This window comes from Bacillus sp. D7-8 (assembly GCF_052055895.1).
GTDB lineage: Bacteria > Bacillota > Bacilli > Bacillales > Bacillaceae > Bacillus > Bacillus velezensis.
The window spans coordinates 2,762,986-2,878,328 of the sequence record NZ_CP179922.1 but is presented as its reverse complement, the minus strand read 5'-3'; the positions used below and the strand labels follow the sequence as shown (position 1 = coordinate 2,878,328).

109 protein-coding genes, 3 pseudogenes and 2 other annotated features (2 of these 114 only partly in view) are annotated in these 115,343 nt (G+C 44.9%); of the genes and pseudogenes, 81 read left to right on the top strand and 31 right to left on the bottom strand.

The window, feature by feature from the left end; translation table 11 throughout:
* The 18 genes from ACKTRM_RS14015 to ACKTRM_RS13930 all read left to right on the top strand — a co-directional run.
* Nucleotides 1–7,673 carry the 3' portion of a non-ribosomal peptide synthetase gene (locus ACKTRM_RS14015; protein ID WP_173602743.1) on the top strand. Its footprint begins 2,563 nt before the window's first position, so 7,673 of the gene's 10,236 nt are visible here — the last part of the coding sequence; its start codon lies beyond the left edge, outside the window; it ends in the stop codon at nucleotides 7,671–7,673.
* Nucleotides 7,674–7,710: 37 nt separating this feature from the next.
* On the top strand, nucleotides 7,711–10,470 hold the full coding sequence (locus ACKTRM_RS14010; protein ID WP_012118249.1) for a beta-ketoacyl synthase N-terminal-like domain-containing protein: 2,760 nt from the start codon (nucleotides 7,711–7,713) through the stop codon (nucleotides 10,468–10,470).
* 9 nt (nucleotides 10,471–10,479) lie between these two features.
* Nucleotides 10,480–11,592 carry an ArsR/SmtB family transcription factor gene (locus tag ACKTRM_RS14005; protein WP_049753431.1) on the top strand — a complete coding sequence of 371 codons (1,113 nt, stop codon included), beginning with the start codon at nucleotides 10,480–10,482 and terminating at the stop codon, nucleotides 11,590–11,592.
* Nucleotides 11,593–11,598: 6 nt separating this feature from the next.
* Nucleotides 11,599–13,248, top strand: coding sequence for an AMP-binding protein (locus ACKTRM_RS14000; RefSeq protein WP_012118247.1), 1,650 nt, complete (start codon nucleotides 11,599–11,601; stop codon nucleotides 13,246–13,248).
* A 130-nt stretch (nucleotides 13,249–13,378) separates the two neighbouring features.
* Nucleotides 13,379–13,651: a YtzC family protein gene (locus ACKTRM_RS13995; RefSeq protein ID WP_003152272.1), complete on the top strand. Its 273-nt coding sequence runs from the start codon at nucleotides 13,379–13,381 to the stop codon at nucleotides 13,649–13,651.
* A 347-nt stretch (nucleotides 13,652–13,998) separates the two neighbouring features.
* Complete coding sequence (gene ytrA, locus ACKTRM_RS13990; protein WP_003152275.1) at nucleotides 13,999–14,391, top strand: GntR family transcriptional regulator YtrA; 393 nt, start codon at nucleotides 13,999–14,001, stop codon at nucleotides 14,389–14,391.
* Nucleotides 14,384–15,262 carry an ABC transporter ATP-binding protein gene (locus tag ACKTRM_RS13985; protein WP_007613240.1) on the top strand — a complete coding sequence of 293 codons (879 nt, stop codon included), beginning with the start codon at nucleotides 14,384–14,386 and terminating at the stop codon, nucleotides 15,260–15,262. The genes ytrA and ACKTRM_RS13985 overlap by 8 nt, the downstream gene beginning before the upstream one ends.
* Nucleotides 15,256–16,242 (top strand): ABC transporter permease subunit, encoded by a 987-nt coding sequence (locus ACKTRM_RS13980; protein WP_012118246.1) that lies wholly within the window; start codon nucleotides 15,256–15,258, stop codon nucleotides 16,240–16,242. The genes ACKTRM_RS13985 and ACKTRM_RS13980 overlap by 7 nt, the downstream gene beginning before the upstream one ends.
* Nucleotides 16,243–16,257: 15 nt before the next feature.
* A complete protein-coding gene (locus tag ACKTRM_RS13975) occupies nucleotides 16,258–17,244 on the top strand; it encodes an ABC transporter permease (protein WP_012118245.1) in 987 nt (328 codons plus the stop codon).
* Between the two features lie 36 nt (nucleotides 17,245–17,280).
* Complete coding sequence (locus ACKTRM_RS13970) at nucleotides 17,281–18,261, top strand: hypothetical protein (RefSeq protein WP_012118244.1); 981 nt, start codon at nucleotides 17,281–17,283, stop codon at nucleotides 18,259–18,261.
* 15 nt (nucleotides 18,262–18,276) lie between these two features.
* Nucleotides 18,277–18,972: an ABC transporter ATP-binding protein gene (locus ACKTRM_RS13965; protein ID WP_007408816.1), complete on the top strand. Its 696-nt coding sequence runs from the start codon at nucleotides 18,277–18,279 to the stop codon at nucleotides 18,970–18,972.
* A complete protein-coding gene (locus ACKTRM_RS13960) occupies nucleotides 18,962–20,272 on the top strand; it encodes an ABC transporter permease (protein ID WP_012118242.1) in 1,311 nt (436 codons plus the stop codon). The genes ACKTRM_RS13965 and ACKTRM_RS13960 overlap by 11 nt, the downstream gene beginning before the upstream one ends.
* A gap of 63 nt (nucleotides 20,273–20,335) precedes the next feature.
* Nucleotides 20,336–21,031 carry a response regulator transcription factor gene (locus ACKTRM_RS13955; RefSeq protein WP_012118241.1) on the top strand — a complete coding sequence of 232 codons (696 nt, stop codon included), beginning with the start codon at nucleotides 20,336–20,338 and terminating at the stop codon, nucleotides 21,029–21,031.
* Nucleotides 21,024–22,028 (top strand): sensor histidine kinase, encoded by a 1,005-nt coding sequence (locus tag ACKTRM_RS13950; protein ID WP_012118240.1) that lies wholly within the window; start codon nucleotides 21,024–21,026, stop codon nucleotides 22,026–22,028. Before ACKTRM_RS13955 ends, ACKTRM_RS13950 begins: the two co-directional genes overlap by 8 nt.
* Before the next feature lie 102 nt (nucleotides 22,029–22,130).
* On the top strand, nucleotides 22,131–22,886 hold the full coding sequence (locus tag ACKTRM_RS13945; RefSeq protein ID WP_015240420.1) for an ABC transporter ATP-binding protein: 756 nt from the start codon (nucleotides 22,131–22,133) through the stop codon (nucleotides 22,884–22,886).
* A complete protein-coding gene (locus ACKTRM_RS13940; protein ID WP_012118238.1) occupies nucleotides 22,883–24,823 on the top strand; it encodes an FtsX-like permease family protein in 1,941 nt (646 codons plus the stop codon). Before ACKTRM_RS13945 ends, ACKTRM_RS13940 begins: the two co-directional genes overlap by 4 nt.
* A gap of 106 nt (nucleotides 24,824–24,929) precedes the next feature.
* Nucleotides 24,930–25,649 carry a YwaF family protein gene (locus tag ACKTRM_RS13935; RefSeq protein ID WP_012118237.1) on the top strand — a complete coding sequence of 240 codons (720 nt, stop codon included), beginning with the start codon at nucleotides 24,930–24,932 and terminating at the stop codon, nucleotides 25,647–25,649.
* 195 nt (nucleotides 25,650–25,844) lie between these two features.
* The gene (locus ACKTRM_RS13930; protein ID WP_012118236.1) at nucleotides 25,845–27,029 is read left to right on the top strand and encodes an MDR family MFS transporter; all 1,185 of its coding nucleotides are present in this window, start codon (nucleotides 25,845–25,847) and stop codon (nucleotides 27,027–27,029) included.
* Between the two features lie 42 nt (nucleotides 27,030–27,071).
* Here the strand turns inward: ACKTRM_RS13930 and ACKTRM_RS13925 are convergent, their stop codons facing one another.
* Nucleotides 27,072–27,857, bottom strand: a complete 786-nt coding sequence (locus tag ACKTRM_RS13925; protein WP_007408808.1) for an STAS domain-containing protein — start codon at nucleotides 27,855–27,857, stop codon at nucleotides 27,072–27,074.
* A gap of 388 nt (nucleotides 27,858–28,245) precedes the next feature.
* Between ACKTRM_RS13925 and ACKTRM_RS13920 the strand changes: the two genes are divergently transcribed.
* The 4 genes from ACKTRM_RS13920 (at nucleotide 28,246) to ACKTRM_RS13905 (ending at nucleotide 32,409) form a co-directional block, all read left to right on the top strand.
* On the top strand, nucleotides 28,246–28,581 hold the full coding sequence (locus ACKTRM_RS13920; protein ID WP_015418038.1) for a DUF4257 domain-containing protein: 336 nt from the start codon (nucleotides 28,246–28,248) through the stop codon (nucleotides 28,579–28,581).
* A 102-nt stretch (nucleotides 28,582–28,683) separates the two neighbouring features.
* Nucleotides 28,684–28,897: a binding site (T-box leader), on the top strand.
* A gap of 108 nt (nucleotides 28,898–29,005) precedes the next feature.
* Complete coding sequence (gene leuS, locus ACKTRM_RS13915) at nucleotides 29,006–31,420, top strand: leucine--tRNA ligase (protein ID WP_012118235.1); 2,415 nt, start codon at nucleotides 29,006–29,008, stop codon at nucleotides 31,418–31,420.
* A 116-nt stretch (nucleotides 31,421–31,536) separates the two neighbouring features.
* On the top strand, nucleotides 31,537–31,848 hold the full coding sequence (locus ACKTRM_RS13910; protein WP_003152299.1) for a rhodanese-like domain-containing protein: 312 nt from the start codon (nucleotides 31,537–31,539) through the stop codon (nucleotides 31,846–31,848).
* A gap of 84 nt (nucleotides 31,849–31,932) precedes the next feature.
* On the top strand, nucleotides 31,933–32,409 hold the full coding sequence (locus tag ACKTRM_RS13905; protein ID WP_012118234.1) for a GNAT family N-acetyltransferase: 477 nt from the start codon (nucleotides 31,933–31,935) through the stop codon (nucleotides 32,407–32,409).
* 36 nt (nucleotides 32,410–32,445) lie between these two features.
* On the opposite strand, the gene melA is transcribed toward ACKTRM_RS13905, so the two are convergent.
* Genes melA through ACKTRM_RS13880 form a run of 5 tightly spaced genes read right to left on the bottom strand, consistent with a single transcriptional unit; the run spans nucleotide 32,446 to nucleotide 37,840 of the window.
* Nucleotides 32,446–33,744, bottom strand: coding sequence for an alpha-galactosidase MelA (gene melA / locus ACKTRM_RS13900; protein WP_012118233.1), 1,299 nt, complete (start codon nucleotides 33,742–33,744; stop codon nucleotides 32,446–32,448).
* Between the two features lie 22 nt (nucleotides 33,745–33,766).
* Nucleotides 33,767–34,588, bottom strand: a complete 822-nt coding sequence (locus ACKTRM_RS13895; RefSeq protein ID WP_012118232.1) for a carbohydrate ABC transporter permease — start codon at nucleotides 34,586–34,588, stop codon at nucleotides 33,767–33,769.
* Nucleotides 34,585–35,499, bottom strand: a complete 915-nt coding sequence (locus tag ACKTRM_RS13890; protein ID WP_012118231.1) for a carbohydrate ABC transporter permease — start codon at nucleotides 35,497–35,499, stop codon at nucleotides 34,585–34,587. The genes ACKTRM_RS13895 and ACKTRM_RS13890 overlap by 4 nt, the downstream gene beginning before the upstream one ends.
* Nucleotides 35,496–36,773 carry an ABC transporter substrate-binding protein gene (locus ACKTRM_RS13885; RefSeq protein WP_012118230.1) on the bottom strand — a complete coding sequence of 426 codons (1,278 nt, stop codon included), beginning with the start codon at nucleotides 36,771–36,773 and terminating at the stop codon, nucleotides 35,496–35,498. Before ACKTRM_RS13885 ends, ACKTRM_RS13890 begins: the two co-directional genes overlap by 4 nt.
* 41 nt (nucleotides 36,774–36,814) lie before the next feature.
* Nucleotides 36,815–37,840, bottom strand: coding sequence for a LacI family DNA-binding transcriptional regulator (locus ACKTRM_RS13880; RefSeq protein ID WP_012118229.1), 1,026 nt, complete (start codon nucleotides 37,838–37,840; stop codon nucleotides 36,815–36,817).
* Nucleotides 37,841–38,040: 200 nt separating this feature from the next.
* On the opposite strand from ACKTRM_RS13880, the gene ACKTRM_RS13875 reads away from it, so the two are divergent.
* Nucleotides 38,041–38,223, top strand: a complete 183-nt coding sequence (locus tag ACKTRM_RS13875; RefSeq protein ID WP_003152309.1) for a sporulation protein Cse60 — start codon at nucleotides 38,041–38,043, stop codon at nucleotides 38,221–38,223.
* A 35-nt stretch (nucleotides 38,224–38,258) separates the two neighbouring features.
* Here ACKTRM_RS13875 and opuD read toward each other — a convergent pair whose 3' ends face one another.
* Both opuD and ACKTRM_RS13865 read right to left on the bottom strand, forming a co-directional pair.
* The gene (opuD, locus tag ACKTRM_RS13870; protein ID WP_012118228.1) at nucleotides 38,259–39,794 is read right to left on the bottom strand and encodes a glycine betaine transporter OpuD; all 1,536 of its coding nucleotides are present in this window, start codon (nucleotides 39,792–39,794) and stop codon (nucleotides 38,259–38,261) included.
* A gap of 179 nt (nucleotides 39,795–39,973) precedes the next feature.
* Nucleotides 39,974–41,239: an NAD(P)/FAD-dependent oxidoreductase gene (locus ACKTRM_RS13865; protein ID WP_023357091.1), complete on the bottom strand. Its 1,266-nt coding sequence runs from the start codon at nucleotides 41,237–41,239 to the stop codon at nucleotides 39,974–39,976.
* 207 nt (nucleotides 41,240–41,446) lie between these two features.
* On the opposite strand from ACKTRM_RS13865, the gene ACKTRM_RS13860 reads away from it, so the two are divergent.
* Nucleotides 41,447–43,084 carry a putative polysaccharide biosynthesis protein gene (locus ACKTRM_RS13860; RefSeq protein WP_012118226.1) on the top strand — a complete coding sequence of 546 codons (1,638 nt, stop codon included), beginning with the start codon at nucleotides 41,447–41,449 and terminating at the stop codon, nucleotides 43,082–43,084.
* Nucleotides 43,085–43,140: 56 nt separating this feature from the next.
* On the top strand, nucleotides 43,141–43,860 hold the full coding sequence (locus ACKTRM_RS13855) for a pseudouridine synthase (protein WP_007408795.1): 720 nt from the start codon (nucleotides 43,141–43,143) through the stop codon (nucleotides 43,858–43,860).
* 127 nt (nucleotides 43,861–43,987) lie between these two features.
* Here the strand turns inward: ACKTRM_RS13855 and ACKTRM_RS13850 are convergent, their stop codons facing one another.
* Nucleotides 43,988–44,209: a DeoR family transcriptional regulator gene (locus tag ACKTRM_RS13850; RefSeq protein ID WP_003152337.1), complete on the bottom strand. Its 222-nt coding sequence runs from the start codon at nucleotides 44,207–44,209 to the stop codon at nucleotides 43,988–43,990.
* 280 nt (nucleotides 44,210–44,489) lie between these two features.
* Here ACKTRM_RS13850 and ACKTRM_RS13845 point away from each other — a divergent pair, with 280 nt between their 5' ends.
* Entirely contained in the window at nucleotides 44,490–45,194 is a 705-nt protein-coding gene (locus tag ACKTRM_RS13845) for an ABC transporter ATP-binding protein (protein WP_012118225.1), read from the top strand.
* The gene (locus tag ACKTRM_RS13840) at nucleotides 45,191–46,351 is read left to right on the top strand and encodes an ABC transporter permease (protein WP_012118224.1); all 1,161 of its coding nucleotides are present in this window, start codon (nucleotides 45,191–45,193) and stop codon (nucleotides 46,349–46,351) included. The genes ACKTRM_RS13845 and ACKTRM_RS13840 overlap by 4 nt, the downstream gene beginning before the upstream one ends.
* Nucleotides 46,352–46,385: 34 nt before the next feature.
* Here the strand turns inward: ACKTRM_RS13840 and ACKTRM_RS13835 are convergent, their stop codons facing one another.
* Nucleotides 46,386–47,690, bottom strand: coding sequence for an NCS2 family permease (locus ACKTRM_RS13835; protein ID WP_012118223.1), 1,305 nt, complete (start codon nucleotides 47,688–47,690; stop codon nucleotides 46,386–46,388).
* 95 nt (nucleotides 47,691–47,785) lie between these two features.
* On the opposite strand from ACKTRM_RS13835, the gene pepV reads away from it, so the two are divergent.
* The gene (gene pepV / locus ACKTRM_RS13830) at nucleotides 47,786–49,177 is read left to right on the top strand and encodes a dipeptidase PepV (protein WP_012118222.1); all 1,392 of its coding nucleotides are present in this window, start codon (nucleotides 47,786–47,788) and stop codon (nucleotides 49,175–49,177) included.
* Nucleotides 49,178–49,214: 37 nt separating this feature from the next.
* Here pepV and cysK read toward each other — a convergent pair whose 3' ends face one another.
* Complete coding sequence (cysK, locus tag ACKTRM_RS13825; protein ID WP_020954278.1) at nucleotides 49,215–50,186, bottom strand: cysteine synthase A; 972 nt, start codon at nucleotides 50,184–50,186, stop codon at nucleotides 49,215–49,217.
* Nucleotides 50,187–50,275: 89 nt separating this feature from the next.
* Here cysK and thpR point away from each other — a divergent pair, with 89 nt between their 5' ends.
* From thpR to ACKTRM_RS13805, 4 genes are all read left to right on the top strand, one after another.
* A complete protein-coding gene (thpR, locus tag ACKTRM_RS13820) occupies nucleotides 50,276–50,827 on the top strand; it encodes an RNA 2',3'-cyclic phosphodiesterase (RefSeq protein WP_012118221.1) in 552 nt (183 codons plus the stop codon).
* A 26-nt stretch (nucleotides 50,828–50,853) separates the two neighbouring features.
* Entirely contained in the window at nucleotides 50,854–51,786 is a 933-nt protein-coding gene (locus tag ACKTRM_RS13815) for a hypothetical protein (protein WP_012118220.1), read from the top strand.
* Between the two features lie 52 nt (nucleotides 51,787–51,838).
* Nucleotides 51,839–52,768: a YegS/Rv2252/BmrU family lipid kinase gene (locus ACKTRM_RS13810; protein WP_012118219.1), complete on the top strand. Its 930-nt coding sequence runs from the start codon at nucleotides 51,839–51,841 to the stop codon at nucleotides 52,766–52,768.
* Nucleotides 52,769–53,038: 270 nt separating this feature from the next.
* Nucleotides 53,039–53,836, top strand: coding sequence for a phosphotransferase family protein (locus ACKTRM_RS13805; RefSeq protein ID WP_003152355.1), 798 nt, complete (start codon nucleotides 53,039–53,041; stop codon nucleotides 53,834–53,836).
* Here ACKTRM_RS13805 and ACKTRM_RS13800 read toward each other — a convergent pair whose 3' ends face one another.
* The gene (locus ACKTRM_RS13800) at nucleotides 53,837–54,115 is read right to left on the bottom strand and encodes a YtzH-like family protein (protein ID WP_012118217.1); all 279 of its coding nucleotides are present in this window, start codon (nucleotides 54,113–54,115) and stop codon (nucleotides 53,837–53,839) included. It abuts the gene before it with no gap.
* A gap of 185 nt (nucleotides 54,116–54,300) precedes the next feature.
* On the opposite strand from ACKTRM_RS13800, the gene trmB reads away from it, so the two are divergent.
* The 3 genes from trmB (at nucleotide 54,301) to ACKTRM_RS13785 (ending at nucleotide 57,634) form a co-directional block, all read left to right on the top strand.
* Nucleotides 54,301–54,954, top strand: a complete 654-nt coding sequence (gene trmB / locus ACKTRM_RS13795) for a tRNA (guanosine(46)-N7)-methyltransferase TrmB (RefSeq protein WP_003152359.1) — start codon at nucleotides 54,301–54,303, stop codon at nucleotides 54,952–54,954.
* A 58-nt stretch (nucleotides 54,955–55,012) separates the two neighbouring features.
* The gene (locus ACKTRM_RS13790) at nucleotides 55,013–55,858 is read left to right on the top strand and encodes a YtnP family quorum-quenching lactonase (RefSeq protein WP_012118216.1); all 846 of its coding nucleotides are present in this window, start codon (nucleotides 55,013–55,015) and stop codon (nucleotides 55,856–55,858) included.
* 78 nt (nucleotides 55,859–55,936) lie between these two features.
* Nucleotides 55,937–57,634 carry an NAD-dependent malic enzyme gene (locus tag ACKTRM_RS13785; RefSeq protein WP_012118215.1) on the top strand — a complete coding sequence of 566 codons (1,698 nt, stop codon included), beginning with the start codon at nucleotides 55,937–55,939 and terminating at the stop codon, nucleotides 57,632–57,634.
* Between the two features lie 55 nt (nucleotides 57,635–57,689).
* Here ACKTRM_RS13785 and ACKTRM_RS13780 read toward each other — a convergent pair whose 3' ends face one another.
* Entirely contained in the window at nucleotides 57,690–58,007 is a 318-nt protein-coding gene (locus ACKTRM_RS13780; protein WP_003152366.1) for a PepSY domain-containing protein, read from the bottom strand.
* Nucleotides 58,008–58,165: 158 nt separating this feature from the next.
* Between ACKTRM_RS13780 and ACKTRM_RS13775 the strand changes: the two genes are divergently transcribed.
* Nucleotides 58,166–59,239, top strand: coding sequence for a M42 family metallopeptidase (locus tag ACKTRM_RS13775; protein ID WP_003152370.1), 1,074 nt, complete (start codon nucleotides 58,166–58,168; stop codon nucleotides 59,237–59,239).
* Nucleotides 59,240–59,272: 33 nt separating this feature from the next.
* Here ACKTRM_RS13775 and ACKTRM_RS13770 read toward each other — a convergent pair whose 3' ends face one another.
* Nucleotides 59,273–59,719, bottom strand: coding sequence for a YtoQ family protein (locus ACKTRM_RS13770; protein ID WP_012118214.1), 447 nt, complete (start codon nucleotides 59,717–59,719; stop codon nucleotides 59,273–59,275).
* A 197-nt stretch (nucleotides 59,720–59,916) separates the two neighbouring features.
* Between ACKTRM_RS13770 and ACKTRM_RS13765 the strand changes: the two genes are divergently transcribed.
* The 12 genes from ACKTRM_RS13765 (at nucleotide 59,917) to motS (ending at nucleotide 71,530) form a co-directional block, all read left to right on the top strand.
* On the top strand, nucleotides 59,917–60,240 hold the full coding sequence (locus ACKTRM_RS13765; RefSeq protein ID WP_003152373.1) for a thioredoxin family protein: 324 nt from the start codon (nucleotides 59,917–59,919) through the stop codon (nucleotides 60,238–60,240).
* Nucleotides 60,241–60,255: 15 nt separating this feature from the next.
* Complete coding sequence (locus tag ACKTRM_RS13760) at nucleotides 60,256–61,065, top strand: DUF1444 domain-containing protein (RefSeq protein WP_012118213.1); 810 nt, start codon at nucleotides 60,256–60,258, stop codon at nucleotides 61,063–61,065.
* 14 nt (nucleotides 61,066–61,079) lie between these two features.
* The gene (gene ytpR, locus ACKTRM_RS13755; protein WP_003152375.1) at nucleotides 61,080–61,685 is read left to right on the top strand and encodes a YtpR family tRNA-binding protein; all 606 of its coding nucleotides are present in this window, start codon (nucleotides 61,080–61,082) and stop codon (nucleotides 61,683–61,685) included.
* Between the two features lie 167 nt (nucleotides 61,686–61,852).
* Nucleotides 61,853–64,456 (top strand): DNA translocase FtsK, encoded by a 2,604-nt coding sequence (locus tag ACKTRM_RS13750; RefSeq protein WP_012118212.1) that lies wholly within the window; start codon nucleotides 61,853–61,855, stop codon nucleotides 64,454–64,456.
* 240 nt (nucleotides 64,457–64,696) lie between these two features.
* Nucleotides 64,697–65,995: a UDP-N-acetylmuramate--L-alanine ligase gene (gene murC, locus ACKTRM_RS13745; protein WP_012118211.1), complete on the top strand. Its 1,299-nt coding sequence runs from the start codon at nucleotides 64,697–64,699 to the stop codon at nucleotides 65,993–65,995.
* Nucleotides 65,996–66,150: 155 nt separating this feature from the next.
* Nucleotides 66,151–66,573: a DUF948 domain-containing protein gene (locus ACKTRM_RS13740; protein ID WP_007408777.1), complete on the top strand. Its 423-nt coding sequence runs from the start codon at nucleotides 66,151–66,153 to the stop codon at nucleotides 66,571–66,573.
* A 32-nt stretch (nucleotides 66,574–66,605) separates the two neighbouring features.
* A complete protein-coding gene (locus ACKTRM_RS13735; protein WP_003152380.1) occupies nucleotides 66,606–67,019 on the top strand; it encodes a YtxH domain-containing protein in 414 nt (137 codons plus the stop codon).
* A 25-nt stretch (nucleotides 67,020–67,044) separates the two neighbouring features.
* Entirely contained in the window at nucleotides 67,045–67,371 is a 327-nt protein-coding gene (gene ytxJ / locus ACKTRM_RS13730) for a bacillithiol system redox-active protein YtxJ (RefSeq protein WP_023357089.1), read from the top strand.
* A 236-nt stretch (nucleotides 67,372–67,607) separates the two neighbouring features.
* Entirely contained in the window at nucleotides 67,608–68,684 is a 1,077-nt protein-coding gene (locus ACKTRM_RS13725; RefSeq protein ID WP_003152383.1) for a bifunctional 3-deoxy-7-phosphoheptulonate synthase/chorismate mutase, read from the top strand.
* A 278-nt stretch (nucleotides 68,685–68,962) separates the two neighbouring features.
* Nucleotides 68,963–69,967 (top strand): catabolite control protein A, encoded by a 1,005-nt coding sequence (ccpA, locus tag ACKTRM_RS13720; protein WP_012118209.1) that lies wholly within the window; start codon nucleotides 68,963–68,965, stop codon nucleotides 69,965–69,967.
* 68 nt (nucleotides 69,968–70,035) lie between these two features.
* Nucleotides 70,036–70,851: a flagellar motor protein MotP gene (motP, locus tag ACKTRM_RS13715; RefSeq protein ID WP_012118208.1), complete on the top strand. Its 816-nt coding sequence runs from the start codon at nucleotides 70,036–70,038 to the stop codon at nucleotides 70,849–70,851.
* Nucleotides 70,841–71,530, top strand: coding sequence for a flagellar motor protein MotS (gene motS, locus ACKTRM_RS13710; RefSeq protein ID WP_012118207.1), 690 nt, complete (start codon nucleotides 70,841–70,843; stop codon nucleotides 71,528–71,530). Before motP ends, motS begins: the two co-directional genes overlap by 11 nt.
* Nucleotides 71,531–71,539: 9 nt before the next feature.
* Here the strand turns inward: motS and ACKTRM_RS13705 are convergent, their stop codons facing one another.
* The 3 genes from ACKTRM_RS13705 to ACKTRM_RS13695 are packed head-to-tail and all read right to left on the bottom strand — an operon-like array spanning nucleotide 71,540 to nucleotide 74,004.
* Nucleotides 71,540–72,706, bottom strand: a complete 1,167-nt coding sequence (locus ACKTRM_RS13705) for an acetoin utilization protein AcuC (RefSeq protein ID WP_007408773.1) — start codon at nucleotides 72,704–72,706, stop codon at nucleotides 71,540–71,542.
* Complete coding sequence (locus ACKTRM_RS13700) at nucleotides 72,703–73,347, bottom strand: acetoin utilization AcuB family protein (RefSeq protein WP_012118206.1); 645 nt, start codon at nucleotides 73,345–73,347, stop codon at nucleotides 72,703–72,705. The genes ACKTRM_RS13705 and ACKTRM_RS13700 overlap by 4 nt, the downstream gene beginning before the upstream one ends.
* Nucleotides 73,348–73,371: 24 nt before the next feature.
* The gene (locus tag ACKTRM_RS13695; RefSeq protein WP_012118205.1) at nucleotides 73,372–74,004 is read right to left on the bottom strand and encodes a GNAT family N-acetyltransferase; all 633 of its coding nucleotides are present in this window, start codon (nucleotides 74,002–74,004) and stop codon (nucleotides 73,372–73,374) included.
* Nucleotides 74,005–74,162: 158 nt separating this feature from the next.
* Between ACKTRM_RS13695 and acsA the strand changes: the two genes are divergently transcribed.
* The 3 genes from acsA to sr7p all read left to right on the top strand — a co-directional run bounded on the left by acsA (nucleotide 74,163) and on the right by sr7p (nucleotide 77,728).
* Nucleotides 74,163–75,881 carry an acetate--CoA ligase gene (gene acsA / locus ACKTRM_RS13690; RefSeq protein WP_012118204.1) on the top strand — a complete coding sequence of 573 codons (1,719 nt, stop codon included), beginning with the start codon at nucleotides 74,163–74,165 and terminating at the stop codon, nucleotides 75,879–75,881.
* 53 nt (nucleotides 75,882–75,934) lie between these two features.
* Nucleotides 75,935–76,167 (top strand) — a binding site (T-box leader).
* Between the two features lie 50 nt (nucleotides 76,168–76,217).
* Entirely contained in the window at nucleotides 76,218–77,483 is a 1,266-nt protein-coding gene (gene tyrS, locus ACKTRM_RS13685; RefSeq protein ID WP_007613147.1) for a tyrosine--tRNA ligase, read from the top strand.
* Nucleotides 77,484–77,602: 119 nt separating this feature from the next.
* Nucleotides 77,603–77,728 carry a small protein SR7P gene (gene sr7p / locus ACKTRM_RS13680; RefSeq protein ID WP_007408768.1) on the top strand — a complete coding sequence of 42 codons (126 nt, stop codon included), beginning with the start codon at nucleotides 77,603–77,605 and terminating at the stop codon, nucleotides 77,726–77,728.
* Between the two features lie 40 nt (nucleotides 77,729–77,768).
* Here sr7p and ACKTRM_RS13675 read toward each other — a convergent pair whose 3' ends face one another.
* The 3 genes from ACKTRM_RS13675 to ACKTRM_RS13665 form a co-directional block, all read right to left on the bottom strand.
* Complete coding sequence (locus ACKTRM_RS13675) at nucleotides 77,769–78,092, bottom strand: AzlD domain-containing protein (RefSeq protein ID WP_007408767.1); 324 nt, start codon at nucleotides 78,090–78,092, stop codon at nucleotides 77,769–77,771.
* On the bottom strand, nucleotides 78,089–78,820 hold the full coding sequence (locus ACKTRM_RS13670) for an AzlC family ABC transporter permease (RefSeq protein WP_003152395.1): 732 nt from the start codon (nucleotides 78,818–78,820) through the stop codon (nucleotides 78,089–78,091). The genes ACKTRM_RS13675 and ACKTRM_RS13670 overlap by 4 nt, the downstream gene beginning before the upstream one ends.
* 72 nt (nucleotides 78,821–78,892) lie before the next feature.
* Nucleotides 78,893–79,699 carry a TrmB family transcriptional regulator gene (locus ACKTRM_RS13665; RefSeq protein WP_007408765.1) on the bottom strand — a complete coding sequence of 269 codons (807 nt, stop codon included), beginning with the start codon at nucleotides 79,697–79,699 and terminating at the stop codon, nucleotides 78,893–78,895.
* Nucleotides 79,700–79,921: 222 nt separating this feature from the next.
* On the opposite strand from ACKTRM_RS13665, the gene ACKTRM_RS13660 reads away from it, so the two are divergent.
* From ACKTRM_RS13660 to ACKTRM_RS13645, 4 genes and pseudogenes are all read left to right on the top strand, one after another.
* A complete protein-coding gene (locus tag ACKTRM_RS13660; RefSeq protein WP_012118203.1) occupies nucleotides 79,922–80,791 on the top strand; it encodes a cation diffusion facilitator family transporter in 870 nt (289 codons plus the stop codon).
* A gap of 171 nt (nucleotides 80,792–80,962) precedes the next feature.
* Nucleotides 80,963–81,013: pseudogene (locus ACKTRM_RS13655) on the top strand (hypothetical protein); the annotation flags it as partial.
* Between the two features lie 47 nt (nucleotides 81,014–81,060).
* Entirely contained in the window at nucleotides 81,061–81,306 is a 246-nt protein-coding gene (locus tag ACKTRM_RS13650) for a hypothetical protein (RefSeq protein WP_033574213.1), read from the top strand.
* A 193-nt stretch (nucleotides 81,307–81,499) separates the two neighbouring features.
* Complete coding sequence (locus tag ACKTRM_RS13645) at nucleotides 81,500–82,252, top strand: SGNH/GDSL hydrolase family protein (protein WP_012118201.1); 753 nt, start codon at nucleotides 81,500–81,502, stop codon at nucleotides 82,250–82,252.
* A gap of 15 nt (nucleotides 82,253–82,267) precedes the next feature.
* Here ACKTRM_RS13645 and ACKTRM_RS13640 read toward each other — a convergent pair whose 3' ends face one another.
* The 4 genes from ACKTRM_RS13640 to ACKTRM_RS13625 form a co-directional block, all read right to left on the bottom strand.
* A complete protein-coding gene (locus ACKTRM_RS13640; RefSeq protein ID WP_007408761.1) occupies nucleotides 82,268–82,396 on the bottom strand; it encodes a hypothetical protein in 129 nt (42 codons plus the stop codon).
* A 148-nt stretch (nucleotides 82,397–82,544) separates the two neighbouring features.
* The gene (locus ACKTRM_RS13635) at nucleotides 82,545–83,054 is read right to left on the bottom strand and encodes a type 1 glutamine amidotransferase domain-containing protein (protein WP_007408760.1); all 510 of its coding nucleotides are present in this window, start codon (nucleotides 83,052–83,054) and stop codon (nucleotides 82,545–82,547) included.
* A 169-nt stretch (nucleotides 83,055–83,223) separates the two neighbouring features.
* A complete protein-coding gene (locus ACKTRM_RS13630) occupies nucleotides 83,224–83,451 on the bottom strand; it encodes a hypothetical protein (RefSeq protein ID WP_007408759.1) in 228 nt (75 codons plus the stop codon).
* A 5-nt stretch (nucleotides 83,452–83,456) separates the two neighbouring features.
* Nucleotides 83,457–83,528: an SWIM zinc finger family protein gene (locus ACKTRM_RS13625; protein WP_141137932.1), complete on the bottom strand. Its 72-nt coding sequence runs from the start codon at nucleotides 83,526–83,528 to the stop codon at nucleotides 83,457–83,459.
* A gap of 160 nt (nucleotides 83,529–83,688) precedes the next feature.
* Between ACKTRM_RS13625 and hmpA the strand changes: the two genes are divergently transcribed.
* The 5 genes and pseudogenes from hmpA (at nucleotide 83,689) to ACKTRM_RS13600 (ending at nucleotide 87,008) form a co-directional block, all read left to right on the top strand.
* Nucleotides 83,689–84,879: an NO-inducible flavohemoprotein gene (gene hmpA / locus ACKTRM_RS13620; RefSeq protein WP_012118200.1), complete on the top strand. Its 1,191-nt coding sequence runs from the start codon at nucleotides 83,689–83,691 to the stop codon at nucleotides 84,877–84,879.
* Nucleotides 84,880–84,973: 94 nt separating this feature from the next.
* Nucleotides 84,974–85,255 (top strand): annotated as a pseudogene (locus ACKTRM_RS13615) (DnaB-like helicase C-terminal domain-containing protein); the annotation flags it as partial.
* A gap of 296 nt (nucleotides 85,256–85,551) precedes the next feature.
* Nucleotides 85,552–85,752, top strand: a complete 201-nt coding sequence (locus ACKTRM_RS13610; protein WP_012118197.1) for an XtrA/YqaO family protein — start codon at nucleotides 85,552–85,554, stop codon at nucleotides 85,750–85,752.
* Between the two features lie 90 nt (nucleotides 85,753–85,842).
* The gene (locus tag ACKTRM_RS13605) at nucleotides 85,843–86,271 is read left to right on the top strand and encodes a hypothetical protein (protein ID WP_012118196.1); all 429 of its coding nucleotides are present in this window, start codon (nucleotides 85,843–85,845) and stop codon (nucleotides 86,269–86,271) included.
* Nucleotides 86,272–86,492: 221 nt separating this feature from the next.
* Entirely contained in the window at nucleotides 86,493–87,008 is a 516-nt protein-coding gene (locus ACKTRM_RS13600; RefSeq protein ID WP_012118195.1) for a sigma-70 family RNA polymerase sigma factor, read from the top strand.
* Here the strand turns inward: ACKTRM_RS13600 and ACKTRM_RS13595 are convergent.
* Nucleotides 87,000–87,152, bottom strand: a pseudogene (locus ACKTRM_RS13595) (type II toxin-antitoxin system HicB family antitoxin); the annotation flags it as partial. The gene ACKTRM_RS13600 and the pseudogene ACKTRM_RS13595 overlap by 9 nt on opposite strands.
* Nucleotides 87,153–87,276: 124 nt before the next feature.
* On the opposite strand from ACKTRM_RS13595, the gene ACKTRM_RS13590 reads away from it, so the two are divergent.
* From ACKTRM_RS13590 to ACKTRM_RS13575, 4 genes are all read left to right on the top strand, one after another.
* Nucleotides 87,277–87,465 (top strand): hypothetical protein, encoded by a 189-nt coding sequence (locus ACKTRM_RS13590; RefSeq protein WP_023357081.1) that lies wholly within the window; start codon nucleotides 87,277–87,279, stop codon nucleotides 87,463–87,465.
* Between the two features lie 125 nt (nucleotides 87,466–87,590).
* Complete coding sequence (locus ACKTRM_RS13585; RefSeq protein ID WP_012118193.1) at nucleotides 87,591–88,376, top strand: hypothetical protein; 786 nt, start codon at nucleotides 87,591–87,593, stop codon at nucleotides 88,374–88,376.
* A 107-nt stretch (nucleotides 88,377–88,483) separates the two neighbouring features.
* Nucleotides 88,484–89,248: a hypothetical protein gene (locus tag ACKTRM_RS13580; protein ID WP_012118192.1), complete on the top strand. Its 765-nt coding sequence runs from the start codon at nucleotides 88,484–88,486 to the stop codon at nucleotides 89,246–89,248.
* Nucleotides 89,249–90,294: 1,046 nt separating this feature from the next.
* The gene (locus tag ACKTRM_RS13575; protein ID WP_012118190.1) at nucleotides 90,295–90,852 is read left to right on the top strand and encodes an SMI1/KNR4 family protein; all 558 of its coding nucleotides are present in this window, start codon (nucleotides 90,295–90,297) and stop codon (nucleotides 90,850–90,852) included.
* Nucleotides 90,853–90,988: 136 nt separating this feature from the next.
* On the opposite strand, the gene ACKTRM_RS13570 is transcribed toward ACKTRM_RS13575, so the two are convergent.
* Nucleotides 90,989–92,359 (bottom strand): aldehyde dehydrogenase, encoded by a 1,371-nt coding sequence (locus ACKTRM_RS13570; protein WP_012118189.1) that lies wholly within the window; start codon nucleotides 92,357–92,359, stop codon nucleotides 90,989–90,991.
* A gap of 255 nt (nucleotides 92,360–92,614) precedes the next feature.
* The gene (gene rpsD / locus ACKTRM_RS13565) at nucleotides 92,615–93,217 is read right to left on the bottom strand and encodes a 30S ribosomal protein S4 (RefSeq protein ID WP_003152406.1); all 603 of its coding nucleotides are present in this window, start codon (nucleotides 93,215–93,217) and stop codon (nucleotides 92,615–92,617) included.
* Between the two features lie 290 nt (nucleotides 93,218–93,507).
* Here rpsD and ACKTRM_RS13560 point away from each other — a divergent pair, with 290 nt between their 5' ends.
* Nucleotides 93,508–95,256, top strand: coding sequence for a sensor domain-containing diguanylate cyclase (locus ACKTRM_RS13560; RefSeq protein WP_012118188.1), 1,749 nt, complete (start codon nucleotides 93,508–93,510; stop codon nucleotides 95,254–95,256).
* Between the two features lie 34 nt (nucleotides 95,257–95,290).
* Here the strand turns inward: ACKTRM_RS13560 and ACKTRM_RS13555 are convergent, their stop codons facing one another.
* Complete coding sequence (locus ACKTRM_RS13555; protein WP_007408037.1) at nucleotides 95,291–95,773, bottom strand: GAF domain-containing protein; 483 nt, start codon at nucleotides 95,771–95,773, stop codon at nucleotides 95,291–95,293.
* Between the two features lie 125 nt (nucleotides 95,774–95,898).
* On the opposite strand from ACKTRM_RS13555, the gene refZ reads away from it, so the two are divergent.
* Nucleotides 95,899–96,522, top strand: a complete 624-nt coding sequence (gene refZ / locus ACKTRM_RS13550) for a forespore capture DNA-binding protein RefZ (protein ID WP_012118187.1) — start codon at nucleotides 95,899–95,901, stop codon at nucleotides 96,520–96,522.
* On the opposite strand, the gene hisJ is transcribed toward refZ, so the two are convergent.
* Entirely contained in the window at nucleotides 96,512–97,324 is an 813-nt protein-coding gene (hisJ, locus tag ACKTRM_RS13545) for a histidinol-phosphatase HisJ (RefSeq protein WP_012118186.1), read from the bottom strand. The genes refZ and hisJ overlap by 11 nt on opposite strands.
* A 195-nt stretch (nucleotides 97,325–97,519) precedes the next feature.
* On the opposite strand from hisJ, the gene ezrA reads away from it, so the two are divergent.
* Complete coding sequence (gene ezrA, locus ACKTRM_RS13540) at nucleotides 97,520–99,211, top strand: septation ring formation regulator EzrA (RefSeq protein WP_012118185.1); 1,692 nt, start codon at nucleotides 97,520–97,522, stop codon at nucleotides 99,209–99,211.
* Between the two features lie 113 nt (nucleotides 99,212–99,324).
* On the opposite strand, the gene brnQ is transcribed toward ezrA, so the two are convergent.
* Complete coding sequence (gene brnQ, locus ACKTRM_RS13535; protein WP_012118184.1) at nucleotides 99,325–100,665, bottom strand: branched-chain amino acid transport system II carrier protein; 1,341 nt, start codon at nucleotides 100,663–100,665, stop codon at nucleotides 99,325–99,327.
* 193 nt (nucleotides 100,666–100,858) lie between these two features.
* On the opposite strand from brnQ, the gene ACKTRM_RS13530 reads away from it, so the two are divergent.
* The 5 genes from ACKTRM_RS13530 to ACKTRM_RS13510 all read left to right on the top strand — a co-directional run bounded on the left by ACKTRM_RS13530 (nucleotide 100,859) and on the right by ACKTRM_RS13510 (nucleotide 106,869).
* Nucleotides 100,859–102,004, top strand: coding sequence for a cysteine desulfurase family protein (locus ACKTRM_RS13530; protein WP_012118183.1), 1,146 nt, complete (start codon nucleotides 100,859–100,861; stop codon nucleotides 102,002–102,004).
* A 3-nt stretch (nucleotides 102,005–102,007) separates the two neighbouring features.
* The gene (gene thiI / locus ACKTRM_RS13525) at nucleotides 102,008–103,213 is read left to right on the top strand and encodes a tRNA uracil 4-sulfurtransferase ThiI (protein ID WP_007408042.1); all 1,206 of its coding nucleotides are present in this window, start codon (nucleotides 102,008–102,010) and stop codon (nucleotides 103,211–103,213) included.
* An 80-nt stretch (nucleotides 103,214–103,293) separates the two neighbouring features.
* Nucleotides 103,294–103,515, top strand: coding sequence for an alpha/beta-type small acid-soluble spore protein (locus ACKTRM_RS13520; RefSeq protein WP_007408043.1), 222 nt, complete (start codon nucleotides 103,294–103,296; stop codon nucleotides 103,513–103,515).
* A gap of 148 nt (nucleotides 103,516–103,663) precedes the next feature.
* The gene (gene mbcS / locus ACKTRM_RS13515; RefSeq protein WP_012118182.1) at nucleotides 103,664–105,250 is read left to right on the top strand and encodes an acyl-CoA synthetase MbcS; all 1,587 of its coding nucleotides are present in this window, start codon (nucleotides 103,664–103,666) and stop codon (nucleotides 105,248–105,250) included.
* 23 nt (nucleotides 105,251–105,273) lie between these two features.
* The gene (locus ACKTRM_RS13510) at nucleotides 105,274–106,869 is read left to right on the top strand and encodes an amidohydrolase (RefSeq protein WP_012118181.1); all 1,596 of its coding nucleotides are present in this window, start codon (nucleotides 105,274–105,276) and stop codon (nucleotides 106,867–106,869) included.
* 16 nt (nucleotides 106,870–106,885) lie between these two features.
* On the opposite strand, the gene ACKTRM_RS13505 is transcribed toward ACKTRM_RS13510, so the two are convergent.
* Complete coding sequence (locus ACKTRM_RS13505) at nucleotides 106,886–107,692, bottom strand: NAD kinase (protein WP_041482207.1); 807 nt, start codon at nucleotides 107,690–107,692, stop codon at nucleotides 106,886–106,888.
* Nucleotides 107,693–107,873: 181 nt separating this feature from the next.
* Between ACKTRM_RS13505 and sppA the strand changes: the two genes are divergently transcribed.
* The 9 genes from sppA to ACKTRM_RS13460 form a co-directional block, all read left to right on the top strand.
* On the top strand, nucleotides 107,874–108,881 hold the full coding sequence (gene sppA / locus ACKTRM_RS13500) for a signal peptide peptidase SppA (RefSeq protein WP_012118179.1): 1,008 nt from the start codon (nucleotides 107,874–107,876) through the stop codon (nucleotides 108,879–108,881).
* 13 nt (nucleotides 108,882–108,894) lie between these two features.
* Nucleotides 108,895–109,386: an RDD family protein gene (locus tag ACKTRM_RS13495; RefSeq protein ID WP_007408048.1), complete on the top strand. Its 492-nt coding sequence runs from the start codon at nucleotides 108,895–108,897 to the stop codon at nucleotides 109,384–109,386.
* A gap of 77 nt (nucleotides 109,387–109,463) precedes the next feature.
* Nucleotides 109,464–110,153 carry a DUF2953 domain-containing protein gene (locus ACKTRM_RS13490; RefSeq protein WP_012118178.1) on the top strand — a complete coding sequence of 230 codons (690 nt, stop codon included), beginning with the start codon at nucleotides 109,464–109,466 and terminating at the stop codon, nucleotides 110,151–110,153.
* A gap of 12 nt (nucleotides 110,154–110,165) precedes the next feature.
* Nucleotides 110,166–110,606, top strand: a complete 441-nt coding sequence (gene ytfJ, locus ACKTRM_RS13485; RefSeq protein ID WP_003152423.1) for a GerW family sporulation protein — start codon at nucleotides 110,166–110,168, stop codon at nucleotides 110,604–110,606.
* 115 nt (nucleotides 110,607–110,721) lie between these two features.
* Nucleotides 110,722–111,225, top strand: coding sequence for a thiol peroxidase (gene tpx, locus ACKTRM_RS13480; RefSeq protein WP_007613091.1), 504 nt, complete (start codon nucleotides 110,722–110,724; stop codon nucleotides 111,223–111,225).
* A gap of 61 nt (nucleotides 111,226–111,286) precedes the next feature.
* Entirely contained in the window at nucleotides 111,287–112,273 is a 987-nt protein-coding gene (locus tag ACKTRM_RS13475; protein ID WP_012118177.1) for a class I SAM-dependent methyltransferase, read from the top strand.
* 310 nt (nucleotides 112,274–112,583) lie between these two features.
* Entirely contained in the window at nucleotides 112,584–113,771 is a 1,188-nt protein-coding gene (locus tag ACKTRM_RS13470) for an acetate kinase (protein ID WP_007408053.1), read from the top strand.
* Between the two features lie 99 nt (nucleotides 113,772–113,870).
* Complete coding sequence (locus ACKTRM_RS13465) at nucleotides 113,871–114,383, top strand: MogA/MoaB family molybdenum cofactor biosynthesis protein (RefSeq protein ID WP_007408054.1); 513 nt, start codon at nucleotides 113,871–113,873, stop codon at nucleotides 114,381–114,383.
* A 152-nt stretch (nucleotides 114,384–114,535) separates the two neighbouring features.
* Nucleotides 114,536–115,343, top strand: partial view of an argininosuccinate synthase gene (locus ACKTRM_RS13460; protein ID WP_003152428.1) — the 5' portion only. It continues 404 nt past the right edge of the window; the window shows 808 of its 1,212 coding nt (coding positions 1–808); its start codon is at nucleotides 114,536–114,538; its stop codon lies beyond the right edge, outside the window.

Below are 115,343 nucleotides of genomic sequence, written 5' to 3'. Positions count from 1 at the left end.
CAGTCAAGGCTGAATGGACCAGCATTCCTTACGGTTATCCATTATCAAATCAAACTTACTATGTTTTAAACTATGAAAATGACCCTTGTCCAATCGGAGTGAAAGGTGAACTTTTCATAGGGGGAAAAGGTGTAGCGGAAGGCTATTTAAATGATAAAGAAAAAACTGAAGCGTCATTTATTGATCACCCAGATTTCGGAAGAATTTATCGTACGGGGGATATGGGGGTCTTGACGCAAGAGGGTTATATTGAGTTTTTGGGACGGAAAGATCATCAGATTAAAGTTCGTGGATATCGCGTGGAGTTAGGTGAAATAGAAAGTGTAATATTAGAGCACCGACAGGTGAGAAATGCGGTAGTCATTAATCAAAAGGATGCCAGAAATCAAGATGTGTTATATGCGTACGTAGCGGGGCACCAATCCTTACCGCCAACTGATCTGAAAGAGTTTTTAAGCCTGAAAGTGCCGGAATATATGATACCTAGCTATATCGTACAGATTGAAGAGGTTCCTTTAACAAGTAACGGAAAAGTTGATCGTAAAAAACTACTGGCTCTAGACGTTACAGATCAAGCATCGATTGGAAGGAAAATCAAAGAGCCTCGAACAGAAATTGAGAGAGATTTAGTTGGTATCTGGAAAAGCGTTCTGAAAACAGATGAAATCAGCATAGATGACAACTTTTTTGAATTAGGCGGCAATTCCATATTGATCATTAATTTAATTACTGCTATTGAGGATCGTTTATTTATTAAATTAGATTTTAAAAATTTTATATCCAACAGTACCATTGAGAAACTAGCAAAAGTAATCAGTGTCTCTGAAAGAAAAAGTAAAACAAATAGTAATGTGATGGAAATTCAAGCTGATATCAAGCATAAAAATACGGAATTCGATTTAACTAACGTTCAAATGGCTTATCTAATGGGAAGAGATAAACAATTTGAACTTGGTGGCACCTCAACGCATGCTTATTTAGAAATTGAGACTGTGCTGAATATTGAAAAACTCAACAAAAGTTTACAAAAAGTAATAGATCATCAAGACATGCTGCGCGCGGTCATTCTTCCGAATGGAAGGCAAAAGATTCTTCAACAAGTCCCTCAGTATGAAATATCTGTACAGGATATTAGTCAATTAAGTGATATAGAACAAGAGAAGAAAATTGCAGAAGAAAGAGACAGAACATCACATCATATCTTTAATCCAAATGAGTGGCCTTTATTTGAATTCAAAGCCTTGAAAATTCAAGGGGATAAACATAGATTATTTTTCGACATCGATATGTTAATAGCTGATGGAGCCAGCATCCAGCTTTTATTTAAACAGATATCTGAATTGTATAATGGAAAAGATGAAATGGTACCATTGGAAATAAGCTATAGAGATTATATGTTAGCATACCAAAAAGTCAAGACCACTCAAAAATATGAAAATGATAAAGCCTATTGGTTAAGTCAGCTCGAAGATTTTCCAAAAGCACCTGCGGTGCCATTAAAAGAAAGATTAGATGCAATAAGCAAGCCAACTTTCAAAAGAAAATCTAAAATAATTGACAAGCTTCTATGGGAAACACTTTGTAAAAAAGCTGCAAGCTATAATATTACACCTGCAATAATATTATTTACAGCCTACGCAAAAGTGTTGTCGAAGTGGAGTAACCAACAAAACTTAGCGGTAAATACAACAGTATTTAATAGACAGCCTCTCCATAAACAAGTTAATGATATAATAGGTGATTTTACATCGCTGATTATGTTAAAAGCGAGTTTTGAGAAAAAAATGAACTTTTGGGAGGAGGCAAAAAAGGTTCAGGTTACTTTCATGGAAGCGCTTGAACATAGAGACTATGATGGAGTTGAATTTATAAGAGAATATGCTAGATATAATAATCTAAAGCACAAAAGTGCGACAATGCCAGTAGTGTTCACCAGTATGTTATTTGGAAACATGTTTAATCTTAATAATAATGATCTATTGAATATTGGTGAGTTAAAAATGGCAGTCAGCCAGACATCACAAGTTTATCTGGATCATCAAGTGATAGAGCTCAATGATGGAGTCATGCTTAGTTGGGACTATGTTTCAGAGGCTTTTGAAAATGATGTAATTGAGTCAATGTTTGAGGAATATACCCACATTATTGACCAATTAACGTCCGGTGAGATGATGTCTTCTGAAGATACAGCACTGGAACAAGCAATTACTGATTATAATCAAACTGAGAAGGCCATCAAGCCGGATACTTTATATCACTTGTTTGCGAGACAAACAATAAAAACACCTGAGAATATTGCGATTGAGTGTCAAGGAAGAGCAGTTACCTATCAAGAGTTACAAGTTATGTCCAACCGCATATCTAGTTTTTTGGAAGAGAAGGGAATTCAGCCAAATGAGTATGTTGGGGTTATTGTTGATCGTGAAATCGAGACAATCGCCAGTATCCTCGCAGTGTTAAAAATTGGAGCTGCCTATATCCCAATTAATCCGGAATTTCCAAAAGAAAGACAATCATATATTGTGAAAGATGGTAATTGTAAAGTTGTATTAACAGCTGAACTGGTAAAAACTATTGTGTCAAGCTATAAAGAGTCTAAAAGAGAAAGTGTGGCAGTGCCGGAACAAATAGCTTATGCGATATACACTTCAGGAAGTACGGGAAAACCTAAAGGTGTAATTATAAAGAATGAGGCTGTAACTAATACTATATTAGACATCAATGAAAAATACAGTGTGAATGAAACAGACCGGTTTATCGGATTATCATCTATGTCCTTTGATTTATCAATATATGATATTTTTGGTGCTTTTTCTGCAGGAGCAACATTAGTAATGATCGAAGATCAGAGAGATATTAAAAAGATTCATGACATCGTAAAAGAGGAAAAAATTACAGTCTGGAACTCCGTTCCCATGATCATGGAAATGTTAGTAAACTATATGGATGAAACAGAAAACAAATCTAACGCTGGAGTTATTAACTATGACGAGCTTCCTGAATTAAGACTGGTATTATTAAGTGGGGATTGGATACCTGTTCATCTTCCTGAGAGGATTAAGGATCACTTCGTTGAAAGTGAAGTCATAAGCTTAGGCGGGGCTACTGAAGCGTCTATTTGGTCGATTTATTATCCAATTAAAACAGTCAAGGCTGAATGGACCAGCATTCCTTACGGTTATCCATTATCAAATCAAACTTACTATGTTTTAAACTATGAAAATGACCCTTGTCCAATCGGAGTGAAAGGTGAACTTTTCATAGGGGGAAAAGGTGTAGCAGAAGGCTATTTAAATGATAAAGAAAAAACTGAAGCGTCATTTATTGATCACCCAGATTTCGGAAGAATTTATCGTACGGGGGATATGGGGGTCTTGACGCAAGAGGGTTATATTGAGTTTTTGGGACGGAAAGATCATCAGATTAAAGTTCGTGGATATCGCGTGGAGTTAGGTGAAATAGAAAGTGTAATATTAGAGCACCGACAGGTGAGAAATGCGGTAGTCATTAATCAAAAGGATGCCAGAAATCAAGATGTGTTATATGCGTACGTAGCGGGGCACCAATCCTTACCGCCAACTGATCTGAAAGAGTTTTTAAGCCTGAAAGTGCCGGAATATATGATACCTAGCTATATCGTACAGATTGAAGAGGTTCCTTTAACAAGTAACGGAAAAGTTGATCGTAAAAAACTACTGGCTCTAGACGTTACAGATCAAGCATCGATTGGAAGGAAAATCAAAGAGCCTCGAACAGAAATTGAGAGAGATTTAGTTGGTATCTGGAAAAGCGTTCTGAAAACAGATGAAATCAGCATAGATGACAACTTTTTTGAATTAGGCGGCAATTCCATATTGATCATTAATTTAATTACTGCTATTGAGGATCGTTTATTTATTAAATTAGATTTTAAAAATTTTATATCCAACAGTACCATTGAGAAACTAGCAAAAGTAATCAGTGTTTCTGAAAGAAAAAGTAAAACAAATAGTAATGTGATGGAAATTCAAGCTGATATCAAGCATAAAAATACGGAATTCGATTTAACTAACGTTCAAATGGCTTATCTAATGGGAAGAGATAAACAATTTGAACTTGGTGGCACCTCAACGCATGCTTATTTAGAAATTGAGACTGTGCTGAATATTGAAAAACTCAACAAAAGTTTACAAAAAGTAATAGATCATCAAGACATGCTGCGCGCGGTCATTCTTCCGAATGGAAGGCAAAAGATTCTTCAACAAGTCCCTCAGTATGAAATATCTGTACAGGATATTAGTCAATTAAGTGATATAGAACAAGAGAAGAAAATTGCAGAAGAAAGAGACAGAACATCACATCATATCTTTAATCCAAATGAGTGGCCTTTATTTGAATTCAAAGCCTTGAAAATTCAAGGGGATAAACATAGATTATTTTTCGACATCGATATGTTAATAGCTGATGGAGCCAGCATCCAGCTTTTATTTAAACAGATATCTGAATTGTATAATGGAAAAGATGAAATGGTACCATTGGAAATAAGCTATAGAGATTATATGTTAGCATACCAAAAAGTCAAGACCACTCAAAAATATGAAAATGATAAAGCCTATTGGTTAAGTCAGCTCGAAGATTTTCCAAAAGCACCTGCGGTGCCATTAAAAGAAAGATTAGATGCAATAAGCAAGCCAACTTTCAAAAGAAAATCTAAAATAATTGACAAGCTTCTATGGGAAACACTTTGTAAAAAAGCTGCAAGCTATAATATTACACCTGCAATAATATTATTTACAGCCTACGCAAAAGTGTTGTCGAAGTGGAGTAACCAACAAAACTTAGCGGTAAATACAACAGTATTTAATAGACAGCCTCTCCATAAACAAGTTAATGATATAATAGGTGATTTTACATCGCTGATTATGTTAAAAGCGAGTTTTGAGAAAAAAATGAACTTTTGGGAGGAGGCAAAAAAGGTTCAGGTTACTTTCATGGAAGCGCTTGAACATAGAGACTATGATGGAGTTGAATTTATAAGAGAATATGCTAGATATAATAATCTAAAGCACAAAAGTGCGACAATGCCAGTAGTGTTCACCAGTATGTTATTTGGAAACATGTTTAATCTTAATAATAATGATCTATTGAATATTGGTGAGTTAAAAATGGCAGTCAGCCAGACATCACAAGTTTATCTGGATCATCAAGTGATAGAGCTCAATGATGGAGTCATGCTTAGTTGGGACTATGTTTCAGAGGCTTTTGAAAATGATGTAATTGAGTCAATGTTTGAGGAATATACCCACATTATTGACCAATTAACGTCCGGTGAGATGATGTCTTCTGAAGATACAGCACTGGAACAAGCAATTACTGATTATAATCAAACTGAGAAGGCCATCAAGCCGGATACTTTATATCACTTGTTTGCGAGACAAACAATAAAAACACCTGAGAATATTGCGATTGAGTGTCAAGGAAGAGCAGTTACCTATCAAGAGTTACAAGTTATGTCCAACCGCATATCTAGTTTTTTGGAAGAGAAGGGAATTCAGCCAAATGAGTATGTTGGGGTTATTGTTGATCGTGAAATCGAGACAATCGCCAGTATCCTCGCAGTGTTAAAAATTGGAGCTGCCTATATCCCAATTAATCCGGAATTTCCAAAAGAAAGACAATCATATATTGTGAAAGATGGTAATTGTAAAGTTGTATTAACAGCTGAACTGGTAAAAACTATTGTGTCAAGCTATAAAGAGTCTAAAAGAGAAAGTGTGGCAGTGCCGGAACAAATAGCTTATGCGATATACACTTCAGGAAGTACGGGAAAACCTAAAGGTGTAATTATAAAGAATGAGGCTGTAACTAATACTATATTAGACATCAATGAAAAATACAGTGTGAATGAAACAGACCGGTTTATCGGATTATCATCTATGTCCTTTGATTTATCAATATATGATATTTTTGGTGCTTTTTCTGCAGGAGCAACATTAGTAATGATCGAAGATCAGAGAGATATTAAAAAGATTCATGACATCGTAAAAGAGGAAAAAATTACAGTCTGGAACTCCGTTCCCATGATCATGGAAATGTTAGTAAACTATATGGATGAAACAGAAAACAAATCTAACGCTGGAGTTATTAACTATGACGAGCTTCCTGAATTAAGACTGGTATTATTAAGTGGGGATTGGATACCTGTTCATCTTCCTGAGAGGATTAAGGATCACTTCGTTGAAAGTGAAGTCATAAGCTTAGGCGGGGCTACTGAAGCGTCTATTTGGTCGATTTATTATCCAATTAAAACAGTCAAGGCTGAATGGACCAGCATTCCTTACGGTTATCCATTATCAAATCAAACTTACTATGTTTTAAACTATGAAAATGACCCTTGTCCAATCGGAGTGAAAGGTGAACTTTTCATAGGGGGAAAAGGTGTAGCAGAAGGCTATTTAAATGATAAAGAAAAAACTGAAGCGTCATTTATTGATCACCCAGATTTCGGAAGAATTTATCGTACGGGGGATATGGGGGTCTTGACGCAAGAGGGTTATATTGAGTTTTTGGGACGGAAAGATCATCAGATTAAAGTTCGTGGATATCGCGTGGAGTTAGGTGAAATAGAAAGTGTAATATTAGAGCACCGACAGGTGAGAAATGCGGTAGTCATTAATCAAAAGGATGCCAGAAATCAAGATGTGTTATATGCGTACGTAGCGGGGCACCAATCCTTACCGCCAACTGATCTGAAAGAGTTTTTAAGCCTGAAAGTGCCGGAATATATGATACCTAGCTATATCGTACAGATTGAAGAGGTTCCTTTAACAAGTAACGGAAAAGTTGATCGTAAAAAACTACTGGCTCTAGACGTTACAGATCAAGCATCGATTGGAAGGAAAATCAAAGAGCCTCGAACAGAAATTGAGAGAGATTTAGTTGGTATCTGGAAAAGCGTTCTGAAAACAGATGAAATCAGCATAGATGACAACTTTTTTGAATTAGGCGGTAATTCAATTTCACTTTCAAATATATACACTAAAATAGAAAAAAAATATTCAGATTTGAATATAGTTGATTTATTCAAGTATCAAAAAATTAGTGAATTATCACATTTTATTAGTGTTATGAAAGAGGAGAATAAGAATTTAAAATTAAAATCAGTAAAATTGCCTCCAAAAATTCTTGCTAATAGAAAAGATAATAAAAATGAAAAGACAATAATTTTAGAAAAACAGTTAAAAATTAAGTTTAATAACTTAGAAGTAAGTAATAAAGTAATAAATACATTTTTATATTTATTTAGCAACTTTATAGAAAACGATGAATATTATGTATCCCTTTTAAAATCAAGCTATATAGATTTGGAAAAAATAAATATAGAAGAGTATAGTGATTTAACCGAGTTTATAAAAAACATAGAGGAAAATAAGATAAAAAGAAAGACAGTATCCAAAATAAATTTGCGTAGCAACCTGGGTTTAGAGAGAGATAATGCTCATATTAATGTTTTAATAATAGATAAACAAAAAGTCGAAAATAATATTAGCGAATCTTATGAATTTATATTTAGTTATTTAGTTAATGATAACAATATAAATCTCGAATTAATATTTAAAAATAATAAGTTGCGGGAAATCTCAGTAGAAAAGTTTTTTAATACTTATATAAATATTATTTCTGATTTAATATAAAAGTAGAAAGAGCACCTTTTTCAGGTGCTCTAAAAAGGTGAGTGATGTTTTTATGTTTAATGTTTTTGAACAACTAGATAAAAACGAAATTAAGTTCACTAAAAAAGAAATAGAAACCAAAGTCGCTATAATTGGAATAAGCTCGAGATTACCTAAATCAAATAACTTTAGAGATTTTTGGGGTAATTTGGTTAATGGAGTTGATTGTATTGGAGAAATAGATAGCCAGAGAAAAAAGGATTGCGATTATTTTTTTGAGAATAAAGGTATAGATACGAAAAAAATAAACTATCAGCAAATGGCTTTTGTAAACGATGTGGATAAATTTGATTACAAATATTTTAATATTCCTTATCAAGAAGCATCTTTGATGGACCCTCGTCAAAGATTATTTTTAGAGTCAAGTATTCATGCATTATTGGATGCAGGATACCCAGAAAAAAAAGTTAACGGAAGTAATATTGGTGTATACGTTGGTAGCAGTAATAGTGATTCAATATATAATTATGATAAGGTTATATATGATTCATCTATTCGAAATCCTGTAAGTATTGTTAATAATCTTCCTTCAATGATTGCTAGTCGGGTTTCTTATTATTTAGATTTAAAAGGACCTAGTATGACTCTAGATACTTCTTGTTCCTCCTCTCTTGTAGCAGTTCACGAAGCATGTAAAGCTATAATTCATAATGAATGTGAGATGGCTATTGCAGGGGGATGTAACTTAAATCTTATTCCTCTTCAGCATGAAGTAAGGCTCGGCATTGAATCGAGTACTTTTAGAACGAGGGCTTATGACAATGACTCAGATGGAACAGGATTTGGAGAAGGTATTATTACATTTATTTTAAAACCTTTATTCAGTGCTTTAAGAGATAATGATAACATTTATTCTGTGATAGAAGGAAGTAGTGTTAGTAATCAAGGGTTTTCTTTTGGGGTTGCTACTCCAAGCATTGAAGGACAGGAAAACCTTATTTCGGAAAATATTAGCAAGTCCAATATAGATATCAATGACATTTCGTTTATAGAAGGGCATGGAACAGGAACTGCAATTGGAGATGTAATAGAGATAGAAGCAATCAATCGTGCTTTCTCCGAAATTAACAAAAAAAATTATTTGCCTATGGGGTCTGTAAAAAATAATATAGGTCATTTATTAAGTGCATCCGGAGCTGCTGGATTATTAAAAAGCGTGCTTGCATTAAAAAATCAAATGTTTCCCCCAACGATAAATTATAATACTCCTAATAAAAATATAGATTTTAGTAACTCACCTGTGTTTATTAATACTGAGAAAGTAGAGTTACATAAAAAAGAATTGCTGTTAGGATGTATAAGTTCTTTTGGTATGAGCGGAACTAATTGCCATATGATTATTTCTAATTACGACAAAAAAAGAACTATTCCAAATGAGGATTGTTTAGAGCCTCAAATATTCACATTTTCTGCAAACGATTTGGATACTTTAACTTTTCTATTAAGTGATTTATATAATTTTCTTCTTGAAGAGAATCTGATGCTACTAAGTGATATTGGATATACATTGAATTGCAGAAGAGATCATTTAGCAAATAGAGTGGCTATAATAGCATCATGTAAGGAAGATTTATTAGAAAAATTAAAAGAAGCATTAAATAAGATTCAACAAGGAAATAAAATTATTAAAGATAGTGAAATTTATTTTAACGTTAGTGATATAACCTCTAATGTAAAAGAATTGTCTTTAGGAGATGAGTCTCAAGACGATTTAAGGCAAATTTGCAGAAGGTATATTATGGGCGGTGAAATAAGTTGGGACATGTATTATAAAGAATATAATCAAGTTGTTTCTTTGCCTGTTTTCACCTTTAAGAAAACTCGGTGCTGGTATAGTGAAGAAAAAATAGACTTTGTCTTAAATGACGATGTTATTTTAAATGAAAAAGAAAAAATTGTAGTTGAAACATGGGCAAAACTATTTGGCCTAAATAAAATAGACTTTTCTCAAGATATTTACCAAGTAGGTGGAGATTCCTTGAGCTTGGTAAGTATGTATCATGAAATAGAGTCGAAAATACCCAATATTTCATTAGAAGTGTTTATAGAAAAAGAAACATTAAATGAAATTCTAGATTACGTTAATGAAGCATCACAAAAAAATAATGAAACAGATGAATTAATTTTTGAAAAGAATAATTGTAAAGTTTATAAATTCTCGAATGGAATAAATAATTCAAACACGTATTTAATTTGTAATCGTCATAAGAGTATCCTTATTGATTCTGGAGTTAGTTTAGAATATTTAACAGAGTTCTGTGAAAGATTGAAATTGAATCGAATAGATTATATTGTTCTTACACATGCTCACTTTGATCATACTTATTCTGCAAATGAAATAAAAGAAAAATTCAATTGTAATTTCATAATTCATGAAAGAGAAATAAATTTTGCGAGAGATATCATAAATAATGGACTTGCCCTTCTTGGGAAAAGTTTTACGTTTGAAAGCGATGATATCCTAATTAAAGATAAATATACAGTTTTAAACATTGGAGATATTAGCCTCAAGATAATTCTCAGTCCGGGTCATACAACAGGTAGCGTATGCGTGCTTTATGACAATTTTTTATTTACAGGTGATACTATTTTTAAAGATAAAAAAGCAAAACCCGATAAAAAAACAGGAAATGAAGATTATTTAAAGAAATCCATTTCTTATTTAATTAATAATACTGAAGATAATACTATAATATGCCCTGGTCATGAAGATATTACAACAATTTCATTTGTGAAAAAAAGAATTTATGATTTTTGATTTTATTTTATGAGGTGTTTAGATGTGAAGTTGGTGATTAGTGACAGTGTTTCGGATTTTTTTGATAAGATTTCTTCTCTGCTTTTCTTAAAACATGAAGGATTCTTCAAAGATTATAGCATTAAAATGGGTATAAAATTAGATAATGAATATTTTGTATTACTAGATGATCTTAAAAGAATAAAAGAGTTAGATAGTGAGTTTTTAAATTTTTATTTTGGCAGCTTTTGCGACTACAAAGATGTTAGGAATGCAAATATTTTTTGTTTAGCCACAACCTTTTTTAAAATACCACAAATTTATACGAAAGATTTTTTTGAAATTATTGATTATTTGTCTGCAGTTACAGAAGAAGAGATAAGAAAAAATATTTTAGAGTCTCTAATTTATTTACAAGGAGATCTTAAAACTGAAACATCTACCCAACAGTATTTAAATGATAGGGAAAGTTTATTTGATCTACTTAATAATCTAAATATCAAGCCCGAATACAAGTGGATCATATTTAAGGTAATGAAATCTCCTAAAACTTATGTAGACCAATTTTGCAATAAATTAATGTTGGTGAATGGTTATCTTAACGAGGCGATTTATAATTTAATTAAATTTAGAGATGAGTGGATAAATCAATTAAAAAACATAAATATGGATTTTCCAAAAAAGATAATCAGTACGTTAAAAGGTAAGGAATACTTATCTTGTAATTATATTAATATATATCCAACACTTTTACCTTACACTGCAACTATTACGAAAAGTGAAGATAACATTTATGTTGGACTGGGGTATAAAGTTGATGAAATTTTTGAAAATACATTGGAGAAAGCAGAGATTAATCACATCATTGATTTTTTGAAGCTTTTATCGGATAAAAGTAAGTTCAAGATATTAATCTTACTTAGTCATAAAAAAATGTATGCTAATGAGATTGCTGAACAGCTAAATTTAACCAACGCAACGATTTCACACCATATGAGAATTTTGACATTGCAAGGTTTAGTTGAGAGTACGAGAAATCAAAATAAAACATACTATTATCTTAATTCTTCTAAATTTCATTCTCTTCTAAATGGATTATTAGGGAAATTTAAGTCTGCTTTAATTTTAGAGAAAGAGGAGTAAAATTAAGTGTATAAAACAGTTTATGATTTTATAGTTGATGCTGAAAATCGAGATGATAAAGGAATTACATTTATAAATGGATCCGATAATGAAGTATATATTTCTTATGCTCAATTATTTGAAAAATCCAGAAAAGTATTAGGTGTTTTACAAAAAAAGGGTTTAAGAAAGAAAGATGAACTAATTATACAAATTGAGGATAATGAACAATTTATTAAAGTTTTTTGGGCGTGCATATTAGGTGGAATCATACCTATTCCTTTAAGTGTGGGGTATAATGAAGAGCATAAACAAAAAATACTTCGTATATGGAGTATTCTTAATAATCCTTATTGTATTTCTGATCAAAGAACATTACATTCACTTGAGAAAGTTGCAGATGCAGAAACTTATTCATCAATTGTAAAACAATCAATTTATTTAGATGAAATTAAGAATTCTAATGAAGTGGGTGAATTAATTTCCCCTAAACCAGAAGAAATTGCTTTTATTCAATTCTCTTCTGGTACAACTGGAGATCCTAAAGGTGTAATATTAACACATAAAAATCTTATTACCAATATATCAGCATTAAATGAGGCTTGGGAGACATCGAAATCCGATTCCTCACTAAGCTGGATGCCTTTAACTCATGATATGGGCCTCATTGCTATTCACTTAGCATCAACGTATAAAAAAATTCAACAATATATAATTCCAACCTCCGTTTTTATCCGAAGACCGACTTTGTGGTTATTGAAAACACATCAACACCGTGTTACACAATTATACTCCCCTAACTTTGGATATAAGTTTTTGTTGGATAACTATAAAAAAAATCAAATCTATAACTGGGATTTAACTTGTGTTAGATTATTAGCTAATGGAGCAGAACCAATTTCTACTTCTTTGTGCCAGAGATTTTTAGAAGAAATGAAACAATTCGGATTAAAATATGAAACCCTAAATACTGTATATGGTTTAGCTGAGGCTACAGTTGCTGTTAGTGTCCCAAAATTAGGAAACTCTTTTGTTCCTGTAACCCTTAATAGGGAAGCTTTAGAAGTAGGTCAAAAAATTCAAAAAACTGTTGAAGAAAAAAAGGGAATAACTTTTGTTGAAGTTGGCCCGGCTGTACGTCATTGTTCTTTCCGTATATGTGATTCTAATAATTACGTTCTGGATGATGATTTTATAGGTCATGTGCAAATAAAGGGGGAAAACGTAACGTCTGGGTATTACAATAATGAATCTGCTACCAAAGACGCTATAACTGCAGATGGATGGTTAAATACAGGAGACCTTGGGTTTATACATAATAATAGTTTGGTTATTACCGGAAGAACAAAGGATATCATTATAAAGAATGGCCAAAATTATTATTCACATGATATAGAGAGAGTAGCAGAGAATGTAAAGGATATTGAATTAGGTAATGTTGTGGCATGCGGGGTCCCGAATGAAACAAAGGCGGAAGAAGATCTTGTGATATTTGTAAAATGTAAGCAAAGTTACGATATTACAACAGCAGAGAAGGAATTGAAAAGAGAATTAACAAAACAATTGGGTTTGAATGTACATCAAGTTATACCTGTTAGGAAAATTTTCAAAACTACAAGCGGTAAAGTGCAACGTTCTAAAATGAAGGATTTTTATAAAGAGTTAATTCTGTCTTGATTAAGTTTTACATTTAATCGTATTTTATACCATCTCTGTCTTGTGTATGAATTACCTGATATTTCTTGTGAGAATTTATTTGGAATAAGAAATACTATTGATATGACATTATCAATAGGAGGACTGTTTAATGGCAACAAGACAATCAGTAGATGAACATCTCCAAAGAAGCGAACAGGCGTATGAATTTGCGAATGAGCAATTTATGACCGCTTCGAAACAAGAGCATTATAATGATAATGAGTACAGTGAAGCGCAAATGATGCTTGAAAACGCGGTGAATGAATTAAACAAGCTGTCATTATCTGCGAATGATCAGCAAAGAGAGCAGCTTTATCGAATGAGATTGCAGCTGCAGACCTTGCAAAACAATATGATTTTGCAGCGTAATTTTGATTACTGACCGCGCCGTTTCAAATGGTTCAGCCAACCTGCCGGAATCCCGGCGGGTTTTTTTGTATTTTTTTAAAAAAAGAATTGACAATAGGGCGGAGTGTGTTTATTGTATTACGTGTACTACTTGATGTAATACACATAAAACACTCAAAAAATGAAATCGACATATAAATGTTAAGCATAGGGAAGGGGAACTTTCATGAAAAACAAAAGATCCGTAAAACAAGATGTGCCTCTTATTATCGCCGCCTCGGTTTTGGCAAGCAGTCTGTTTGTCGTTCTTGTCGTCATCGGTTTTCAATGGCAGAACATTTAAAGAAAGAGAGCAGCTCGTAAAAGAAAGAAGGGAAGTAAATGATTCAAATCGATCCGAGAAGCTCAACTCCGATTTATGAGCAGATCATACAGCAACTGAAAGAGCTTTGTTTAAAAGGGATCATGAAGCCGGGGGATAAACTTCCTTCTGTCAGGGAATTGGCAACGATCATTATCGCCAATCCGAACACAGTCAGCAAAGCGTACAAGGAGCTCGAACGCGATGGTGTCATTGAAACGCTGAGGGGAAGAGGAACGTATATATCGGAGAATGCAAAAACGACATTGGTTGAAGGGAAGATGACGATGATAAAAGAGCAATTGAAACAGCTCATCATCGATGCCCATTACGCGGGAGTTGAGCTGGAGAAGCTGCAGGAATGGATAAAGGAAATCAGCGCTGATGTGAAAGGAGGCAAGGATCATGATTGAATTGCGGAATCTCTCAAAAACGATAGACGGTAAAGAAGTGCTCAAGGATATTTCGCTCACCATCGGAAAAGGGGAAATTTTCGGGCTGCTCGGGCGAAACGGATCAGGGAAAACAACACTGCTCCGGCTCATTCAGCAGATTCTGCTGCCGGATCAAGGGACGGTTTTATTTAATCAGGTGGAAATAAAGCGGCATCCGAAAGTAAAACAGAACATCATTTATATGCCTGTTGAAAATCCTTTTTATGACAAGTATACATATAAACAGCTTGTTGCGATTGTAAGCAGAATCTATCCGAATTTTGATGTGACTTACGCCAATGAGCTGATGAACAGGTACGGCATTCCGGAAACGAAGAAATACCGTGAATTATCGACAGGCCTGAAAAAACAGCTTGCGCTCGTCCTTGCCTTTGCTTCACGCCCGGCTCTTATCCTTTTGGATGAACCGACGGACGGAATTGACGCCGTAACGCGTCATGACGTGCTGCAGCTTATGGTGGATGAAGTGGCTGAACGGGAAACGAGCATTCTGATTACCTCACACCGTTTAGAAGATATTGAGCGAATGTGCAACCGGATCGGGTTTTTGGAAGGAAATCAGCTGACGAATGTGATGGACTTGGATGATATGAAGGAAGAGTACATGAAAATCCAAATGGCATTTGAAGAAAACGTCGCCTTGAAGATCAGAGAACAAAACATACCGATTCTCGACCATGCCGGTGTGTTTTATACGGTGCTGATTCAAAAGAACGATGAAAAGAAAAAGAACTTTCTGCAAGAGCTGCAGCCGAAAGTATGGAACGAGCTTCCTGTGAACTTAGAAGAAGTCTTCATCGCGAAGTTTGGAGGGAACCGGAGATGGTAGACAGGGGATTGCTGTACAGGGAATGGGTGCAGAATCGAACTGTTCTTGTGATGGTCGGCCTTTTTTTAGCCGCGGTCAATCCATTTGAAGTGTTAAATACCTATCTGGTTTATCAAGGCTGTCTGGACACCCCGGAAGCATATTGTAACTTTTATGTGAATTCTTTGGAGAGCGGAATGCTGAACTTGAACTGGGCGCCCGCTGTCATCTTAGCGGTTTGCTTATTCGGACTGGAGCGTACGAAAGGTACGATTGATACGCTGTTCAGTCTGCCTTATTCCCGCGCTCAGGTGTTTCACACTAAATTTTGGCTCGGGGCGGCGGTCATTACCGGCGCTCAGGTGATCGGCTACGGGCTGGCTGAGCTGCTCATTCTTCTGTTAAAGCCTGAGCGCGTATATTTCTTCCACCATTACAGCGTCGGAGAGATTATTGTAAGTGTTTTGGCTTTTACATTGGTTGCGAGCGCAGGCTGCTTAACGGGGAATACGTTCGCCCAGCTGTTAACGGCGTTTGCCGTGTCGATAGCGCCTTACCTGATTATTACGCTGCCCCTGTCCAATGTAGAAGTCATCTTCGGAGTCAGCATGTATGAGCTGATGCCGTCAGTCGAGGCTTATCTCAAAGTAAACAATCTTTTTCAATACTTGAATCCGATCATGTACATTGATACAGATTGGGTATCTGCCAGCAAGTATATATTACTCATCCCGGCAGTGATGAGCATTGTATTTTATGCCATTGGGTACTTTTGCTATGTCAGGCAGCCGGTGGAACGGAACGGCCGTTTTTTTCTCTGGAGACAGCTTGACCGGCCCATTCAGATTGTGGTGATTATAATCGCCGTTCTCGGTTTTGGCCTGGCGGGGTACTCGACGGGACATACGATGACAGGGTATGTGGCCGGGATGATTGTCGGGGGAGCGATCGGATTTTTAGTCAGTTATTTTGTGATTTATAAAAAAACGAAGCATGTGTAAGAGAGGAGGACCGGAATGATACCGCGGGGATTGTTGTACACAGAATGGAAGAAAAATCAGTGGTTGTTTTTATGCAGCGGCATTCTTTTAATGGCGGCAAACCCTTTTATGGTTTATAACAACTACTCAACATATCAAGAATGTTTGAATAACCAAGCTCTTCAAGATTGTGAATTCGTTGTCAATTATACGAATGGGTCGCCTCTTTCCTTCAGCTGGAGTGTAAGTGTCATCATTGCTGTCTTCTTATTAGGCTTGGAACGGACAAAGGGAACGATGGATGCTTTGTTAAGCATGCCTTACAGCAGAGGCCAAATCTTTCAGACGAAATTTTGGCTCGGCGGGGCAGTCATTGTTGTTCCTCAGGCGATAGGCTATGGAGCGGCGTCATTGCTGATATCTTTGCTGAAACCGAGCCATACGTACGATTTTGATCATTTTTCAATCGGAATGATTGTCATCAGTTTTATGGCTTACGCCTTGTTAATGGCATCCGGCGCATTAACGGGACAGATATTCGCCCAGCTGTTAACGGCGTTTACAGTAACGGTTCTGCCCTTTTTACTCATTGGTCTGCCGGCCGCGAATTTGGAGGTCGTTTTCGATATTAGTGTCGGAGATCAATTTTCTTTTATCAGCAGTTATATCGAATCCCGTCTTTTTATATTTGTAACCCCTATTGGATATGTGTTTAACGACTGGATCAGAGAAAGGGATTTGGTTTTAATCATTCCGATTGTGATGAGCCTTGTCTTTTATCTGATCGGTTATGTCAGCTTTCTGAAACACCCGAATGAACGGAACGGCAGATTCTTTCTTTGGAGAAAATTGGACCGTCCGGTGCAGATCTTGGTGATTGCCTTTGCTGTTATGGGTTTCGGCGTTTTCGGATATGGGGTCACAGACACGATGTTCGGCTATTTAGCCGGCATTATCTTCGGCGCGGTTATCGGGTTTTTCATCAGTTATTTTACGGTTTACAGGAAGTCAAAGCATATGTAGATCTGTTTGAAAATGAGCAGTTTGGAGGAAGGCAAGGTGCCGATTAGCGGTTTGCTTTATAAAGAATGGAAGCAGCGGCAGATGCTGCTGCTTCTTACAGCGGGGTTCTTAGCTATTTTAGGCCCTTTGGCAATTATAAATGAGTATTTTCACTATAAGGATTGTTTGAGTGCGCTTCATCAATATTCAGGTTCAGTTTGTACGTTCAGCATTGATTACAGCAATCGGAATTTGATCGGGCTGCATTTCATTCCTCCGGTTATGATGGGGCTTTTTCTGATAAGAGGAGGCCGGGCTGAAAGGATGTTTACACTGAGTCTTCCGTATTCGAGAAGCCGGATATTTCATACGAAGTTTTTCTTGGGAGCAGCCGTGTTAGCCGGCTCGCAGTTTGTTTCTTACGGAGTATCTGACATATTGTTTCTAGCGCTTAAACCTGACGCTGTCCATCATTTTCAATCATTCAGCGCAGGGATGCTGGTCATCAGCTTGATGATTTATGCATTAGTGACAGCTGCCGGCACGATAACGGGCAATTTAGCGGCGCAGCTGATCACAGCGTTCACGGTTTCCGTCTTTCCGATCGTGGTTATGACGATTTACCTGTTAAACGCTGAGTTCCTTTTTGGCAGGCAGGCTGTGCCGGATATTGATTTCCCTTGGAGCGGATTTCTGATCTATTTCATGCCTGCCGCTTACATCCATACATCATGGATGTATTACATGAAACACGCATTGTTCATCTCCGCATTAATGGGATGTTGTTTCTATCTATTCGGCTATGTGAATTTCCTGAAAATGCCGAGTGAACGAAGCGGACATTTTATCCTAAGCAAACACATTGAACGCACCATTCAAGTGCTCGTCATGGTGCTCAGTATGCTGGGAAGTGCGGGGGTATGCGGATATGCTTATAACGGTTCGTATACCGGTTATATATTCGGCATGCTTATCGGCGCGGTTATCGGGTTTTTCATCAGTTATTACTTCATCTATAAAAAAACGAAACAGATATAAGGGGGAGTGGTGTACGTGATAGAAGTACAGCATATTGATCATTCATTTAAAATCGGCAGGAAAGGCAGAGAGAGTGAGGTTCCGGTATTGAAGGATGTCTCTTTGACCGTTGAAAAAGGGGAAATTGCCTGTATCGTCGGTCGGAGCGGTTCCGGAAAATCAACGCTTCTGAATTTAATATCCGGATACATAGCGCCGACGAAGGGCCGTATCGTCATTAACGGCACTGATGTGACGGGCTTCAGTGAAAAAGAGTGGGCGCAGTTCCGCCTCGGGCATTTCGGCTTTATTTTTCAAAGTTTTCAGCTCATTCCGAGTCTGACAACCTATGAAAATGTTGAAATGCCGCTTGCCTTAAAAGGCGTCAAACCGTCTGAACGCAAGCAGAAAGTCGCGGACATGCTGAAACGGGTCGGACTTGAGAATCATGCGAATCATTATCCGAATGAGCTGTCAGGCGGCCAGCAGCAGCGTGTTAGTATCGCAAGAGCCCTGATTTTAAATCCGTCGATTATTTTAGCTGATGAGCCGACGGGAAGCCTTGATTCAGAAACGGAACTTGAGGTGCTTGCGTTAATTCAGCAGCTGAACCGGGAGCGCGGGATTACATTTGTCATCATTACGCATGACGATGAAGTCGCTTCGATCGCGCATTCAAAATTCCAGCTGCATGACGGTGTATTAAAAGGGGGCGTTACTGTTGAGATTTAAGGATCAGATTCACTTTATCAGAAGAAATATGAAGAAAAACCGGCTGCGTGTTTTCATGACGGTGCTGGCGACGACAATGGCGTGCGCGTTTTTAGTGGTGCTGGCGTCCGTCGGATTCGGCATCCAAAAAACGATTACAGACATTACGATGAGCCAGCAGATTGTTACGGAAATCAATGTGCTCGGGCAAGAGAACGGAAAAGCCGTGAAGAAATCAGACTTGGAAAAGTATAAAAATGTCAAGTCTGTCGTTGAAAGAACACAAGTGTATGAACCGAACAAAGCGTCATTGGGAAACCGAACAAATGAAGATTCAGCCATTGTGCTGACAAACATGAACGATGAAGTCAAAGCCAATATGGAGCTTGATCAGGGAAGGGTCGCCCGCACAGAGAATGAAATCGTGGTCGGCTATGATTTTGCGAAGAACCTATTGACGAAAAAAGAGGCTGACGCTTACGACAAAGAGTTAAAGGATCACCAAGGCGACATGTCGGAGGTGAAAAAACCAAAAGGCTATACGAAAGACCTGCTTAATAAAACGATACAGCTGAGCATCTCCAAAACAAACAAAGACGGAGACGTTGAGAAAACGAAAACGTACGACTTTAAAGTAGTCGGAATTACAAAAAAACCGTCCCAAGATTGGATGGAGGATACAAATATTTTTGTGAGTGATCAATTCAAGAAAGACTTCTCAACATTCTTGGATCTGAAGAATGGAAATGCGGAAAAAAGCATCAATGTGTATGCGGACAAATTCGATCATGTCGATCAGCTTACCCATGACCTCACGGATGACGGCTTTTATGTCAGATCTGTCACTACCGAGCTGAAGGGCGTCAACACCTTTTTCCTCGTCTTTAAAATCGGCCTGATCTTTGTCGGCTTTATCGCCGTCGTGATTTCTGCCATCGGTATTTTCAATACGATGACGATGGCGGTGACGGAACGAACGCAGGAAATCGGGATTATGAAAGCGATTGGCGCAAGCCCGTCCATCATCCGCAGAATGTTCCTGATGGAAAGCGCCTATATCGGGATATTAGGTTCTGTCATCGGGATTATCATTTCTTACGGAGTGAGTTTTGCCGTCAATCTGGCTGTGCCGGTTATTTTGAAAGCGGTAGGGGGAAACACCGGAGCCGAAGATCTTCATTATACCTTCTCCTATATCCCGCTCAGCCTCGTTGTGATCGCAGTTGTCATTTGTGCGGGGGTCGCGGTGATTTCCGGTATGAATCCGGCCCGCAAAGCGACAAAAACCAACGTTCTGACTGCATTAAGAAGAGAACTGTAAAGGAAAAAAGCCGGCTGGACATCAGCCGGTTTTTCCTCTATCTATCAGAAAAGGGCGGATACCATGTTTCACATTTTGTTAATAGAAGATGATAACACTTTGTTTCATGAGATGAAAGAGAGATTAACGGGCTGGTCATTTGCGGTGCACGGAATAAAAGATTTCAGCCGGGTCATCCGGGAGTTTACCGAAATCAAGCCTGATTTGGTGATCATTGATGTACAGCTGCCGAAATTTGACGGCTTTCATTGGTGCAGAATGATACGCTCCCAATCAAACGTGCCGATTCTCTTTTTGTCCTCGCGCGATCATCCCGCGGATATGGTCATGTCGATGCAGCTCGGGGCAGATGATTTTATTCAGAAGCCTTTTCACTTTGATGTGTTAATCGCGAAAATACAGGCGGTGTTCCGCCGTGTGCATCAATACGGCACAGAACCGGCGCTGATGAAAAGATGGTGCGGAGCGGTCATTGACACAGAAACCAACACGGTCAGCCGTAAAAACGGTTCGGTCGAGCTGACCAAAAACGAAATGCTGATCTTAAAACTGCTGGCTGAGCAGAAAAATAAAATCGTCAGCCGGGAAGAACTCATCAGAAGCCTATGGAATGATGAGCGTTTCGTCAGTGATAATACGCTGACGGTGAATGTCAACCGGCTGCGGAAAAAACTCGAACAATTAGGCATCGGGAAAATGATTGAAACCAAGGTGGGGCAGGGATACATCGCAAAGGAAGAAGACGGTCTTTATGATTAAATCATTTCTGCTCGAAAGAAAGAGCTGGATCGCGATGTTTCTTTTTCAGCAGGCTGTGCTCCTTTTTGCGGCATATATTGATCCGTCTATTCCGTTTTTTTCGGTGCTGTATTTCGTTTACCTGTCGCTTCTTGTGTTTCTTGTATTTCTCTTGTTCCGCTATCGTAAAGAGACCGCCTATTATAAAAGCTTAAGAGAGTGGGACGCCAATTTAGACATGTCTTACCTTAAAGCGCCTGACAGTCCGTTTGAGTCTATCGTTGAAGAAAGCATTGAAGGGCAGACAGAGCAGTTAAGAAAAAGCTCACTTGATCTTCAGGCGGCGTCAGAGCATGAAAAGGACGATCTGATGTCGTGGATTCACGAGGTCAAAACACCGCTGACAGCGATGCATCTCATGATCGAGCGCCTTGATGAACAGCCGCTCAAAGCCCCTTTGCTGTATGAATGGCTGCGGATTCACCATCTTCTGGACCAGCAGCTTCATCAGAAACGATTGTCCTTTATTGAAAATGATTTATCATTCCAGCGCATTCAGCTCAGACCGCTCGTTTTCAAAGAAATTAAAAATCTGCAATCTTGGTGTATACAAAAAGGGATCGGGTTTGACATTCAGCTTGATTCACCAGACGTTCACAGTGACGGAAAATGGCTTTCCTTCATCATCAGGCAGCTGTTAAGCAATGCCGTCAAATACAGTGAGGCGGATGACATTACCGTAAAAAGCTATGAACAAAACGGCCGGGTGCATGTGGATATCGAAGACCGCGGCATCGGCATCGAGCCCAAAGATCTTCCGCGCATTTTTGAAAAGGGATTTACCTCGACGCGAATGAGGCGTGATCACGCGTCAACGGGGATGGGCCTGTATTTGGCTCAAAAAGCCGCGGCTCCGCTTCTTATCCAGATCAGCGTGCGCTCTGAGCCGGAAAGCGGCACGGTTTTTACCTTGGTGTTTCCGAAACAGAACGATGCCGTCAGCATGTTCAGCGTGTGACAAAAGTGTCACATGCTTTTCTCTTTTGTTCGCTTAATCAAACGAAAAAAACGGCTTCTGTTTTTAAAATAAAGATAACCAATGTAAAAGGAGAATCAGAACGTGATGATTTTAGAAGCAGGCAATATCCAAAAAAGCTACGGAAACAAGCTGAATAAACAAGAGGTGCTGAAAGGAATTGATCTTCAGATTCACAAAGGGGAATTCGTCAGCATTATGGGCCCGTCGGGATCAGGGAAAACGACCCTTTTGAATGTGCTTTCCTCCATTGATAAAGTGAGCGCGGGCACCATTAAACTGAATGAGACGGAGATTACATCCATGAAAGAAAAGCAGCTTGCCGAATTCAGAAAACGGCATCTCGGCTTTATTTTTCAGGATTATAATTTATTGGACACCCTGACCGTGAAGGAAAACATACTCCTGCCGTTATCCATTACGAAAATGTCTAAGAAAGAGGCGGACCTGCGATTTGCCGAGACGGCAGAGGAGCTTGGGATCTATGATTTGCGACATAAGTATCCGAGTGAAATTTCCGGCGGGCAAAAACAGCGGACGTCTGCCGCAAGAGCTGTTATTCACGAGCCGGGCATTATTTTTGCTGATGAGCCGACCGGAGCGCTCGATTCAAAGGCTGCCATGGATTTACTGAATAAACTCAGCCGTCTGAATCAAAAACGCCGCGCCACCATTGTGATGGTGACGCATGATCCGGTTGCCGCCAGCTATTCCGGACGTGTGGTTTTCATTAAAGACGGCCGTGTGTATACACAGCTGAATAAAGGCGGCCAGGACAGACCGGACTTTTTTCAGGATATTATGAAAACGCAAAGTGTATTGGGCGGGATTCAGGCATGAGTATTCATCATTTGATCTTCCAGAACCTGAAAAAGAATATGAAAAACTATTACCTTTACGTTTTTGCGCTGGTGTTCAGCGCCGCCCTTTATTTCGCGTTTGTCACGATGCAATACGATCCAGCGCTTGATGAAATGAAAAGCTCCATAAAAGGAGCGGCGGCAATCCGGGCCGCCTCTGTACTGCTTGTGGCGATCGTGTCGGTATTTCTTTTATACGCCAACACCATTTTTATTAAACGGCGCGGCCGGGAAATCGGCTTATTCCGATTAATCGGCATGACGAAAATGCACATTTTCCGCATACTCAGCACAGAAAATTTCATTTTGTATTTCGGATCGATTTGGATCGGTATTTTTGCCGGCTTTTCTCTCTCGAAATTATGTATGATGATGCTGTTTCATACAGTCGGTGTGAAAGCCTCTGTCTCACTGTTTTTTTCAAGCAAGGCGCTCGTTCAGACGTTAATTGTGTTCGGGGCGATTTACGTGCTGATTATGATGATGAATTACTTATTTATTAAACGGCAAAGCATTTTGTCTTTATTTAAAACCGCGTCATCGTCAGAAAGCGGCATAAGACGGCTTTCTTGGGTGCAGATGTCGATCGGTGTTGTCGGTATTGCGGCCATTATCGCCGGCTATGCCGTGTCCGCGGATTTATTCGGAGGCAGTTTTACGAGCATGAATGAACTGTTTTCGGCCATGGTGTTTATTCTCGGCTCGGTCATTATCGGAACCTATCTGTTTTATAAAGGTTCGGTCAGCTTTCTGGCAAATCTCATCCGGAAATCAAAAGGCGGGTATCTGAATGTCAGTGAAGTGCTGTCTTTGTCATCCATCATGTTCCGGATGAAGTCAAACGCCGTCCTGCTGACGATTATTACGACTCTTTCGGCGCTGGCAATCGGTTTGCTGTCTTTAAGCTATATCTCGTACTATTCCGCGGAAAAATCGGCTGAGCAAAATACAGCCGCGGACTTTGCGTTTGATAACCAAAAGGAGACTGACTCATTTACCGCTTTATTGAAGAAAAACGGAATTGAACACAAAGTGAAAACAATCAAGACCATTCAAGCCGGTGTCAATATGAAGAACATCATAAACGGCGACATGAATAGCTTTCAACAAGACCCGTCCAGCTTGGCGCTGCCGATTATAAGCGAGAAAGACGCAGAAGGGACGGAGCTTTCTGACGGAGAAGCCGTGTTTACCGGATATAATGATATGATGAAAAGATTTCTCGACCTGAAAACGTCAGGATCCATTGATATAAACGGCAAAACGGATAAAATACCGCTGGCGTATAAGGGCTTGAAGAACGACTTCCTTCTGTCATATACATTTACAAGCGGAGGGCTGCCGACCGTTATCGTCACCCAGCAGGTATTTGACCGGATCGAAAAAGATATCGACCCGTCCATTCAGGGAAAATCAAATCGGTTTTTCGGCATTACACTCAAACGTGAAGAGGACATCCAAAAAGCTGATGGTCTGTTTCAAGCGCAGCACTATTCTGACGGCGCGCTTTCACAATTTGAAACGGCTGACACCCAAAAGAAAAACATGGGGCTGATCATGTTTATTGTCGGCTTTTTGGGGTTAACCTTTCTGATCACCTCAGGCTGTATCCTTTATTTTAAACAAATGGGCGAGTGTGAGGATGAGAAGGCTGATTACACGATATTGCGGAAGCTCGGCTTCACAACGGGAGATCTGCTGAAAGGCATCCGCCGGAAGCAGGCGTATCATTTCGGCATCCCGCTCGTTCTCGGGCTGTTCCACAGCTATTTTGCCGTTCAGTCAGGATGGTTTTTATTCGGAACGGAAGTGTGGACGCCGATGATCATCGTCATGGCGCTGTATACGCTGCTGTACTCCATCTTCGGCATGCTGTCGGTGCTATACTATAAAAAGGTCATTCAATCCGCCTTGTAAAACAAGTTGAGGAGCCTCCGCATAAGCGGAGGCTTTTTTGTATGAATAGAAGAAAGCGATTTTTAAAAGAATAGACATACGTCATTTTTTCGCGCGGGGGAGCCTTATGCAGAGATATTTTCAATTGAAATCTGAAACAGGGGCCTTTCATCTATTTTCCAAGGAACACATTTTCACGCTTTTGGTCATCGGATTGCTTGGGGTGTGCGTGATCGTATTCCGGAAACAGCTCAACTACGGCCGGTCGAATCGCGTTTTCCGCTATGTACTGTTCATTCTCCTTGCCGTGTCGCAGATCAGCTATCATATATGGCTGCTTTGTCATCATGCCTGGTCGCTGAAAACAGCTCTGCCGCTGCAGCTGAGCGACCTTTCCGTCTATTTGGCGATGCTGATGGTCATGACAAAAAGCAAAAAACTGTTCGCCTTCCTCTATTTTGCCGGTTTGGGCAGCGCCGTACAGGCGATGGCAACACCTGATTTAGGGGCGTATTCTTTCCCTCATTTTCGGTACATCGTGTTTTTCGTCTCCCACGGCTGTGTTTTTCTTACCTGCCTATTCATGGCCGCTTCAGAAAGGTACAGACCGTCGGCGCGCGGACTGTGGGTGTCTGTGCTGATCGTAAATCTGTACGGGGCGTGTGTCTTTTTTATTGATCGTGTGCTGAATGCGAATTACTTATATTTAATGAAAAAACCGAAGACCGCTTCGCTTCTGAACGTTTTCGGACCTTGGCCGTGGTATCTTCTATCAATGGAAGCGGCGGTGATATTGAGCTTTTTCATTCTGTATATTCCGTTTTGGCTGCTGAGGAAAAGAGCATGAGGCCGGCCTGTTTTTGTGAATCCAATCATTTGTAATTTTTTCAACATTCCGGCATTATTTTTTTCAGATTCTGATGTTGAAAAAAGACGTTCGCGGCGATAGAATGAATGTGCTATGATAACGTGTTCGATACGGAGCCGCGGCTTGCGGTTTCCGTTTTTTCATGGGGTTTTTTATAGAGAGAGGGGGATCGGTATGCCGCGCGCTTTGAAGATATTAATCATCGGAATGTTTATCAATGTGACGGGCGCATCTTTTTTGTGGCCGCTGAATACGATCTATATTCATAATCATTTAGGGAAATCGCTGACTGTTGCGGGGATAGTTCTGATGCTGAATTCCGGTGCCAGTGTGGCGGGGAATTTATGCGGCGGATTTTTGTTTGATAAAATCGGCGGATTCAAATCCATTATGCTGGGCATTATGATCACATTGGCAAGTCTTCTCGGACTCGTTCTGTTTCATCAATGGCCCGTTTATATTTGGCTGCTCATCATTGTCGGCTTCGGTTCCGGTATCGTGTTTCCGGCCAGCTACGCCATGGCGGGAGCGGTATGGAAAGAAGGCGGGCGGAGAGCTTTTAATGCGATCTATGTAGCTCAGAACGCAGGTGTCGCCGTGGGCTCTGCACTCGGCGGGATGGTTGCGGCGTACTCGTTTACGTACGTGTTTTTAGCCAATGCTATGCTGTATGTGCTGTTTTTCCTTATCGTATTTTTCGGGTTTCGAAATATCAAAACCCAAAATGCGAGCCAGGTTTCTGTTCTGGACTACGAGCCTGTCAGCAGCAGAACGAAATTTACGGCGCTTCTCATATTGAGCGGCGGGTATGTTCTCGGGTGGATTGCCTATTCGCAGTGGTCCACAACCGTTGCGTCACATACTCAAAGCATCGGTATGCCGCTTTCATTATACAGTGTGCTCTGGACCGTAAACGGAATATTAATTGTCGCCGGACAGCCTCTCATGGGAGCTGTTCTGAAAAAATGGTCCGGTGCGTTAAAAACGCAGATGGTCATCGGCTTTTGTATTTTTATCGTCTCGTTCGGCGTGCTTCTCAGCGCCAAGCAATTTCCGATGTACCTCACCGCAATGGTGATTTTAACCGTCGGAGAAATGCTTGTCTGGCCTGCCGTGCCTACCATTGCCAATCAGCTTGCGCCTAAGGGGAAAGAAGGATTTTACCAAGGATTCGTCAACAGTGCGGCGACGGGCGGCAGAATGATCGGGCCGCTCCTTGGCGGCGTGCTGGTTGATCAGTACGGAATGAGCGTGCTGCTGTTGATCCTGATGGTGCTTCTTGTTGTCAGCATCGCAGCGACGGTGCTGTACGACAAACGCTTGAAAACCGTTAATAAACAAAACGTCCAAGTGCGATGACGACATAAAAAAAATCCCGCTGTTTCGGCGGGATTTTTTTGTTTATACGACCGGAAGCACGTTGACGGCGTCCTTAACGTTTAAATACGTCTTTAATGAAGAAAAGCTGGCATCAAGCTGATTCATTCTCATGGCGAGGGTAGGCTTGATACCGGTGATAATCAATTCCGTGCCGATTAATTTAAGCAGGTGGTGCAATTTGAAAATCCGGTCTGCGGTCTGTTCGTTTACCTCGGCCAGACCTGATAAGTCTATAATTAAGTAATCATCTTTAGATGCGGTTAATATGTCCGTCAAAGTTGTCACAATTGAATCAAATCGTTCTTCCGTTAAGTTTCCCACTAACGGCAAAGCGGAGATGCCGTTTCGGATCGGAACAATCGGTGTAGACAGCGTCGTGATTTCTGTGAGGGAATCCTCAAGGAGCTTTTCGTATTCTTTCTGCTCTGTAATGTCTTTTTGAAAACCGACAAAATAGAGCTTGTCTTCAACATAAAGAGGATCAATGTTGAGTTCATTCCAAAATGGGGTGCCGTCTTTTTTGACGTTTTTCAGCCGCACCGTGATCTTTTCTTTCTGGGTTAAGCTCTTTCTGATTTTCGCGACTTGTTGACGGTCGGTTTCTTTGCTTTGCAGAAATCTGCAGTTCTTACCTAATATCTCTTCGGAAGAGTAGCCTGTCATATCCATAAATCCCTGATTTGTATATATGATGGGATTGTCCTCAAGAGAGGGGTCTGTAATCACCACGCCGATGCGTGCGTGATCAAGCGCCTTTTTGATAAGCTCCAGCTGCTCCAGTTTTCCGAATACATTTGAGTCAGCCATGTAAAACCCCCTTTTGGCCGTAAAGCTGCGCGCTTTTTCAGCCATTGTTTCTCCCCTTTTTAAATGAATCTACAGTAACCGTAGCATAACATATGTTCTGATTCAAGCAGCCGAAGTTTGCAATTTGTCATTCGGGCTTGTCCTCATATACACTGAATATATAAGGGGAAGGCACATCATCGCTAAGTAAGTGACTAGGTCATTGTCACTGGGTGAAAAATGAATCTAATGCATCAAGCTTACCGATCATGTGTTCACATATAATGGAAGAAACAAGCTTTTTACTTTCCTGCTCAATCGCCGGTATGTAGATATCGAAAATCATCGTATTCGTAAGGGGGCTGGATGGCCTGAAGTCGCTTTACTAAATAAGGGCTTTAGGAAGGTGATGAAGATGCTGCATCAGGTAATAATTGCTTGTGTAATTGGAGGAATCATGGGGGTTCTCGGTCATGTGAAAAAGAGAGGCAGGCTGGAGAAACCTAGAATGACAAAGCGGTTTATCTATCTCGGTTTTTTGGAAGATGGTTTTATCGGAATGGCTGCTTCCATCTTACTTGTCTTATCCGCTGACCCCGATTCAGGAATTCAACTCGTCATCTTATCCATAATCGCAGGCTACGGCGGAGAAGCTGTTCTCAGGAGCTTTGATTTTGTCAGAGAACAAAACAGTGATTCGGCCGAAGCAAAACCACACCAGCAAAAAAATCCTCCATCAAAATAATATCCCCGCTCATGACCCGTTCCGGGTACATTCCCATTGTATACAAACCTGCTTGCACTTATGAACAGAATTCTATAAAATACAGGTAAGATTACGGTAGCGATAAGAACAGTGAAGAGGAGCAGTAAGAAGCAGATTTTGCAATCAGAGAGTTGACGGCCGGTGCAAGTCAATCAAGTCTGTTTCCGAACTCGCCTCAGAGTTGCAGCGGCAAAACCGCTGACGCATAACTGCGTTAAAAGTATCAAGTGAGTGCGGCTCAAAACCGCGCTAACGAGGGTGGTACCGCGGGAAATAAAAATCTCTCGTCCCTTTTTGGGATGAGGGAGTTTTTTTAGTTTTAGAATAATCTGAATATAATCTTTCTCATCCCGTCAATACTTGGACTACATACGCCGTATTCAATCAGAAGGAGGTTTTTACGTTGAGTTTTCAGCATGAAAAAATAGAAAAGAAATGGCAGAATTACTGGTTGGATCATAAAACGTTCGCCGTCAGTGAAGAGAATGACAAGCCGAAGTTTTACGCGCTTGACATGTTCCCGTATCCTTCAGGAGCCGGCCTTCATGTCGGACATCCGGAAGGCTATACGGCAACCGATATCCTTTCGCGCATGAGACGCATGCAAGGATACAATGTGCTTCATCCGATGGGATGGGACGCGTTCGGGCTTCCTGCCGAGCAATACGCGCTTGACACGGGGAATGATCCGGCCGAGTTCACAAAACAAAATATAGATAATTTCCGCCGCCAGATTCAATCGCTCGGATTTTCATATGATTGGGATCGTGAAATCAATACGACTGATCCGGACTATTACAAGTGGACGCAGTGGATCTTCACCAAGCTGTACGAAAAAGGGCTCGCTTACGTAGACGAAGTGCCGGTCAACTGGTGCCCGGCGCTCGGAACGGTGCTTGCGAACGAAGAAGTCATTGACGGCAAAAGCGAGCGGGGCGGCCATCCGGTTGAACGCCGCCCGATGAGACAATGGATGCTGAAAATCACCGCTTATGCGGACAGGCTTCTTGAAGATTTAGAAGACCTTGACTGGCCGGAAAGCATTAAAGACATGCAGCGCAACTGGATCGGACGCTCAGAAGGCGCAAACGTGCATTTCGCGATCGACGGCACTGATGACACGTTTACCGTGTTTACGACAAGACCGGACACGCTGTTCGGCGCGGCTTATGCCGTACTGGCTCCTGAGCATGAGCTTGTGGAGGCCATCACGACGCCTGAACAAAAAGAAGCGGTAGACGCTTATGTTAAAGAAGTTCAGGCGAAAAGTGACCTGGAACGGACGGATCTTGCGAAAACAAAAACGGGCGTCTTCACGGGCGCATATGCCGTAAACCCTGCAAACGGGGAAAAGCTGCCGATCTGGATAGCGGATTATGTCCTCGCCTCTTACGGAACAGGCGCTGTAATGGCCGTGCCGGCGCATGATGAACGTGATTTTGAATTCGCAAAAGTGTTCAGCCTGCCTGTCAAAGAAGTCGTAAAAGGCGGAAACACGGAAGAAGAAGCGTACACGGGGGACGGAGAGCATGTCAATTCCGGCTTTCTGAACGGACTGAAAAAAGCGGAAGCGATTGAAAAAATGATCGCCTGGCTTGAAGAAACGAAAAACGGTGAGAAAAAAGTGACATACCGTCTGCGTGATTGGCTGTTCAGCCGCCAGCGCTATTGGGGCGAGCCGATTCCGGTTATTCATTGGGAAGACGGCACGTCAACAGCCGTTCCGGCGGAAGAGCTGCCGCTGATTCTGCCGAAAACCGATGAGATCAAACCGAGCGGAACAGGTGAATCACCGCTTGCCAACATTAAAGAGTGGGTGGAAGTCACTGATCCTGAAACGGGCAAAAAAGGCAGAAGAGAAACGAACACGATGCCGCAATGGGCGGGAAGCTGCTGGTATTTCCTCCGCTTTATCGACCCGAAAAATCCGGATCAGCTCGCTTCACCTGAGAAACTGGATAAATGGCTGCCCGTTGATATTTACATCGGAGGAGCGGAGCATGCCGTGCTTCACCTTCTGTACGCGCGTTTCTGGCATAAATTCCTCTACGATATCGGTGTCGTGCCGACGAAAGAACCGTTCCAAAAGCTGTATAACCAAGGAATGATTCTCGGGGAAAATAATGAAAAAATGAGTAAATCCCGCGGAAACGTCGTCAATCCGGATGAAATTGTGGCGTCTCACGGAGCAGATACGCTCCGCCTGTACGAAATGTTTATGGGGCCGCTTGATGCATCTATCGCCTGGTCTGAATCAGGTCTTGACGGAGCGCGCCGCTTCCTTGACCGCGTATGGCGTTTGTTTATCGAGGAAAACGGCGAGCTGACGGGCAAAGTGACAGAAGGCGCAGGCGAAACTCTTGAGCGCGTCTATCATGAAACGGTCATGAAAGTGACAGAAAACTTCGAAGCCCTTCGTTTTAACACGGGCATTTCTCAGCTGATGGTCTTCATTAATGAAGCTTACAAAGCGAATGAACTGCCGAGAGAATATATCGAAGGTTTTGTGAAGCTGCTTTCTCCTATTGCGCCGCATTTGGCGGAAGAACTGTGGGAAAAACTCGGCCACGAAGGTTCGATTGCATACGAGGCTTGGCCTGCTTATGACGAATCAAAACTGGTGGACGATGAAGTGGAAATCGTCGTCCAGCTGAACGGAAAAGTAAAAGCGAAATTAATGGTTCCGGCTGATGCTGATAAAGCAGCGTTAGAACAGCTCGCACAAGCTGACGAAAAAGTAAAAGAGCAGCTTGAAGGAAAAACGATCCGAAAAATCATTGCCGTACCGGGCAAGCTTGTCAATATCGTGGCAAACTGACCGGGCGAAGCCCCTCTCCTACAGAGAGGGGCTTTTTTATCAGGCCTCTATCATAGAAATTGCACCGCGGGCTTTGGTATACTTAACACCATAAAGATGAATGGGAGTGTCACACATTGAAAATAAATGAAATCAGCACAGCCGCACTGGAAGAAAAATTAAAAGCGGGAGAAGAGCTGTATCTGATTGATGTCAGAGAAGACGAAGAAGTTGCCGAAGGAATGATTCCGGAGGCCGTTCACATCCGCATGGGGGACATCCCTGAGAAGATGGATGCGTTAGACAAGGACAAGGAATATGTATTTATCTGCCGTTCCGGAAAAAGAAGCATGAACGTTTGTATGTATTTACATGAGCAGGGCTTCCGTACGGTTAATGTTGAAGGCGGCATGCTGGAGTGGGAAGGCGAAACAAAGCCGAAGAAATAACGCTTTGAAGTGAAAGAAGAAAAGGGACGTGCGTCTTTTTCTTCTTTTTTTATAAAAAAACGGGAGGCGAATCAGGTGAAACCGATGATCCGCGCGATGAAAACAAACGATATCAAACAGGTCCGGCAAGTCGCAGAACGAAGCTGGCATCATACGTATGAAGGGATTATTCCCAGACACATTCAGGATCAGTTTCTCGAATCCGCCTATCAGGATGAGATGATGGAACGCCGGCTCTTGCATTCTCTGTTCTTTGTGGCAGAAGAAGAGGGGCGAGTGCTCGGTTTTGCAAATGCCACCCCGGTTCAAAAAGACGGAAATGCGGAGCTGACCGCCATCTATATTGACCCGGATTGCCAGGGAAGCGGGATAGGCACGGCACTCCTTAAAGAATGCATCAGGCAGTCCGGCGGGGTAAAAAAGCTTTATGTCCATGCAGAAAAAGAGAACCGCATTGCCTTATCCTTTTATCAAGCGAAAGGGTTTCAATGGGTATGTGAATTTGAAGAAGATTTTAAAGGACACACTTTACAGACGGTCAAACTGGTACTGAACATATAAAAGCGTCCGGGCCGCCCAGGACCGGAACGCGAATGATCAGTGATAAGCCGGAAGCCGGTCTTTGTGCGCTTCAAATAAGTCATCGCACAAAGATATGATGTCATTCATGGAAAGCTCGGCGCTCGTATGCGGATCAAGCATGGCCGCCTGATATACAGCTTCCTTTTTTAATGTAACGGCCGCTTCGATGGTTAAAAGCTGTGTGTTAATGTTTGTTCTGTTGAGCGCCGCGAGCTGCTCGGGAAGTTCGCCCGAATAGCACGGCATAATGTGGTTTTTGACGGCTGTGCAAGGCACTTCAACGACCGCTTTCGCCGGCAGATTCGGTATCAGCCCGGTATTCAGCACATTGCCGCCGAATGTGAACGGTTTGCCCGTCTCCATCGCTTCAATAATTCTCGAACCGTATTCTTTTGAGCGTTTATGCGTCAGGTTTTGGTTGTTGATGATGCCGTCTCTCATCGTTTCCCAATTGTTGATTTGTTCCGCGCATCTCCTCGGATATTCATCAAGCGGAATTTGGAGTTCATCTATCAGCTCAGGATACCGGCTTTTTATAAAATACGGGTGATATTCGGCATTATGCTCAGATGATTCCGTTACGTAGCAGCCGAATTTATCCATCAGCTCAAACCGCACCATGTCCTTATGTTTCGTCTTTTGTTTTTCGCGTGCCCGTCTTTTAATTTCAGGATATAAATCAATTCCGTCTTTTTTAATCTCCAAAAGCCAAGCCATATGGTTAATGCCGGCAATGCGTTCTTCCGTACCTTCGTGATCCATGCCGAGTGAGTCAAACAGATCTTTGGTACATACCTGGACGCTGTGGCACAGGCCGACCGTTTTGACATTTGTATGTCTGAGCATCGCTCCGGTCAGAGAGGCCATCGGATTTGTATAGTTTAACAGCCACGCATCCGGGCAGACCTCTTCCATGTCTTTTGCGATATCAAATAAAACGGGGATGGTGCGAAGGGAACGGAAAATGCCGCCTATTCCGACGGTATCGGCAATCGTCTGGCGGAGACCGTACCGCTTCGGGATGTCAAAGTCAATGACCGTCGCGGGTTTATAGCCTCCGACCTGAATGGCGTTTATCACATAGCCGGCGTGTTTCAGCGCCTGTTTTCGGTCATCGTAGGAGATGATGGATATACTCGTATTGTAGCGGTCTCTCATGTTTTCCAGCATGAGCTGGGATTCTTTCAGCCGTACAGCGTCAATATCATAAAGCGCGAATTCAAACCCGTTTAATGCTTCAGTCAGTAAGCAGTCCCCCAATACATTTTTTGCGAAAATCGTGCTTCCCGCTCCGATAAATGTAATTTTCTTCAACAGAAATTCCTCCCTTTTCTTCTCAGCCTTTGACCGCCCCGGAGGACAGCCCTGAGATAAAATATTTTTGAAGCGCCAAAAACAATACGACCATCGGCAGCATCGCCATGATCGCGGCTGCGGCGACTAAGTGAAGATTGTTCGCGTTTTCGCCGAAAAATCCCGCCATGGCCACGGTCAATGTCTGCACCTTTTGATCTTGTAAAAAGAAAATCGCAAATTGGTAATCGTTCCAGATAAACACACAGGACATAATGCAGACCGTTGCGGTAATCGGTTTCAACAAAGGAAACACGATTGTATAAAAAGTCCTGATCAATCCCGCGCCGTCCATCCTGGCGGCTTCCTCAAGCTCTTTCGGAATGGAAGAGCGGATAAACCCTGAATATAAGAAAACGGTCAGCGGCATATATGCAGCCGTATTAATGAGAATGGCTGCGGCATGCGTATTGATCAGCCCCGCATCAGCGACCATCTTGTATAAAGGAACCATGGAAGTCAAAGGCGGGATGATCATGATTGAAATCAAAAGGCCGAAGACGATTTTGTTCAGCTTTGTATTTCTTCTTGCGAGCGGGTATGCGGCAAGCGAACCCATGAAAATTAATAAAGCGGCGGAAACGGCTGTAATGATGATCGTGTTCAGAAAGGATTGCCCGAGAGAGGCACGTTCCCATGCTTCACGAAAATTCTGAAATGAAAAGGCGGATGGCAGCGACCATTTTGAACTGTAGTCACCTTTTGCTTTTAATGACGTGGTCAGCAAAATATAAAAGGGGACAATATGAACGCACGAGATAACGGCTGCCAACAGCGTAAAAATCCGCATTCGGGCTGTTTTCATGACATTTCCGTCTCCTTTCGCTTGAAATACACGAGAGCCGAAAAGCTGATGACAAGAATAATGACGGACATAAACACGCCTTGGGCGGCGGCATATCCCGCATCCTGCCGTTTAAAATATAAATCATACATAAACGTTGACATCGATTGAGAGGAATTGCCCGGCCCGCCTGCGGTCAGCGCGAAAATGACATCAAACAGCTTCAGCCCGCCGATGATATTGATGACCATGTTGATGGTGACAGCCGGCATCAATAAAGGCAGGGTGATGGTGAAAAACGGCTGAAGACCTCCCGCGCCATCCATTTTTGCGGCTTCGTAATAATCTTTCGGAATGCTTTGCAGCCCCGCCAAATATACAATCATCGCAATGCCTGCGTATTGATATGTGTTAATCATGACGATAATCCACGGGTTTGCCGCAGGGCTTGCCAAGGCGTTGACAGGACCGATTCCCAGTGCGCCAAGCACATCATTCAGCGCACCCCCGTCATATGAGAAAATAAAATACCAAATGTATCCCATAATCAGCGGACTGATAATGACGGGCAAGTAGACGATCGTTCTTGTGAGCGCCTTCATTTTTAAGCTCTGATTCAAAAGCAGCGCATATAAAAGTCCGAGCATATTCTGAAAAAAAGTGCTTCCGATGCCGTAAAGCAAAGTGTTTTTCACAACAAGCCACGTGTCCGGATCTGTAAAAAGCCTTTTATATTGAGTAACCCCCACCCATTGATACGTCTGTGAGAAGCCGTTCCAGTTTGTAAATGTGATAAAAGCGCCTTTGACAAACGGAAAAATCATGAAAATAAAAACCGTGGCAAGAGCGGGAACGTACATCCACCACAGTGACGCGGGTTTTAGCGGCTTTTGATGTTGAAATCCTTGGGTTTCTTTTGCAAGATCACTCATTCTTTTTCAGCTCCCCGTGAATCAGATTGAAGCCGGAGCCGCTTATATTCCCTGCCGAGTTTCGCTGAAATTTCAGCGGGGGTTAAGATATCGGCCATCAGCTCCTGCCCGGCTGTTCCCATCACATCCCACATTCCGTTCGGCAAATAAAGGCGGTCAAAATAAGGCTGCACCTTAATATGCTGATAGCGCTTATAGTCATTTGCGTAGAAAATGTCCGTTTGCACATTCACTAATCCGGCCGGAAGCGAGGTCGCTTCGGCAATTGATTTTGCGTGCTCGGGTCGGGCCATAAATGCGATAAACTGTTTCGCTTCTTCAAGCCGCGGGGAATCCTTGAATGCCGCCAGCGTGTAACGTTCGCCTCCGATCCAAACCGGCGCGTCTCCCTTGTGGACGGCCGGGGTCGGTATGATGCCGACTTTTACCTTCGGATTGATTTGAGCGACGTCTTGGCCGAGAGTGCCGCCCTGCAGCGTAAAGGCGATTTTGTTTTGCGCCATCAGTTCAATGAGCTGGGACCGTTTTGCCGTCACAGCATCTATATTGAGCAGGTTTTCCTTTTGCATCTCTTTCAGTTTGTCAGATAAATAGGTGAAGTGTGTCCAGCGGAAGGTTCCGTTTAACAGTTGTTTTTTGTAACGGTGTGCGGGATCTGTGATGAGAAGCGGTGCGGCGAATTGATCGTAATATTGGGCAAATGAGCTTTTCTCATAGCCGGCAAACCAGAAAGGGATGACTGTTCCGCCGCTTTTTTCTTTAATCTGTCTCAATGCCTTCATAAAATCATCCATTGTTTCCGGCGGTTTGATTCCGTATTTTTCCAACAATGTGCGATTGTAGGCCAGTCCGTCCTTTGCCTGATTCAGAGGGAAGGCGTATATTCTGCCTTTGGCGTCTTTGAGCATACTGTTTAAATTCGGATCGAGCCGCTTCGTCCAAGACATGCCGCTGAGGTCGGCGGTATATTCTCCGTAGCGGATTTTGGCCCAGCCGTGTGTGTCGAAAAGATCGGGCATGTCACCGGCTGCCATTCTGACCCTCATCATATTTTCGTAGTCATTGCCTGGGAAATGAACGTTTACTTGAATATCCGGATGTTCTTTTTGGAATGAATCAGCCAACTTTCTGAATACGGCGCGTTCGCTGTCTGAGGATATGGTGGAATAGACTGTCAATGTTTTCTGCTTTTCTCCGGCGCCGCTCTGTTCTGCCGAGCAGCCGGTAAGTATCATGCAAGTAAAAGAAAGAAACAAAGCCAGTAAGCGTTTCATCTTTTCCTCCTTTAAATATGATATAAACGCTGCGGGACACGTCACCTCCTTTCTTGTGAGCCGCAGCTTTGTCTGACAATCAATGAAGTGGGGAGCGTCACGGCCAGCGGGACGGTTCTGCCGTTTAAACGGTCGAGAAGCAATTTGACACCCGTCCGGCCCATCTCTTCCGTGTATACTTTTACCGTTGATAACGGCGTGCTGGCGTATTCTGCCTCATCAATTCCGTTGAAGCTGACAACCGCCGTATCGCGCGGGACTTGAAGGCCGGCTTCCTGCAAGGCTTTTAATGCGCCGACAGCCATCGAATCACTTGCGATAAAAAAGGCATCGGGGAGACTTCCGCCTTTGATGGCTTCATTCATCAGCCGGAACCCTTCGTGCATGCTGTATTCGCCGATCAGTACATGCTCCGGCTCGGCGCCGGCCATTTGTAAGAAAGCGGTCAGACGCTTATCCTCAATCGTTTTATTGCTGTTTACACCGTCTATGACGGTATGCTCCCGCTCCCGGCCGCCGATATAACCGAGCCGCTGGTAACCGAGCGACAGAAGATGTTCTATCGCCTTTTGCGCTGCGGCATAAAAATCCACGCTGACGGAATCGTAGCGGGCGGGATCGGGGGTGCCGTTAACAAATACCGCGTGCCTGAAAGCGGCGCTGATATTCGTAAGCGCCTCGTCTTGCAGGCTGCCGATGACGATGACGCCGTCCAGTTCGTGAAACATATGCTCTTGAAAAGAACCGAGATGGATAGAAGATGTGATAAAAACTTTTTGTCGAAAGCATTCTTCCTCAATGCCTTTTCGGATCGCCGAAAAATAAGGATCCTGCCGTTCTACTTCCGGTGACAGGCAGCTGACAACGCCGATCAGGGGCGCTGAATCGCTGCGGCTGCGGTTCTTCCGTCTTTTTGCCGACGGCTGATAGCCCAGCTCATCGGCGATCCTCAGAACTTTTTCTCTTGTTTCATCAGTCACAGCCAAAGAGTCATCCTTATTCAAAATTCTCGATACTGTCGCGCTGGATACAGATGCCTGTAAGGCAATATCTTTGAGACGGACCATTTCGCATCTCCTTTTTACTAAATATTTACTAAACAGAAATGACCTGGTTATTGTTAAAATGATATTATCATACGAGAGTAAGCGTTTTCAACAACTATTTTCGGTTACTTTTAGTAAAAATAAGTAAAAAAGAAAATCTGTTTTTCTCTATCATATTTCAATTGAACCGGAATAAATTGATAGAGAAAGGAGAGGGTGATGTGCTGAAGATAGCTGTTTTTGATGAGGAGCATGAAAAGGATCTGCAGACTGAAGTCAATACATTTTTAAAGGGGATTTCTGATGAACAGCTCGTTGATATTAAATATACGGTAGCGGCGGCCTGTGATCCTGAAGGTGAGCAGCTTTATTGTTTTTCCGCTCTCATTTTATACCGAAAATAAAGAAGCCCGGACGAAATGCCGGGCTTCGTTGTTCATTATGCTTTTTTGACGCGGGGACTTCTTGGTTTTTGGTATTTCTCCGCTTGTTTGATTCCTTTTCTCTCGCTCGCTAATGACTTGTACAGAGACACGATCATCAGAAGGATCACGACTGAAAACGGAACCGCGGCGAGAATGGCCGTGTTTTGCAGTGCGGCCAGACCGCCGGAATATAACAAAACCGCTGCCACGGCGGACTGGATGACGCCCCAGATGATTTTCACCCGGTTTGACGGGTCTAAAGAGCCGTAAGACGTTTGCATTCCAAGCACAAATGTCGCTGAATCCGCTGATGTAATAAAGAATACAGCGATCAGAACAAGCGTTAATACGGATGTCACCATTGTCAGCGGATAGTGGCTGAGTGCGCCGAACAGCATCGTATCCGTTGACATTCCCGCGACATTGAATACGCCTTTCTGCTGAAGATCCATCGCGGATACACCGAAGATCGCAAACCATAAGAAAGCCAATATACAAGGTGTCACCAATACCCCGATTAAAAATTCCCGGATCGTCCGGCCCCTTGATACACGGGCGATAAAAATGCCGACAAACGGCGACCAGGATATCCACCAGGCCCAATAGAAAATGGTCCAGCTGTTAATCCATTCGCGCTTTTGGGGATCATTCGGAGACAAGCGAAAGCTCATCTGCACGATATTTTGTATGTATTGGCCGATAGAATCGGTAAATGAGTTCATAATCAGCACCGTCGGGCCTGCAATGAGCATAAAGATCATTAAAATAGCCGCGAGCGCCATGTTGGTATTGCTTAAGTATTTAATCCCTTTGCCGATTCCGCTCCACGCAGAAATCAAAAATAACACGGTCACGACAGCGATCAGGATCAGCTGAATGGAAAATGTTTTCGGAATGCCGAATAAATAATGCAGACCGCCGTTGATCTGAGTCGCTCCGAGCCCTAAGCTTGTCGCCACACCGACAACGGTCGCAAACACGGCGATACAGTCAATCGCTTTGCCGATCGGCCCGTTTACTTTATCGCCCAAAAGCGGTGTCAGTGTGCTGCTGATCAAACCGGGCGCGTCTTTTCTGAATTGAAAATATGCGATACATAAAGCGACGACCGCATAGATGGCCCAAGCGTGCAGCCCCCAGTGGAAAAATGTGTACCGGAGCGCATCACGAAATGCTTGGGGCGTTTCTGTTTCACCTGAGGGAGAGCTGATGGCGTAATGGCTGATCGGTTCCGCAGCCCCGTAAAATACCAAACCGATTCCCATGCCTGCGCTGAAAAGCATGGCAAACCATGATAATAAGCCGAATTCCGGTTTTTCCCCGGGTTTTCCGAGTTTTATTGTGCCGATCGGACTCACAATGAGAAAGAGACAGAAACCGACAAATATAGAAACGACCAGCAGATAATACCAGCCGAAAGAATCCGTAATAAATTTTTGTGCCGTATCAGTGACTTGCTGCAGGCTGTCAGGAGAAATGGCCCCCCATAAAACCGCAGCGGCTGTGATGACAATCACAATCCAAAAAACACTGGAGATGTTCTTCTTCAAACGTTCTCACCCTCTGACTATTTTTTTCAATACGCCATTTTGTTTTAGTATGGTCGTACGATTGCAGATCATTCCTTTCTTCCTATTCCCTCAATCAGGTGAAACAAAACGCAGAAAACTCTATCATGTTTTTGGTCAATTATCAATGGGGACGCTCAGGTAAATGCGCTTTATACCATTTAGAGCGAGCGTGAGAAACGTCCTGCATTCAAACCGGCGAGACGCCCTGTGACAAAAGCTGAAGTGATATTGTAGCCCCCGGTATAGCCGTGAATGTCGAGTATTTCTCCGCAAAAATATAAGCCTTCCATTTTTTTTGACGCCATTTGTTTCGGCTCAATCTCTTTTACGGAAACACCTCCGCCTGTGACAAACGCTTTGTCCAAAGAAAGCGTTCCGTCAGCGGCAACCGTAAATTGTTTGCAGTCTTTGGCAAAAGCCCTGAATTGATCCTTCGGCAGTTCCGTAAAGCTTGTCTGCGGATCAAGACCGTTCCGTTCCAGAAGAAAAAGCAGGTACCGTTCCTGCATCCACGGCTTCAGCGCGTTTTTGAGCGCTTTTTTCGGTGCGTCTTTCAGTTCCTTGTGCATCTTTTGAAATAACTCTTCCTCGTTGATGCCGGGAAACAGATCGATGCGGAGTTTGACCTCTGGCTGCTTTTTCAGTTCTTTGACGACAAACTGGCTGCAGCGGAGAATGGCGGGGCCTGACAAGCCGAAATGGGTGAACAGCATGTCCATCACGTGTGTGACGATTGGTTTGCCTTTTTTATTCAGGACGCTGACGGCCGCGTTTCTAAGAGACAGCCCCTGAAGTGTTTTTTGTTTAATAAACGGTTCTGACGACGTAACCGGCACTTCCGTCGGAAAGAGTTCGGTCACGGTATGACCGGCCGCTTCCGCCCATGCATAGCCGTCTCCGGTGCTGCCGGTATGCGGGACTGATTTTCCGCCGACCGCGATAATAACGGCGTCTGCGTTAATGTGTTCGTCATTGTTTGTCGTAATGCCCGCTGTCCTGCCGTTCTCGTACCGCACTTCTTTGATTTTTTCATTTGTGCGGATGGTGACATTCAGTTGTTTTAATCGGTTCAAAAGCGCATCGACAACGCTTTGCGCTTTGTCCGTCACCGGGAACATGCGCCCGTGGTCTTCTTCTTTCAGCTGAATGCCGAGTTTTTCAAAAAAGGCGATGATATCTTCATTATTAAATTCGGAAAACGCGCTGTATAAAAAGCGGCCGTTGCCGGGGATGTGTTTGATGATTTCTTCAACGGGGAGGCGGTTGGTCACGTTGCAGCGCCCGCCGCCGGAAATCGCCAGCTTCCGTCCCAGCTTGTTTCCTTTATCGATTAATAATACATCCGCCCCTTCTTCGCCTGCCGCAATCGCAGCCATTAAACCGGACGGGCCGCCGCCGATCACAATCACGTCATAATGTTTCATCTTTCATCAACAACTTTCTTTTTCACGTATAATAGGCGGAAATGTCCGCTTTCTGCTATTATAGCGAAAGAAAGGGAATCCTTAAACGTATTTTGTTTTTTAAAGAGTTTTCCCAAAAAGTTTCCCGCTGTAATTATTACCGTCTAATTGCCCAGTTGTGTTAAAATAGAAAAGTTGAATCTTCGTAGAAAATGGTGATGAGGAAACATGTCAAGCAAATTGTTAAGGGGCACGTTCGTGCTGACGCTCGGCACCTATATATCGCGGATTTTAGGGATGATTTATCTGATCCCGTTCGGAGCGATGGTCGGAGCGACGGGCGGAGCTTTGTTTCAATACGGATATAATCAATATACACTGTTTTTAAACATTGCCACGATGGGATTTCCCGCCGCGGTTTCAAAATTTGTCTCGAAATATAACTCCAAAGGAGACTATGAGACGAGCAGGCGGATGCTGAGAGCGGGAATGTCGGTTATGCTCGTAACCGGGATGATCGCTTTTTCAATTCTTTATATTTCGGCGCCGTTTTTTGCGGAAACATCTCTCGGCGGCACGAGTAACAACGGACTTACGATTGACCACGTCGTTTATGTCATCCGGATGGTCAGTCTGGCACTTTTGGTCGTGCCGATTATGAGTCTTGTGCGCGGTTTTTTCCAAGGTCATCAGATGATGGGGCCGACAGCCGTTTCACAGGTTGTGGAGCAGCTTGCCCGGATCATCTTTTTATTGGGCGCAACGTATTTGATTTTAAGAGTGATCAACGGCGGCCTTGTCATCGCAGTCGGATACGCGACTTTCGCGGCGCTGATCGGATCATTCGGAGGGCTTGTCGTCCTTTATATTTACTGGAATAAGCGGAAGGGCGATCTTCTGGCGATGAAGCCGAATCTCGTCCCGTCTGCGAACTTAAGTTATAAAAAAATGTTCATTGAGCTTTTCAGTTATGCCGCTCCTTACGTATTTGTCGGACTGGCGATTCCTTTGTATTCGTATATCGATACGAATACGTTTAATAAAGCGATGATTGCGGCGGGCCACAAGGATATCAGCCAGGACATGCTTGCGATTGTCACCCTTTATGTGCCGAAGCTTGTCATGATCCCGGTTTCTCTGGCGACCGCTTTCGGTCTGACGCTGATTCCGACGATTACTGAATCGTTTACGAGCAGGAATTATAAGCTTTTGAACCAGCAGATTAACCAGACGATGCAAATCATTCTGTTTTTGGTTATTCCCGCCGTTGTCGGGATGTCCGTGTTATCGGGTCCGGCCTATACGTTCTTCTACGGCTCTGAAAGTCTTCGCCCGGATATCGGACAGGATATATTGTTCTGGTACGCGCCTGTCGCGATACTGTTTTCTCTGTTTACCGTAAACGCCGCGATCCTGCAAGGGATTAATAAGCAGAAATTTGCTGTCGTGAGCCTTTTCATCGGCGTCATTATAAAAGTGGTGCTGAACATGCCGCTGATCAAGCTGTTTCAGGGAGACGGGGCCATCTTGGCAACGGCGCTCGGTTATATCGCTTCTCTTCTGTACGGTTTTATTATGATTAAGCGCCATGCGGGCTATTCGTATACGGTACTTATAAAACGGGTCATTTTAATCGCAGTCCTGTCCGTCCTGATGGGAGTCGCGGTCAAGCTGACTCAATGGCTGCTCAGCTTCTTTGTAACATACCAAAGCGGCCAGGTGCATGCGGCGATTGTCGTCTTTGTCTGCGCCGCTGTCGGCGGTGCGGTGTACATGTTTGCCGCGTACCGAATCGGATTTTTACAGAAAATGTTTGGAAACCGTCTGCCCCGCGTTTTAAGGAGAGGCAGGCATTCCGCCCATTGAGAAATAATGAATAGTCCGCTTATCGCGGGCTTTTCTTTTTAAAGGAGAGGATCAGGATGAGACTTGATAAGCTGCTTGCCAACAGCGGATTCGGCTCAAGAAAAGATGTGAAAAAAATCGTCAAGGCCGGGGCTGTCATGATTGACGGAGAGCCGGCGAAAGATGTGAAAACCCATGTCGATCCGGAAAAACAGGACATCACGGTATACGGAGAGCCGGCAGACTATCGTGAATTTATTTATGTCATGATGAATAAGCCGCAAGGAGTGCTGTCCGCTACCGAAGACAGCCGCCAGCAGACGGTGGTTGATCTGCTGACGCCTGAAGAACAGCGATTTGAACCGTTTCCGGCAGGACGTCTTGATAAGGATACGGAAGGCTTTTTGCTTCTGACCAATGACGGGCAGCTCGCTCATCGCCTGCTTTCTCCGAAAAAGCATGTGCCTAAAACATATGAGGTCCGGTTAACCTCGCCTCTGTCACCGGAAGACATCGTTCATCTGGAAAGAGGCGTCGTCATTGAAGGAGGCTATAAAACGAAGCCGGCAGCCGTTGAAATCATTACAGAAAGCCCGGATGAAACGGTGATTCATTTGACCATTACAGAAGGCAAATATCATCAGGTGAAGCTGATGGCAAAGGCTGTCGGAAATGAAGTGGCTTATTTGAAGCGGCTTTCGATGGGGGCTGTTTCTCTTGACCCGGATCTTAAACCGGGAGAATTCCGCGAGCTGACTGAAGAGGAGCTCGAAACGCTGAGAGGCGCTGAAGTGTAATCGATATCAGAAAAGCCCAAAACAGATTTGTTTTGGGCTTTTTATATAGAGGAACAAAAAACAAGGCAAAGACGCTGCTTTGCCTTGCAGCATGTCAGGCCGAAAAGGGCCTTATGTAATTGTTCGCTTAAGATGTAATTTTCACTTTTTTTCGTGTTGTCTCCCACTTGCCTCGGCTAGGACTATGAACAAGATCATTGTATGCTAACACATTTAAGTCTCGCTGAATGGTTCTAGGTGTAATGCCGAATTCATCAACCAGTTCCTGTGTTGTCACAAGGCCTTTTTCCTGGATGAACATGTAAACTGATTTAATCCGAGTCAGCATACGATTTGTTGAAGGTTTCAAAAAACCACTCCCTATCATAAGATCGGATGGACTTGATATACCACAACTTTCGACTCTAAAACTTCGTACGAATAAGCAACAAAGGATGACATTCTGTTTTTTCTCTTTTAACTGCCTCCATTATACACGATATGGACAACATGAATCTAGGAATAAGCGCAGATAATTTTTTCCAAATGGGTGCCGCCTTGGTGCATTACTATGCCCGGTCCGCTTTTATTATTATGGAAACTGAAACTTTTTTTATACATGTCCGTATGAAAACGGGGGAGTGAGAAGTTTGGGAGAATTATTGAATGCAAACATTGTCTGCGCCGGTTATGCTGACAGGCCGAAGGTGATTTCTGATGTATCTCTGTCAGTCAACGCTGGTGAAATTACCGGTTTAATCGGAGCGAACGGCGCGGGGAAAAGCACAGTGATAAAGGCGGTTCTCGGGCTGTCCCGGGATATAGAGGGCGGAATTGAGTGGAATGATTCATCTTATGCTTACATACCGGAGCGTCCGAGTTTTTATGATGAACTGACGCTTTGGGAGCATCTCGAGCTGACCGGGTCATTGCGGGGTATAGAAGGAGAAGAATGCCGTGAGCGGGCAGGGCGGCTGCTTGAAGAGTTTTCGCTGACGTCTGTAAAACATGATTTGCCTTCCGGTTTTTCAAAAGGGATGCAGCAAAAATTGATGCTCATACAGGCATTTTTGGCGAAGCCGGATATTTACATCATTGATGAGCCTTTTATCGGACTTGATCCGATCTCAACGAAGCTGTTTACCGACATGCTGATTGCTGAGAAAGAAAGGGGCGCGGGGATTTTGATGTGCACTCATGTTCTGGATACGGCGGAAAAAATCTGCGACCGGTTTTATTTGCTGGATCAGGGCGCTCTGCTTCTTCAAGGCACGTTAGAGGAGCTTCAGGAAAAAACGGGGAGCCGTTCACTGCTGGATTGCTTTTATTCAGCGGTTCGGAGCAGTCAGCGATGACCGGGCGGGCTTTGTTTTTTCAAAGGCTGTTTCATTATTGGCGGTATCAATGGAAGGTGTTTCAGACGGTCATTGATTGGACGGTCGCGCTGTATATCGTTCTTCCCGCTGCCGCATTTGCCGTTTATCAATATGCTGAATGGCTGAACGGCAGGGGGCTTCTTAATGGAGCGGCAGGAGTATTAGGATGGGGCTGGCTGTATGTATTCAGTGCCCTGCTGTTGTGCACGGGTTTTATTCATACCTTTTTGCTGGAAGCGGATCACGTATTTTTGGTGCATGCAAAACATCTGATGCAAAAGCTGAAACGGTACGCGCTTTTGTATTCGATGTTCCTTTCCCTTATCAAATGGGGTGCGCTTGCCGTATTGTTATTTCCCTTATGGCGCCAATACGGTGACTGTACCTTACCGGCATATTCGGGTATGTTTTGCTGTCTGTTCGGCTTCCATACTGCAATATTAGCGGTGCACCGACACAGAAAAAACAGCAGGCGGACATTCGGGAATCAGGCGGCAGGCTGGCTGAAAGTGATGGTTCTGATGGCGGGTGCGTTTTTTATGATCGTCTTTGCCGCCGAATGGTATTGGCTTTGGCCGGCGGGATGTATATTGTTCATCTGTTCCGCTTTTTTGACTTGGAAAGGGACGGAGACATTATCGGCCTTTGAGGAAGAAGTGCTTGAGGAGAACAGGCGCAAGCTTTCATTCGCGGCCTCTGTTTTGATGCTCAGCCATGATGTGCAGCTCCCGAATGGTAAACATAAAGGGCGGAGCAAGCCGTTTTTATATCCCGGCTCAAAGCACATCTTTACAAAACGGTCGGCGTATACGGCGTGGAAAGAATTGTTCTTTAAAGTGCTGATCCGAAACGGCGGGTATATCCGGCAGCTTTACCTTTTAACCGCGGCTTTTACGGCTCTTATTCTCGTTCTTCCGCTCTTAGTGAAGCCGGCAGTCCTCATTTTGTTTGCGATCGTCAGCCGCTATGCCGCGTCGCTTTTATTTGACCGGATCACGGACAAACCGGTTTTAAGCGGTATCAAGAGAGACAGTGATGACTATTTCAGGGCGCGAAACAGCGCATTAACCGTCATTCAAGTCATCTGTTCCGTCTGGTGTCTCATTGCCGCGATTCTTTCCGTTCTTTATATGTGAAAAATCCCTTTCCGAAAAAGGAAAGGGATTTTTCTTAATGACCGTTCAAAATAAAAAGCTGAATAAAAAACAGCACGGCGAAGATGATGACTAAAGGATGGATTTCGCGCCATTTTTTCTTAGCTGCTTTAACAAGCGGATATGAAATGAAGCCGAGTGCGATTCCGGTTGAAATACTGGACGTTAAAGGCATCGCCAAAATGACGAGAAAGGCCGGGAACGCTTCATCAAGCTCATTCCAGCGGATATTCGACACAGCACCCATCATCAGGCTGCCGACAATAATCAGAGCCGGTGACGTAATCGCGGACACTTCCGATAAGACGCTGACAAGCGGGCTGAAAAACATGGAAACGGCAAACATAACGGCAATCGTCAGCGCCGTCAGACCCGTTCTTCCGCCGGCCGCCACACCTGCTGAAGATTCAACGAACGCGGTCGTCGGACTGGTGCCGAAGATGCTTCCCACCGTCGTAGCGGTTGAATCAGCCAACAGCGCTCTTCTGGCATTCGGCAGCTGATTGTTTTTGATCAGTCCCGCTTGTTCGGCGACACCGATCATGGTGCCGGTCGTGTCAAAAATCGTAACGAGAAGAAAAGAAAACACAACGGCGTACAGACCGTGATGCACGACATCCCCGAGGGCTCCGAACGGATTTGTGATTAAAAGCCCCTCCGGCAGGTGCGGGAAGGACATGAATCCTTTCGCGAAATGAATCTGCCCGGTCAAAAAGGCAATGACGGCGGTCAGCGCCATTCCGATGAACAGAGCCCCGTTAACATTCAGCACCATCAGTACAATACTGATGATAAGTCCGATAAGCGTTAAAATGACGGCGGGCGAATGAAGATCGCCGAGTGCGACCAGATTAGATTTATCAGCCGTGATGATTCCGGATTGGCGTAAGCCGATAAAAGCGATAAATAAGCCGATGCCGGTCGTAATTCCGTATTTTAAATTGTCCGGAATCGCTTCTATAAGTTGTTTTCTTAAAGGCGTTAACGATAAAATAATAAAGATGACTCCCGCGATAAAAACGGCGCTGAAAGCCGTCTGATACGTAATGCCGCTGCCTGTGCCGACAACGTGAAAGGCGAGATACGCGTTTAAGCCCATGCCGGGGGCAATGGCGATCGGAAAATTCGCAGCGAGAGCCATCCATAAAGTTCCGACAATGGAAGCGATAATCGTCGCGGTGAACACCTGGTCAAACGGAATTCCCGCATTGGAAAGGATCACCGGATTGACGACAATGATATACACCATTGTGAAAAAGGTGGTCAATCCCGCGGTAATTTCTCTTTTTATTGTCGTTTGATGCTTGTCGAGATGAAACATAAGTACCTCCAATGACGAACATTTTTTCAAAACATCATCTATATTATTCGTTTTATCGACATTTTGCAAGTCTTTATCAAGAAAGGGGATTTGTGATGAACTGGGAAGTTGAAGTCATCAGAAACAAAGAAGATCTGATCCGTGACACGCAGAAGTTTTTGCAGATCAACAGCGTAATGGACGAATCAACAGCCGGTCCCGGCCGGCCGTTTGGAGAAGGCGTCAATGCCAGCCTGACGTCACTGCTGGAATTCGGTGAAAAAGAAGGCTTCACCGTAAAGAATCTTGATGGCTATGCGGGCCATATTGAATGGGGAACGGGTGACGAAATCGTCGGCGTTCTGTGCCACGTCGATGTCGTTCCGCCCGGAGACGGCTGGACGAGCGATCCGTTTTCAGCCGATATCAGGGACGGCCGGATATATGCCAGAGGCGCCATTGATGATAAAGGGCCGACAATGGCGGCGTTTTATGCGCTGAAAATCGTCAAAGACATGCAGCTTCCTTTATCCAAACGCGTGAGAATCATCATCGGAACGGATGAAGAAAGTGATTGGAGATGCGTGGATCACTACTTCAAACACGAAAAAATGCCTGACATCGGCTTTGCTCCTGACGCGGATTTTCCGATCATTAACGCGGAAAAAGGAATTATAGATGCGTCACTGCGCATTGCACAAAGCGCTTCTGACAAAGACGCAAAAAACGGGCTTCTGTCATTCCGTTCAGGACTTCGCTTGAACATGGTGCCGGATGCGGCTGAAGCGGTTATTGAAGGGGACGGTCTTGATGCCGTGCACGCATATTTCAGCAAATGGCTTGAGCAGTCAAAAACACAAGGTGAAGCAGTTTCGGAAAATGGAAAACTGACGCTTCGGGTATACGGAAAATCATGCCACGCGATGGAACCGGATAATGGTGTCAATGCCGGCTTAAAGCTTGCTGAATGCCTTAACGGAACGGAGCTGGATGGAGCCGGAAAGCACTTTGTCAAAACCGTCAGTGACTATTTTTTAAATGATACACGAGGCAAAAAGCTGAAAATTGATTGCAGGGATGACATCAGCGGAGAGCTTACATTGAATGTCGGCACCTTTACATACAGAAAGGGTGAGGAAGGAGAACTCGGCATCAACATCCGTTATCCCGTCACTTCAGACAGCAATGTCATCCGTGATGCTTTTACGTCTGCTGAAGAATTCCGGCTTGAAGAATTTAAAGACAGCAAACCGCACCACGTTTCTGCCGATCATCCGCTCGTAAAGACGCTTCAAAAGGTTTACGAAGGACAGACGGGAAAGAAAGCGGATCTGATTTCAATCGGCGGAGGAACGTATGCGAGATCCCTTTCGGCGGGCGTCGCGTTCGGGCCGCTGTTCCCCGGCCGGCCTGACAGCGCGCATCAAAAGGATGAGTACATTGAAATCGATGACCTTCTCCGGTCAACCGCTTTATACGCCGAAGCCATTTATGAGCTTGCCAAGTGATAATAAAAAGGGACGCCGAAAGCGGCATCCCTTTTTATCATTCAAATGACCATAAATCCGTTGATAAATAACGTTCTCCCGTATCGGCCGTCATACAGATGACGATCTGTTCGGAAGGGAGGCGTTTTGCGGTTTCAATGGCGGCGAAGCAGGCGGCGCCTGAAGACGGGCCGACGAGTATACCTTCTTCCCGGGCCAGACGACGTGTTGTCGTATACGCATCTTCATCAGATATTTTCATGATTTCATCGTAAACGTCCTGATTCAGTATGCCGGGAATAAATCCGGGGCTTGTCCCGACAAGCTTATGAGCGCCGGGTTTTCCGCCAGACAGGACGGGAGATCCCGCGGGCTCGGCGACATGAACAATCATATCCGGGAAAAGCTCCTTCAGCGTTTCTCCGGTTCCGGTAATGGTTCCGCCCGTTCCCGCCGTTGCCACAAAAGCACCGAGCGGTCTGTTGAGCTGCTGAACGGCCTGATAGATTTCAATGGCGGTCGTTTTTCGGTGGGCATCTGGATTTGCGCCGTTATCGAATTGCATCGGGATAAAACTTCCCGGAATCTGTTCGGCGAGTTCTTTCGCTTTTTTGATGCTTCCGGGCATTCTTTCCGCCCCCGGTGTTAACACAACCTCCGCGCCGTACGCTTTCAGGAGGTTGATGCGTTCTTTCGTCATCGTGTCAGGCATGACGAGGATTGCCTTGTAGCCGCGCGCCGCCGCGTTCATCGCCAGGCCGATGCCTGTGTTGCCGCTTGTCGGTTCGATGATGACAGAGCCGGGTTTTAAATGCCCGCTGTTTTCCGCTTCAATGATCATATTGTAAGCCGCTCTGTCTTTGACACTGCCGCTCGGGTTAAACGATTCTAATTTTAAATAGACCTGTGCTGCATGTTCTGGCTGAAGACGATTGAGCTTTACGATCGGTGTGCCGCCGATCAGCTCCGCCGTGCTGTTTACGATTTTCAAGGCCGGCTCATTCCTTTCTGTATAAAACGTTCGGTACATAATATCCTATCATAATGAGCGGACAGGGTTCTCCTCTCCGCTTATCCGTTTTATAATAACACCATAACCAAAGAGGGGGAGATCCTCGTATGAAAGCTTCATTGCCGCATTATTTTATCGGCATTCCGATTCCGGCTGACATTGCTGAACCGATTTGGGAAGCAGCCAAAAAGGAGCCGGCGTTATCATTCAAAAAATGGGTGCACCCGCATGACTATCATATTACACTCATTTTTCTCGGAGCCGCGGATGAAGAACGGCTTGCGAAATTATCGTCTCTGCTCGCAGATGCTGCGTCGGCAGCGCAGCCGTTTACCGTACAGTTTCAGCATCTGGATATTTTCGGCGACCGCAGACAGCCGAGAGTGCTTCACCTTGAGCCCGAACGGAATGAACTGCTCTTTGATTTGCGGGAAAAAACAAAACAGGCTGTTTTGAAGGCCGGTTTTCAAGTGGAAAAACGCCCGTATCACCCTCATATGACGATGGCGCGGAAGTGGGCGGGAGACCGGCCGTTTCCTGACGATGTGCCGTTTGAAAGCGGCAGGGTGCAAAGTGCCGTCAGCCGGTTTTCCTTGTTTCAGACCCATCTTGACCGGTCGCCAAAATACGAAGAAATCGCACAGTTTCAATTGACATAAACAAATATTCGGAGTGGAGAAATCACATGGCACAGATCATCAAAATTCACGACTGCATATCCAGATATGAACTTGATCCATATCATTATATGAACCAGTTTATCCGGCTGAAGAAAGAACGCTGGGAGACGCTTCTTGAAGCGTTTGACCGGAAGACGGAAGAAAAAGAAACGAAAACGGCTGCCGGCGGGGAAACCGATCAAGCGCCGGCCAGGAAAAAATTTTCCTTAAAAAAGAGAAAAGAAGAAAATACGGCCGATATAAATGAAAAGAGGCACCAATGGTTTGATGAGCCGGAGGGAGAAGAGGCGCTGTTCGGGAATCTTCCGTCTCAAAAGTCTGAGCTCGCGCCTTTTTTCAAAGATCAGCTGTATGACTTTCAATTAAAATGGGCGAGCTCCACGCTTTCTCAAAAGTCTGAGCTTTCGCAGGCGGTCAAAAGGGACAGGATGTTAAAAATGCTGGCTCAAAAGCTGCCCGATTCCTATTTTGTGATGTATCATCCGGTTCTTCAAATTCAGCAGGCGTCCGTCGAACTGAGCATGATCATCATCTCGCCGCTGGAGATTTTCTGCGCTGCTTTTATGGAAGCGGAAGAGGACAGCGTATATATCGGATCAAAACACCGTTTTTGGGAAGAAAGAGGCTCCGGCAGCACGCGCCAAGTATTGAATCCGTCTCTCAGCCTGCACCGGACGGGCTCGGTCGTTTCGCAAATCGTAAAAGAAAAGCAGGCCGACATTCCCGTGCGGAAGCTTTTGCTCAGCAGAACGTCTTATATTGATTATCCGGAGCCGCCGTACGGGCTGGAAATAGCTGATAAACGGACTGCCGCAGAGTGGGTGGAAAAGCAGCAGAAAAATACGGCGCCGATCAAGCACCACCAGCTGAAGGCGGCGAAGGCTCTTTTGTCTTACGGCTTGAGCGATTCAAGCCGGAGACAGGAATGGCTTGATTAAAACGGACGTTTGCCGGCTGTCTCTTCATCTATGAAGCAGGTGAAAACAAACGATGAGTCAATGGTTTTTTATTATTAATCCGGTCTCAGGAGGCGGGCGGGGCCGGCGTGTCTGGAAATCAGTTCAAAAAGAGCTGAACAGGCGCGGGGTCAGCCACCGCTCTTTTTTGACCGGGCATCCCGGACATGCGGAGGTGCTGGCGAGGCAGATTTCAATGATGCAGGATCATAAGCTTAAGCGGCTGTTCGTCATCGGCGGTGACGGGACGATGCATGAAGTCATTAACGGACTGAAAGGAACGGATCAGATTGAGCTGACCTTTGTGCCCGCCGGTTCGTACAATGACTTTTCCAAAGGGCTCGGTATTAAGAAGTCGGCGCTTCTCCAAGAAATCAAAAGTCTGCACCGCCCGCTCACACGGAAATTTTTTGCGGGAAGCATCAACTTTTTTCATGACAAAGCGCAATCACTTTATTTTATTAACCACCTGTCTGTCGGCTTCGATGCCTCAGTTTTGAAGGCAGCCGCGAATTTTCCGTTATCGCGCGTTCTTCGGTTTTTGCGTCTCGGCTTTGTGATTTACCCGCTCGCGCATTTACATAAGGCCTCGAGGTTTCAGCCGTTCAGATTTGTGTGCACGGCAGACGGCCAGAGGCGTGAATTCCGCAATGTCTGGTTTGTCATTGCGGCTAATCACCCTTATTACGGAGGCGGCATGAAAGGGGCGCCTTCAGCAAATCCCCGTCAAAACCATTTTGATATTGTCATCGCAGAAAACCTGTCCTTTTTCTCGCTGTATCGTTTTTTATGGGCGATGAGCTTCGGCCGTCATATCAAAATGGACGGAGTGACGATGATAAAGGGGAAGGAATTCGTTTTTGAAACAGATGGGAAAATTCCGTTTCACGCTGACGGCGAGCTGATCGGAACGACGCCGTTTCGGCTTATGCCGGGCGGTACGCCGTTGAAAATAAAAACATAATAAACAAATGAAACCCGTCAAATGTTTCACGGCAAAGAGCGGTTCGCGGCATAAATCTTCAGAATTCACAGGTGTTCTTGCTAGTTTTGCTTGACGAAGTTTGTGCTGTAGCGCTAAAATTTATAGGACGGCTATTGATTAGCATATGAGACTCTCAATAGCTGTCTTTTTTATTCTCATGAAATTGTTTATGACAGGCCGCTCCGCCAATAGAGAAAGGCTGGAGGCCTATTCTAAAATATTTTAAGAAATGATGGGTTGAACATTGATATGAACTGGTTGGGACAATTACTAGGTAGCGATTGGGAGATCTTCCCCGCCGGAGGAGCTACAGGAGATGCATATTATGCGAAACATAACGGCCAACAGCTTTTTTTAAAACGTAATAGCTCGCCCTTTTTAGCCGTGTTATCCGCCGAAGGCATTGTTCCGAAGCTGGTTTGGACGAAACGGATGGAAAACGGGGACGTCATTACGGCTCAGCATTGGATGGCGGGCAGGGAGCTGAAGGCAAAGGATATGAGCGGACGCCCGGTGGCTGAGCTGCTCCGCAAAATCCACACATCAAAAGCTTTGCTCGACATGCTGAAAAGATTGGGAAAAGAACCGCTTGATCCGGGCGCCCTTTTGTCGCAGCTGAAGCAGGCCGTCTTTGCCGTGCGGCAATTTTCGCCGCTTATTCAGGAAGGCCTTGCTTATTTGGAAGCTCATGTGGATCAGGTGCAATTCGGTGAAAAAGTCGTTTGCCATTGTGATGTGAATCATAATAACTGGCTTCTGTCTGAAGACAACCAGCTGTATTTAATAGATTGGGACGGCGCCATGATAGCTGATCCGGCCATGGATCTCGGCCCTTTATTGTATCATTACGTCGAAGAGCCAGCGTGGGACAGCTGGCTTGGGATGTACGGCATGAAGCTCACGGAAGGGCTTCGGCTGAGGATGGCGTGGTACATGTTATCGGAGACCATCACCTTCATCGCCTGGCACAAATCAAAAGGAAACGACAAAGCGTATCATGATGCCATGGAAGAGCTTCATGCCCTGATGAAGCGGATTGTCAAGTAGTCAGGAGTACGAATCCATCTGCTCCACCCATTGGGACAAATGGTTTTGGTGCTCCTGAATATGCGTGTCGATGGAATCGGCCGTGATGCCGGACTGGCTGTAGCGGTAGACATCCTCGAGCACGTTTTTTATATTTGAATCAAGCCCGGTGTTGGCCATCAGTGATTTGATGACGCGCTCCAGCTGTTCATACTCGGCAACCGTGCCGCAGCAATCCAATTGATGGTTGGCCAGTATGTCCTTTAATAACCGGACCTGATGTTCGCTTGTTAAGCCCATGATTCATATACACATCCTTTCTGTGTCATACATTGTGCAAAGCGGTGCGGTTTTATGCATCACATGAGTGTTCCGGACCGGGGAGCCTCTTTTTTTATGCAGCCGGCGCCTTTAAAAGGCGCTTGCGGCTCTTTATGTTTCATGGTATGTTGTTACTCGAAATTATAGATAGAGGTGTCAATCATATGAGAATGCGCCATAAACCTTGGGCGAATGATTTTCTGGCAGAAAACGCTGACATCGCCATCAGTGATCCGGCCCAGTATAAAGGGCGGTGGAACACGGTCTTTGGCAATGACAACCCGATCCATATTGAAGTCGGTACGGGAAAAGGGCAGTTCATTTCAGGAATGGCCAAGCAGAATCCGGATATCAACTATATCGGGATTGAGCTGTTTAAAAGCGTCATCGTCACTGCCGTCCAAAAAGTAAAGGACAGCGGGGCTCACAATGTCCGTTTGTTAAATATAGACGCGGAAACACTGAATGACGTATTTGAACGGGGAGAAATCAAGCGCGTATATCTAAACTTTTCTGACCCGTGGCCGAAAAACCGCCACGAAAAGCGCCGTTTAACATTTAAAACGTTCTTGAAAAAATACGAAGAAGTGATGGGCGAAACAGGTGAGATTCATTTTAAAACCGATAACCGCGGTTTATTCGAATACTCTCTGAAAAGCTTTTCCGAATACGGCCTGCTTCTGACGGAAGTCAGCCTTGATCTGCACAACAGCGATCCGAAGGGCAATATTATGACAGAATACGAAGAAAAATTCTCCGCGCTCGGCCAGCCGATTTACCGGGCCGAAGTTGAATGGAGAACAAAAGACAGACTCTGATGCGGGAGTCTGTTTTTTTATGCCGCCATTTGCTACCATTACATCAGGAGGGATCAAGATGGAGACATTGAATATTGGGAATATTTCATTAACATGGCTGGACGGCGGTGTAACGCATATGGACGGCGGAGCGATGTTCGGCGTTGTTCCGAAACCTTTATGGTCGAGAAAATACCCCGTAAATGATAAAAACCAGATTGAATTAAGAACAGACCCGATTCTGATCAGAAAAAACGGCCTGAATATATTGGTTGACGCGGGTATCGGCCGAGGGAAGTTCTCTGATAAACAAAAAAGGAATTACGGCGTAACACAGGAATCCAATCTGAAACAATCTCTTCGTGACCTCGGGCTTTCCTGTGAGGACATTCATATTGCCGCGATGACCCATCTTCATTTTGACCATGCATGCGGCCTGACGGAGTACAGCGGAGAGGAGCTTGTCTCTGTTTTCCCGAATGCCCGCATTATCACTTCTGCAACAGAGTGGCGCGAAATGAGAAACCCTAATATCAGATCGAAAAATACATATTGGAGAGAAAATTGGGAGGCGGTACAAGATCAGGTCGAAACCTTTGAAAACGAGTATCAGCTGACAGAAGGCATTACGATGCACCACACCGGCGGCCACAGCGACGGCCACAGCGTCATCGTCTTAGAAGACGGTGGGGAGGCGGCTGTGCATTTTGCCGACCTGATGCCGACGAACGCGCATAAAAATCCGTTATGGGTGCTGGCCTATGATGATTATCCGATGACCTCTATTCCAGAAAAGCAGAAATGGCAGACGTTCGCGGCAGAAAAAGACGCCTGGCTCATTTTCTATCACGACGCGATTTACAGAGCGGTAAAATGGGGAGAAGACGGCGAAGTGGCTGCATCTGTCAAACGGGAGAAAAAATAAGCGGATCGATGATTTGCCTGTATGAATTTCGGGAATAAAAGCAAACCTAAGACAAATTGCTTTGAAAGGAAGAGACAGGTGAATCAATTTCAAGTGACGAAAGATGGAGAAATCAAAACAACACTGCGCGGATTAGAAGTGCTTTCTACGCCTTTTTTAAATAAAGGGGTGGCCTTTACACAGGAGGAAAGAAAGGAACTCGGGCTCGAGGGGTTTCTGCCGCCGAAAGTATTGACAATCGAAGAGCAGGCGAGGCGGGCCTACGAACAATTCAGTTCGCAGCCTGATGAGCTGAGCAAAAACGTGTACTTGACCGCTCTCCATGACCGGAATGAAACGTTATTTTACAGGCTGTTAAATGATCATTTAGGCGAAATGCTGCCGATCGTATATACGCCGACCGTCGGCACCGCGATCCAGCGTTACAGCCATGAGTACAGAAAACCCCGCGGTCTGTATTTGTCAATAGATGATCCTGAGGGAATGCGCGCCGCATTTCAGCAGTTCGGAAAAAATGAAAACATTGACTTAATCGTTGCCACAGATGCGGAGGGCATTCTGGGAATCGGTGACTGGGGCGTCGGCGGCATCGCCATTTCTGTCGGAAAACTCGCGGTGTATACGGCGGCGGCCGGAATTGATCCATCACGAGTGCTTGCGGTCGTATTGGACGCGGGGACAAATCAGGAAAGCCTCTTAAATGACCCGCTGTATGTCGGAAACCAGCATTCAAGAGTGCGCGGCGAGAAATATGACCGCTTTATTGATGAGTATGTCTCGCTTGCCCGGGAAACATTCCCGAATGCGCTGCTTCATTGGGAGGATTTCGGTACGGCTAACGCCCGCGGCATATTAAAACGGTATAAAGATAAAGTCTGTACGTTTAACGATGACATTCAAGGAACGGGCGCGGTATCGCTTGCAGCTGTTTTAGCGTGTGCAAAAGCATCAAAAGTGCCTTTAAAAGAGCATAAAGTCGTCGTCTTCGGCGCGGGAACGGCCGGTATCGGAATTGCTGAGCAGCTGCGCGAAGCCATGGTGCATGACGGATTAAGCGAAGAAGAATCCTACAGCCATTTTTGGTGTATCGACAGAAACGGATTGTTAACGGATGATATGAAGGACTTGCGTGATTTTCAGGTTCCGTACGCGCGCCCTGCTGATGAAGTGAAAGAGTACGGCCGCAGCGGTGAAGGCGGATCAATCGATCTGGCGGAGACGGTGCGTCAGGCCAAGCCGACGATTCTGATCGGCACATCCACCGTATCAGGCGCATTTACGGAAGAAATCGTCAAAGAAATGGCCTCACATGTCAAACGGCCGGCTATTTTGCCGATGTCAAACCCGACGACATTATCAGAAGCAAAACCTGAAGATTTGATTAAATGGACGGAAGGCCGCGCGCTTGTCACTACGGGTAGTCCGTTTCCGCCTGTTGCGTATAAAGGCGTTACCTACCATATCGGACAGGCGAACAACGCGCTCGTATTCCCGGGACTCGGGCTCGGAACGATTGTGACAAAAGCAAAGCTCATTACGGACAATATGTTCGTTGCCTGCGCGAATGCCATCGCCGGTATGGTGGACGTCGGCAAGCCGGGTGCGCCGATGCTTCCGAAAGTGGAGGATCTCAGGACGGTATCGGCAACTGTGGCGGTAGCTGTAGCAAAAGCTGCGATTCAGGACGGTGTAGCGGAAACGGAACCCGAGGATCTGATCCAAGCGGTGCAGGACGCGATGTGGCACCCCGTATATAAACGAATTCGGCCGATGTAACCGAATAAAGCCCAAAACGCTGATGGTTTTGGGCTTTATTTTTTGCTTGTCCGAATTATGAGGCGACAGAATCAATGACATCGACAATCTGGCCTGTTTTTGCATTGACCATAACTTCATATTGCTCCAGTTCGCCGAATGCCGAACGTGTCACGCCGGTCTTGTATACCTGGATGGTTTCTCCGTTTACCTGGTAGGGCTCGGGCTCTGTGTAAATCCATGATCCGTCTATCGGCCCGCGCTGTTTAAAAGCCGCTTTCACGATACGGAGCGCTTTTTCTGAAGAGATATAAGGTTTCATCGCATACTTTTTCACTGCGATGGCAGCGCATAATCCGACTCCTGCACCTAAGAGAAAATGACGTAATTTCAATATGAAGCACCTCCAATTATGTCGTAGTTTTTATTATACAGAAGATGCCAGACGGTGTTAAGTAAAGCGGCGGTTTTCCAGCCCATTCAATCTGAGCGCTTGGAAAACGGTTGTTTTTCTAATAAAATAAAAGCATTACATAGAAATGAGGGGAAAATATGAATGAGGAAACGAAAACGCTTTTCCGGACGCTGACGCAGCTTCCCGGCGCACCGGGAAATGAACATCAGGTCCGCTCCTTTATGAAACGGGAGCTTGCGAAATATGCGGATGACATCGTGCAGGACAGACTCGGAAGTGTTTTCGGAGTAAGGCGCGGCGCTGAAGATGCGCCGACCGTTATGGTAGCCGGCCATATGGACGAAGTGGGGTTTATGGTAACGCAGATTACGGATAACGGCATGCTGAGATTTCAGACGCTCGGCGGCTGGTGGAGTCAGGTGCTGCTTGCCCAGCGCGTCGAGGTGCAGACGGATAACGGACCGATTATCGGCGTCATCTCAAGCATCCCGCCCCACATTTTAACAGATGCCCAGCGCGCAAAGCCGATGGAGATCAAAAATATGATGATTGATATCGGTGCCGATGACAGAGAGGACGCGGTCAAAATGGGGATCAGACCGGGACAGCAGGTCGTGCCTGTCTGCCCGTTCACCCCGATGGCCAACGAGAAGAAAATATTGTCCAAAGCGTGGGATAACCGCTACGGCTGCGGGTTAAGCATTGAACTATTAAAAGAGCTGCACGGAAAAGACCTGCCGAACAATCTGTACGCCGGGGCCACCGTTCAGGAGGAAGTCGGTTTGAGAGGGGCGCAGACAGCGGCCAACATGATTCAGCCTGATCTCTTTTTCGCGCTTGATGCCAGCCCGGCAAATGATATGAGCGGCGATAAGGAGCTGTTCGGCCGTCTCGGCGAGGGGGTGCTGCTCCGCATTCTCGACAGAACGACGGTCATGCACCGCGGGATGAGAGAGTTCGTCCTTGATATGGCGGAAACGCACAATATCCCTTATCAATATTTCGCTTCAGGCGGGGGAACGGATGCCGGACGGGTCCACATATCAAACAGCGGGGTTCCGTCTGCCGTCATCGGCATTTGTTCAAGATACATTCATACAAATGCCGCCATCATTCATGTCGATGATTATGCCGCGGCGAAAGAAATGCTCATTAAGCTGGTCATGGCGAGTGACAAACAGACGGTCGAAACGATCAGAGAAAATGTGTAAAAAAATAAGCAGGACCGCATAAAGGCGGCCTGCTTATTCTGTTTCAAATAAATAAGAGAGTGCTTTCATCGCTTGATTGACGGTTTCGACCGTGATATTCGCTTTTCCGGAAAGCTCTTTCAGCGGATGATGAAGTTCTTTCGGACGGATGAGAATGAGCGGCTTTCCTTTTGCGATGGCATAAGAAGCATCCATCGCGGTATTCCACTGCTTATATTTCTCGCCAAACAGGGCGATCACAAAATCGGCTTTTTCCATCAGCACCTCTGTACGGAAATTGTTGATATCAGAAGCTCTGGCGTCTTTTAAAACAGAATCGGGCTGCACGCCCATAATCTCTTCTCCGATATTGTCTGAGCGTTCATGGTTTTCCATCGGGCCGACAAACGTAATCGGCAGGTCCAGCGATGTTGCTTTTTGTTTGATCTCGTCCCGCCAATTACTGTGGATTTCACCCGCTAAATACACGACAAACTGCATCTTTTGCCCCTCCTTATGTACATATTCAGATTTTCGTACGGCTACAAGCAAAATGGTAAACGAAACTTGCTTGATAATGCAAATGAAATATGATAATGATATTGCATATAGTTGGTCTTGCTGTAAACAGTCTGGTATGATCCAATTGGACAAACATCAGCATATAAAAAACTCATAATCCAGATGGAGGAATGACAATGAAAAAGATTGAAAGCACGGAAGAATTGCAAAAAGCGGTACAAGACGATTGGGCGGTATTTATGTTTTCAGCGGATTGGTGCCCGGACTGCCGCTTTGTGGAGCCGTTTCTCCCTGAGCTGGAAGCGGACTTTCCTGAATTCACTTATTACTACGTAGACCGCGATCAATTTATTGATACATGCGCGGAATGGGAAATTTACGGCATTCCGAGCTTTGTTGTGTTTAACGGAGGAAAAGAAGTGAACCGCTTCGTCAGCAAAGACCGTAAAACAAAAGAAGAAATTGAGCAATTTTTAACCGATTCCCTTGCTAAAGCATAAAGGAGGCCACGGGCTTTGAAAATGACGTCAAGGAAGCTGGCGGATTTATTAAAACAGCGCCTGCAGCACGAGAACCGATCCTTCTTTTTTGACAGAGAAAAAGACACCCTCCGTGTTGAGGATCAAACGACCAAAAAAGGCATCACATTGGAGCTCCCGCCGATCATTGCGAAGTGGGAGACGAAAAAAGAAGAAGCGATCGACGAAATCGTCTACTATGTGTCAGAAGCAATGGAGGCGATGGAAGGCAGCGGACAGGAGATGTCCGGAAAGGAAGCCGGAATCTATCCGGTCATCCGTTCCACATCATTTCCCGATCAAACGAGCGACGGCATTCCGCTCGTGTATGATGACCATACGGCCGAAACAAGAATCTACTACGCGCTTGACCTCGGCAAGACGTACCGCTTAATTGACAGCCGGATGCTCGAGAAAGAAAACTGGACAAAAGAACGCATCAGGGAGACGGCGTCATTCAATCTCCGCTCTCTTCCTTCAGTTGTGAAACAGGATACGGTTGCGGACAATTATTTTTATTTTTTCAGGGCGAATGACGGCTATGACGCCAGCCGGATTCTCAATGATTCGATTCTTCATGAATACAAGCAGGCCGCTGAAGGCGAATTGGCGATTTCCGTCCCGCATCAGGATGTATTAATACTTGCTGACATTCGAAATGAATCGGGTTATGATATTTTAGGGCAAATGTCCATGAGCTTCTTTGCAAGCGGCACGGTGCCGATTACGGCCCTTTCATTTCTGTATAATGAAGGCAGACTGGAACCTGTGTTTATCATGGCGAAAAGCCGGCCGAAAAAGGATTAGAAAGGATTTTTCTTATGAACGCTTTTTACAATAAAGAAGGTGTGGGAGATACGCTTCTGATCTCTCTTAAAGATGCGGCACGCGAAGAAATCGGCTATGAAAGAGAAGGCGATGTCGTCAGAATCTTTAACAAAGAAACAAAAGAAACGACGGGCTTTAACATTTTTAACGTGTCTTCTTATCTACAGATTGAGGACAACGGCCCCGTCGCTTTGTCTGAGACATTCGTTCAGGATGTGAATGAAATACTGAACAGAAACGGCGTTTCAGAAACGCTGACAGTTGACCTTTCTCCGAAATTTGTTGTCGGTCACGTTGAATCGAAAGAAAAACATCCGAATGCGGATAAACTGAATATCTGCCAAGTGAATGTGGGAGAGGAAACCCTCCAAATCGTTTGCGGCGCGCCGAACGTGGATAAAGGGCAAAAAGTCGTCGTCGCTAAAGTCGGTGCGGTGATGCCGAGCGGACTTGTGATTAAAGACGCTGAATTAAGAGGCGTTCCGTCAAGCGGCATGATCTGCTCCGCGAAAGAACTCGCTTTGCCGGATGCGCCGGCGGAAAAAGGGATTCTTGTTCTTGAAGACAGCCGCGAGGCCGGCGAAGCATTTCAATTCTAACTCCCATAAATAAGCGCACAGAATCGAATGATGTGAGAGAAAGCCGTTAAGCAGGCCTGCTTAACGGCTTTCTTCAGTTGGGAGCTTAATCTTTTCTGAGCCGCCCGGCAATGGTATACTAAATATCGTCCCAGACTACTAAAAAGGGAGTTAGAGAGTGATTAAACATGAGTTGGCTGAATAAATTTTTTGACTTATTTTTAGGTGAAAAAGAAGAAGAGCATGAACGTGAACCAAACACGCATGCCCAAATCCCGAAACAGCAGATACCGGATCAGCCAGAAGGCAAATTCACGCGCATGGAAGATCCTAAAATATATTACGAATATCCGAAAGGGAATTTCCGCTTCCCTGTCGTTCCGGACGGCTATAAGCGAACGGAGCAAAACCAAAGACAGCGGGAAAGGCACGAACGCCGCCAGCCGTCCCGGGATTATGCCGCCGGGAAGGAGCAAACCGAGCGGAAACAGCATACACATAAAGAGCCTGATACGGTGAAAAAGCCCTTTAAACCGTCATCCATTCCTTCACCGGTTTACGGCTTTCAATCTCAGCACAGCATAAAAAAAGCGCCTATATCCGAAAAGCGGCGTGAAGAGAACGTAACATTGCTGTCAGAGGAGCAATTTGTTCCGCCAAAAGCCGGTCAGGAAACGGAAAAAGAGCCCGTCTTCACAACATCCGGCATAACAAAACAGACGAATGACCGGCCAGACCCGTTTGCGAAACAAGAAACGGAAGAAATCCCGGCCGTTAAAAAAGAGGAGCTTCACACCGAGGCTGAGAATGCAAAAGAGCAAGTGTTTGCAGCAGCAGAACCGCAGCAGACTGAAGAGCGGGAGCACACGGAAAGCGCGGAGTCTGCCGGCTTTACAGAAGAACAAGAGCATGAACAAACCCGCCCGCAGCCTATTAAAGAGCCTGAGGATGAAGTATCCCGAACGGCTGAAAACTCAGAGGAACAAGCGGCGCCGCAGGAGGAATATCAGGAGCCTGAGCCGGAAAAAGCACCGCCTTTTGAAACCGCGGAAGAACCGGTGTATACATACACAGAACCCGGATACGATGAGGAAGTTCAGCCGCAGTCTGAAGACAAGCCCGAATCAGCTGAAACCGACGCGAAACAGGAAACAGACTCTCAGCCTGAGTACAATGAAGTCACGCGGCATTCAGACCCCGAGCCTGAACCTGCAAGCATCAAGACGGCCGATGCCCCGTCCCGGCCTGCCGAAGAAAAAACGGAGCATCACGGACAGCCTCAGACTGTGAGAAAAGCGGAGCGGCCGAAAGAGCGCAATGTTCCGTTTAACGTCATGATGCTTAAAAGTGATAAACACAAGCAGACGAAGACGCCAGAGGGCGGAGCGAGCTATGCCTTTCCGAATCTGTCGCTTCTGGACGTACCGCCGGCGCAAAGACATGACGACCAATCGTGGATTGAAGAACAGCGCGAGCTTTTAAACGTTACACTGAAAAACTTTAATGTGCGCGCCCAAGTCGTTCATGTCACACAAGGCCCGTCCGTCACACGTTTTGAAGTGCATCCTGAGCCCGGAGTGAAAGTAAACAAAATTACAAACTTAGCAGATGATATTAAATTGAGCCTGTCTGCCAAGGATATTCGGATTGAGGCGCCGATCCCCGGTAAAAACACGATCGGCATTGAAGTTCCGAACCGCGTAAGCAAAGTCGTCGATTTAAGGCAGATGATCAGAAGCGCCGCTTTCAGGACGAATCCGTCTCCGCTTACAGCCGCACTCGGTGTCGATATTTCCGGAAACCCGGTCGTCATTGATTTGAAAAAGATGCCGCACGGGTTGATAGCGGGTGCGACAGGATCGGGAAAAAGCGTCTGCATCAATACCATTTTGGTCAGTCTGCTTTATAAGGCGGATCCGAGTGATGTCAAAATGCTTCTGATTGATCCGAAAATGGTCGAGCTTGCGCCTTATAACCAAATTCCGCATTTGGTCAGCCCCGTCATCACGGACGCCAAAGCCGCGACCGCCGCGTTAAAATGGGTTGTGGAAGAGATGGAACGGCGATATGAACTGTTTGCCCATTCGGGTGTGAGAGATATCGGCCGCTTTAATGAATTAACCGCCGATCATAAGACAGGCGAAAAGCTTCCGTACCTCGTAGTGGTCATTGATGAGCTTGCCGATTTAATGATGGTCGCGCCGAACGATGTGGAAGAAAGCATTGCCAGAATCGCGCAGAAAGCGAGAGCCTGCGGCATTCATCTGCTTGTCGCGACACAGCGTCCGTCTGTCGATGTCATTACCGGAATGATCAAGGCAAACATACCGACGAGGATTGCATTCTCCGTCTCAAGCCAGGTAGATTCCAGAACAATCATCGACATGGCGGGAGCGGAAAAGCTGCTCGGAAAAGGCGACATGCTGTACTGGGAAAACGGTACCGGAAAACCGGTGCGCCTGCAAGGCAACTTTGTATCCGACAGAGAAATTGACCGCGTCGTCTCTCATGTCAGAAAGCAGCTGCCGCCTTCTTATTTGTTTGAACAGGAAGAACTGATCAGGCAGGGAACCGCCCTCAAGGAAGAAGACGAACTGTTTCCTGAGGCGTGCCAATTCGTCGTGGAGCAAAACAGCGCCAGCACCTCAAGCCTTCAAAGAAGGTTCAGAATCGGTTATAACCGCGCCGCGAGGCTGATTGACATGATGGAAGCCGAAGGCATGATCTCAGAAGCGAAGGGCAGCAAACCCCGTGAAGTGCTGATTACGGCCGCTGACATTGCTCAAGAATAAGAATATCGTTCATTTTTCTCACAAACATGGTATGATAGTGGATGGACCATCAAAACTGCATCACTGTCACGCGCTGAAATATCATGCGGCAGGTTTAATCAAAAAGAAAGTTACAGATACTGACGATAACGTAAAAATAAATGGAAGCGCCGCTGTGCGGGCTTTTTGCCCGCGGCGGTCGCAAAATGAAATGAGCGTCATATACTGGGGAACAGATAGACGTTTGTTGGAGGTACGATTATGACTGTTTATCATTTTGTTGGAATAAAAGGGACAGGTATGAGCCCGCTTGCTCAAATCCTGCATGATACAGGGTATCAGGTGCAGGGATCGGATATCGAGAAGCAGATTTTCACTCAGGCTGCCCTTGAAAAAAGAAATATCCCGATCTATCCGTTCAGCGCCGATAACATCAAACCCGGCTTAACGGTAATCGCCGGAAACGCATTCCCTGATTCTCATCCGGAAATCGCAAAGGCGCTCGCTGAAGGGATTCCTGTCATCAGATATCATAAATTTTTAGCTGAATATATGAAAAAATACACAAGTGTCGCGGTAACGGGCGCACACGGCAAGACGTCCACAACGGGCCTCTTGGCACACGTGATGCAGCAGGCGAAGCCGACTTCGTTTCTTATCGGGGACGGAACGGGCAGAGGAAATGAAAGCAGCGAATACTTTGTATTTGAAGCCTGCGAGTACCGCCGTCATTTCTTAAGCTATCAGCCTGATTATGCGATTATGACGAATATTGATTTTGACCACCCTGATTATTTCGCCAACATTGACGATGTGTTTGATGCTTTCCAAAACATGGCGCTTCAAGTCAACAAAGGCATCATTGCCTGCGGTGATGACGAGTACCTGCCGAAAATTCACGCCAATGTGCCTGTCGTGTATTACGGCACGGGAGAAGAAAATGATTTTCAAGCGAGAAACATCGTAAAAAATACGGAAGGCACGACATTTGACGTCTTTGTCCGCAATACGTTTTACGATACGTTCTACATCCCGGCATACGGCCATCACAATGTCCTCAATTCCTTAGCGGTCATTGCGCTCTGCCACTATGAAGAGATAGACGTGAACATGATTAAGCTCGGGCTTGAATCATTCGGCGGCGTCAAACGCAGATTCAATGAAAAAGTGATCGGCAGCCAGGTACTGATCGACGACTACGCCCACCATCCGACTGAAATCAAAGTCACGATTGAGGCGGCGCGCCAAAAATATCCCGAACGTGAAATCATCGCGGTATTTCAGCCGCATACGTTTACACGGACGCAATCATTCCTGGATGAATTCGCAGAAAGCTTAAGCGCGGCCGATCGCGTGTATCTGTGCGACATTTTCGGCTCTGCCCGCGAGAACGTCGGCAAGCTCACGATCACGGATCTTCAGGAAAAAATCGCCAACGCAGAACTCATTGAAGAAAATGACACATCCGTGTTAAAAGCGCATGAAGGCGCAGTGCTGATCTTCATGGGCGCCGGAGACATTCAAAAATATATGAGAGCCTATGAAAACGTCATAGCGTAACGAAAAAGCAGTGGGGCTCTCACTGCTTTTTTGTGCGTGCTGCAAAGGGATTTACCGAGAAACGGAGAAATAGTATACATACAGATCTTTCATATATGTTTATCATTTTAAGAATTGGGTATATACCACTATATCCTGCAATAAGGAGGTATTAGATGATCATCATTCTTTACTTAAGCGTCGCACTCATTGCCGTTGCATTTCTCATCCTCGTCATCTATCTGTCCAAAACATTAAAGTCCGTGCAGATGACTTTAACAAACGTTGCCTCGACTTTAGACGGCCTTGAAGGGCAGATGAAAGGCATTACCGCAGAGACAACCGAGCTGTTACATAAGACAAACCGTCTCGCGGAAGACATTCAGGAAAAATCAGAGAAATTAAATACGGTTGTCCATGCTGTCCAGGAAGTGGGAACTTCCGTCCAGCAGTTTAATACATCCATAAAGCAGGCAGCAGGTTCCGTTACGGCCTCTGTAAGAGAGAATCAGGATAAGATCAGTCAGGTTGTCACCTGGAGCCAGGCCGCTATGGAAATATGGGACAAGTGGAAGCAAAAGAAAAAAACATCGCTTTAATCATAAGAAAAATCCACTAAGGAGGAATCATAATGAGCAAAGATGGAATCAATAGTAAGGATTTTTTAATCGGAACGCTGATCGGGGGAATTATCGGCGCGACAACGGCGTTGTTTCTGGCGCCTAAATCAGGTAAGGAGCTGCGCGACGATCTCGGCAGTCAGGCTTCTGCGTTAAAGGATAAGACGGACAGAATGACGGCCGACGCGAAAGAAAAAGGCTCTCAATATGTCAGCATCGCCAAAGACAAAACATCTAATATCACCCAGCTGGTAGCTGATCAGTCAGGCCAGATTATGAATAAAGTGAAGGATTTAAAAGACCGTTCTAAGAGCACACTAACCGAGAAAGCCGAAGAGACGAGAAGCGAAATGCAGGACACGGCCCAAAGCATCAAGGCCGAAGCGGAAGACGCCGGGGAAAAAGCCGGTCAGGCAAATCGCTGATCCTCAATAAGGAGAGATAACCGACATGACAAAACAGCTGATATCGTCTGAAGAAGAGTTCAAAAATGCCGCTGAGAAAGAAAACACGCTGGTGTTTTTGAAACACAGCACAACCTGCCCGATCAGCCAAGCCGCGTTTCAGGAGTTTGACGCCTTTGCATCGGAGCATTCGGAAGTGCCTTCTTATTACCTGCAGGTGCAGGACAGCCGGCCGCTTTCAAACTATATCGCCGAGACATACGGCGTGAAACATGAAAGCCCGCAAGTATTCGTCATTGCAAACGGCGAAGTGAAATGGCACGCGTCTCATTCACAAATCACAAAAAACGCAATAGAGCAGCACCTTTCGTAATTGCTGGCCGCCGGTTGATACCGGCGGTTTTTTTTTTGAAAAAAACTATTGATCATTTCAGCCGGATCATGTAGGATATCAATATATACTGCTTCAACGCATAAAAGCTTAAAAGCGTTTTGGTGATAAAGACGAATGTGAAAAAATTTATTATTTCATATTCCTATTTTCGCATAACTGTAGTAAGATGCATGTTAACCATTAAAATAAAACATAGCATAGAAGGGATGAAAAAGATGAGCAACAAGGAATTAGAGAGCCTAAGACAGCAGGCAGACGCACTAAACTTAGAAATCCTTAAATTAATCAATGAACGCGGAGCCGTTGTAAAAGAAATCGGTAAAGCAAAGGAAGCACAGGGTGTCAACCGATTTGACCCTGTCAGAGAGCGTACAATGCTTAACCGCATTATTGAAAGCAATGACGGCCCATTTGAAAACTCAACGATCCAGCATATTTTCAAAGAAATTTTCAAAGCCGGACTTGAACTTCAAGAAGAGGATCACAGCAAAGCGTTGCTCGTCTCCCGGAAGAAAAAAGCAGAAGATACGATCGTTGATATTAAAGGTGAAAAAATCGGTGACGGCGATCAGAGATTCATCGTCGGACCTTGTGCCGTAGAAAGCTATGAGCAGGTTGCCGAAGTAGCGGCCGCAGCGAAAAAACAAGGCATTAAAATCCTGCGCGGGGGCGCGTTTAAACCCCGCACAAGTCCGTATGATTTCCAAGGTCTCGGCGTAGAAGGCCTGCAAATTCTTAAACGCGTCGCTGATGAATATGACCTCGCGGTGATCAGTGAAATCGTAACGCCCGCCCACATTGAGCAAGCGATTGATTACATTGACGTCATTCAGATCGGCGCGCGGAACATGCAAAACTTTGAATTGCTGAAAGCCGCCGGTTCCGTTAAAAAGCCGGTATTGTTAAAACGCGGTCTTGCCGCAACAATTTCAGAGTTCATCAATGCAGCTGAATACATCATGTCACAAGGAAACGACCAAATCATTCTTTGTGAGCGCGGAATCAGAACGTACGAAACGGCAACGAGAAACACACTCGACATTTCTGCCGTGCCGATTTTGAAACAGGAAACTCACTTGCCGGTGTTTGTTGACGTCACACACTCAACAGGCCGCCGCGATCTCCTGCTTCCGACAGCAAAAGCGGCGCTTGCGATCGGCGCTGACGGCGTGATGGCCGAAGTTCACCCTGATCCTTCCGTTGCCCTTTCAGACTCTGCGCAGCAGATGGATATACCTGAATTCGAGAAATGGCTGAACGAATTAAAGCCAATGCTGAAAGTAAAAGCATAATACAACGTTCCGCTCTTTAAAGGCCGCCTCGCGCGGCTTTTTTTCGTATCTTCATTTTATTTAATTATAAAATGAAAGTGAACGTTTTCATCACTGGGAAAAACGTGTATAATTTCATGAGAGATATTTAAATTTGATGAATAATGAAAAATAATGTACACTACTGACTTACGCTTACAATCATAAACGACAGAATGCGAAATCGTACGACATTTCTTTACATAAAGTGTTTATGCTATAGATAAGGATAAGTGTATCCAGTAAAAGGAGTGGTTTCAGTGAGCAACATTACGATATACGATGTGGCCAGAGAAGCAAATGTCAGTATGGCGACTGTTTCCCGCGTCGTGAACGGCAACCCGAATGTAAAACCGACGACCAGAAAAAAAGTATTGGAAGCCATTGACCGGCTCGGCTATCGCCCGAACGCGGTGGCAAGAGGGCTTGCAAGCAAAAAAACGACTACGGTCGGCGTCATCATCCCTGATATCTCAAGCATTTTCTACTCTGAACTTGCGCGTGGAATTGAAGATATCGCGACGATGTACAAATATAATATTATTTTAAGCAACTCGGACCAAAATCTTGAGAAAGAACTGCATCTGTTAAATACGATGCTCGGCAAACAAGTGGACGGTATCGTATTTATGGGCGGCAACATTACGGACGAGCATGTCGAAGAATTTAAGCGCTCTCCTGTGCCGATCGTCTTGGCGGCATCAGTGGAAGAACAGGGCGAGACGCCTTCTGTCGCCATTGATTACGAACAGGCGATTTATGATGCCGTTAAGCTTTTCATTGATAAAGGGCATCGCGATATCGCATTCGTCTCCGGACCGATGCAAGAGCCGATCAACCGTTCGAAAAAACTGCAAGGGTACAAACGGGCGCTTGAAGAAGCGGCGATTCCGTTTAACGAGCAATTCGTAGCGGAAGGCGATTACACCTATGATTCCGGTATGGAGGCGCTTCAAAGCTTGATGGGCCTTGACCGGAAACCGACGGCGATTCTTTCTGCAACGGATGAAATGGCCCTCGGCATTATCCATGCGGCCCAAGATCAAGGTCTTTCGATACCTGATGATCTTGATATTATCGGTTTTGACAATACGAGATTGAGCCTGATGGTCCGCCCTCAGCTTTCAACAGTCGTGCAGCCTACGTACGATATCGGCGCCGTGGCGATGAGACTTTTGACAAAACTGATGAACAAAGAGCCGGTTGAAGAGCAGATCGTCGAATTGCCTCACCGCATCGAATTAAGACAATCAACCAAGTCATAAAAAAACGGAAAAGCAAGCTTCACTCTGAGGGGTGGAATCTTGCTTTTTTACTTGAGTAAGGAGAAGATATGAAACGTTTTGATTATCTGACGCCCGTTGGCTTTATGTTAGGCTGTATTATTGTCGCAATCGGTATTCTGTCAGGGACGGGACTGGCGGGAATCAGTTCATTTTTAGATCTGACTTCTTTTTTAATCGTCACAGGCGGCCTTGCTGCGGCGATCTTTATCAGCTTTCCGCCGAGGGATTTAAAGAAAACCCCTTCTGTTCTGAAACAGGTATTCTCCCGTCAGGATGACAATGTGAAAGAGCTTGTCAGAGTATTTGTCAGCCTTTCGGAGCAGGCGCGCAGGCAGGGGCTTCTGTCTCTGGATGACCAGGCGCGTGAGATCAAGGATCCGTTTTTAAAAAAAGGGCTTTTGCTTGCGATTGACGGCTGGGACGAGGAAACGATCCGGCTGGTGATGGATTCTGAGATCGCCGCGATGGAAGAAAGACACAGAAAAGGTAGACGCGTTTTTGAAAAAGCCGGTGATTTCGCACCCGCCTGGGGAATGATCGGGACGCTCGTCGGACTCGTTCTCATGCTCAAAAACTTAAATGACCCGCATACCCTCGGACCGAACATGGCTGTTGCGCTATTGACGACGCTGTACGGAGCGCTGCTTGCCAACTTGGTGTTTATCCCAATCGCGGCAAAGCTTGAAGAAAAAACGGAAAGTGAAATTTTCATCAAACAGGTCATGATCGAAGGGGTTGTCGGCATCCAATCGGGCAAAAATCCCCGCAACCTCGAAAGTCAGCTCGTCGTCTTCAGCTCAAGAGAAGACTGGCGTAAAGGACAGCCTGCGAGCAAGAAAAAGGGCGCTGTCCATGAAGCTTAGAAAAGAGCGTTTTGAAAGAAGAAACAAACTGGAACATTCCGGCGGTTCACCGAGATGGATGGTGACGTTCGCTGACTTGATCACGCTCATTCTCGTGTTCTTTATATTGCTTTTTTCGATGTCGCAAATAGACGCGGAAAAATTTCAATCTGCCGTTTCATCGATTCATACAAACGGCAGCGGGGGTGAACCGGCGTCATCAGACAAAGCAAACGAAAATAAAGAACAGGATTTGCTGTTACAAAACGTGAAGACATACATAAAAGCGCATCATTTGAGTTCGAAATTGACGGCGAAGCGCGATGAGCGCGGAGTGGTTCTGGTGCTTCAGGAGGCCGTTCTGTTTCAGACAGGAAAAGCGGATGTGCTGAAAAACGCCGAGCCGGTTCTGCATCAGATCGCGGTGCTTTTAAAAACAATTCCGAATGACATACAGGTAGAAGGCCATACGGACAGCCGCCGGATTTCCACCTATCAATTTCCGTCAAATTGGGAGCTGTCGTCTGCAAGAGCGGCGAGTGTGATCCGGTATTTTACCGCGAATGAAGACTTTTCCGCCAAACGGTTTATCTCTGCCGGGTATGCGGATACGAAACCTGTGAAGGACAACAAAAGTCCCGGACATATGAAAGAAAACCGCCGTGTAGAAATTGTGATCAAAAAAACGACCTCCTCATAAGGTCGTTTTTTATTTAGTTTTATACCGCTGCTCAGACCGGATGGCAAAAAGCGCTTTTTCCACGGTTTGGGCATTTTTTTCTGAAATTTCTTCTTTGCGGGGAATCGGAGGATATAATTGTTCAGGATCACTCCAAAAAGCGGGCAACGTGCAGGGGGAATGCTTCTGCCATTTATCAATCCATTTCTGCGGTATGCGCTCCCCGGGATCAATCCCTTTCATCTCAAGCCAAATGCGGCTCCACGCTCTCGGGACGACTCTCCAAATATCGTATCCGCCGCCGCCGACCGCGATCCATCTGCCGCTGCAATATTGATGGGCTAATGAATGAGCGAGCCGCGGGATCTCCTGATAAATGGAGATTGTATTGGACAGGTGTGTCAATGGGTCGTAATAATGGGCGTCCGCACCGTTTTGGGTAAGAATCACATCCGGCTTGAAAAAAGCCGCGATTTCTGAGGCGGCCGTATTGTAAGCGTGAAGAAAGGAATCGTCCTCTGTGAAAGCGTCCAGCGGAATGTTAAAAGAATAGCCGTAGCCCTGCCCGCTTCCTTTTTCCAGTACCTGTCCCGTCCCGGGAAATAAATAACGCCCGGTCTCGTGAAAAGAAACAGTGCAGACATCAGACCTGTCGTAAAACGTAAATTGAACGCCGTCGCCGTGATGGGCGTCTGTATCAATGTATAGCACTTTTGCCCCGTAGTTCTTCTGGATGTATTGGATGGCCACGGCGCTGTCATTATAGATACAAAAGCCTGAGGCCCTGCCGCGGAAGCCGTGGTGAAGGCCGCCTCCTAAATTGCAGGCGTGCCTTGCTTGTCCCGTCATGACATAATCAGCCGCCGTTAAGGTGCCGCCCACCAGAAGTGACGCGGCTTCATGCATGCCGGCAAAAACGGGGGTGTCTTCCGTTCCGAGACCGTAGCTTTCTCCTTCTGCGGCAGGGAGCCGGCCCGCACCCGCTAGTTCCACCGCCTGTATATAATCCTCCGTATGAACGAGAGCCAGCTCTTCTTTAGCGGCCGCGCGCGGTGTGACGATATCTCCTTCGTCAAACGCATCCGCCGCCTGAAGCAGATCGTATGTTAAAAGCACACGACGCTGATTGAACGGATGTTCCTGATGAAATTGATACGTCTGATAAGAAGGCGAGTAAACAAAAACGCTGTCTCTCATGGCTGATCCCTCAAATGTTTCGGCCATAAGACATTGTATCCGGCTTCTTGAACGGCACGGATAAAAGGGAGCGGATTCATCGTCTTCACCCGGAAGACGAGAATGTTCGACCCGGCGGAATCATGGGGATAGACGAGCACACTCAGGATTTGCAGCTGAAGATCACGGCACATGCAGCTGAGATCAGCAAGGCTTTTTGTCATATCCGTCACCAGGATTTCCACCTGTGATCCCGGCTGGGCCGCGCCTGTCAGGCTGACGAAAGTCCGGAGCACGTCGGTTTTCGTTAAAATGCCCGTCAGCTTATGGTTTACCGTAATCGGCAGACAGCCGATGCCGTGCTCATAAAAGGAAGCGGATATTTCTTCCACAAAGTCAAGCGGATGGGCGCAGATGACATTGCGCTTCATAATGGTCTCCACTTTGTTTGTCAGAAACGCGCCGCGTTCCTTTTGTTCGAAGCTGCCGGGGCCGGCCTGTTTAATGTCTCTGTCTGTGACAATACCGATGACGTGCAGCTCGTCGTCGATGACAGGGAGATGGCGGATATGATATATCTTCATTTTACGGACGGCTGTTTCAATGGAGTCGTGTTTTGAGACGGTGATGACGTCCCGTTTCATGATTTGTTCTGCAATCATCTTTTTATCCCCTTTGTATGTCAGTCAATACATAAATCGCTGATAAAAACGAAGCCTGTCGAACTGTTCAATTGACTCCTGACTGACGTGCCTGCCGATGCGGGCCATCAGACAATTGGCCGGATGAGAGCTGATTTCCGGTTCATCCGTTGCGAACCAGACAAGACCCCCGGCATTCATCATCTTTTCCATGATCTTTCTGTATTCCCACACATCTTTTTTCATTCCTTTTAAATCCCAATGCCAGTAATATTCCGTCGTCATGATGATGTACCGTTCCATCTGTTCATCCATCATGCTGACTGTCAGCAACGTTTTTCCGACAGAACAGCCCCTGTAGCCGGGAGCGACCTCGATCGCCCCGAGTTCAAGGAGGTCTTCCATATTTCCGTCAGACCACCGTTCAAGCGGATCAGGATATAAATACGTCACATAGCCGATAATCGTCTGTCCGTCCCTGGCAATAATGATCCGACCTTCAGGAAGCCCGGCGATCTCGATTAACGCTTTGTGCTGTTCATGAGGAAGGCGAAAGGCTGTCAGGCCTTCATGAAACTCATACTGTGCTAGATCCCCTGGAGGAACGGGCCCTTCTACTAAAAGAGGGCCGGCTGCTGTCTGAATTGTTGAAGAATGGTACGTTTTATGATGTTTCACTGATTCACCGCCTGTCGGTTCTTAATAAAAACACATCTCTTTTAAGCATAACAAAATATAAAGCGTTTTCAATAGTGTTGTAATTTATATTTTAAAAATTGAGAAAACTGTGAACATCTACTATAATTAGTCTATAGATAAGCAAAGGGGGATGTTGCATGAATTTGAAAGCGTTGCCGGCGGAAAAGGGGAATTATCATCTGCGAAATTATGAGGAAACGTACCGCAGCTTCGATTGGAAAGAGGTCGAAGCGGCATTTTCCTGGCATCAGACGGGGAAGCTGAATGCGGCGTACGAAGCGATTGACCGTCATGCCGAATCATTTCGAAAAAACAAAGTAGCGCTGTATTACAAGGACGCAAACCGGGATGAAAAATACACATTTAAAGAAATGATGGAGGAATCGAACCGGGCGGGAAATGTACTGAGACGGTATGGAAACGTGGAAAAAGGGGACCGCGTTTTTATTTTCATGCCGCGTTCGCCGGAGCTTTACTTTATCATGCTCGGCGCAATTAAAATCGGTGCGATCGCCGGTCCTTTATTTGAAGCGTTTATGGAAGGCGCCGTCAAAGACCGCCTCTTGAACAGCCAGGCAAAGGTTGTCGTGACAACACCTGAACTGGCCGAACGGATTCCGGCGGACAGCCTGCCCGACCTCGAGCATATTTTCATTGTCGGAGGCAGCCAAGAAGCGGGAGATAAAATCATTCATTATGATAAAGCGGCTGAGGGAGAAAGCACGAGACTTGATATTGAATGGATGGACAGAAGAGACGGCTACCTGCTTCACTACACATCAGGATCTACCGGAACGCCTAAAGGTGTGCTCCACGTTCATGAAGCCATGATTCAGCAATACCAGACCGGCAAGTGGGTGCTTGATCTTAAAGAAGACGATATTTACTGGTGCACTGCGGACCCGGGCTGGGTGACCGGGACGGTGTACGGGATATTTGCGCCGTGGCTGAACGGAGCGGCGAATGTAATCGTCGGCGGCAGGTTCAGTCCGGAAAACTGGTACGGCACGATCGAGAAGCTCGGTGTCAGCGTCTGGTACAGCGCTCCGACGGCTTTCAGAATGCTTATGGGCGCCGGAGATGAAATGGCATCCAAATTTGACCTTACTTCACTTCGTCACGTCCTGAGTGTCGGAGAACCTTTGAATCCCGAGGTTATCAAGTGGGGACATAAAGTATTCGGCAAGCGCATCCACGACACGTGGTGGATGACAGAAACGGGCGGACAGCTCATCTGCAATTATCCTTGCATGGAGATCAAGCCGGGTTCAATGGGGAAACCGATTCCGGGAGTGGAAGCGGCGATCGTTGACAATCAGGGAAATGAGCTTCCGCCGTACCGAATGGGAAATCTCGCCATTAAAAAGGGCTGGCCGTCGATGATGGATTCCATTTGGAACAACAAAGAGAAATATGATTCTTATTTCATGCCGGGCGGCTGGTATGTTTCCGGAGATTCTGCTTATATGGATGAAGACGGTTATTTCTGGTTCCAAGGCAGAGTCGATGATGTCATCATGACATCCGGCGAGCGCGTCGGCCCGTTTGAAGTCGAAAGCAAACTTGTTGAACATCCGGCGATTGCCGAAGCCGGCGTCATCGGAAAGCCGGACCCTGTCCGGGGAGAAATTATTAAAGCGTTTATCGCGCTCAGAGAAGGGCATGAGCCATCCGATCAGCTGAAGGAGGACATTCGCCTCTTTGTAAAACAGGGGCTTGCCGCGCATGCCGCACCGCGGGAAATTGAATTCAAAGATAAACTTCCGAAAACACGGAGCGGAAAAATCATGAGACGTGTGCTGAAGGCGTGGGAGCTGAACCTGCCGGCAGGCGACCTGTCCACAATGGAAGATTAAAGCCGGCGTTGACATCGTATCTTATTTATGTTAAAAATGAGTAAGCTTCATACGAAAAGGTTTTGATTGAGACAAGTAGGGTATCTGATTGTTCAAGAGAGCTGATGGCCGGTGAAAATCAGCACATAAGATATGCCGAATACACTCATGAACCGCTTTTGCGAACAAAGCCCTTCCAAGGCTTTCAGTAGTGAAAGAACGGACACGGTCCGTTATCAAAAAGAGTGATAAAAGCTTTTTTATGCTTTTATTAGTAGGGTGGTACCGCGATTATATCGTCCCTTCGTTTTAAACGAAGGGGCGTTTTTTATTTTCATAAACAAAGGAGCAGACAAAATGACTAACTTATTAGAGGATTTATCATTCCGCGGCTTAATCCAGCAAATGACGGATGAAGAAGGACTGAATAAACAGCTGAACGAGGAAAAAATCCGTTTATACTCAGGGTTTGACCCGACGGCTGACAGCCTGCACATCGGACACCTTCTGCCGATATTGACACTGCGCCGTTTCCAGCTTGCAGGCCACCATCCGATTGCGCTTGTAGGCGGCGCGACGGGACTGATCGGCGATCCGAGCGGCAAAAAAGCGGAACGTACGTTAAATACTCAGGATATCGTTGTCGAATGGTCGCAAAAAATTAAAAATCAGCTTTCACGATTTTTAGATTTCGAGGCCGGAGAAAACCCCGCTGTCATAGCGAACAACTTTGATTGGATCGGAAAGCTGAGCATTATTGAATTTCTCCGTGACGTCGGAAAGAACTTCGGAATTAACTACATGCTTGCGAAAGATACTGTAAGCTCAAGAATTGAAACCGGAATTTCTTACACGGAATTCAGCTACATGATCCTGCAATCCTACGATTTTCTGAATCTGTACAGAGAAAAGAACTGCAAACTCCAAATCGGAGGCAGTGACCAGTGGGGCAACATCACGGCCGGTCTTGAACTGATCAGAAAATCAGAAGAAGAAGGGGCGAAAGCTTTCGGTCTTACCATTCCGCTCGTCACAAAAGCTGACGGCACGAAATTCGGCAAAACGGAAGGCGGCGCCATTTGGCTTGATAAAGAAAAAACATCGCCGTACGAATTCTACCAGTTCTGGATCAATACAGATGACCGCGACGTCGTCAAATACTTAAAATACTTTACTTTCTTATCAAAAGAGGAAATTGAAGCTTATGCTGAAAAAACGGAGACGGCTCCTGAGAAAAGAGAAGCGCAGAAACGTCTCGCTGAAGAGGTGACTGTTCTTGTACACGGCCGCGAAGCGCTTGAGCAGGCCGTTCATATCTCCCAGGCGCTGTTCAGCGGCAATATTAAAGAGCTTTCCGCTCAAGACGTCAAGGTAGGATTTAAAGATGTGCCTTCGTTTGAAAAAGACCGCTCTGAAGAACTGTCTTTAGTAGACGTGCTTGTGGAATCTAAATTGTCGCCTTCAAAACGGCAGGCCCGCGAAGACATTCAAAACGGAGCTGTTTACATTAACGGCGAGCGCCAGACGGACATCGGGCATCTTCTGACTGCGGAAGACCGCATTGAAGATCAATTTACCGTACTGCGCCGCGGAAAGAAAAAATACTTCCTGATCACGTACTGAAAATAAAAAGCAGTCCGGCCGCTCAATGCGGCAGGCTGCTTTTTTATGTTTTGTGAATACTGCACGGGGAAATGAGTACAGTACATAGTATAAGCAAAACAGGGAAGGGGTGCTGCGCCGTGAATTTCATGTTTACCATCGCAAAAGAAAGATTGCAGCGGGATCATTGGGAACAGCAGCAAAGCATAAACGCCGAAGCCAAAGCAGAGGAATCAGAGACGGAAGAAGAAAATCCGACATCATAAAGGTAAAGCCTCCATTCTGCGGAATGGAGGCTTTTGATTGTCACCATATCAGCCTGACGGCGGCCATCAGCACGACTCCTGTGATGACCGTGATGGATAAGCTTTTTGTCCGCATCGCGCAAAGCAATGTCGGGATGAGAACGATCATTGCTTTCCAATCAAAGGTCAAAGCGCTGTTTGTTTTCACAATCATGCTTTCCGTTACCAGAGCCGTCAAAATACAAAGCGGAATAAAGGAGAGCCATTTTAAAGCCAACTCAGGCATCTGAATGTTCCGGACAAATATAAACGGAACAATGCGCGGCACAAGTGTAACAATCATGCAGCCGAGTATAATCCAGATCATTTGTGTGCTGATGCTCATTTGTCCGTCACCACCCCGATCGTTGCCACAATCACGGTTGAGACGATGACCGCGATGTGTGACGGGACGAAATACGATAACAAGACCATAAAAATGATCATATAGAGAATTAAGGAGAGGCTGTGCTTCAGCTTTTCCGAAGCGGACGATTGCAATTGAAGCACAAGCAGCGCCGCAAACATAGCGGGCAAAGCAAAGTCCAGGCCGAGCGCGTAAGGATCAGATATCCATTGTCCGAGAAGCCCGCCCATCACGCAGGAAATAACCCAGCACATGTAAGCGGTTATATTGAGGCCGTTCATCCATTTATCGTATAACCTGCCGTTCTGAGCCGCTTTGTTCACCGCTACCCCGAAAGATTCGTCAGTAAGCAAAGCCCCGAAGCCGATATTTTTTGCCAAAGAGTATTTCGTGAAATACGGCGCGATGGTCAGGCTCAGCAGAAGGTGCCGCAGATTGACGATAAACGTCGTTAAAATAATGGCGGAAATCGGACTCCCGGAAACAAGGAGCGAGCAAATAATAAATTGGGCGGCGCCGGCATAGACACACAAAGATAACAAACAAATTTCAAGAATGCTTAGATGAGAGGCAACGCCAACGATGCCGAAAGCAAAACCGATGCTCATATAGCCCAGCAGCGTAGGCACACAATCCCGCACCCCCTGTAAAAACGTATCGTTCATTTCCCGGGAAACGGCGGTTTTTTGGACTTCTGTGTTAATCATTTTTTATACTCCTTTCATAGAGATTATAATGATAACGACTAATGAAAAAATCAAAGAAAATACGGTTCACATTTATATGAACCGATTTCCGGTGACGACATGAAATAACGAATGGTTTTGTTTCATCAGGCCTTCAACTTTCTCAGCCCCGACTTCTTTCACAAGCTCCGCGAACATCAGATCGTGCCTCATATATTCCATAGCCACGAGAACGAGAGCGGGATCTTCTGATTTAATGGCCCAGGCATTCGTCTGCGGAGAAAAATTGGCGATTAAGACTTCTTTATTATCGCGGGCAGCTATCGTTAATCTTCCGCCCATCCGTTTCTCCGCCACTTCAGGAGACATATTATGATTTGTCGTATTTCCGAGCTTCACTTCCGGAGGGCCGAACACAATCGAAAAGACGGGCAATTGTTCGGCGGCGCGTTTGTTAGCGGCTTCTTGAATAAAGGGAATCTGCTGTTCCCAGACAGACAGCCACAACTCTTCCTCGGCTTTTTCAATCATATCCTTCATCTCATTGATGACATGATCATTCGTGCTGATGCGGCGGATGACATTCATCTCCTGCTCGCTTTCCAGCGCCAATAACTTTTCCTCAAGGTAGCCGAATGAACTCTCGAAATCATGCCGGAGCCGGTCGATTAATTCCTTTCCGGCCAGCGGGGCATATGTAACCGGATCAGACGGCACAATATGGACAGCGCCTTTATCAACCAATTTCCCCAATACCTCATAGATCATTGAGCGGGGAACGCCTGACCTTTTGCTGATTTCATATCCGGTAACAGGCGAGTGTTTCAACAAGCCGATATATGCTTTACATTCATATTGAGAAAATCCAAATTTCTGTAATTCTTTCAGAACATCCTCCATAAACATCCTCCGTAGTGGTTATTCATGAAACTACTATAATGTAAGCGGTTAGATCTTGTCAATGGGACTTGAGTGCTGAAAGAAAGAAACGCCTGTTTTGTCGCTTTCCAACTTAGTTTATGGTGAGTTACATGTATGGCTTTTGTGAAAAACGTTGCCGTAGACCCACACGAATGCCGTTTGATACGATAAATTCAAGAAGTTAAAAAGAGGAGGATCACGGTGGAAAACACCTCTAAAATCGCTTTTTTATCGGTTATAAGCAATTCCCTGGTCGTCATGCTCAAAATAGTGGTGGGGATCATAACCGGATCTGTCGCGATACTTTCTGAAGCCATTCATTCTTTTTTAGATTTGATCGCCGCCTTCATTGCCTTTATCTCCGTCAGGATTTCAAAAAAGCCGGCTGATACAGGGCATCCGTACGGTCATGGAAAAGTCGAGAATCTGTCGGGGACTATCGAGACGATTCTGATTTTTGCGGCAGGGATTTGGATGATATATGAATGCGTTCAAAAACTGGTCAATCCCGCGCCGGTTCATCTGCCCGTATTAGGAATTGTTGTGATGCTTGCGGGGGCTCTCATTAATTTGATCGTTTCGAAGTTCGTAAAAAGAGAAGCCGAAAAGGTTAATTCCGTGGCAATGAAATCAAATGCCCTGCATTTACTGACTGACGTGTACACATCATTAGGCGTAGCGGCAAGCCTTTTGGTCGTTACCGTAACGGAGTGGTACATACTTGATCCCATTATAGGTATGGTGCTGGCGGTGTATATCATATATGAAGCGTTTAAGTTAATGAAAGAAGCATTCCCGCCGCTGATTGATACCCGTTTGTCGGAAGAGGAAGAAAAAACAATTTTAAAGATTATTGAAACATTTCAACAGGAATTTATTGAAATTCACGATTTTCGTACAAGACGCTCCGGCCCGCAGGAGTATATTGATTTTCACATGGTCGTAGCCTCTCACGTGACGATTAAAGACGTGCATGATCTGTGTGACCGCATTGAAAGAGATATTACGAATGAATTCAAACAAGCACAGGTAATGATTCACCCCGAGCCGGAGAGCGAGAGGAAGAAATAAATTGATCTTATGTTTGCGTTTGTTCCCGGCAAAATGCCTGCAAAAGGCCCGTTCCCACGGGTCTTTTTGTTGTATAAATGACTATTTCTCGCTCATATGAGTGAGAAGCTTATACACGTGAGGGATACATTTCATACGTTATGTTGTAAAGAAAAAGGGAGGTGAACAGAATTGAACGCTATTTCTGTTAAAGAAATTGAACATGGAGTTGCCGTTGCGGAAAGAGAAGGTTTAGGGGAGTATTTATACCAAGAACCGGTTTCTAAAAAATGTTCGCGCCGTTCCCGCAGCAGAAAACGGACACACCGTTCTCGCAGCAGAAGACGGACGCATCACCGGACACACCGTTCCCGCAGCAGAAGACGGACGCATCACCGGACACACCGTTCCCGCAGCAGAAGACGGACGCATCACCGGACACACCGTTCCCGCAGCAAAAGACGGACGCATCGCCGGACACACCGTTCCCGCAGCAGACAGTCTCATCAAAAACGTACCCGCAAACGCTGTTTTAAATGCTGACTGCAGACTGCAGACTGCAGACTCTATTACAAGTAACGGGGATCTGCTATAATGGCAAGAGAACTGCATAAAAGATCCGGTATCATCATCTGCGGACACTGAACTGACAACATGGCGCTGTTTGTTCGTGTCCGTTTTTTATGTCAAAAAAGATGCCGGAGGATAAAAAGGAAGGGATGACGCCGAATGAAGCTGAATGAGGATTTTTATAACTCTGAAGGAAAGACAGTCTCTTTGCCAAACATAAGCAGCAAGCTTTTGCATATCACGGACAGCGGGCATATCAGCGTTGACTTCATCAGCATAAGCAGGCTGCGGAAGGCTTCAAAAATCGCGATCTTAGGTGACAGCGTCGCCCGGGGGCTGCGTGCGGAATACGGCTTTGGTGACATTCTGAAAGACCGGACAAACGCTGAAATAACCAATCTGTCTGTCAGCGGCGTTAATATGAGCAACAACGGAAGCGATAACATTTATCAGCAGGCGCTTAAAACAAAGGGACATGATGTCATCATTGTCCAGGGAACAGATGATGATTGGTGCAACCACATTCCCATCGGCACAGATGAAAAGGATATCACCACATTTTACGGAGGCTTCTGCCAAGTGATCCAGCAGCTGCGGAGCGGAAATAAAGGCGCGAGCATCATTGTGGTGACCCCAACGAGACAAGCCAAAATGTCAAAAGGAAAAATCGTCCGCCGTGATACTGATAAAAATAAACTGGGCCTGAATCTGGCTGACTATGTGAAAGCCCAAAAAGAAGCCTGCACACTCCTCTCTGTACCATATGCCGACCTGTTTGATACAGATCTCATCGACCCGTATAATCCCGCTTTCCGCAGCATGTGCATGTCAGAAGGTCTTCATCCGAACGAGAAAGGGCATCAAATCATATTTCAGGAAATCTGCCGGAATTATTTTTACTATTATGGGTAACACAGCGCTAACAGATTATTTTCGGCTTTGCTTTTCTAAAAGCTCAATTATTCTTTGAGATGCGTGTTTTTGCGCTCTCAAAAGCGAGACGATATTACCGGTAAAACCGATTAAAATGATAAGCAGCAAAATGATCATCCACATAGCGAACCTCCTGTCGGGTTTTAAAACATTCTCTTTTTATTTTACTTATGATGGATGGGCCGGAGAATAGTCTAACGGATGGTGTTTTTTGAGAGCCGGTGAAAAGTCCATAAAAAAAGCACAGACTGAACGGGTCTGTGCTTTTCTCTTATTTCAGCAGGTTCAATGATTCACGATTAAAGGCTTCCAAATCGTCAGGTGTTCTGCTTGTTACGATGTTATGGCTCACGACGACTTCTTCATCTTTATAATGTGCGCCGGCATTGATTAAGTCTTTGCGGATGCTGCGGAATCCCGTGATATCTTTTCCTTTAAGAAGGTCGGTATCAATCAGCAGCTGCGGGCCGTGGCAGATGGCGAAAACGGGTTTCTGATTTTCCACGAATGCTTTAGTGAATTCACCCGGGCGGTCATCTCCGCGCAGAAGATCCGGTGAAAAGCCTCCGGGAATCAATAACGCATCGAATTCCTTGGCGTCTGCGTCTGAGATCGCTTGATCGATCTTTACTTTCTCACCGTGCTTGCCCGTTACTTCTTTCCCTGCTTCCAAATCTATTGTCACCACACTGTGGCCCGCTTCTTTAAATGCTTCCGCCGGGCTTGTATATTCAATATCCTCAAATTGATCTGTCATCAGAACTGCGATTTTTTTGCTCATACATCATGCCTCCTGTGAATTTGTATATGACAAGAATATCAGGCAGGTTCCCGCCTCACAACGTATTTGCTTATGAAAAAAGACCCCTCTGAAAAAGAGGAGCCAAAAGGTACGGAGGTCTGCTGAAACTTACGTGTTTAACCTGAGATAAGGCAAGAAATCGAACCAATTACTTTTTGCGTCTTTTTTTCTGCTTTTTACACCCGCATTTCCCCGGATCGCCCGGATCAATGACTTCGTGAATTGTTTCTTCCTTATAAACGTGGCGGGGAACATAACGGATATGCTCTCTGTTAATGTGTTTGATGGGATGGACGTAAACCACTTCTTTGTCAGTATACTTGTCAGTCACAATATACTTAGGGTCACAGTAATACACTTTCGATTTTTTACCCATTCATCTCACCTCCCGTACTTTATTAAATGCTGACAAGGAGGATTTTGCATCGGACAAGTACACCATGGCAAGTCCACAATTTTTCAGCTGCAATTTCGTTTTTCTGATTTTTCCTGAATCCGCCTCAAATTGGAATGGCTAACCCTTTTTGAGCGGGGAAATCTATAAAAAAGAATTCAAAAACGATTCTTTTCTCAGGTCAATCGAGATGCATACATCTTTAGGGGGATTTTTAGAATGCTCGATGAAAAAACGATTGAAATCATTAAAAGCACAGTGCCGGTCTTAGAAGAGCATGGTGAAGAAATCACAGGACGATTTTATGACCTGCTGTTTCAGCATCACCCTGAGCTGCTGAATATCTTTAATCAGACAAATCAAAAGAAAAAAACACAGCGTACGGCCTTGTCGAATGCTGTGATTGCAGCCGCAGCCAATATTGACCGGCTGGAAAACATCGTTCCCGTCGTCAAACAAATCAGCCATAAACACCGGAGTATCGGTGTTAAGCCCGAGCATTACCCAATCGTTGGAAAGTACTTGTTAATCGCGATAAAGGATGTGCTAAAAGACGGGGCCGCTCCTGAGGTCATTCAGGCATGGGAAAAAGCATACGGCGTCATTGCAGACGCTTTTATCGGAATTGAGAAGGACATGTATGAACAAGCGGAAACGCAAAAAGGCGGCTGGAAAGACTATAAGGCGTTTCAAATTGATAAAAAGGTAAAAGAAAGCAAAGAGATAACGTCGTTTTATTTAAAACCGGAAGACGGACAAGTTCTCCCCGAATTCAAAGCGGGGCAGTATATCAGTGTAAAAGTATACATTCCGGACACGGGCTATACGCATATCCGCCAATACAGCTTATCCGACGTGTCCGGTAAGGATTATTACCGGATTTCCGTGAAAAAAGAAGGGATTGTTTCCTCATATCTGCATGACCAATTACACGAAAAGGATTCAATTGAGATCAGCGCTCCGGCCGGGGATTTCGTATTAGACCCTGATTCCAAAAAGAATCTGGTTCTCATCAGTGCCGGTGTCGGAATTACCCCGATGATCAGCATGTTAAAGACGGTTGCCAAAACCCAGCCGCAGCGAAACGTTCTCTTTATCCATGCGGCAAGGAGCGGAGAGTATCATGCGTTGCGGCATGAAGCTGAAGAAGCCGCGGAACACTCATCCGTTGACACCCTCTTTATTTACAGTGAGCCGTCCGAACAAGACCGTTCAGAAAACATTCGTTTTCGGGAAGGCCGGATTGACAAACAGCTGTTAGAAGAAGTGATGACAGATAAAGATGCTGATTTTTACCTGTGCGGATCACCGTCGTTCATTAAAGAAATGAAAAAGCTGATTTCTGAATTCAATACACCGCCGGAATCCATTCACTATGAATTATTTGAACCGCAGCTGAGTATGGTGTGATTGAAGAAGGAAGGCCGATGATTTTAATGTATGAAGCACCCGGGTTGGGTGCTTTTTTTATTCTCTTGCAAGGAAGGGCTGAATTAAGTGCCATATTAGTGTTATTGCACTCAGTCAGCTTTCACGGGGCGGTGAACAGCGGCATGATAAACGACCGATGATGTCAGACATAAGAGAATCGGGACAAATTGAACAGGACGCGGATGTCATTGGGTTTCTTTATCGAGATGATTATTACGACAAAGAAAGCGAAAGCAAAAATATTATTGAGATCATTATAGGCAAGCAGCGAAACGGCCCGGTCGGAACTGTTTCACTGGCGTTCATCAAAGAATACGGGCTTTTTGTCAACCTGGAGCGGCGTTTTGACGATTAGAGATTGGTATGAGGCAGCGCTTCGACACAATTATTACTCACTTATCCTGCTGATCGAATTTTTGGTGTACGAGAAAAAAACGGTACGGCTGCAGGATTCGGAAGAGGCGCTGAATTTTTATTTGCAAGAGAAATTTAAAGACAGGATGAACGCTTATTTGCTTGAATACGAGAAACTAAAGATCAGGTTAGGATAAAGACTTTTATTGCCGTAAGCGGTAACGACCGGATATTTAAAAGAAATTGATAGCCATTCCGCTTCCGGAAAGCTAAATGATTCAAAAGGAGGGCAACTATTTGAGACTAATAAAATTAGATTCTATAATAGAGAAGGATAAACTTATAATTGACATGGCAAAGTATGAAAATTTTGCTGTCATTGTTTCAAATGGAGAAGCAAAAATGACGCCGCTCCCTGAGCATGGAGAAACAAAAATTGTCACGAGTAAAGGAAAAGTAACCCGTGTTAAGTGGGATGAAGGCGAATTGTTTAGATAACTCAATAGGTTTAACTTAATTTTGAATATTTTCTATTTTATGAGAGGTTGATCTGCTATAATAATCCTAAAAACAAAGGGGATTATTATTTTGTTGAATTTTTTATACCAAGTATTATTAATAATTATTACATCCATAGTCACAGCTTATTTTTCCAATAGAGGTCAATATAAAAGAGAGAAGAAATTACGTGATGGGCGATATTTAGAGGAGGCACTCAATAAAGTTTATTCGCCTTTATATAATATAATTATGACAGATGCTTATACACCAAAAGGATATGATGGTCTCTCACACGAACAGATTACAAAAATTAAAGGCATTATTGAAAGTTTTGTGACATTTTGTCCCATTGAGTTAGAAGTTATGGTAAATGATCTCTATGATACTTCAATTAGAATAAATGAAATGGCTAGGATGAATAACTACGAAAGTTCAAAAGTAGACGATGATAAAAGGCTTTATGATTATGTAACAAAAAAATTCACAGAAAAACGGAAGGAATTAGGAATTATTTAATATCTACGTCCAAGACGGAAAGCCTGCGGACACTGATCATTGTACGGATGAAAATCTGTACTTTGGTTGGTGTCCGTTTTTTGTGTTTTGGGAGAGAGCTGGAAAAGTATGCTGATAAAACCGCATAGGATTCATTCCAGAGCGTTTTTCCCCACTTTTGGGGATTAAAGGGTTACAAGACCGAAACGATCCGGGAGCGGCTTAAGGGGAAATAACAGCATATGCAAGATTTAATCATTGAATATAAAAACGCATTGAAAGATGTCAAAAAGACGTACCGGCAGTTATCGCAGGTTGCTGACAGTCTCTTAACCGCTGAACAAAAAAGCGATAAAAAGATCAGTGGTGGCATGATTAGCGACCTTGAATATACAATTGAATGGCTGCAGAATGGGAGACAACCCGGTGCCCGCCGTGGTGCTGATCGTAGGGATGTGTATAAAAGGACAATCCTATCTGATCCTCGTTTAATTGATGCACTTCCGGAAGAGTATGCCATCATTCAGGAGCCTGATGGAGAGGTGAGTGATTGGGATAGGGAAAGAATAGAGGATGCTTTATCTGTACTGACAGACCGGGAGAAAGATATTTTTATCATGCACGCTGTGCAAAATTTGTCTTTTGAAGAAATAGCCGCTTTACTCAATATAAAAAAAGGAACCGTTCAAAAAAATATTGAACGATCCCGCTTAAAAATGATAAATAGAGCAAATGCCAGCCTTTTTTGTTTAGCTTAAACAGGCTGTATTTTTTGATCTTTTATTAATGCCAAGCCGCTCACGTAATGCAAATTGAAGAAGCTGCGAAAAGTTTACACCTTCTTTTTCTGCTGCTTCCGCCAGCCATTTAGGTACAGTTAGTGTTTTTTCACCGCATTTATTTTGAAAAAAATCATTTTGTCTTACGGTTGAGATTAATTTATGAAAGGAACTTTTGTTCGACAAATTTCGCAAATGGCTCCATTATCACGTTCTTTTGCCGATAATAAGGTGGGAGGTGAAACTATTGACTTTTAATGTTGTTTTTAGTTTTGATAATGAAAATTCTAGATCAACTAGAATTGAAGCTGAATCTGCAAGAGCACTGATCGACGAAATTAAGGCATGTAAAGATTGGTACGAATATGAACATAATGGATCAGCCGTTGTAATAAATATGCAGCAGGTCACTTCTTTTAAAGTTAAAAAGAGATAAGTTGTTTTTTTGCACCCTACTGGGTGTTTTTTTATATTCTCTGTAAACTACTTCCGGTAAAATCGTTCGACAAATTTTGCAAACTGTTTCTTTGCTACTATCATTCACCGATAATAATCTGGGAGGTGAATGACATAGACATTATTTCATGGATTCCAGAAAATCTTAGACCAGCTACTTTAACTGCAACTACCACATTATTAGGTGGATTTGTGGGAGCCTGTGTTGCTCAATTTTTTTCACACCGTCTGACATTAAAAAGAGAAAGAAAGAATAGTGAAAGAGTAGTTTATAATGAATTGTTTGCTCCAATTTTATTGGAGATATATATGTATTATGACTATCAAACAGCTTTTAGAAAAGATCATTTTAAAGGTGAAGTAATACAAATATGGGAGAAAGAGAATCAATTAGATAAAATAAATGATCATATAGGAAATAATCTTAAATTTGCTTCTCCAAAGATTATAAGAGCATACAACGCTGTATTGAGATATGAAGCTATGGAGGATATAGCTGGTATTGGTAAAGATCAAGAACAACTAGCTCTTATAGAAGAATTATTGAATGAATTATTGAGAATTTCACCATTTGATAACGAATCTAAAAAAGAACTTTCTAAATATAGGACATATTATTTTTTATTTAGAATGTTAACAAGTTATTTTCATAGTATCGAAGATGCTAAAACGATTTTGACGAATGATTTTTATTTCCAAAACAGCAAATTATCAAGTAACAGAATATATAATAGACTTTTATCAAATACGAATCTGAGATACAAAAAGAGATATGTCCAAACCTTGTTCAGATACAAGAACGAGGAGGATTACTTTATAAAAGTTCTAGCACAAAAAAAGGATCGTAAACCACTTCAAACATTAATGAAGAGGGTACAAGAAGAGAAATGAAGGAGCAAGAGGATTAACCGTTTCAGAGGAAACGTTAAACTATTTCGCCAATGTTTTTTTGTTGAATTATCTCTCCAATTTTAGAAGTTGATTTGTAGGAGGACACAGTGAGAATCTTAAAGAAAATAATTTCTATCTTATGGGTTGGGATGAAAAAGATTTTTAAATTTTTGTTTATACCATCTCGGAATTATTCAGTTAAATATGCTCAATATCTTTTATGGGAATTTGCAATAGGAATAGGTTTAGCTATTATATTTAAACAAAACACGGAATTAATAATACAATATACAGTATTTTTATTCATGAATTTATTAATATTTTCATGTTTATTTTGGTGCCTTACTTTTTTGTATAAATTGCGATATAGAAAAAGCAGGGCTTTTGAAAGAGATCTAAAATATGAAGGATTTTTACATGATTGTTCTGATATAGATGATGTTATATCAGAAGTTGATAATCTCAAAGAATCAATTAATGATTGGGCTGGAACCGACAAGCACACAGCCTTACAAAAAGTTAAAACATTAAGAATATATTATAAGTCTAGTACTACCAAAAAAGCAGAAGACTTTTTAACTAACACATCCATTGGAGTGATTTTAGGATTAATATCGGGTTTAATTCTGAAACCAGAGGTAATGGATACTATAAAAAGTGTATATGGGAATACATTCAACCTTATTAGTAATGCTATGATTAATTACATTAACGCAATAACTCTACTCATGATGGGTCTGATGATAGCAAGTAAGATATTAATAGAAACTCACAGATTAACGAGATCTGCCCAACTGTACGAGGAAGTGTTGGAAAGTGTGGTGGCAGAACTTGAAGAAAAAATAAAAAATGAAAATAGTCTTGGCGCCTAAACTGCGCTGAGGCTATTCACTTTAGGCCGGGCATCTATCTTAGATGCCTTTTTATATTCTCTGTAAACTGAACCCGGTAAATCTCAGGGAGAACTATTGGCGGTTAACGGTCTGAGTACGGGGGCAGTTTAGAAAGAATATGATTGGAGGGATTGCATAAAACAATTAGTTAAGCCTTTGAGGAATTAGGAAAGAATGTGAGCGGCTGAAAGGATGCCAACAACAAAGCCGCTAACCACAGAAGCTTTTATTATGTTGAGTGAAGGAAGGAGATAAAGCATGGAAACAATTTATGCGCACCCATTTGAGACGTCATGGTTTATTGCGCTCACGTTCTTCTGCTTGTCGTGTGTAGTCTGTTCAGGTAAATCAGAAAAGGAATAAGTATGGCAAGGCAACGTGACGAATTAGACAAACTCTATAATACAGCACGCTGGAAGCGAGTAAGGAAAGTCGTTCTGATTAGGGACGGCTATTTGTGTTGTGAGTGCCGTCGTCGTGGATTAATAGGAGACAAATACGGTCCACAATCTCATCACATTAAGAGATGATTCAAGCGGGGCATTTAATCTTGATAATCATAAAACGATCTGTTTAAAGTGCCACAACAGGAGGCACCCGGAAAGAAGCGGGGGGAGGAGGAACAAACGGTTATACGTATGTAACACTTATAGCGGAAAATATGGAAGGGTTTTTCTCCATAATAGAGAATTTTTAGGGAAGGTTATTAAAGCAGGTAAATCATATTCAACGTCGTAGTATCATAAATAGACAAAGCTTTTTATGTCCCAACATACTTCGGTAGCCGGCTGGAATGGTTCACTTCCTGATACTTCAACTGGAACATTGGCTCCTGCTCTTGCGAATAAAATAGCAATGCTGTATCCAGAGATATTAAATACTCACAGAAAAAAACAATGCCCTTACCGGCTAAAGCAAATTTCCCGGTTGTACCTGTCGATAAAAGAGAAAAATGGAATCACAGAACGGATTACAACCTTTTAAATCCTTGGTGGGATAAATATTAATAAGTAAGAGGTGGCTCAATGGCAGTTTTTGTTGAAAAAACGCTCCAAGGTCTAAAAGAATTAATTGATGAAAAAGGCCGCTTGAAAATTTTAGGGAATGAAGGAGCTCTTTTAGAAACAGAATGTATTTTCTTTAAAGGTGCAACAGATCTGGAGATTGAAAGTTTTGAGAAGAAAATAAAAGTCTCACTTCCTGAAGATTATAAAACCTTTTTAAAATTGCATAACGGAGCCAGAATATTTGATTTGTTGTTTTACGGTGAGAATGTGGGTGGGGGTTTGCATATTCTTAATGTAGAAGAGATTGAAAAGTATATGCAAAATGGTTTTTTAAAGCCTCAGTTTATTCCCGTCGCACATCTGTTAGACGGATGTTATTTGTTAATTGACAAAACCAAAATGTCCACAGACCCAAACTATTTATGGTTCCGCGGATTTGTTGAGTATGAACCAATGCAACTTAATTTTGAGATATTTTTAGATAGGTATATCATGTCTCAAGGAGCAAATTTTTGGGAGTGGAATATCTATACTGCTGAAAATTATTATAGGACTCACCAGGGTGATGAGGATTAACCTTTCCTACAGTTGGGTTGGTTCATTTTTACTATTAGACTTCGATTTGAACTTTTAAAATAGGTTTAATTTAGGAGACGAACCGATTAATTGGTGTATAGAGGATTTATAAAAAGCGCAGATACTCTGCGCTTTTTTATTTAAGTATTTTCCGAATCATTCGCAGCCCGTTTTTGGAAGAAGGATAACGGAAAGCGAAGTCGAAGCGGTTCGTTTGTTTGACGACGCTTTTTTTGTGCGTAAACGTGTTAAAGCTGTCAAATCCGTGATAGCTGCCGATGCCGCTTTCCCCGACGCCGCCGAATGGCAAATACGGTGTCGCGACGTGCATTAACGTATCATTGACACAGCCGCCGCCAAACGACAGGTTCTCTAAAACAGCGCGCTCAGTTTCTTTGTTTGTGGTGAAGAGATACAGGGCGAGCGGCTTTGGGCGTGATTGGACTTTCTCGATGACTTCATCGATATCGCCGTATGTAAACAGCGGAAGAATTGGCCCGAAAATCTCCTCCTGCATCACTGGAGAGTCATCCTTCACTTGATCTAGAATCGTCGGCGCTATTTTGTGGTGATCAGGATTAAATTGTCCGCCTGTGAGCGGGATGCCATCATTCAGAAAGCTGAGCAGCCGCTGATAGTGGCGTTCACTGACGATTTTGCCGTACTGCGGATTTTGTTCAGGCTGAGGGCCGTAAAATTCACTGATCGCACGCTTCATTTCTTCTGTGAGCTTCGTTTTGATATCTTGGTGGACAAATAAATAATCCGGTGCGATGCAGGTTTGCCCTGCATTTGTAAATTTCCCGAAGACGATGCGTTTGGCGGCAAGCTGTATATCAGCATCCTTATGGACAATGCAGGGACTTTTGCCGCCGAGCTCCAAGGTAACGGGAATTAATTGTTTGGCGGCGGCCTCCATGACGATTTTTCCAACGGCAACGCTTCCTGTGAAGAAAATATAGTCAAAGGGCTGCTGTAATAACACAGTGCTGACATCGGGCCCGCCCTCCGCCATAGCGACATAGTCACTAGGAAAAACGCTGCTGATGAGTTTGGAAAGAACAGCGGAAACCGCCGGCGTATATTCTGACGGTTTGAGAACGACCGTGTTCCCCGCTGCAATGGCTCCAATCAACGGAGAAAGCGCCAGTTGCAAGGGATAATTCCAAGGCGCAATCACCAAAACGGTTCCATATGGCTCAGGGATAATGATGCTTTTCGAGCCTAGGTGAGTCAGAGGCGTTTTGACTCGTTTCGGTTTGACCCATTTTCCCAGCCGCTTCATCACAAAACTGATTTCCTCCAGTACAATTCCGATTTCTGTCGTGTACGACTCCTGTTCGGATTTGTGGAGATCCTGGTAGAGAGCGGCTGTTATATCGGCTTCTTGTGTTTTGATGGCTTGTTTCAGCTTTTGCAGCATGTTCAGTCTCGATTCTAGCTGTCTCGTATGCCCCGCCGCAAAATAGGCTTTGTGCTTGCTGACGATAGAGGGAATGCTGTTCATTCAGTCGCTCCTTTTTTGTAAGGTATGATGATTCATTATGTGAAAAATCGCTTCTGCTTGTCAAATGGGATTTTCTAATGTACATGTAGCTGAAAAGCCAGTAGGCACATAAAAAAAGCCCCTGTCCGGGGCTTTTTTTAATAAAGAGAGGGAGCATCTGTCCATTATTCTGACAGCCCAAAAGAAAAACCCCGGAAACATTGTCATCACAACATGTCCGGGGTTTAATCCAATGCTCTTTAAAGAGCGTTTTACTTAACGGGAGTAGAACTCAACGATAAGCGCTTCGTTAATTTCCGGAGCAAGCTCAGAGCGCTCTGGAAGACGAGTGAATGTACCTTCAAGCTTTTCAGCGTCGAAAGTAAGGTACTCAGGAACGAAGTTGTTTACTTCTACAGATTCTTTGATGATAGAAAGGTTTCTTGATTTTTCGCGAACACCGATTGTTTGACCAGGTTTTACTTGGTAAGACGGAATGTCAACGCGGCTTCCGTCAACAAGGATGTGACCGTGGTTAACTAATTGGCGTGCTTGACGGCGAGTGCGTGCAAGACCGAGCTTGTACACAACGTTATCAAGACGTGCATCTAAAAGAATCATGAAGTTTTCACCGTGTTTACCAGTCATTTTTGCAGCTTTGTCAAACAATGTGCGGAATTGACGTTCGTTTACACCGTACATGTGACGAAGTTTTTGCTTTTCTTGCAATTGCAAACCGTATTCTGATAGTTTTTTACGCTGTCCCGGACCGTGGGGACCTGGTGCGTAAGGGCGTTTTTCTAATTCTTTACCTGTACCGCTAAGAGAGATTCCTAAACGGCGAGACAGTTTCCAAGATGGACCTGTATAGCGAGCCATAATGTGACTCCTCCTTTGGTTTTATTTTGTGGAAAATAAAAACCGTCTGTTCGATCCGACCGTGCACATTTTGTTTTCATGTATCCTCGCTCCAGCAGCAGAGAGTTACACGATACACCTTACAGCTAAGGAACAAAATGCAAACACAGAAGCTGAACAAAAAGGCTGCAATATTTCACACAAAGAACATTATATGATTTTTCTCCGCCGCCGTCAACCATTTCTCCATGAAGAGTGCCGGTTTATGATATAATGTACAAAAATGAGTAGTACATGTTTAGGTGATAAAAATGAAAAAACAAACAATTGATGAAGTGACGGCCTTTCATCAGAAAATGCTTTCTTTTTTCTTAACGAAATCTGAATCCGTCTCATTATCCGACTCGCTGTTATGGCTGGCCTCAGCTCTAGAATCCTGCTTTACATCTCTTTCATTGACCCTTTCACCGGCAGAATCAACACGTTTCACCATAAAAACAGAAGATGAACCGCATTATGCTCCGCTGAAAGAGAGTGACGGCCGTTTTATGATCAGGAATCAGACCTCCGGCAGATCCTTTTATCTGTGCTCGGAAGGCGGGCTGCCGATCCCGGAATCATTGCCTGAGATCGTTACTCAGTTTATTAATCAATCTGTGAGACAAAGCGGGCTGTTTGACAAAACGAAGCATCAGCGGAAAATTCACAGAATGACAGAAATGTTCCATTCGCTTTTGGACCAAAATGAGGTTTTGGAAAAACTGCAGGCAAGTTTGAGTACGGCTTTCCGGTCTTTCCGTTTTTCACTGTTTATCACGCAGGATCAGGATACGGACAGACAGCTTCCCGCAAAAGAATTACATATGGACGGAAAAGATGCCGATCCGTCTGCCCTGAAGGTTTATTTATCGGGGAGACTGCTCAGAAAAGGCAGGTCATCTGCTTATCTGCCGATCAAAGGCCAGCAGGGGACTTACGGGGTTCTGAAGACGGAGGGGCTGCAGGATGCCGTTCTTTCGTGCAGTACTCTCAGTGAAATGCTGCTGCTTGCGGGCGCAGCGGGAAAAGCATTTGAAAATGCGCAGCTCTATGAGCAATCGAAAAAAAGCATTGCGAATCTGGAGCTCATTAATGAAACATCGCGCCAGCTGAATCAGCGCCTCAGACTCACTGATACGATGCGGGAGCTCGCCGCCATTATGACCCAATCGTTTCATGCGGAAGAAGTGGCTTTTTTTCATATTGATCATTTTGAGACGCAAAATCTGCTTCCGGGACATACCGCTTTTTTTAAGACAGAACGTGCGAACCCTTATATCAGCATTGTGAAAGAAAAGCTGTTCGAGGGAGAAAAGGGCGTGTTTATCGGCAGCGGAAAGACTGTATTCGGCGAAAACGGTTTCGGCTCGCTGATGGCGGTGCCGATGATCGAAAATGACACCGTCTTCGGGTTCGCGATTTTATTGAAAAAGGATTTGTATGCTTTTACGTTTGAAATGTATAAGCTTTTTCAAGCGCTCATTCACCATGCGACATTGGCGGTCACGAACTCCATGCTGCGCGACAGGCTTGAGCATCTTGTTCAGACAGACCAGCTGACGGAGCTGTATTCAAGAACCTATCTGGATGAGAAAATTCAATACAGCATGAAAATTCATAAACGGGGTGTATTCATCCTCGTTGATATCGATAATTTCAAAAATATTAATGATACATACGGTCATCAAACGGGAGATTCGATCCTGATTCAGGTGGCCACCGTTATGAAGAACCATATTCGTGAGCATGATGTCGCTGCGAGGTGGGGGGGCGAGGAGCTGGCTGTCTATCTGCCGAATATCAACGTGTCATCCGGAGAACGCATCGCTAAAAGGCTGGTTCGCGCCATCCGGGAAAATACCGAGCCGCGCGTGACGATTTCCTGCGGCGTTTCCTGCTGGTCAAAGACCGGCCCGATGCCGTTGAAATTGCTCGTTCAGCAAGCGGATGAGGCGCTTTATATCGCCAAACGGAACGGCAAAAACCGGCTGATCATCCATCAAAACAGCACGACGACATAAAAAAGGAGCCGGCCTGCCGGCCGGGCTCCTTTGTTTATCCTAATCGTTTTTCAAGCGTTTCAACAAACTTTGCTAAATAGGTTTCGTCCGTTTCATCAAAACGGTTTTTCACGGGGCTGTCAATGTCCAGCACACCGATCACTTCACCGTTTACGCGGATCGGGAGGACGATTTCTGACTGGGAAGCCGCGTCACAGGCGATATGTCCCGGGAACGCATTCACATCGGCAATCCGCTGCACGTCGCCATTAGAGTAGGCAGTGCCGCATACGCCTCTGCCGAACGGAATGCGCACACAGGCAGGAAGTCCTTGAAACGGTCCGAGCACAAGCTCGCCCTCTTTAGCGAAGTAAAACCCCGCCCAGTTGACTTCATGTAATGAATGGTATAAAAGCGCTGACGCATTCGCGTAATTTGCGATCGCATCCGTTTCATCTTCTGTCATGGCTTCGAGCTGTTTAAGCAGAAGCTGATAACTTTTTTCTTTATCTCCGGATTGTTTTTCGACATGAAACATGGAAAACCCTCACTTTTTCTATAATATCAAACAAAGTTCCGGCCGTTCTGCCGGCATTTGTCGAGAAGTTCTTACAGGAACGGCGCCTTTCTGCTTGAATTGTTACACATAAAGGGGTGAGCCGTATGAAAGTAAGCACCAAAGACAAAATTATTAACGCCGCTGTCCAGCTGTTTAACCAAAAAGGTTATTCCGGCACGTCCGTCCGTGAAATCGCAAAGTCAGCTGATGTAAATGTTGCGCACATCTCCTACTATTTTAAAGGGAAAGGCGGATTAATGGAACATTTAGTTTCCGAGTTTTACGAAGGCTATACTGAAGCGCTGGAAAAAGCCGCCGTCAGTATGAACGGTGAAGACGCGCAGGAACGCATCCTGCGGGTGATTTTCGATATTTTATCCTATCAGCACAATAACCGTCAATTAACGCGGTTTGTGTACCGGGAAGTGACGATTGATTCCGTGCTTATCAGGGAAATTATGTCTACTTACTTAATGAAAGAAAAATATATTTTCCAGCTGGTGATTGAAGAAGGGCAGTCACGCCATAGACGGCTGACGCTGCCCGTGCCGCATTTTATTCTGCAATTGAAATCCCTCTTGATGATGCCGTATCTCCAGCCTCAATATATTACGGAGGTGCTCTATATGCAGCCTCATGAGCGGTACTTTTATAAAAGGTATTTTGAAGAGGTGAAGATCTGGATCGAAAGCGTGTTCCGACGGCCTGATGCAGCGCTTATGAAGTAATGATGTTTTTGTACGTTTCGTAGGAACTGCCGACATCTTCCGCTTGATGGGCGTCCGACCCGAATATGAGCGGGATTTTTTTTTGCTTCGCCGTCTCAGCCATCCAATCCTCCATGTATACTTCCCCGGCAAACTTCTTTCTGAGCCCGGATGTATTCACATCCAGCTCCATTCCGTGTTCTTTCACGGCGTCAAGACAGCGGGCCGCAAGCTCTCTTATTTGAGGTGACATGCTGTAAGGGAAAAGGCGCGCGAATTTTTTGACGAGCGTGATATGGCCGACCCGTTTTGGCTTAAAGGGGCCGAGCGGTGTTACAATGGAAGAATACACGGTTTCATAGTATTGTTCATATACGGCTTCAATGCTTCCGAAGTGGTCGGCAAGCTGCTGAAAGGCGTGCTCGTCAAAATCTAGGCATATATAAGACGGGCCGGTTTTCAAAAAATGAACGGATAAAATGCCGTCATCCAGTGAGGGGCCGTACGTGTTCAGAAACGCCGCGGTTTCCTCTTCATACCCTGTGATAAAATCGGTTTCAAGTCCAGTCAGAATGCTGATTTGTCCATCGTATTCCTTTTTCAGCTGTGACAGCCGCTCCAAATAAACCTCCATCTGTCTGAGATCCATCGCGCTGTCCTGAAGCGGTACGGGATCTTGAAATGACGGAGGAAGGGGGGCGTGCTCTGTAAATGTGATCGAGTCAAAGCCTCTTTCCAGGGCCTTTTCGACATATTGTTTCAGCGCATCCTTCGAGCCGTGAGGGCAAAAAGGGGTGTGGATATGAGCGTCTCGTTTTTCCATTTGTGTCACTCCATTAAAAAATTGCAGAATCCTGCCGAAATTATGCAAAAAGTTTTTGATTTCTGGTCAAAAAATGTTGGTTACATGGTATCATAATAACAATGAAAACGACAGATTTTCTCAATACATATATTGAAATCTTTCTGAATACATAAAACACCCTGACAGATTAAGAGAACAACAAGGGGGCTCATTATGGAGTTAGTCATCGGATTATTGGTTATACTGCTCGCGCTCTTTGCGGCGGGCTACTTTTTCAGGAAAAAAATTTATACGGAAATTGACCGGCTGGAATCATGGAAGATTGAAATTTTAAACCGTTCGATAGTGGAAGAAATGTCCAAGATCAAACATCTGAAAATGACCGGAGAGACGGAAGAGTTCTTTGAAAGATGGCGCGAGGAGTGGGATGAAATTGTCACAGCCCATCTGCCGAAAGTAGAAGAGCTCCTTTATGATGCCGAAGAGAACGCCGACAAATACCGGTTTAAAAAAGCGAATCAGGTGCTTGTCCACATCGACGACCTCCTCACTGCAGCCGAATCAAATATAGAAGGCATACTGCGTGAGATCAGCGACCTTGTGACGAGCGAGGAAAAAAGCCGCGGAGAGATTGAACAGGTGCGTGAGCGGTATTCAAAAGCGCGGAAAAACCTTCTGGCGTACAGCCATCTCTACGGAGAGCTTTATAACAGCCTGGAGACGGATCTCGACGAAATCTGGAGCGGCATAAAAGAGTTCGAAGAAGAGACGGAAAGCGGCAATTACATCAAAGCGAGAAAAGTGCTGCTTGAACAGGACCGCAGACTGGATCAGCTTCAGACATACATAGATGACGTTCCGAAACTGCTCGCCGACTGTAAACAGACCGTGCCGAACCAAATTGCCAAGCTGAAAGACGGCTACCGGGAAATGACGGAAAAAGGCTACAAATTGGAGCATATTCAAATCGAAAAAGAGCTGGATACACTCACAAATCAAGTGAAACGGGCCGAAAACGCGCTACTAGAAGAATTGGATGTCGACGAAGCGTCCGCCATCCTTCAGCTGATTGATGAAACCATTCAATCGATGTATGAACAGCTGGAAGGCGAAGTGGAAGCCGGACAGTCCGTATTAAGCAAAATGCCTGAGCTGATCATCGCGTATGAAAAGCTTGAGGAAGAAAAAGACCGCACAAAAACCGAAACGGAGCTCGTCAAGGAAAGCTATCAGCTGACGGCAGGAGAAATCGGCAGACAGCATGCCTTCGAAAAACAGCTGGAAACGATCGGCCGGCTCCTTGAGCAGGCGAGAGAAAAGCTTGACGGCGAGCATGTCGCTTACTCGCTGCTGATTGAAGAAGTCGAGGCCATCGAAAAGCAGCTGGAAGAGGCTCAGAAAGAACATGCCGAATACCGTGAAAATCTGCAGGCGCTCAGAAAAGAAGAACTGCAGGCGCGGGAAACGCTGATGCATCTTCGGAAAACCATTTCTGACACGGCCCGAATGCTGCAAAAAAGCAACGTGCCGGGAATTCCTGAACAAGTCAAGGACAAGCTCGAGACGGCAAATCATCATATAGAAGAAACCGTCAGCCAATTGGAAGAGCTGCCGCTGAACATGGAGGAAGCCGCCAAACATCTGGATGAAGCCGAAAAGGTGGTTGAGGAAGTCAGCGAAGAGGCGGAAGATCTTGTGATTCAGGTGAAGCTGATTGAGCGGATCATCCAATACGGCAACCGCTTCCGAAGCCAGAATCATATTTTATCCGAACAGCTGAAAGAAGCGGAACGGCTGTTTTATGCTTACAGCTATAATGAAGCTTATGAGATGGCGGCAGATGCTGTTGAAAAAGCAGCTCCCGGCGCCGTGAAAAAAATTAAAGCTGATCAATCTGCTTCATAGACGCATAAGCAAAAACTGCACCCTGATGGAAATCAGAGGTGCAGTTTTTTAGTTTCTCACGGAATATAAAAAGCGCCTGCGGCTGATATACATCAAACCGCAGGCGCTGAATGTTACGATTTTGCTTTATTTAATTCGATGGGCGGGCTGGTAAAAAACGTGATAATGCAGCCGATGATCGCTCCGGCAATGCCCGGAAGCACCCAGCCGATTCCCATGCTGTAAAGCGGAAGATTTGCGTTTAAGAATGAATCTAATGATCCGAGCGGAATGCCTGCTGCCTTCAAACCGTCCAAGATACTGAACAGCCCTGTTCCGATCAGGCAGGCGATATAGACTTCGCGTCTTTCCTTAAAGATTTTATCAATAAAGGAAAGGACGATAATGACAATCGCCAGCGGGTAAATGGCTGATAAAATAGGAACTGAAAATGCAATAATCTCAGCAAGTCCGAAATTTGAAATCGCCAGACTGAACAGCGTGACAATCGTAACCACCATTTTGTATGATAAAGCGGGAATCAATTTTGAAAAATATTCGCCGCAAGATGTGACAAGCCCGATGCTTGTCGTTAAACACGCAACGGTGATGGCAGAGCCGAGAACGATGTTTCCCAGTGAACCGAACAGGTAATCAGATGAAGCTGATAAAATCTTTGCGCCTTCGCCGAGCGGCCCCACAGCGTCCGTGCTTGTCGCTCCCAAATAGGCCAAAGATAAATAAATGAATGTCAAACCTGCCGCTGCAATCAGACCCGCTTTAATACAAGCGGCGGCGAGCGCTTTACGCTGGGTGACGCCCCTGCTTTTAACAGCGTTGACGACAACGACGCCGAAGACGATCGAGGCGAGCGCGTCCATTGTTTTATAGCCTTCCAAAAATCCTTTGAACACCGGCGTTCCGGAATATGCCTGATGTACGGCGCCCAGTCCGCCCATCGGAGTGACAATGGCTTTTACGACGATGATTAAAATAATACCGAATTTAATAGGAGTCAAAATCTTTCCGACTCTGTCAACGATTTTGGAAGGATTAAGAGCTAAATAATACGTAATAGAAAAAAAGATCAACGTGAAAACAAATAAAGATAATCTTTCCGGAATGCCGCTTAAAAACGGAACTGCACCGATTTCATATGAAACGGTTCCGGTTCTCGGAATCGCGAAAAGCGGCCCGATTGATAAATAAAGCACAACGGTGAAAATAGTCCCGAATACCGGATGAGCTTTATCGGCAAGCCCTTTTGCGTCTTTGCCCGTTAATGCGATGGCGATAATACCCAAAAGCGGCAGACCTACGCCGGTCAGTAAGAAACCGCCCATCGCTTTCCAGACATTATGCCCCGCCGCTTGCCCGAGCTCCGGCGGATATATCATATTTCCTGCCCCGAAAAAAAGTGCGAAAAGCATGAAACCGATAATAACGGTATCTTTGACAGGTAGTGAGTGTTTCATAAAAATCCTCCTAAATACTATGTTGAAATATTCTGTCAATTAATTGTCAGATAATATAACAAAACGAACATTACTTATTATATGGCAATGTACAGAGAAGTCAATACTCGATTTATTGCGAATTTATATTTACTTTTGTTATGGTAGCATAAATATCATACGATGTACCGTTTTCATTAAAGGAGTAAAAAAAATGATATATTTAGACAACAGCTCAACGACCGAGCCGTATGAAGAGGTATTGGATGTGTACAAACAGACGAGCAGCCGTTATTTCGGCAATCCTTCGTCTCTGCACCGGTTAGGAACTGAGACGGAACAGCTCCTTGAAGCGGCCGCTCAGCAAATAAAAAAAACCTTGCGTTTAAAAAATTATGATATTGTATTTACATCAGGCGCGACTGAAGCGAATAACGCTGCGTTAAAGGGAGCAGCCTGGGCAAACATGAGTAAAGGGAGACATATCATTGCTTCGGCGATTGAGCATCCTTCTGTGACGGAGACGCTTGATCAGCTGACAGAGCTGTTCGGCTTTGAAGTCACATATCTTCCGGCCGATCAAAACGGCTTCGTCTCTTTGAAAGACGTCAAATCGGCTATCAGGCCGGATACGATAATCGTCAGCGTCATGCATGTCAATAACGAAGTCGGCTCCATTCAGCCCGTAAAGGAAATCGGCGGGTTTTTGAAGCAGCACCGGAATATTCTGTTTCATGTTGATCATGTGCAGGGCATTCATAAAGTTCCGCTGTCTATAGAAGAAGCGGGCATTGACCTTTGCACCGTTTCAGGGCATAAGTTTCACGGCTTAAAAGGGACAGGAGCGCTTATCGTCAAAAAAGGAACGCGGCTCATTCCGCTTATCACGGGCGGCTCGCAGCAAAAAGGCGTCCGAGCCGGAACGGAACACACGGCAGGCGCCGTTTCCCTTGCGAAAGCGATCAATCTTTCCGCGCGTGACATGAACGAGCGGCTTTCTTCCGTGGAGGCTGCCAAGAATGCGCTCATGGAAAGGCTGAGCGGGACGGACGGGGTCGTCATCAACACCCCCGCTGAAAACAGCGCGCCGCATATCATTAATTTTTCCGTTCCGGGCGTGAAGGCGGAAGTGCTGTTGCACATGCTTGAGGAAAAAGGAATATATGTCTCCACAACCTCGGCATGTTCGGCAAGAGAGCACAAACCGAGCCGTGTTCTCCTGCAGATGAATAAAGGCGAACAGATTGCATCAAGCAGCATAAGAGTCAGCCTGAACTTCAGCCATACGGCTGACATCACGGAGCCGTTTATGGCCGCGCTGGTGCCGGCTGTTCAAAAACTAAAAAAAATGATGAGGTAGCATATGAATTACGATCATATTTTAATCCGTTTTGGTGAAATATCCACAAAAGGAAAAAACAGACGCAGTTTTATTGAAAGATTAAAACAGAATATCCGCCTGGTATTAAAGGATTATAAAAAAGTAAAATACTTTTCAAACCGGGACCGGATGTCAATTACACTTAATGGAGAAAACCCGGAGGAAATTTGTTCCTTATTAAAGAATATATTCGGCATTCAAAGCTTTAGTCTCGCAATTAAATGCGAAAGCAAGCTGGAAGACATTAAAAAAACGGCTTTAGCCGCGATAGAAGGCGAATATAAACCGGGGAATACGTTTAAGGTCGAGACCAAACGGGCTTACAAACAGTTTGAATTAGATACGAATGCGATGAACGCTGAAATCGGCGGCCACATTTTGAAAAACACGGATGGATTAACCGTCGATGTGAAACATCCCGATATTCCGCTTCGGATTGAAATCAGGGAGGAAGCGACATTCCTGACTATTCGTAACGAAAAAGGCGCCGGAGGCCTTCCTGTCGGTTCCGCGGGTAAAGCGATGCTGATGCTTTCCGGCGGTTTTGACAGTCCGGTCGCCGGTTTTTACGCGATGAAACGGGGATTATCAGTTGAAGCGGTACATTTCTTCAGTCCGCCGTATACGAGTGAACGGGCAAAGCAGAAAGTCATGGATCTCGCGGGATGCCTCGCGAAGTTCGGCGGCAGTATGACACTTCATATCGTGCCGTTTACAAAGACGCAGGAACTCATCCAAAAACAAATCCCGGAGAACTATACGATGACGGCGACGCGGCGTCTTATGCTGCAAATCGCGGACAGAATCAGAGAAGAACGGAAAGCGCTCGCGATCATTACGGGAGAAAGCCTCGGGCAGGTAGCGAGCCAGACGCTTGAAAGCATGTATGCGATCAATGCGGTGACGGCAACGCCGATTTTGCGCCCTTTAATCGGAATGGACAAAACAGAAATCATCGAGAAATCAAAAGAAATCGGCACTTATGAAACAAGCATTCAGCCGTTTGAGGACTGCTGCACCATCTTTACGCCGCCAAGTCCGAAAACACGCCCGAAAAAAGAAAAAATCGAGCACTTCGAAAGCTTCGTTGATTTTGAACCGCTGATTGCAGAGGCCGCTGCCGGCATCGAAACCATCACTGTTTACTCGGAGCAGGAAGCTCACGATAAGTTTGCCGGCCTGTTTTAAAACTGTATACAATTACCAAAGTTTTTTTGAATGAAGACATGTGTTTTATCACATTCTATACTCACAAGGAGGTGATACACATGTCACAACAATCAAACAGCGGAAACAGCAACCAGCTTTTAGTGCCAGGCGCTGCTCAAGCTATCGACCAAATGAAGTATGAAATCGCTTCTGAATTCGGTGTAAACCTTGGACCGGAAACAACTTCTCGCGCCAACGGTTCTGTCGGTGGAGAAATCACAAAACGTCTTGTCTCTTTTGCTCAGCAAAGCATGGGCGGAAGCAGCCAGCAGCAGTTTTAATCACAACTTCACATAATGGCTAAGAGAGCGGGGAATTCCCCGCTCTTTTTTCATGAGTATAGATAGAAGGCGGGAAGCAATTTATGCATATTTTTATTGTAATGGCCTATGTTTATGTATAATGGGGAAAGAAAGTGAGGAGTTGTTCGTGTTAAAACGAGAAGATTTAATCGCCCCAAAGAACTATAACCTTGTAAATGAAATCGAAAAGTTCAGCCGTTCCAAAGAGAAGAACGCGCTTATATGGGAAGATCAAACAGGCGGAAAGAAAGTCTGGACGTATGAAAAATTGATGGAAGAAACGAATAAAATCGGAGCCCGCCTGAAAGGTCTCGGATTTGAAAAAGGCGATAAGCTGATTGTCATGGTTCCGAGAGTGCTTGAAGCGTATGCCGTTTATTTAGCGATCTTAAAAGCGGGGATGGTCGTCATTCCTTGCTCGGAAATGCTGCGCGCCAAAGACCTTGAATACCGGATCAAACACGCCGAAGTGAAAGGCGCTATCGTTTATCCTTCATTTATAAACGCGTTTGACGAGGTGAATACCGAGCAGCTGGTGACATTGTCAATCGGTGAAAATAATGTCGGCTGGAAAAACCTCCTAACGATTGAAGCGGACGGAGACAGTTTTCAAACAGCTGATACAACAAGAGAAGACATGGCGTTTTTGTCCTATACTTCAGGCACGACCGGCCAGCCTAAAGGCGTTGTACATACACACGGCTGGGCCTTTGCCCATTTAAAAACATCAGCCGGTGCATGGCTGGATATTTCTGAAGACGATACAGTGTGGGCCACCGCGGCGCCCGGCTGGCAGAAATGGGTGTGGAGCCCGCTGCTCGCAATTCTGGGAAGCGGCGCGACAGGAGTCATTTATCACGGCAGATTCAACGCCAAGACGTATTTAGAGCTGCTGGAGCGCCATCAAGTAAATGTCTTCTGCTGTACCCCGACGGAATACCGCCTGATGGCAAAAGTGGAGGAGTTGGACAAATATGATCTTTCTGCCCTTCACAGCGCAGTTTCTGCGGGTGAGCCATTAAACCGGGAAGTCATTGACGTATTCCGGAAGCATTTTGGCATTAAAGTGAGAGACGGATACGGCCAAACGGAGAGCACCCTGTTAGTCGGCGTCCTGAAGGATATGGATATTAAGCCGGGAAGCATGGGCAAACCGACCCCCGGAAATCAGGTGGAGATTATAAACGATAAAGGCGAAATATGCGAAACAGGCGAAACGGGCGATATCGCCGTGCATTTGAGCACACCGGCCTTATTCAAGGAATATTATAAAGATCCCGAAAGAACGAAAAAGCAGATTCGCGGAGATTATTTTCTTACAGGAGACCGCGCGAAAAAAGACGAAGACGGCTACTTTTGGTTTGAGAGCCGCAATGATGACATTATCGTCAGCTCCGGATATACAATCGGGCCTTTTGAAGTAGAGGACGCGCTCGTGAAGCATCCGGAAGTGAAAGAATGTGCCGTCGTGGCGAGCCCGGATGAAATCAGAGGTTCAATCGTAAAAGCTTATGTCGTTTTACAAGACGATGAAAAGCGCAGTGACGAACTTGTCAAAGAACTGCAAAACCACGTAAAAACGATTACGGCGCCTTACAAATATCCGAGAGAAATTGAGTTTGTCGAAAGCCTGCCGAAAACGGCGTCCGCAAAAATCAGACGTGTGGAGCTGAGACAGCGTGAAGAACGGCTGAAGGCTGATAAAAAAGCATAATACAGGATAAAGGGTGAGCGGGGATGAAAGCGATTTGGCACGGCGGCACCATCTATACAATGCTGGACAAGAATCATGTCACTGAAGCCATTTATACCGAAGAAGGCGTCGTCAGGCAGACGGGCAGCTTCCGGGAGCTCCAAGGAACATACGGTTCGCCTGATACGGAGGAAATCGATTTACATGGGGCTGTCATGTTCCCGGGGTTTACGGACAGTCATATGCATTTAATCGGACACGGGGAAAAACAGCTTCGCCTCGATTTGTCGCAGCTGACGTCAAAAGAAGCGATACTGCGGGCCGCAAAAGAAGCAGAGCGTGAATTGGAAGATGGCGAATGGCTGATCGGCGAAGGCTGGGATGAAAATCTGTTTGAACAGCCGGATTACGTCACGAAGCATGACCTTGACCCGCTCTTTCCCGACCGCCCCGTCCTGCTGAAGCGGGTATGCCGGCACGCCGCGGCGGTTAATTCGGCCGCATTGCGCGCGGCGGGAATTACAAACGAAACACCTGATCCAAACGGCGGGATTATCGTCCGGGACGGCACCGGTCCGACAGGCCTTCTGCTGGATAAAGCCCAAGAGCTTGTGACACAGGCCCTGCCGCCCGTCTCACTTCACTATGTCAAACGCGCGCTTCAAACGGCGATTACGGACTGCTGGTCAAAAGGCCTGACAGGCGGGCATTCAGAAGATCTGGCATACTACGGAGACGCGTCCGTTCCCGTTGCCGCGTACGAGTCATTAACCGGCAGCGGCCTTTATCCTTTTCGCGCCCATCTGCTCGTACATCACGAAGCCGTCGACAGCTGGAGCGCTCTGGATAAATCGACTGGACCTTATCTGGAATACGGAGCGATGAAAATTTTTGCTGACGGCGCGCTCGGAGGCAGAACCGCTCTATTGAAAAAGCCTTACCATGATGATCCGTCTGTTTCCGGCGTTCAGGTGCATGATGACGAAACACTTGCCGCTCTTGTTTATAAAGCGAGAGAGAAAGGGATGGAGATCGCCGTGCACGCGATTGGCGACCTTGCATTTGAAAAGGTGCTGGATGTTATCGAAAGATACCCGGCAAAGCCCGGACAGCTTGACCGGCTCATTCATGCGCAAGTATTAGATGACGGATTGATTGAGAGAGCCGCCCGGCTGCCGATCGGACTTGATCTTCAGCCGCATTTTGTGGCCAGTGATTTTCCGTGGGTGATTGACAGGCTCGGAGAAGAGCGGATGAAAACGGCTTTCGCCTGGAAAACACTGCTGTCAAAAGGGCTGCTGTGCGCCGGAGGTTCAGATGCCCCGATAGAACCGGCCGATCCGCTTCTGGGTATTCAATCGGCTGTGCTCCGTACGAGCAAACAGCACCCGGAAGGTCCGGCCTATTATGAAAAAGAGTGCCTGACCGTGTACGAAGCCATTCAGCTTTACACGGAGGGAAGCGCGGCCATCATCCATAAAGAACATAGCCGCGGACGGATCGCCCCCGGCTATGATGCCGACTTTACCGTACTCAGCGGTGATCCGTTCAGGACGGACCCGAAAAAGCTTCATGAATTGGAAGCTGTCAAAACCGTCGTCGGCGGCCGTATCGTATATGAAAAAGAGGACAGGCAGTGATGCCCGTCCTCTTTTTTTATGATAAAAATGATCGTTTTACTTTTTCCCAGAAAGAGTTGTCTTTCAGTTTCACCGTTTTGATTTTTTTATCGGATAGTCTAATCTCAACCTTTTTGACATTCCGCGTGCTGAGCGCTTCATTATCAAGCCCGATAATCGGATGCTCATTGCCGTCTTGCACCACCTGCAGTGTCAGCTTCCGTTCTGAGCTTAAAATAAACGAAGATCCGAGTGTACGGTATGTGTTGTTGTTCAACGATGCCAGTTCGGATACCTGCATGCAGGAAATCAAAGGATCAACAACGGCGCCTGAAACAGATTTATTGTAGGCGGTGCTGCCCGTCGGGGTGGAAATGATCATCCCGTCTCCTCTGAACGTCTCAAAATGAAGATCATCAATTAACACATCCATCACAAACGTTTTAATAATGCTTGAACGGATGGAAACCTCGTTTAAACAGTGAAAATGATTGCTGCCGTCCACCGTTACGTGAATGAGCGGGTATTTTCTGACCTCAAGCTGTTCCGCGGTCATGCTGGCCGCCATTTTTTCAGGTTCATCGCTGTGAAAATCGCAGTACAAATGGGCTTTCCCTTTTTTAGCGATGCCGACATACAGGCAGTCATCACGGAATCCGGTTTTTCTGACGGCTTGCAGAAATGAGCCGTCACTGCCGATGCTGGCGATAATTCCCGCATCCTCCGGTTGAGCCGCAACTGTAAAACCGTGCGATTCAGCAAGCTGCTTCAAAGAGCTGACTTGTTCTTTTGTTTCGTTGTTTTGTTTGTGAAAAAAATAAACATTGCGGCGAAGATCGGTCATATCCCCATTCCCCTTTGCTGTCATATTTACGTTTTTCTCCCAGCAGGTATTGTGTTAAAATACCTGTGGCAATAGTGTAACATGTTTCCTGTTTATCCGTTAAGGGAAAGCGCTTCATGAAAAAAATGAATCTTTTTTTACGGGGGAACGTACGAATATTGACAGAAAAGGAGGAGAACAAATGAATGCAAAAAGATGGATTGCGCTCGTCATCGCGCTCGGCATTTTCGGCGTATCAGTCATTGCAAGTGTGACCGTCGGGGTGCTGAAGAATATCGGAGATACAGGGTCTGACTTTGCATCACTGACAGATGACACAGAGGAAGTGACGCTGGATAAGGGCAGCCCCGGCAGTAAAATCGCCGTGCTTGAAGTGGACGGCACGATTGAGGATAACGGCGGGTCCGCTGGCCTGCTCAGCTCAGGCGGGTATGATCACAGATCATTTTTAAAACAGGTTGAGCGTGCGAAAGAAGACAAAAGCGTCAAAGGAATTGTGCTGAAAATCAATTCCCCTGGCGGAGGCGTGTACGAAAGCGCGGAAATACATAAAAAACTGGAAGAACTAAAGAAAGAAACGAAGAAACCGATTTATGTATCCATGGGCTCCATGGCGGCATCGGGAGGCTACTATATTTCAACGGCCGCCGATAAAATCTATGCTTCACCGGAAACGCTCACGGGTTCACTGGGCGTCATCATGGAAAGCGTCAATTATTCCAAGCTCGCCGATGAACTCGGCATCAAGTTTGAAACCATTAAAAGCGGCGCGCATAAAGACATCATGTCCCCGACCCGCGACATGACGAAGGAAGAAAGAAAGATCATGCAGACAATGGTCAACGATTCTTATGAAGGATTTGTCAATGTCATTTCAAAAGGCCGGCACATGTCAAAAGCGGATGTGAAAAAAATTGCCGACGGCCGTGTTTACGACGGCAGACAAGCGAAAAAAATCGGCCTCGTTGATGACCTCGGTTTTTACGATGACACGATCAGCGCGATGAAAAAGGACCATAAAAATATGAAAAACGCTTCAGTCATCACATACGAGGAAGGATTCGGATTAGGCTCGCTCTTTTCCATGAGCGCAGCGAAAATGTTTAAAAGCGAAATTGATTTTCTGAATATGAAAGAACTCATTTCGCAATCCGGTTCGCCGCGGATGATGTATCTCTATGCAAAGTAGGGGGGAAGAAAGAATGGACGCGACTTACGAAGGCTTTCACGGCAAAGAAGAGGAAGCCGAGCAACAGAGGGCGCCCGAGCAGGCATATGCGGGCTTTTGGATCAGGTTTTGGGCGTTTCTTCTTGATTGGCTGGTGGTCTGGGGACTTAACCATCTCATCGTTTCACCGATTTTCACGCTGATGAAGCTCCCGGCAACAAGCGGAATGTTTACAATCTCAGCTTATTCCGTCACAACCCTGATCGTCTACCTCGCCTATTTTGTGTTCATGACGAAATGGTTTCATCAGACACTCGGCAAGATGGTCTTCGGGTTAAAGGTCACTTCTTTGACGCCCGGAAAGCCGCTGACTTGGAGCACCGTCATTTTCAGAGAAGCGGTGGGGCGTTATATCGATAAAATCTGGATTCTCTATATCGTCATTGCGTTTACGCCCAAAAAGCAGGGCATTCATGATCTGATCGCCGACACAACGGTGATTCACGAAGCGCTGTATCGCAAATAAAAGCAGTAAACCCGGAATAAACGTCCGGGTTTATTTTTTTTGATTTTGGCGATAATGCTGCTAAGGAAGTGAAGCTTATGGGATATGCCGCAGCAGCTGTTATTCTCATTCTCATTTTGGCCTGGCTGCTCATGAGGATGAAAATCCACCTGACTTTCGAATATCTTCACGATAAAGATAACGACAAACTGACGTTTAAAATCTCGGCCTTATACGGGCTGATCCGTATTAAAAAAACGCTGCCCGTCATTAAAGTAAACAGCGAAGACGCGTCAATTGATGTCAAACAGAACACAAAATCAGAAATGAAAGGTCAGAAAAAAGAGAAGAAAAAAATCACATATGAAGATGTCAAACAGAGCATTCACAGAATAGAAATGATTCTGCACCAAGTCTTTCAGATGCGCCAAATCGCCGCTTCATTTCTTGCGGGAGTCCGTGTTACGAAGTTCGAATGGGTGACGGTTATCGGAATAAAGGACGCCGCCGTTACGGGAATCGCCGCCGGCGGATTGTGGGCCGTAAAGGGAGGCCTTACGGCGATGCTGTATGATCATCTGCGTTTCATACATGAACCGGTGTGCGAAGTCATTCCGTCTTTTCAAGTGCCTGCATCCAAGACGCATTTGCAGTGTATATTCTTTTTTCGTTTTGGACATCTTATAGGTGCAGCTTTCAAATTGCTCAAATACGGGCGGAACGGACTTTCTATCATACGAAAGAAACAGCCGGTTCCGGTTGCTTCAAAGAATGATTCATCAGTTTAAGGAGGAGCGCATATGGCAGACCATCCCATTCAAGGTTTAATGAAAACCGCTATGGAAAATTTAAAAGAAATGATTGACGTGAATACAATCATCGGCGATCCTGTTGAAACGCCTGACGGCAGCGTAATCTTAACGGTTTCAAAGGTCGGCTTCGGATTTGCGGCCGGCGGAAGCGAGTTTGGAGGAAAGCCGGCTGAAAAAAGAACCGATGATGATGAAAGAAAAGAGCAGAAGCTCCCGTTCGGCGGCGGAAGCGGCGGCGGAGTATCCATTACGCCGATTGCGTTTCTGATCGTCGGAACAAACGGCGTGCGCATGCTTCATTTAGACGAAAACACCCATCTGATTGATAAACTGTTAGATTCCGCGCCTCAAACGATTGAACGCATCCAGCATATGTTTAAAAAGAATGAAAAAGGCCGGAACCAAAAAAGAACGGATATCGATTTATAACAGAAAAGTTAACTGCCGCCCGCAGTTAACTTTTTTTACGATGCGGCATAACCTTTGCAGTTTGCATAAAACTCGACTATGATAGAGCTATACATAGATAAAGGGAGGAATCAGAATGGCTGAAATTACATTTAAAGGCGGAGCCGTGACGCTGATCGGACAAGAAGTGAAACCGGGTGACCAAGCTCCTGACTTCACGGTTCTGACAAACGGATTAGAAGAGAAGACATTAGCAGATATGAAAGGGAAAGTAACGATCATATCCGTTATTCCTTCCATTGACACAGGCGTATGTGACGCGCAGACACGCCGCTTCAACGAAGAAGCCGCAAAACTCGGTGATGTGAACGTTTATACAATCAGCGCCGACCTTCCGTTTGCACAAGCGCGCTGGTGCGGAGCGAACGGAATTGATAAAGTTGAAACATTATCGGATCATAAAGAGATGTCATTTGGTGAAGCATTCGGTGTTCACATCAAAGAACTTCGTCTTTTGGCGCGTTCCGTATTCGTCCTTGATCAGGACGGAAAAGTCGTTTACGCGGAATACGTAAGCGAAGCGACAAACCACCCGAATTATGAAAAGCCTATCGAAGCTGCAAAAGCGTTAATCAAGTAAAGAGAGAAAAAGAGCTCCGGGTGCTGCCGCGGAGCTCTTTTCATGGCAAGGAGGAAACAGCATGCAACACGACCATGTCGGTCAGATTTATGAACTTTTAGATGAAGCTGCCCAAGTGATAGCAGAAGGCCTTCAGATTTCTTATATTGAGGGGCTTGCGGAAGCGGGAGAAATGTATTTTCTTGAAAAGGCCGACCAGCTTCCGCTTCAGGAAAAGCAAATCGGCGAGCTTAACAGCCTGCTTGCGAAAGCAGACTTCAGAAAATGGGAGCATGAATGGATCCGCAAGGCGTTCCAGCTCGCCATTTTAAAAGGGCTGAAAGATAAGTCCCATCCGAACAGACAGATGACGCCTGATACGATCGGCATTTTCATCAGTTACCTCGTGAATAAATTTACGGGCGGCCGAAAAGGCCTGACATTGCTGGACCCCGCCTGCGGCACCGGAAATCTTCTGCTGACCGCGGCAAACCAGCTTTCTGACAAAGCGGCAAAAAGCTTCGGCATTGAAATCGACGATGTCCTTCTGAAGATCGCTTATGCTCAGGCGAATCTGCAGGAAAAAGAAATGGAGCTGTTCTGCCAGGACAGTCTTCAGCCGTTATTTATCGAACCGGCCGATGCGGTCATCTGCGATTTGCCGGTCGGCTACTATCCGAATGACGAAGGCGCTGAAGCGTTTGAGCTGAAAGCGGATGAAGGCCACTCTTTTGCACACCACTTATTTATTGAGCAGAGCGTCAAACATACAAAACCGGGCGGATACTTATTTTTTATGATTCCGAACCATCTGTTTGACAGCGCGCAAAGCGATAAACTGAAGCGGTTTTTTGCGGAAAAAGTGTATATCAACGCCCTTCTTCAGCTGCCGGCTACTATGTTTAAAGACGAAGCGCAGGCAAAGAGCATTTTAATCTTGCAGAAAAAAGGCGAAGACGCAAAGCCGCCGAAACAAGCGCTTTTGGCGAATCTTCCTTCTTTTGCGAACCAGCAGGCGATGCGGGAGATGACGGCAAAATTGGATCAATGGATTCAAAAAGAAAAATAATGGCGAAAAAGCAGTGTGAGATGCAAAATCCCGCGCTGCTTTTGCTTTTTAAAATGAATGGAAATCAGGACGATAACACAAATTAAGGAAAGAAAATAACATTCCGTAAGGCCGTGCCGTCCATTTGGCACAAATAAAATTTATCAGAAAATATCGACTTCATATTGTAAGCGGTACCAATGTGGATGTTGACTTGAAATGCTGAGTTGACAATGTTTAAATGGAAAAGTCAGATATTTTTTGGACTGCAGTTATGGTCTGGGAAAAAAGAACGAACAAACGAAGAAGAATTTTGATAGGAGCGTCATTTATGTCTAAAATTATTGCAATTAACGCAGGAAGCTCATCTTTAAAATTTCAGTTATTCGAAATGCCTTCAGAAAAGGTGCTAACAAAAGGTTTAGTAGAACGGATCGGTATCGCCGACAGCGTTTTCACAATCTCTGTTAACGGCGAAAAAAATACAGAAGTGACAGATATTCCGGATCATGCGGTTGCGGTGAAGATGCTGCTTCACAAGCTGACTGAATTCGGTATTATAAAGGATCTAAATGAAATTGACGGAATCGGCCACCGTGTGGTTCACGGCGGAGAAAAATTCAGCGATTCTGTTTTGCTTACGGATGAAACAATCCGTGAGATTGAAGAGATTTCAGAACTAGCGCCGCTTCACAACCCGGCTAACATCGTCGGCATTAAAGCCTTTAAAGAAGTGCTTCCGAATGTGCCTGCGGTTGCAGTGTTTGATACGGCGTTCCACCAAACGATGCCTGAACAATCTTACCTGTACAGCCTACCGTACGAATACTACGAGAAATACGGCATTCGCAAATACGGTTTCCACGGCACATCTCATAAATACGTGACACAGCGCGCAGCTGAGCTTCTCGGCCGCCCGCTTGAAGATTTGCGTCTGATTTCCTGCCACCTCGGTAACGGCGCAAGTATCGCGGCGGTAGAAGGCGGAAAATCCATTGATACGTCAATGGGCTTCACACCGCTTGCGGGTGTTGCGATGGGAACACGTTCAGGAAACATCGACCCTGCATTGATTCCGTACATTATGGAAAAAACGGATCAGACGGCAGATGAAGTATTAAATACGTTAAATAAAAAGAGCGGACTGCTTGGCGTATCCGGTTTCTCCAGCGACCTTCGCGATATCGTAGAAGCTTCAAAAGAAGGAAACGAAAGAGCGGAAACGGCTCTTGAAGTGTTTGCAAGCAGAATCCATAAATACATCGGTTCTTACGCTGCGAGAATGAGCGGCGTTGACGCGATTATTTTCACTGCGGGTATCGGTGAAAACAGCGTTGAAGTCAGAGAACGCGTGCTTCGCGGCTTAGAATTCATGGGTGTATATTGGGATCCTGCGCTGAACAACGTGCGCGGCGAGGAAGCGTTTATCAGCTACCCTCACTCTCCTGTCAAAGTCATGATCATTCCGACTGACGAAGAGGTCATGATCGCACGCGACGTTGTCCGCCTTGCACAGTAATGATCGAAAAAAGCACATCCTTTAGGGTGTGCTTTTTTATTGAATGCCCCAGAATCAAACGTTACGATATGTTTAATACATAAACGATGAGGTGAAGCAATGAGTGTGCATGAACATAAACAAGAAGCCCCGTCAGCCGTGCGCTGCAAGGTGATCACAGTCAGCGACACGAGAACGAAAGAAACCGACAAAAGCGGGCGCGTCATGATGGACTTCCTCAGGGAAGCGGGATTTGAAACGGTCGCTTATGACATTGTTAAAGATGAAAAAGATGAATTGCAGAAAGCCGTTTTATCCGGCTGTATGGATGAATATACAGATGCGGTGCTGTTAAACGGAGGGACGGGCATTGCCGAAAGGGATGTCACAATTGAAGCGGTCACGCCGCTGTTTTCAAAAGAACTCCCGGGATTCGGCGAGCTGTTCCGCATGCTGAGCTATACGGAGGACATCGGTTCCGCCGCCATTTTGTCCAGAGCGGCAGCGGGTGTGATCCAAAATACCGCAGTCTTCTGCACGCCCGGCTCCTCAGGCGCCGTAAAGCTTGCAATGAGTAAACTGATTATTCCTGAACTGCCTCATGTGCTCCGGGAAATCCGAAAAGATTTATAAATGTATAAAAAGGCTCTGCTCCGCTCAAAAAATTGGGTGGGGTTTTTTTTATAAAAGGCTTGAAAAAACAGAATTTACTTGTTACAGTGTATACATACAAAATGCATTTTTATTAATTAAAACTAATTTTTATACAAAAGGGAGCTTTTAACATGGCAGAACAAAAAAAGGTTGTATTGGCATACTCAGGAGGTCTTGATACTTCTGTAGCGATAAAATGGCTGCAAGAACAGGGATACGATGTTGTTGCCTGCTGTTTAGACGTAGGGGAAGGAAAGGATTTGGCATTCGTTCAGCAAAAAGCGCTGGAAGTAGGCGCCGTAAATTCCTATGTGATTGATGCGAAAGAAGAATTCGCCCGGGAGTACGCGCTCATTTCTATGCAGGCCCATACAATGTATGAAGGCAAGTATCCGCTCGTATCTGCACTATCCCGTCCGTTAATCGCGAAAAAACTCGTTGAAGTCGCGGAAAAGGAAAACGCGGTGGCCGTAGCGCACGGCTGCACGGGAAAAGGCAACGATCAGGTGCGTTTCGAAGTATCCATTAAATCATTAAATCCTGATCTGGAGGTCATTGCTCCGGTCCGTGAGTGGCAATGGTCGCGTGAAGAAGAAATTGAATATGCCGCAAGCCGCGGCATACCGATTCCGATCAATCTTGACAGCCCGTATTCCATCGACCAGAACCTATGGGGACGCGCCAATGAATGCGGTATATTAGAAGATCCGTGGGCGGCGCCGCCTGAAGGGGCATATGACCTGACAGCATCTCTTGAAAACACGCCGGACGTTCCGGAAATCATCGAAATCGCATTTGAAGCCGGTGTTCCGGTTTCAATCGACGGCGTAACCTACCCGCTCGCTGATTTAATTCTCAAGCTGAACGAGACTGCCGGAAAACACGGCATCGGCCGGATTGACCATGTGGAAAACCGCCTGGTCGGCATTAAGTCCCGTG

Bases quoted from the DNA above. Each gene is read 5' to 3' on its own strand.
- ACKTRM_RS14005 (WP_049753431.1), top strand. From the start codon at position 10,480: ATGAGGTGTTTAGATGTGAAGTTGGTGATTAGTGACAGTGTTTCGGAT.
- ACKTRM_RS13995 (WP_003152272.1), top strand. From the start codon at position 13,379: ATGGCAACAAGACAATCAGTAGATGAACATCTCCAAAGAAGCGAACAG.
- ytrA (WP_003152275.1), top strand. From the start codon at position 13,999: ATGATTCAAATCGATCCGAGAAGCTCAACTCCGATTTATGAGCAGATC.
- ACKTRM_RS13985 (WP_007613240.1), top strand. From the start codon at position 14,384: ATGATTGAATTGCGGAATCTCTCAAAAACGATAGACGGTAAAGAAGTG.
- ACKTRM_RS13980 (WP_012118246.1), top strand. From the start codon at position 15,256: ATGGTAGACAGGGGATTGCTGTACAGGGAATGGGTGCAGAATCGAACT.
- ACKTRM_RS13975 (WP_012118245.1), top strand. From the start codon at position 16,258: ATGATACCGCGGGGATTGTTGTACACAGAATGGAAGAAAAATCAGTGG.
- ACKTRM_RS13955 (WP_012118241.1), top strand. From the start codon at position 20,336: ATGTTTCACATTTTGTTAATAGAAGATGATAACACTTTGTTTCATGAG.
- ACKTRM_RS13950 (WP_012118240.1), top strand. From the start codon at position 21,024: ATGATTAAATCATTTCTGCTCGAAAGAAAGAGCTGGATCGCGATGTTT.
- ACKTRM_RS13940 (WP_012118238.1), top strand. From the start codon at position 22,883: ATGAGTATTCATCATTTGATCTTCCAGAACCTGAAAAAGAATATGAAA.
- ACKTRM_RS13935 (WP_012118237.1), top strand. From the start codon at position 24,930: ATGCAGAGATATTTTCAATTGAAATCTGAAACAGGGGCCTTTCATCTA.
- ACKTRM_RS13930 (WP_012118236.1), top strand. From the start codon at position 25,845: ATGCCGCGCGCTTTGAAGATATTAATCATCGGAATGTTTATCAATGTG.
- ACKTRM_RS13925 (WP_007408808.1), bottom strand. From the start codon at position 27,857: ATGGCTGACTCAAATGTATTCGGAAAACTGGAGCAGCTGGAGCTTATC.
- ACKTRM_RS13920 (WP_015418038.1), top strand. From the start codon at position 28,246: ATGAAGATGCTGCATCAGGTAATAATTGCTTGTGTAATTGGAGGAATC.
- ACKTRM_RS13905 (WP_012118234.1), top strand. From the start codon at position 31,933: ATGATCCGCGCGATGAAAACAAACGATATCAAACAGGTCCGGCAAGTC.
- ACKTRM_RS13895 (WP_012118232.1), bottom strand. From the start codon at position 34,588: ATGAAAACAGCCCGAATGCGGATTTTTACGCTGTTGGCAGCCGTTATC.
- ACKTRM_RS13890 (WP_012118231.1), bottom strand. From the start codon at position 35,499: ATGAGTGATCTTGCAAAAGAAACCCAAGGATTTCAACATCAAAAGCCG.
- ACKTRM_RS13885 (WP_012118230.1), bottom strand. From the start codon at position 36,773: ATGAAACGCTTACTGGCTTTGTTTCTTTCTTTTACTTGCATGATACTT.
- ACKTRM_RS13880 (WP_012118229.1), bottom strand. From the start codon at position 37,840: ATGGTCCGTCTCAAAGATATTGCCTTACAGGCATCTGTATCCAGCGCG.
- ACKTRM_RS13865 (WP_023357091.1), bottom strand. From the start codon at position 41,239: ATGAAACATTATGACGTGATTGTGATCGGCGGCGGCCCGTCCGGTTTA.
- ACKTRM_RS13860 (WP_012118226.1), top strand. From the start codon at position 41,447: ATGTCAAGCAAATTGTTAAGGGGCACGTTCGTGCTGACGCTCGGCACC.
- ACKTRM_RS13855 (WP_007408795.1), top strand. From the start codon at position 43,141: ATGAGACTTGATAAGCTGCTTGCCAACAGCGGATTCGGCTCAAGAAAA.
- ACKTRM_RS13840 (WP_012118224.1), top strand. From the start codon at position 45,191: ATGACCGGGCGGGCTTTGTTTTTTCAAAGGCTGTTTCATTATTGGCGG.
- ACKTRM_RS13835 (WP_012118223.1), bottom strand. From the start codon at position 47,690: ATGTTTCATCTCGACAAGCATCAAACGACAATAAAAAGAGAAATTACC.
- pepV (WP_012118222.1), top strand. From the start codon at position 47,786: ATGAACTGGGAAGTTGAAGTCATCAGAAACAAAGAAGATCTGATCCGT.
- cysK (WP_020954278.1), bottom strand. From the start codon at position 50,186: ATGTACCGAACGTTTTATACAGAAAGGAATGAGCCGGCCTTGAAAATC.
- thpR (WP_012118221.1), top strand. From the start codon at position 50,276: ATGAAAGCTTCATTGCCGCATTATTTTATCGGCATTCCGATTCCGGCT.
- ACKTRM_RS13815 (WP_012118220.1), top strand. From the start codon at position 50,854: ATGGCACAGATCATCAAAATTCACGACTGCATATCCAGATATGAACTT.
- ACKTRM_RS13810 (WP_012118219.1), top strand. From the start codon at position 51,839: ATGAGTCAATGGTTTTTTATTATTAATCCGGTCTCAGGAGGCGGGCGG.
- ACKTRM_RS13805 (WP_003152355.1), top strand. From the start codon at position 53,039: ATGAACTGGTTGGGACAATTACTAGGTAGCGATTGGGAGATCTTCCCC.
- ACKTRM_RS13800 (WP_012118217.1), bottom strand. From the start codon at position 54,115: ATGGGCTTAACAAGCGAACATCAGGTCCGGTTATTAAAGGACATACTG.
- trmB (WP_003152359.1), top strand. From the start codon at position 54,301: ATGAGAATGCGCCATAAACCTTGGGCGAATGATTTTCTGGCAGAAAAC.
- ACKTRM_RS13790 (WP_012118216.1), top strand. From the start codon at position 55,013: ATGGAGACATTGAATATTGGGAATATTTCATTAACATGGCTGGACGGC.
- ACKTRM_RS13775 (WP_003152370.1), top strand. From the start codon at position 58,166: ATGAATGAGGAAACGAAAACGCTTTTCCGGACGCTGACGCAGCTTCCC.
- ACKTRM_RS13770 (WP_012118214.1), bottom strand. From the start codon at position 59,719: ATGCAGTTTGTCGTGTATTTAGCGGGTGAAATCCACAGTAATTGGCGG.
- ACKTRM_RS13765 (WP_003152373.1), top strand. From the start codon at position 59,917: ATGAAAAAGATTGAAAGCACGGAAGAATTGCAAAAAGCGGTACAAGAC.
- ytpR (WP_003152375.1), top strand. From the start codon at position 61,080: ATGAACGCTTTTTACAATAAAGAAGGTGTGGGAGATACGCTTCTGATC.
- ACKTRM_RS13750 (WP_012118212.1), top strand. From the start codon at position 61,853: ATGAGTTGGCTGAATAAATTTTTTGACTTATTTTTAGGTGAAAAAGAA.
- murC (WP_012118211.1), top strand. From the start codon at position 64,697: ATGACTGTTTATCATTTTGTTGGAATAAAAGGGACAGGTATGAGCCCG.
- ACKTRM_RS13740 (WP_007408777.1), top strand. From the start codon at position 66,151: ATGATCATCATTCTTTACTTAAGCGTCGCACTCATTGCCGTTGCATTT.
- ACKTRM_RS13735 (WP_003152380.1), top strand. From the start codon at position 66,606: ATGAGCAAAGATGGAATCAATAGTAAGGATTTTTTAATCGGAACGCTG.
- ytxJ (WP_023357089.1), top strand. From the start codon at position 67,045: ATGACAAAACAGCTGATATCGTCTGAAGAAGAGTTCAAAAATGCCGCT.
- ACKTRM_RS13725 (WP_003152383.1), top strand. From the start codon at position 67,608: ATGAGCAACAAGGAATTAGAGAGCCTAAGACAGCAGGCAGACGCACTA.
- motP (WP_012118208.1), top strand. From the start codon at position 70,036: ATGAAACGTTTTGATTATCTGACGCCCGTTGGCTTTATGTTAGGCTGT.
- motS (WP_012118207.1), top strand. From the start codon at position 70,841: ATGAAGCTTAGAAAAGAGCGTTTTGAAAGAAGAAACAAACTGGAACAT.
- ACKTRM_RS13705 (WP_007408773.1), bottom strand. From the start codon at position 72,706: ATGAGAGACAGCGTTTTTGTTTACTCGCCTTCTTATCAGACGTATCAA.
- ACKTRM_RS13700 (WP_012118206.1), bottom strand. From the start codon at position 73,347: ATGATTGCAGAACAAATCATGAAACGGGACGTCATCACCGTCTCAAAA.
- acsA (WP_012118204.1), top strand. From the start codon at position 74,163: ATGAATTTGAAAGCGTTGCCGGCGGAAAAGGGGAATTATCATCTGCGA.
- tyrS (WP_007613147.1), top strand. From the start codon at position 76,218: ATGACTAACTTATTAGAGGATTTATCATTCCGCGGCTTAATCCAGCAA.
- ACKTRM_RS13675 (WP_007408767.1), bottom strand. From the start codon at position 78,092: ATGAGCATCAGCACACAAATGATCTGGATTATACTCGGCTGCATGATT.
- ACKTRM_RS13670 (WP_003152395.1), bottom strand. From the start codon at position 78,820: ATGATTAACACAGAAGTCCAAAAAACCGCCGTTTCCCGGGAAATGAAC.
- ACKTRM_RS13665 (WP_007408765.1), bottom strand. From the start codon at position 79,699: ATGGAGGATGTTCTGAAAGAATTACAGAAATTTGGATTTTCTCAATAT.
- ACKTRM_RS13650 (WP_033574213.1), top strand. From the start codon at position 81,061: ATGTTCGCGCCGTTCCCGCAGCAGAAAACGGACACACCGTTCTCGCAG.
- ACKTRM_RS13645 (WP_012118201.1), top strand. From the start codon at position 81,500: ATGAAGCTGAATGAGGATTTTTATAACTCTGAAGGAAAGACAGTCTCT.
- ACKTRM_RS13640 (WP_007408761.1), bottom strand. From the start codon at position 82,396: ATGTGGATGATCATTTTGCTGCTTATCATTTTAATCGGTTTTACCGGT.
- ACKTRM_RS13635 (WP_007408760.1), bottom strand. From the start codon at position 83,054: ATGAGCAAAAAAATCGCAGTTCTGATGACAGATCAATTTGAGGATATT.
- ACKTRM_RS13630 (WP_007408759.1), bottom strand. From the start codon at position 83,451: ATGGGTAAAAAATCGAAAGTGTATTACTGTGACCCTAAGTATATTGTG.
- hmpA (WP_012118200.1), top strand. From the start codon at position 83,689: ATGCTCGATGAAAAAACGATTGAAATCATTAAAAGCACAGTGCCGGTC.
- ACKTRM_RS13600 (WP_012118195.1), top strand. From the start codon at position 86,493: ATGCAAGATTTAATCATTGAATATAAAAACGCATTGAAAGATGTCAAA.
- ACKTRM_RS13575 (WP_012118190.1), top strand. From the start codon at position 90,295: ATGGCAGTTTTTGTTGAAAAAACGCTCCAAGGTCTAAAAGAATTAATT.
- ACKTRM_RS13570 (WP_012118189.1), bottom strand. From the start codon at position 92,359: ATGAACAGCATTCCCTCTATCGTCAGCAAGCACAAAGCCTATTTTGCG.
- rpsD (WP_003152406.1), bottom strand. From the start codon at position 93,217: ATGGCTCGCTATACAGGTCCATCTTGGAAACTGTCTCGCCGTTTAGGA.
- ACKTRM_RS13560 (WP_012118188.1), top strand. From the start codon at position 93,508: ATGAAAAAACAAACAATTGATGAAGTGACGGCCTTTCATCAGAAAATG.
- ACKTRM_RS13555 (WP_007408037.1), bottom strand. From the start codon at position 95,773: ATGTTTCATGTCGAAAAACAATCCGGAGATAAAGAAAAAAGTTATCAG.
- refZ (WP_012118187.1), top strand. From the start codon at position 95,899: ATGAAAGTAAGCACCAAAGACAAAATTATTAACGCCGCTGTCCAGCTG.
- hisJ (WP_012118186.1), bottom strand. From the start codon at position 97,324: ATGGAAAAACGAGACGCTCATATCCACACCCCTTTTTGCCCTCACGGC.
- ezrA (WP_012118185.1), top strand. From the start codon at position 97,520: ATGGAGTTAGTCATCGGATTATTGGTTATACTGCTCGCGCTCTTTGCG.
- brnQ (WP_012118184.1), bottom strand. From the start codon at position 100,665: ATGAAACACTCACTACCTGTCAAAGATACCGTTATTATCGGTTTCATG.
- ACKTRM_RS13530 (WP_012118183.1), top strand. From the start codon at position 100,859: ATGATATATTTAGACAACAGCTCAACGACCGAGCCGTATGAAGAGGTA.
- thiI (WP_007408042.1), top strand. From the start codon at position 102,008: ATGAATTACGATCATATTTTAATCCGTTTTGGTGAAATATCCACAAAA.
- ACKTRM_RS13520 (WP_007408043.1), top strand. From the start codon at position 103,294: ATGTCACAACAATCAAACAGCGGAAACAGCAACCAGCTTTTAGTGCCA.
- ACKTRM_RS13510 (WP_012118181.1), top strand. From the start codon at position 105,274: ATGAAAGCGATTTGGCACGGCGGCACCATCTATACAATGCTGGACAAG.
- ACKTRM_RS13505 (WP_041482207.1), bottom strand. From the start codon at position 107,692: ATGACCGATCTTCGCCGCAATGTTTATTTTTTTCACAAACAAAACAAC.
- sppA (WP_012118179.1), top strand. From the start codon at position 107,874: ATGAATGCAAAAAGATGGATTGCGCTCGTCATCGCGCTCGGCATTTTC.
- ACKTRM_RS13495 (WP_007408048.1), top strand. From the start codon at position 108,895: ATGGACGCGACTTACGAAGGCTTTCACGGCAAAGAAGAGGAAGCCGAG.
- ACKTRM_RS13490 (WP_012118178.1), top strand. From the start codon at position 109,464: ATGGGATATGCCGCAGCAGCTGTTATTCTCATTCTCATTTTGGCCTGG.
- ytfJ (WP_003152423.1), top strand. From the start codon at position 110,166: ATGGCAGACCATCCCATTCAAGGTTTAATGAAAACCGCTATGGAAAAT.
- tpx (WP_007613091.1), top strand. From the start codon at position 110,722: ATGGCTGAAATTACATTTAAAGGCGGAGCCGTGACGCTGATCGGACAA.
- ACKTRM_RS13475 (WP_012118177.1), top strand. From the start codon at position 111,287: ATGCAACACGACCATGTCGGTCAGATTTATGAACTTTTAGATGAAGCT.
- ACKTRM_RS13470 (WP_007408053.1), top strand. From the start codon at position 112,584: ATGTCTAAAATTATTGCAATTAACGCAGGAAGCTCATCTTTAAAATTT.
- ACKTRM_RS13465 (WP_007408054.1), top strand. From the start codon at position 113,871: ATGAGTGTGCATGAACATAAACAAGAAGCCCCGTCAGCCGTGCGCTGC.